General features: G+C 68.0%; 105 protein-coding genes, 2 pseudogenes and 2 riboswitches. Of the genes and pseudogenes, 60 read left to right on the top strand and 47 right to left on the bottom strand.

Annotated elements, in window-relative coordinates:
* Positions 1–31: 31 nt before the first annotated feature.
* The 3 genes from WDLP6_RS21060 to WDLP6_RS21050 form a co-directional block, all read right to left on the bottom strand.
* Entirely contained in the window at positions 32–922 is an 891-nt protein-coding gene (locus WDLP6_RS21060) for a LysR family transcriptional regulator (RefSeq protein WP_162593916.1), read from the bottom strand.
* Positions 923–953: 31 nt separating this feature from the next.
* The gene (locus WDLP6_RS21055; protein ID WP_162593915.1) at positions 954–2183 is read right to left on the bottom strand and encodes a porin; all 1230 of its coding nucleotides are present in this window, start codon (positions 2181–2183) and stop codon (positions 954–956) included.
* Between the two features lie 385 nt (positions 2184–2568).
* Positions 2569–3873, bottom strand: coding sequence for a D-amino acid dehydrogenase (locus WDLP6_RS21050; protein ID WP_162593914.1), 1305 nt, complete (start codon positions 3871–3873; stop codon positions 2569–2571).
* Positions 3874–3960: 87 nt separating this feature from the next.
* A riboswitch (glycine riboswitch) is annotated at positions 3961–4065 on the bottom strand.
* Positions 4066–4080: 15 nt separating this feature from the next.
* A riboswitch (glycine riboswitch) is annotated at positions 4081–4170 on the bottom strand.
* 155 nt (positions 4171–4325) lie between these two features.
* On the opposite strand from WDLP6_RS21050, the gene WDLP6_RS21045 reads away from it, so the two are divergent.
* The 4 genes from WDLP6_RS21045 (at position 4326) to WDLP6_RS21030 (ending at position 7526) form a co-directional block, all read left to right on the top strand.
* Positions 4326–5282, top strand: a complete 957-nt coding sequence (locus WDLP6_RS21045) for a PDR/VanB family oxidoreductase (protein WP_162593913.1) — start codon at positions 4326–4328, stop codon at positions 5280–5282.
* Between the two features lie 302 nt (positions 5283–5584).
* Positions 5585–5752 (top strand): hypothetical protein, encoded by a 168-nt coding sequence (locus WDLP6_RS21040; protein ID WP_162593912.1) that lies wholly within the window; start codon positions 5585–5587, stop codon positions 5750–5752.
* A 9-nt stretch (positions 5753–5761) separates the two neighbouring features.
* A complete protein-coding gene (locus WDLP6_RS21035; RefSeq protein ID WP_162593911.1) occupies positions 5762–6118 on the top strand; it encodes a hypothetical protein in 357 nt (118 codons plus the stop codon).
* Positions 6119–6227: 109 nt separating this feature from the next.
* The gene (locus WDLP6_RS21030; protein WP_162593910.1) at positions 6228–7526 is read left to right on the top strand and encodes an MFS transporter; all 1299 of its coding nucleotides are present in this window, start codon (positions 6228–6230) and stop codon (positions 7524–7526) included.
* A 1-nt stretch (position 7527) separates the two neighbouring features.
* Here WDLP6_RS21030 and WDLP6_RS21025 read toward each other — a convergent pair whose 3' ends face one another.
* The 3 genes from WDLP6_RS21025 to WDLP6_RS21015 all read right to left on the bottom strand — a co-directional run bounded on the left by WDLP6_RS21025 (position 7528) and on the right by WDLP6_RS21015 (position 10382).
* Positions 7528–8478 (bottom strand): D-2-hydroxyacid dehydrogenase family protein, encoded by a 951-nt coding sequence (locus WDLP6_RS21025; protein WP_162593909.1) that lies wholly within the window; start codon positions 8476–8478, stop codon positions 7528–7530.
* Positions 8479–8483: 5 nt separating this feature from the next.
* A complete protein-coding gene (locus WDLP6_RS21020; protein WP_232077179.1) occupies positions 8484–9497 on the bottom strand; it encodes a tripartite tricarboxylate transporter substrate binding protein in 1014 nt (337 codons plus the stop codon).
* 105 nt (positions 9498–9602) lie between these two features.
* Entirely contained in the window at positions 9603–10382 is a 780-nt protein-coding gene (locus WDLP6_RS21015; RefSeq protein ID WP_162569145.1) for an IclR family transcriptional regulator, read from the bottom strand.
* Between the two features lie 82 nt (positions 10383–10464).
* Between WDLP6_RS21015 and WDLP6_RS21010 the strand changes: the two genes are divergently transcribed.
* The 3 genes from WDLP6_RS21010 to WDLP6_RS21000 are packed head-to-tail and all read left to right on the top strand — an operon-like array spanning position 10465 to position 14346.
* A complete protein-coding gene (locus WDLP6_RS21010) occupies positions 10465–11436 on the top strand; it encodes a Bug family tripartite tricarboxylate transporter substrate binding protein (protein ID WP_162569144.1) in 972 nt (323 codons plus the stop codon).
* 8 nt (positions 11437–11444) lie between these two features.
* On the top strand, positions 11445–12239 hold the full coding sequence (locus tag WDLP6_RS21005; protein WP_162593908.1) for an enoyl-CoA hydratase/isomerase family protein: 795 nt from the start codon (positions 11445–11447) through the stop codon (positions 12237–12239).
* A 4-nt stretch (positions 12240–12243) separates the two neighbouring features.
* On the top strand, positions 12244–14346 hold the full coding sequence (locus WDLP6_RS21000; protein ID WP_162593907.1) for an acetate--CoA ligase family protein: 2103 nt from the start codon (positions 12244–12246) through the stop codon (positions 14344–14346).
* A gap of 128 nt (positions 14347–14474) precedes the next feature.
* On the opposite strand, the gene WDLP6_RS20995 is transcribed toward WDLP6_RS21000, so the two are convergent.
* The gene (locus tag WDLP6_RS20995) at positions 14475–14666 is read right to left on the bottom strand and encodes a hypothetical protein (RefSeq protein WP_162569141.1); all 192 of its coding nucleotides are present in this window, start codon (positions 14664–14666) and stop codon (positions 14475–14477) included.
* A gap of 175 nt (positions 14667–14841) precedes the next feature.
* Here WDLP6_RS20995 and WDLP6_RS35135 point away from each other — a divergent pair, with 175 nt between their 5' ends.
* Positions 14842–15333, top strand: a complete 492-nt coding sequence (locus WDLP6_RS35135; protein WP_232077177.1) for an H-NS family nucleoid-associated regulatory protein — start codon at positions 14842–14844, stop codon at positions 15331–15333.
* Positions 15334–15463: 130 nt separating this feature from the next.
* Positions 15464–15838 (top strand): hypothetical protein, encoded by a 375-nt coding sequence (locus WDLP6_RS20985; RefSeq protein WP_162593906.1) that lies wholly within the window; start codon positions 15464–15466, stop codon positions 15836–15838.
* Here WDLP6_RS20985 and WDLP6_RS20980 read toward each other — a convergent pair.
* Positions 15832–16095 carry a hypothetical protein gene (locus WDLP6_RS20980; RefSeq protein WP_162593905.1) on the bottom strand — a complete coding sequence of 88 codons (264 nt, stop codon included), beginning with the start codon at positions 16093–16095 and terminating at the stop codon, positions 15832–15834. The genes WDLP6_RS20985 and WDLP6_RS20980 overlap by 7 nt on opposite strands.
* 179 nt (positions 16096–16274) lie before the next feature.
* Here WDLP6_RS20980 and WDLP6_RS20975 point away from each other — a divergent pair, with 179 nt between their 5' ends.
* Positions 16275–16796, top strand: a complete 522-nt coding sequence (locus WDLP6_RS20975; RefSeq protein ID WP_162593904.1) for a hypothetical protein — start codon at positions 16275–16277, stop codon at positions 16794–16796.
* A gap of 7 nt (positions 16797–16803) precedes the next feature.
* On the opposite strand, the gene ureG is transcribed toward WDLP6_RS20975, so the two are convergent.
* Genes ureG through ureE form a run of 3 tightly spaced genes read right to left on the bottom strand, consistent with a single transcriptional unit; the run spans position 16804 to position 18752 of the window.
* Positions 16804–17451 (bottom strand): urease accessory protein UreG, encoded by a 648-nt coding sequence (gene ureG / locus WDLP6_RS20970; protein WP_162569137.1) that lies wholly within the window; start codon positions 17449–17451, stop codon positions 16804–16806.
* A gap of 18 nt (positions 17452–17469) precedes the next feature.
* On the bottom strand, positions 17470–18162 hold the full coding sequence (locus tag WDLP6_RS20965) for an urease accessory protein UreF (RefSeq protein ID WP_232077175.1): 693 nt from the start codon (positions 18160–18162) through the stop codon (positions 17470–17472).
* Positions 18159–18752, bottom strand: a complete 594-nt coding sequence (gene ureE, locus WDLP6_RS20960; protein WP_162593903.1) for an urease accessory protein UreE — start codon at positions 18750–18752, stop codon at positions 18159–18161. The genes WDLP6_RS20965 and ureE overlap by 4 nt, the downstream gene beginning before the upstream one ends.
* Before the next feature lie 70 nt (positions 18753–18822).
* Here ureE and WDLP6_RS20955 point away from each other — a divergent pair, with 70 nt between their 5' ends.
* Together WDLP6_RS20955 and WDLP6_RS20950 are read left to right on the top strand one after the other, a co-directional pair.
* Positions 18823–19047, top strand: coding sequence for an AbrB/MazE/SpoVT family DNA-binding domain-containing protein (locus WDLP6_RS20955; RefSeq protein WP_162593902.1), 225 nt, complete (start codon positions 18823–18825; stop codon positions 19045–19047).
* A complete protein-coding gene (locus tag WDLP6_RS20950; protein WP_162593901.1) occupies positions 19044–19436 on the top strand; it encodes a type II toxin-antitoxin system death-on-curing family toxin in 393 nt (130 codons plus the stop codon). The genes WDLP6_RS20955 and WDLP6_RS20950 overlap by 4 nt, the downstream gene beginning before the upstream one ends.
* Positions 19437–19521: 85 nt before the next feature.
* Here WDLP6_RS20950 and ureC read toward each other — a convergent pair whose 3' ends face one another.
* The 4 genes from ureC to ureA all read right to left on the bottom strand — a co-directional run bounded on the left by ureC (position 19522) and on the right by ureA (position 22566).
* Complete coding sequence (ureC, locus tag WDLP6_RS20945; RefSeq protein WP_162593900.1) at positions 19522–21240, bottom strand: urease subunit alpha; 1719 nt, start codon at positions 21238–21240, stop codon at positions 19522–19524.
* Positions 21240–21545, bottom strand: coding sequence for an urease subunit beta (locus WDLP6_RS20940; RefSeq protein ID WP_162593899.1), 306 nt, complete (start codon positions 21543–21545; stop codon positions 21240–21242). The genes ureC and WDLP6_RS20940 overlap by 1 nt, the downstream gene beginning before the upstream one ends.
* A complete protein-coding gene (locus tag WDLP6_RS20935; protein WP_162593898.1) occupies positions 21542–22141 on the bottom strand; it encodes a HupE/UreJ family protein in 600 nt (199 codons plus the stop codon). The genes WDLP6_RS20940 and WDLP6_RS20935 overlap by 4 nt, the downstream gene beginning before the upstream one ends.
* A gap of 122 nt (positions 22142–22263) precedes the next feature.
* Positions 22264–22566, bottom strand: coding sequence for an urease subunit gamma (gene ureA, locus WDLP6_RS20930; RefSeq protein ID WP_162569132.1), 303 nt, complete (start codon positions 22564–22566; stop codon positions 22264–22266).
* Between the two features lie 62 nt (positions 22567–22628).
* On the opposite strand from ureA, the gene WDLP6_RS20925 reads away from it, so the two are divergent.
* The 5 genes from WDLP6_RS20925 (at position 22629) to WDLP6_RS20905 (ending at position 30627) form a co-directional block, all read left to right on the top strand.
* Positions 22629–26216: a hybrid sensor histidine kinase/response regulator gene (locus WDLP6_RS20925; RefSeq protein WP_162593897.1), complete on the top strand. Its 3588-nt coding sequence runs from the start codon at positions 22629–22631 to the stop codon at positions 26214–26216.
* The gene (locus WDLP6_RS20920) at positions 26213–27202 is read left to right on the top strand and encodes a response regulator transcription factor (protein ID WP_162593896.1); all 990 of its coding nucleotides are present in this window, start codon (positions 26213–26215) and stop codon (positions 27200–27202) included. The genes WDLP6_RS20925 and WDLP6_RS20920 overlap by 4 nt, the downstream gene beginning before the upstream one ends.
* A gap of 51 nt (positions 27203–27253) precedes the next feature.
* A complete protein-coding gene (locus tag WDLP6_RS20915) occupies positions 27254–27919 on the top strand; it encodes a hypothetical protein (protein ID WP_232077173.1) in 666 nt (221 codons plus the stop codon).
* 96 nt (positions 27920–28015) lie between these two features.
* The gene (locus WDLP6_RS20910) at positions 28016–29329 is read left to right on the top strand and encodes a caspase family protein (protein ID WP_162593895.1); all 1314 of its coding nucleotides are present in this window, start codon (positions 28016–28018) and stop codon (positions 29327–29329) included.
* The gene (locus WDLP6_RS20905; protein ID WP_197910181.1) at positions 29329–30627 is read left to right on the top strand and encodes an OmpA family protein; all 1299 of its coding nucleotides are present in this window, start codon (positions 29329–29331) and stop codon (positions 30625–30627) included. The genes WDLP6_RS20910 and WDLP6_RS20905 overlap by 1 nt, the downstream gene beginning before the upstream one ends.
* Here WDLP6_RS20905 and WDLP6_RS20900 read toward each other — a convergent pair.
* The 6 genes and pseudogenes from WDLP6_RS20900 to WDLP6_RS20880 form a co-directional block, all read right to left on the bottom strand.
* Entirely contained in the window at positions 30599–30931 is a 333-nt protein-coding gene (locus WDLP6_RS20900) for a hypothetical protein (protein ID WP_162593894.1), read from the bottom strand. The genes WDLP6_RS20905 and WDLP6_RS20900 overlap by 29 nt on opposite strands.
* A gap of 14 nt (positions 30932–30945) precedes the next feature.
* Positions 30946–32265 carry an efflux transporter outer membrane subunit gene (locus WDLP6_RS20895; protein WP_162595184.1) on the bottom strand — a complete coding sequence of 440 codons (1320 nt, stop codon included), beginning with the start codon at positions 32263–32265 and terminating at the stop codon, positions 30946–30948.
* Positions 32193–32363 (bottom strand): annotated as a pseudogene (locus WDLP6_RS35130) (response regulator); the annotation flags it as partial. The gene WDLP6_RS20895 and the pseudogene WDLP6_RS35130, both read right to left, overlap by 73 nt.
* Before the next feature lie 43 nt (positions 32364–32406).
* The gene (locus WDLP6_RS20890) at positions 32407–32883 is read right to left on the bottom strand and encodes a Spy/CpxP family protein refolding chaperone (RefSeq protein ID WP_162593893.1); all 477 of its coding nucleotides are present in this window, start codon (positions 32881–32883) and stop codon (positions 32407–32409) included.
* 105 nt (positions 32884–32988) lie between these two features.
* On the bottom strand, positions 32989–34701 hold the full coding sequence (gene recJ, locus WDLP6_RS20885; protein ID WP_162593892.1) for a single-stranded-DNA-specific exonuclease RecJ: 1713 nt from the start codon (positions 34699–34701) through the stop codon (positions 32989–32991).
* Positions 34701–35678, bottom strand: coding sequence for a hypothetical protein (locus tag WDLP6_RS20880; protein WP_162593891.1), 978 nt, complete (start codon positions 35676–35678; stop codon positions 34701–34703). The genes recJ and WDLP6_RS20880 overlap by 1 nt, the downstream gene beginning before the upstream one ends.
* Before the next feature lie 35 nt (positions 35679–35713).
* Between WDLP6_RS20880 and WDLP6_RS20875 the strand changes: the two genes are divergently transcribed.
* The 17 genes from WDLP6_RS20875 (at position 35714) to WDLP6_RS20795 (ending at position 55968) form a co-directional block, all read left to right on the top strand.
* On the top strand, positions 35714–36970 hold the full coding sequence (locus WDLP6_RS20875) for a lipoprotein-releasing ABC transporter permease subunit (protein WP_162593890.1): 1257 nt from the start codon (positions 35714–35716) through the stop codon (positions 36968–36970).
* A complete protein-coding gene (gene lolD, locus WDLP6_RS20870) occupies positions 36963–37661 on the top strand; it encodes a lipoprotein-releasing ABC transporter ATP-binding protein LolD (protein ID WP_162593889.1) in 699 nt (232 codons plus the stop codon). Before WDLP6_RS20875 ends, lolD begins: the two co-directional genes overlap by 8 nt.
* A gap of 32 nt (positions 37662–37693) precedes the next feature.
* Positions 37694–39022 (top strand): lytic murein transglycosylase, encoded by a 1329-nt coding sequence (locus tag WDLP6_RS20865; RefSeq protein ID WP_162595183.1) that lies wholly within the window; start codon positions 37694–37696, stop codon positions 39020–39022.
* 130 nt (positions 39023–39152) lie between these two features.
* On the top strand, positions 39153–39911 hold the full coding sequence (locus WDLP6_RS20860; RefSeq protein WP_162593888.1) for an enoyl-CoA hydratase/isomerase family protein: 759 nt from the start codon (positions 39153–39155) through the stop codon (positions 39909–39911).
* 49 nt (positions 39912–39960) lie between these two features.
* Positions 39961–41196 (top strand): kynureninase, encoded by a 1236-nt coding sequence (kynU, locus tag WDLP6_RS20855; RefSeq protein ID WP_162593887.1) that lies wholly within the window; start codon positions 39961–39963, stop codon positions 41194–41196.
* A gap of 30 nt (positions 41197–41226) precedes the next feature.
* The gene (locus WDLP6_RS20850; protein ID WP_162593886.1) at positions 41227–42060 is read left to right on the top strand and encodes an enoyl-CoA hydratase/isomerase family protein; all 834 of its coding nucleotides are present in this window, start codon (positions 41227–41229) and stop codon (positions 42058–42060) included.
* An 11-nt stretch (positions 42061–42071) separates the two neighbouring features.
* A complete protein-coding gene (locus tag WDLP6_RS20845; RefSeq protein ID WP_162569118.1) occupies positions 42072–42869 on the top strand; it encodes an enoyl-CoA hydratase/isomerase family protein in 798 nt (265 codons plus the stop codon).
* A 34-nt stretch (positions 42870–42903) separates the two neighbouring features.
* Positions 42904–44070 (top strand): ATP-grasp domain-containing protein, encoded by a 1167-nt coding sequence (locus WDLP6_RS20840; protein WP_162593885.1) that lies wholly within the window; start codon positions 42904–42906, stop codon positions 44068–44070.
* Positions 44067–44957 carry a succinate--CoA ligase subunit alpha gene (locus WDLP6_RS20835; protein ID WP_162593884.1) on the top strand — a complete coding sequence of 297 codons (891 nt, stop codon included), beginning with the start codon at positions 44067–44069 and terminating at the stop codon, positions 44955–44957. Before WDLP6_RS20840 ends, WDLP6_RS20835 begins: the two co-directional genes overlap by 4 nt.
* 22 nt (positions 44958–44979) lie before the next feature.
* Positions 44980–46029, top strand: coding sequence for an ABC transporter substrate-binding protein (locus WDLP6_RS20830; RefSeq protein WP_162593883.1), 1050 nt, complete (start codon positions 44980–44982; stop codon positions 46027–46029).
* Positions 46026–47753 carry an ABC transporter permease gene (locus WDLP6_RS20825; protein WP_162593882.1) on the top strand — a complete coding sequence of 576 codons (1728 nt, stop codon included), beginning with the start codon at positions 46026–46028 and terminating at the stop codon, positions 47751–47753. Before WDLP6_RS20830 ends, WDLP6_RS20825 begins: the two co-directional genes overlap by 4 nt.
* Before the next feature lie 17 nt (positions 47754–47770).
* Positions 47771–48880 (top strand): ABC transporter ATP-binding protein, encoded by a 1110-nt coding sequence (locus WDLP6_RS20820; RefSeq protein ID WP_162593881.1) that lies wholly within the window; start codon positions 47771–47773, stop codon positions 48878–48880.
* A 145-nt stretch (positions 48881–49025) separates the two neighbouring features.
* On the top strand, positions 49026–49832 hold the full coding sequence (locus WDLP6_RS20815; RefSeq protein ID WP_232077171.1) for an IclR family transcriptional regulator: 807 nt from the start codon (positions 49026–49028) through the stop codon (positions 49830–49832).
* Between the two features lie 109 nt (positions 49833–49941).
* Positions 49942–50454 carry a peptide-methionine (S)-S-oxide reductase MsrA gene (msrA, locus tag WDLP6_RS20810; RefSeq protein WP_162593880.1) on the top strand — a complete coding sequence of 171 codons (513 nt, stop codon included), beginning with the start codon at positions 49942–49944 and terminating at the stop codon, positions 50452–50454.
* 36 nt (positions 50455–50490) lie between these two features.
* The gene (locus WDLP6_RS20805; RefSeq protein WP_162593879.1) at positions 50491–51069 is read left to right on the top strand and encodes a uracil-DNA glycosylase family protein; all 579 of its coding nucleotides are present in this window, start codon (positions 50491–50493) and stop codon (positions 51067–51069) included.
* 28 nt (positions 51070–51097) lie between these two features.
* Positions 51098–51547 carry a thioredoxin TrxC gene (trxC, locus tag WDLP6_RS20800; RefSeq protein ID WP_162593878.1) on the top strand — a complete coding sequence of 150 codons (450 nt, stop codon included), beginning with the start codon at positions 51098–51100 and terminating at the stop codon, positions 51545–51547.
* 44 nt (positions 51548–51591) lie between these two features.
* Positions 51592–55968: a DEAD/DEAH box helicase gene (locus tag WDLP6_RS20795; RefSeq protein WP_197910180.1), complete on the top strand. Its 4377-nt coding sequence runs from the start codon at positions 51592–51594 to the stop codon at positions 55966–55968.
* A 19-nt stretch (positions 55969–55987) separates the two neighbouring features.
* On the opposite strand, the gene WDLP6_RS20790 is transcribed toward WDLP6_RS20795, so the two are convergent.
* Positions 55988–56374 carry a RidA family protein gene (locus WDLP6_RS20790; protein WP_162593877.1) on the bottom strand — a complete coding sequence of 129 codons (387 nt, stop codon included), beginning with the start codon at positions 56372–56374 and terminating at the stop codon, positions 55988–55990.
* 160 nt (positions 56375–56534) lie between these two features.
* On the opposite strand from WDLP6_RS20790, the gene WDLP6_RS20785 reads away from it, so the two are divergent.
* The 8 genes and pseudogenes from WDLP6_RS20785 (at position 56535) to WDLP6_RS20750 (ending at position 65602) form a co-directional block, all read left to right on the top strand.
* Positions 56535–58103, top strand: a complete 1569-nt coding sequence (locus WDLP6_RS20785) for an ABC transporter substrate-binding protein (RefSeq protein ID WP_162593876.1) — start codon at positions 56535–56537, stop codon at positions 58101–58103.
* Between the two features lie 8 nt (positions 58104–58111).
* A pseudogene (locus WDLP6_RS20780) lies at positions 58112–59052 on the top strand (ABC transporter permease).
* A gap of 10 nt (positions 59053–59062) precedes the next feature.
* On the top strand, positions 59063–59902 hold the full coding sequence (locus WDLP6_RS20775) for an ABC transporter permease (RefSeq protein ID WP_162593875.1): 840 nt from the start codon (positions 59063–59065) through the stop codon (positions 59900–59902).
* Positions 59902–60933: an ABC transporter ATP-binding protein gene (locus WDLP6_RS20770; protein WP_162593874.1), complete on the top strand. Its 1032-nt coding sequence runs from the start codon at positions 59902–59904 to the stop codon at positions 60931–60933. The genes WDLP6_RS20775 and WDLP6_RS20770 overlap by 1 nt, the downstream gene beginning before the upstream one ends.
* Positions 60934–60956: 23 nt before the next feature.
* Positions 60957–61931, top strand: a complete 975-nt coding sequence (locus WDLP6_RS20765) for an ABC transporter ATP-binding protein (protein WP_162593873.1) — start codon at positions 60957–60959, stop codon at positions 61929–61931.
* Positions 61928–63226 carry an amino acid deaminase gene (locus WDLP6_RS20760; RefSeq protein WP_162593872.1) on the top strand — a complete coding sequence of 433 codons (1299 nt, stop codon included), beginning with the start codon at positions 61928–61930 and terminating at the stop codon, positions 63224–63226. Before WDLP6_RS20765 ends, WDLP6_RS20760 begins: the two co-directional genes overlap by 4 nt.
* A gap of 11 nt (positions 63227–63237) precedes the next feature.
* A complete protein-coding gene (locus WDLP6_RS20755) occupies positions 63238–64137 on the top strand; it encodes a MurR/RpiR family transcriptional regulator (protein WP_162593871.1) in 900 nt (299 codons plus the stop codon).
* Positions 64130–65602 carry an N-acyl-D-amino-acid deacylase family protein gene (locus WDLP6_RS20750; protein ID WP_162593870.1) on the top strand — a complete coding sequence of 491 codons (1473 nt, stop codon included), beginning with the start codon at positions 64130–64132 and terminating at the stop codon, positions 65600–65602. Before WDLP6_RS20755 ends, WDLP6_RS20750 begins: the two co-directional genes overlap by 8 nt.
* On the opposite strand, the gene WDLP6_RS20745 is transcribed toward WDLP6_RS20750, so the two are convergent.
* Positions 65599–65898: an ORF6N domain-containing protein gene (locus tag WDLP6_RS20745; RefSeq protein WP_232077169.1), complete on the bottom strand. Its 300-nt coding sequence runs from the start codon at positions 65896–65898 to the stop codon at positions 65599–65601. The two genes, WDLP6_RS20750 and WDLP6_RS20745, sit on opposite strands and share 4 nt — an antisense overlap.
* Positions 65895–66194: a hypothetical protein gene (locus WDLP6_RS20740; RefSeq protein WP_162593869.1), complete on the bottom strand. Its 300-nt coding sequence runs from the start codon at positions 66192–66194 to the stop codon at positions 65895–65897. Before WDLP6_RS20740 ends, WDLP6_RS20745 begins: the two co-directional genes overlap by 4 nt.
* A 68-nt stretch (positions 66195–66262) precedes the next feature.
* On the opposite strand from WDLP6_RS20740, the gene WDLP6_RS20735 reads away from it, so the two are divergent.
* Positions 66263–67606: a chloride channel protein gene (locus WDLP6_RS20735; RefSeq protein ID WP_162593868.1), complete on the top strand. Its 1344-nt coding sequence runs from the start codon at positions 66263–66265 to the stop codon at positions 67604–67606.
* A gap of 11 nt (positions 67607–67617) precedes the next feature.
* Here WDLP6_RS20735 and WDLP6_RS20730 read toward each other — a convergent pair whose 3' ends face one another.
* Positions 67618–68058 (bottom strand): carboxymuconolactone decarboxylase family protein, encoded by a 441-nt coding sequence (locus tag WDLP6_RS20730; RefSeq protein ID WP_162569099.1) that lies wholly within the window; start codon positions 68056–68058, stop codon positions 67618–67620.
* A 98-nt stretch (positions 68059–68156) separates the two neighbouring features.
* Here WDLP6_RS20730 and pdxR point away from each other — a divergent pair, with 98 nt between their 5' ends.
* Complete coding sequence (pdxR, locus tag WDLP6_RS20725) at positions 68157–69590, top strand: MocR-like pyridoxine biosynthesis transcription factor PdxR (protein WP_162593867.1); 1434 nt, start codon at positions 68157–68159, stop codon at positions 69588–69590.
* Positions 69591–69619: 29 nt separating this feature from the next.
* Here pdxR and WDLP6_RS20720 read toward each other — a convergent pair whose 3' ends face one another.
* The 7 genes from WDLP6_RS20720 to WDLP6_RS20690 form a co-directional block, all read right to left on the bottom strand.
* Positions 69620–71074 (bottom strand): nitronate monooxygenase, encoded by a 1455-nt coding sequence (locus tag WDLP6_RS20720; protein WP_162593866.1) that lies wholly within the window; start codon positions 71072–71074, stop codon positions 69620–69622.
* A gap of 23 nt (positions 71075–71097) precedes the next feature.
* A complete protein-coding gene (locus WDLP6_RS20715) occupies positions 71098–71553 on the bottom strand; it encodes an RrF2 family transcriptional regulator (RefSeq protein ID WP_162569096.1) in 456 nt (151 codons plus the stop codon).
* Between the two features lie 30 nt (positions 71554–71583).
* Complete coding sequence (locus WDLP6_RS20710) at positions 71584–71991, bottom strand: group III truncated hemoglobin (RefSeq protein WP_162593865.1); 408 nt, start codon at positions 71989–71991, stop codon at positions 71584–71586.
* 186 nt (positions 71992–72177) lie between these two features.
* Complete coding sequence (locus tag WDLP6_RS20705; protein WP_162569092.1) at positions 72178–73218, bottom strand: VWA domain-containing protein; 1041 nt, start codon at positions 73216–73218, stop codon at positions 72178–72180.
* Entirely contained in the window at positions 73215–74198 is a 984-nt protein-coding gene (locus tag WDLP6_RS20700; RefSeq protein WP_162593864.1) for a DUF58 domain-containing protein, read from the bottom strand. The genes WDLP6_RS20705 and WDLP6_RS20700 overlap by 4 nt, the downstream gene beginning before the upstream one ends.
* A gap of 111 nt (positions 74199–74309) precedes the next feature.
* Entirely contained in the window at positions 74310–75332 is a 1023-nt protein-coding gene (locus WDLP6_RS20695) for an AAA family ATPase (protein ID WP_162593863.1), read from the bottom strand.
* A 34-nt stretch (positions 75333–75366) separates the two neighbouring features.
* Positions 75367–76356 (bottom strand): trypsin-like peptidase domain-containing protein, encoded by a 990-nt coding sequence (locus WDLP6_RS20690; RefSeq protein WP_162593862.1) that lies wholly within the window; start codon positions 76354–76356, stop codon positions 75367–75369.
* Positions 76357–76442: 86 nt separating this feature from the next.
* Here WDLP6_RS20690 and WDLP6_RS20685 point away from each other — a divergent pair, with 86 nt between their 5' ends.
* From WDLP6_RS20685 to WDLP6_RS20655, 7 genes are all read left to right on the top strand, one after another.
* On the top strand, positions 76443–77303 hold the full coding sequence (locus WDLP6_RS20685; protein WP_162593861.1) for a TatD family hydrolase: 861 nt from the start codon (positions 76443–76445) through the stop codon (positions 77301–77303).
* Positions 77304–77427: 124 nt separating this feature from the next.
* The gene (locus tag WDLP6_RS20680) at positions 77428–77817 is read left to right on the top strand and encodes a hypothetical protein (protein ID WP_162593860.1); all 390 of its coding nucleotides are present in this window, start codon (positions 77428–77430) and stop codon (positions 77815–77817) included.
* 61 nt (positions 77818–77878) lie between these two features.
* Positions 77879–78379, top strand: a complete 501-nt coding sequence (locus WDLP6_RS20675) for a DNA-deoxyinosine glycosylase (RefSeq protein WP_232077167.1) — start codon at positions 77879–77881, stop codon at positions 78377–78379.
* Positions 78379–79140 carry a spermidine synthase gene (locus WDLP6_RS20670; RefSeq protein ID WP_162593858.1) on the top strand — a complete coding sequence of 254 codons (762 nt, stop codon included), beginning with the start codon at positions 78379–78381 and terminating at the stop codon, positions 79138–79140. The genes WDLP6_RS20675 and WDLP6_RS20670 overlap by 1 nt, the downstream gene beginning before the upstream one ends.
* A gap of 2 nt (positions 79141–79142) precedes the next feature.
* On the top strand, positions 79143–80930 hold the full coding sequence (locus WDLP6_RS20665; RefSeq protein WP_162593857.1) for a GspE/PulE family protein: 1788 nt from the start codon (positions 79143–79145) through the stop codon (positions 80928–80930).
* Between the two features lie 102 nt (positions 80931–81032).
* Positions 81033–81521, top strand: coding sequence for a tripartite tricarboxylate transporter TctB family protein (locus tag WDLP6_RS20660; protein ID WP_162593856.1), 489 nt, complete (start codon positions 81033–81035; stop codon positions 81519–81521).
* A gap of 7 nt (positions 81522–81528) precedes the next feature.
* Positions 81529–83040, top strand: coding sequence for a tripartite tricarboxylate transporter permease (locus WDLP6_RS20655; protein WP_162593855.1), 1512 nt, complete (start codon positions 81529–81531; stop codon positions 83038–83040).
* 8 nt (positions 83041–83048) lie between these two features.
* Here the strand turns inward: WDLP6_RS20655 and WDLP6_RS20650 are convergent, their stop codons facing one another.
* Positions 83049–83972, bottom strand: a complete 924-nt coding sequence (locus tag WDLP6_RS20650; RefSeq protein WP_162593854.1) for a LysR family transcriptional regulator — start codon at positions 83970–83972, stop codon at positions 83049–83051.
* Positions 83973–84073: 101 nt separating this feature from the next.
* Here WDLP6_RS20650 and WDLP6_RS20645 point away from each other — a divergent pair, with 101 nt between their 5' ends.
* From WDLP6_RS20645 to WDLP6_RS20625, 5 genes are read left to right on the top strand one after another with little or no spacing between them, the layout of a single operon-like run.
* Positions 84074–85042, top strand: a complete 969-nt coding sequence (locus WDLP6_RS20645) for a Bug family tripartite tricarboxylate transporter substrate binding protein (protein ID WP_162593853.1) — start codon at positions 84074–84076, stop codon at positions 85040–85042.
* A 4-nt stretch (positions 85043–85046) separates the two neighbouring features.
* On the top strand, positions 85047–86660 hold the full coding sequence (locus WDLP6_RS20640) for a gamma-glutamyltransferase family protein (protein WP_162593852.1): 1614 nt from the start codon (positions 85047–85049) through the stop codon (positions 86658–86660).
* Between the two features lie 6 nt (positions 86661–86666).
* A complete protein-coding gene (locus tag WDLP6_RS20635) occupies positions 86667–87587 on the top strand; it encodes a DMT family transporter (protein ID WP_162593851.1) in 921 nt (306 codons plus the stop codon).
* 16 nt (positions 87588–87603) lie between these two features.
* Entirely contained in the window at positions 87604–88401 is a 798-nt protein-coding gene (locus tag WDLP6_RS20630; protein WP_162593850.1) for an SDR family oxidoreductase, read from the top strand.
* 18 nt (positions 88402–88419) lie between these two features.
* A complete protein-coding gene (locus WDLP6_RS20625; RefSeq protein ID WP_162593849.1) occupies positions 88420–89412 on the top strand; it encodes a quinone oxidoreductase family protein in 993 nt (330 codons plus the stop codon).
* A gap of 124 nt (positions 89413–89536) precedes the next feature.
* On the opposite strand, the gene WDLP6_RS20620 is transcribed toward WDLP6_RS20625, so the two are convergent.
* The 5 genes from WDLP6_RS20620 to WDLP6_RS20600 all read right to left on the bottom strand — a co-directional run bounded on the left by WDLP6_RS20620 (position 89537) and on the right by WDLP6_RS20600 (position 96721).
* Positions 89537–91195 carry a Na/Pi cotransporter family protein gene (locus WDLP6_RS20620; protein WP_162593848.1) on the bottom strand — a complete coding sequence of 553 codons (1659 nt, stop codon included), beginning with the start codon at positions 91193–91195 and terminating at the stop codon, positions 89537–89539.
* A 38-nt stretch (positions 91196–91233) separates the two neighbouring features.
* Positions 91234–92058 carry a phosphodiesterase gene (locus WDLP6_RS20615; RefSeq protein ID WP_162593847.1) on the bottom strand — a complete coding sequence of 275 codons (825 nt, stop codon included), beginning with the start codon at positions 92056–92058 and terminating at the stop codon, positions 91234–91236.
* Positions 92059–92165: 107 nt separating this feature from the next.
* Positions 92166–92669 (bottom strand): signal peptidase II, encoded by a 504-nt coding sequence (lspA, locus tag WDLP6_RS20610; protein WP_162593846.1) that lies wholly within the window; start codon positions 92667–92669, stop codon positions 92166–92168.
* 61 nt (positions 92670–92730) lie between these two features.
* Entirely contained in the window at positions 92731–95568 is a 2838-nt protein-coding gene (ileS, locus tag WDLP6_RS20605; RefSeq protein ID WP_162593845.1) for an isoleucine--tRNA ligase, read from the bottom strand.
* Between the two features lie 115 nt (positions 95569–95683).
* Positions 95684–96721, bottom strand: a complete 1038-nt coding sequence (locus tag WDLP6_RS20600) for a bifunctional riboflavin kinase/FAD synthetase (protein ID WP_162569051.1) — start codon at positions 96719–96721, stop codon at positions 95684–95686.
* Positions 96722–96886: 165 nt separating this feature from the next.
* Here WDLP6_RS20600 and WDLP6_RS20595 point away from each other — a divergent pair, with 165 nt between their 5' ends.
* Positions 96887–97444 carry an HNH endonuclease gene (locus WDLP6_RS20595; protein ID WP_162569049.1) on the top strand — a complete coding sequence of 186 codons (558 nt, stop codon included), beginning with the start codon at positions 96887–96889 and terminating at the stop codon, positions 97442–97444.
* A gap of 56 nt (positions 97445–97500) precedes the next feature.
* On the opposite strand, the gene WDLP6_RS20590 is transcribed toward WDLP6_RS20595, so the two are convergent.
* The 6 genes from WDLP6_RS20590 to WDLP6_RS20565 all read right to left on the bottom strand — a co-directional run bounded on the left by WDLP6_RS20590 (position 97501) and on the right by WDLP6_RS20565 (position 106442).
* The gene (locus WDLP6_RS20590; protein ID WP_162593844.1) at positions 97501–101400 is read right to left on the bottom strand and encodes a hypothetical protein; all 3900 of its coding nucleotides are present in this window, start codon (positions 101398–101400) and stop codon (positions 97501–97503) included.
* A gap of 72 nt (positions 101401–101472) precedes the next feature.
* The gene (locus WDLP6_RS20585) at positions 101473–101973 is read right to left on the bottom strand and encodes a hypothetical protein (protein WP_162593843.1); all 501 of its coding nucleotides are present in this window, start codon (positions 101971–101973) and stop codon (positions 101473–101475) included.
* Between the two features lie 54 nt (positions 101974–102027).
* Positions 102028–102486, bottom strand: coding sequence for a CesT family type III secretion system chaperone (locus tag WDLP6_RS20580; protein WP_162593842.1), 459 nt, complete (start codon positions 102484–102486; stop codon positions 102028–102030).
* Positions 102487–102661: 175 nt separating this feature from the next.
* Positions 102662–104041: an alpha/beta fold hydrolase gene (locus WDLP6_RS20575; protein ID WP_162593841.1), complete on the bottom strand. Its 1380-nt coding sequence runs from the start codon at positions 104039–104041 to the stop codon at positions 102662–102664.
* A gap of 90 nt (positions 104042–104131) precedes the next feature.
* Positions 104132–105247 (bottom strand): acyl-CoA dehydrogenase family protein, encoded by a 1116-nt coding sequence (locus WDLP6_RS20570; RefSeq protein ID WP_162593840.1) that lies wholly within the window; start codon positions 105245–105247, stop codon positions 104132–104134.
* A gap of 13 nt (positions 105248–105260) precedes the next feature.
* Positions 105261–106442, bottom strand: a complete 1182-nt coding sequence (locus WDLP6_RS20565) for an acyl-CoA dehydrogenase family protein (RefSeq protein ID WP_162569037.1) — start codon at positions 106440–106442, stop codon at positions 105261–105263.
* Between the two features lie 144 nt (positions 106443–106586).
* Between WDLP6_RS20565 and purN the strand changes: the two genes are divergently transcribed.
* On the top strand, positions 106587–107186 hold the full coding sequence (gene purN, locus WDLP6_RS20560) for a phosphoribosylglycinamide formyltransferase (RefSeq protein ID WP_162593839.1): 600 nt from the start codon (positions 106587–106589) through the stop codon (positions 107184–107186).
* Here the strand turns inward: purN and WDLP6_RS20555 are convergent.
* The gene (locus tag WDLP6_RS20555; protein WP_162593838.1) at positions 107173–107409 is read right to left on the bottom strand and encodes a DUF1653 domain-containing protein; all 237 of its coding nucleotides are present in this window, start codon (positions 107407–107409) and stop codon (positions 107173–107175) included. The genes purN and WDLP6_RS20555 overlap by 14 nt on opposite strands.
* 75 nt (positions 107410–107484) lie before the next feature.
* Here WDLP6_RS20555 and WDLP6_RS20550 point away from each other — a divergent pair, with 75 nt between their 5' ends.
* The gene (locus WDLP6_RS20550) at positions 107485–108756 is read left to right on the top strand and encodes an RsmB/NOP family class I SAM-dependent RNA methyltransferase (protein ID WP_162593837.1); all 1272 of its coding nucleotides are present in this window, start codon (positions 107485–107487) and stop codon (positions 108754–108756) included.
* A gap of 131 nt (positions 108757–108887) precedes the next feature.
* Complete coding sequence (locus WDLP6_RS20545; RefSeq protein WP_162569030.1) at positions 108888–110102, top strand: DesA family fatty acid desaturase; 1215 nt, start codon at positions 108888–108890, stop codon at positions 110100–110102.
* Positions 110103–110193: 91 nt separating this feature from the next.
* On the opposite strand, the gene rpmG is transcribed toward WDLP6_RS20545, so the two are convergent.
* Both rpmG and rpmB read right to left on the bottom strand, forming a co-directional pair.
* Complete coding sequence (gene rpmG / locus WDLP6_RS20540; RefSeq protein ID WP_007830291.1) at positions 110194–110367, bottom strand: 50S ribosomal protein L33; 174 nt, start codon at positions 110365–110367, stop codon at positions 110194–110196.
* A gap of 11 nt (positions 110368–110378) precedes the next feature.
* On the bottom strand, positions 110379–110612 hold the full coding sequence (rpmB, locus tag WDLP6_RS20535; RefSeq protein ID WP_162569028.1) for a 50S ribosomal protein L28: 234 nt from the start codon (positions 110610–110612) through the stop codon (positions 110379–110381).
* Positions 110613–110638: the final 26 nt, after the last annotated feature.

Below are 110638 nucleotides of genomic sequence, written 5' to 3'. Positions count from 1 at the left end.
ACCCCGATGGCCGCAGCAACGGCCGGAGGATTCAGCGGTTCGTCAGGCAGCAGTCGACGATCAGTTCGCGCAGCCATTGCATGCCCTGGTCCGATTCCTGATGCCGGTGCCACTGCATGACCTGTGTGAGGACCGGCAGTTCGAGCGGCGCCTCCAGGATCCGCAGCGGAAGATGGCCCGCGTAGTGGTTGGCCATGCGCGTCGGCACGGTGGCGAGATAGGGCGTCCCGACGATCGATTGCGGGACCATCGTGAAGTCGGGAACACGGGTCGCGATGCGGCAGCGCATGCCATGCCGGGCCGCGATCCAGTCCGCGACCAGGGTCGGCCGCGACGACCAGGCGACGATGTGGTCCTGCGCGAAGTACTCGTCGAAGCTGATTGCATCGCCGATCCGGTCGTTGCCGGACCACGCGATGCAGACGAAGGATTCCTGGAACAGCTGCCTCGACGAATGCTCCTTCAGCGCAAAGCGGTCGGCGACGATGAGGAGTTCGACGCGGTGCTCGGCAAAGTCGCGCGCGGTGCCGCCGTATTCGAGCCGGATGCCTGGTGCTTCCGACGCCAGGCGCCGGAGGACCTTGCCGATCAGCGTGGCCCAGACGTAGTCGGTGCAGGTGAGCGTGAAGCGGCGCTCCGAGGTGCCGGGGTCGAAGTGCGACTTGGTCGACAGGAGTTTTTCCGCATCGCCCAGCACGTTGCGCAACGGCTGGCGCATGGCCTCGGCCATCGGCGTCAGTTCCATGCGCCGCCCGACCTGGACGATCAGCTCGTCCTGGAAGTAGTCGCGCAGCCGCGCCAGCGAACCGCTGAGCGTGGGCTGGCTCACGCACAGGCGTTCCGCGGCGCGCGTGACGTGCGGGTCCGTCAGCAGGGCGTCCAGCGCGACCAGGAGATTCAGATCGAGCTTCAGAAAATTCATCTCGCTCCCAGTCTGCCCGAACCGTCGGGCATCAGAAGTTGTGGCGGATACCCAGGTCGTAGCCGGTCGAGGTCTTCGGAACGAAACCGGTGGTCACGAACGCCGGGCCGCCGACGCTCAGGTTGGCGCCGTTCCTGTTGCGGATGCGGGCCACGGTGGCATACAACGCCGTGCGCTTCGACAGATTGTGGACGTAGCCCAGCGCCCATTGGTCGGCGCGTGGATCGCCCGGGCTGCCAGGCACTGTCTGGTGAGTGTCGTAGCGCACATTGCCGTAGCTGGCGCGGATCAGGCCGGGACCGATGGGCGCCATCAGCCCCAGCATGTAGCCGTTGACGTCGATGGTGTTCACGGGTGCGGGCGGTGCAACCACATCGTCGACCTTGCGCTTGACCCTGGAGAGTTCGGCGAACAATTTCACCGGACCGAAGTCGTAGGAGCCGGCGATGTTGAAGGTATCGAGCTTCGCCGTGCTGCCGGCGTCGTAGTTGCTGTCCAGGGTGCTTTCGCCATACGCCGCCGCGATGTTGATCGGTCCGTTGGCCCAGCCGAAGCGCGCGCCGACGTAGCGGCCCGCGCGCGTCTCGGCACCGACCGGCGTGAAATTGCCGGGGCTGTAGTGCGTGCGTTCGCCGAACGCGTATTGCACCTGGCCATAGAAGCCGCCGAGATCCGGCGGCAGGAAGTAGGCGACCATGTTGCTGGCGCGCAGGTAGTTGTTGCCGGTCACGTTGGCCGTGCCGGCGGGCGTGGTGTAGGAAGGCGCGAAGGAGTTCAGCGCGAAGCTCGGTCGCAGGATCAGGTTGGTGCCGACACCGAAGGTGGTGAACGGGTCCAGCGCGGTGTCGTTCCAGACCGTCGCGGTGTAGTCGCGCCCGAGTCGGATCTCGCCGAAGCCGCCCAAGAGGCTGACAGTGGACCGGCGCGAGAAGGTGGTGATGCCGGTCTGTCCGTCGTCGCTCGAGAACGGCGCTTCGAGCCAGAAGCTCGCAGCCAGTCCGCCGCCGAGGTCCTCCGTGCCGCGAAAGCCGATGCGGCTGGCGAAATAGTTGGAATTGGTGAGCGCGGTCTGGCTCGTCGTCACGCTGCCCCGGTTGACGTAGAAGGGGTTCAGCAGCGTCGGCCCGTTCGGGTCCGTCGAGCGGTTCGAGTAGCCGCTGATCGCGGTATCGATCGTGCCGAACACGGTGATGGACGACTGGGCCGAGGCCGCGCCGGCGGCGGCCAGCGCCACCGATGTCAGCCATATTTTTCTCTTCATTGCATGTCTCCGTTGGGAATCGACGGCCGGCTCACGGCAGCGCACAGGGATCGCGCACGCGCGCGCCTGTCCGAGGCCGCCGCGGCGGGCCTTGTGGGCAGAAAGGGCGTGATGTGCAGGCGGGTTGCCTGCGGACGCGGGGCGCGGTCGAACGCGACCGGCCGCCGCCGTCGTCAATGCGCTATGTCCACACCGAATGCCGGCGCAGTGCGATGCGGGGATGGATCCGTGGGGACATCGGGTGAACCTCTTTGAATTGTTCGGCAGGCATCAATGAAGCGCCAGGTGCAGCCCGAGAATAGAGAGCGAACGACCGATGGGAAAATCGTTCTTTCCGATGGCAGCCATGTGATGGCGCAATAGCTGCGCCATCACTCCGGCGCAACTACGCGCCCTGCAAGCCGAGGACCGGCGGCCGCGGCGTCGCGCCGGTGAAGGCGAAATCCACCTCCGGCGCGAGTCCGCTCACGATGCGCGCGATCGACTTGCCCGAACCGCAGGCGTGCGTCCAGCCCAGCGTGCCGTGGCCGGTGTTGAGGAACAGGTTCGGCAACCGGGTGGCGCCGATCAGCGGCACGTTGCTCGGCGTGGCGGGGCGCAGCCCGGTCCAGAACTGGGCCTGCGTCGTGTCGCCGGCGCCGGGGAACAGCTGCTCGACGCGCCGCACGATGGCCTCGCAGCGCACGCGGTTCAGGTCGCGGTCGTAGCCGTTGAGTTCGGCCGTGCCGGCGATGCGCATGCGGTCGCCCGTGGCCGAGGTGTAGCGCGAGAACACCAGCTTGTATTCGTCGTCGGTGAGCGAGACCTGATAGGCCTTCGAGGCATCGATGACCGGCAGCGTGACCGAATAGCCCTTGGCCGGATAGATCGGCAGCCGGATGCCCAACGGCGCCGCATAGAGGGGGCTGAGCGAGCCCATCGCGAGCACGAAGGCATCGCCGCGGATGCGCTGGAAGCGGCCTTCGCTGTCGGTCGCCTCGACGTGGTCGATGCTGCCGCCGGCCTCGCGGATCGCGGTCACCGTGTGGCTCATGAGGAACCTCACACCGGCCGCCTGGCAGAGCTTGACCAGCTCGCGCGCGAAGCGGTTGGCGTCGCCCGACTCGTCCTCGGCCGTGTAGGTGGCGCCGGCCAGCTGCGGGCGGATATGAGCCAGCGCGGGTTCGAGCCGCACGGCTTCGTCGGCCGAGATCACCTGGCGTTCGCAGCCGAGTGCGCGCATCTGCTCGGCGGGCTTGAGCGCGCCATCGAATTCCTTTTGGGTCGTGTAGAAGTGCAGGATGCCCTGCGTGCGCTGCTCGTAGTCGAGGCCGGTGTCGCGGCGCAGCTGCTGCAGCGTCGCGCGGCTGTAGGTGCCCAGCCGCACGATCTGCTCGATGTTGTGGCGGGTGCGCGCCGGCGTGCATTCACGCAGGAACTGCAGGCCCCAGAGCCACTGCCGCATGTCGGCGCGGAAGCGAAAGAGCAGGGGTGCGTCTTCCTTGCCGAGCCATTGCAGCACCTTGAGCGGCGCGCTCGGGTTGGCCCAGGGCTCGGCATGGCTGACCGAGATCTGGCCGCCGTTGGCGAAGCTGGTTTCGGCGGCCGGCGTGGCCTGCCGGTCGATCACGGTCACGTCGTGGCCGAGTTGCTGGAGGTAGTAGGCCGAGGTGACGCCGAGCAGGCCGGCGCCGAGAACGATCACGCGCATGTCAAGAACCCCTTCGAGGTTTTGGCGCTCGAACACGGCGAAACGGATGCTGCAAAAAGAAAAGCAACCGGAACGCATGTTCAAGTTGCCGCTCCCCCTGTCCTCGGTACCTGAGAGATTCACCCTCTGCGGCGCAGCGGGCTTGCTCCTTCGGTGCATCACGTGGCGTGATGGCTCTCCAGACGGCTCTGACGATGGTTGCAGTACGGGCTCATCACGTGAGCCGACCTGAGCGTTTATGGGAGTTTGCGCCTTCGGTGAGGCCGCTCGCGCGGCCTGCTCTCCTGCGAGCGCGAGTCTAACCGAAGCAGGGCGCGCGGTCGATGAGCGCGTGCGACGCGATGCATCACTTCGCGCGATGCCTCGCATCCAAAGGAACGATTTTTTCTTTCGTCCACGGCCTTCGACAATTTTCGCTTCTGCCCTATCGGATATCGAAACGCGAAGCGACCATGAACAGCTCTTCTCTTTTGCACGTGACGGTGAGCGCCGTCCGCCGCGAAGCCCGGCACATCGTGAGCCTCGAGCTGCGTCCGCGCACGCGAGAAGCGTTGCCGGTCTTCGAGCCCGGGGCGCACATCGACCTGCACCTGGCGCCGGATCTGGTCCGCAGCTACTCGCTGCTGAACCCGGACACCGAAGGCGATCGCTACCGGATCGCCATCCTCAACGACAGGAACAGCCGCGGCGGATCGCGCCATGTCCACGAGCGGCTCGCGGTCGGGTCGATGCTGGACATCTCGCCGCCGCGCAATCATTTCCCGCTGAATACCGAAGCGTCGAGGTCGGTCCTGCTGGCGGGCGGCATCGGCATCACGCCGATCCTCGCCATGCACGAGCGGCTCGCGGCGCTGGGCAAGCCGGCGTCGCTGCTGTACTGCGCGCGGTCCCGGCCGGAGGCAGCATTCTGCGAACGGCTCGGGTCGTCGAAGAGCGTCAGCTTCCACTTCGACGAAGAGCAGGGAAGGCCGCCCGATCTGCGCGAATTCCTCTCGGGCGAACCGGCGGCGAGCGATTTCTATTGCTGCGGGCCGGCGCCGATGATTGCTGCCTTCGAACGCATCTGCGAGGAACTCGGCTTCAGGAAGGTCCATGTCGAACGCTTTGCGGCGGATGCGGGGCACGGGGTGTCGCGGCAGCAGCATCCCTACACGGTGACGCTGGCGCGCACCGGCCGGACCCTTGCCGTACAGCCGGGCGTCGCGCTGCTCGATGCCCTGCACCAAGCCGGCATCGACGCCGATTGCGGTTGCCGCGAGGGCGTCTGCCGCGCCTGCGAGACACGGGTGCTCGAGGGCATTCCGGCGCACCGGGATTCGGTGCTCTCGAGCGAGGAGCGCGCTTCGAACCGGACGATGATGGTTTGCGTGTCGGGCTGCGTCGGCGAACACCTCGTTCTCGATCTTTGAGCCGGTCATCGGCAGGAAACCCCTGTCCAGCGCCTGCAGCCAGGGCAGCGCTTCCCGCCGCTCGGCCGCTCTGCCAGCCGCCGAGGCAGACAAAACACCCCTTAAAACGCGCCCCCGTGTGAAATGCATCACGTGAAATGATTAGTTCTTAGGTACTACATGTAATTACAATTGGCTACATGAAGTCACATGCAGGCCACCGTTCGATGGGGAGGCAGGGAAACCTGGCCTTCGGATCGTTCGTCGGATAAAAGCCGATGCTCTACAGCCTGCTCCAACGCCTCGCCCTGGGCCCGCTGCCCATGACGTTCACGAATGCCCAGGAGATCGAGCACCTGCGCACGCTCAGGGACGGCGGCTGGGTCAAGGTCTCTTTCACGCCGGGCGCCAGGCCGGGCCAGGGGACAGCGACGGTGACCGAACTGACCGCCCTGGGCAGGGTGGCCATGCGCTTCATTCCACCTGAGTAGGAGCAAGTCATGCGAGCACTCGTCTGCACCCTGGTCGGCCTTGCCGTCTTTGCCGGTTGTACCGCCGCCTGGTGGTTCTATTGGCCGGTGTGGCAGGTCGAGATGCAGGTCAAGCGCAAGCTCCCCGCGTCCGGTGTCGCGGCGTTCTCGAACGTGACCTACAACCGCAGCACCCGCACGGGTTGCGGCTACCTGAACGCCACCGGCGCGCCCCGCGCGGAAATGCACTTCATCCTGATGCCGGACGGCAGCCTGAAGTTCGACCCCGACGAGCGGGTCCAGGGCTCGACGCTGCAGCAGCTCGAGGTGCTGCGCAGGCACGTCGACTACCTCGCGCTGGTCTACGCCCGCTGCGCGCCAACCTGAGCGCGGGGCAGCGGCTTGGGCGCCGCTTTCATGCGAGAAAGAGTGGGTCGGGGTATAAATCCCGGCCGGTCCGAAACCGGTACCACGACAACAACAGTTTGGAGACCGCATGAATTCGCTCGAGCAGAGAACCTTATCCAAAGTCGGCTGGCGCCTGTTGCCGCTGCTGATGATCAGTTACTTCATCGCCTACCTGGACCGCGTGAACCTGGGCTTCGCCGGCGCCTCGATGTCCAAGGACATGGGCTTCACGAGCGCCATCTTCGGCAGCGCGGCGGGCATCTTCTTCATTGCCTATTTCCTCTTCGAGGTGCCGAGCAACCTGGCGCTGGAACGCTTCGGCGCACGCCGCTGGATCGCGCGCATCATGTTCAGCTGGGGCCTGATCTCCGCGGCCCAGGCCTGGGTGGGCGGCGCGACGAGTTTCAACGTCGTGCGCTTCCTGCTCGGCATTGCCGAAGCCGGATTCTTTCCCGGCGTGATCTTCTACATCACGCTCTGGTTTCCGGCCGCGTACCGCGCCCGCATCGTGGGCTGGTTCATGTTCGCCATTCCGATCTCCACCGTGATCGGTTCGCCCATTTCCGGCTACATCCTCAACATGGAGGGCGTCGGCGGCTTGCACGGCTGGCAATGGCTGTTCATCCTCGAAGCGATTCCCGCGCTGGTGCTGACCTTCTTCGTGCTCATGTACCTGCCCGATCGGCCGAAGGACGCGAAGTGGCTGGCGCCCGAGGAGCGCGACTGGTTGCAGCAGACGCTCGATGCGGAGCAGCGCAATCGCGAATCCATCCACAAGATCTCGTGGACGCAGTCGCTGTTCAACTGGCGCGTGATCGCCCTGGGCTTCGTCTACATGGGCATCACGGTGCCGCTCTATGGCCTGGGCTTCTTCCTGCCGCAGATCATCAAGGGCTTCGGCGGTCTCGGCAATGTCGAGATCGGCTTCATCAATGCCTTCCCATACCTCGTCGGCGCGATCGCCATGCTGTTCTGGACTCGCTGGTCCGACGCGCGGCGCGAACGCAAGTGGTTCGTGCTGGTGCCGCTGGCCTGCATCTTCGCCGGCCTGGTGGCCGCGGCGGAAATCAGCGCCCCGGTGCCGAAGATGGCTGCCGTCACGTTGGCCGCTTTCGGCATCTTCAGCGCATTGCCGGTGTTCTGGACGCTGCCCACCGCTTTCCTGAGCGGCATCGCCGCGGCGGCCGGCATCGCGTGGATCAACTCCATCGGCAACCTCGGCGGCTACATCGGCCCGACGATCTTCGGCATGCTGAAGGACAGGATGGGCAACGACTTCTATGCCGTGTTGTTCCTGGCGCTGCTGCCGGTCGTTGCCTTCGTGCTCGTGCTGCTCATCGGGCACGATCCGCGTGGGGAACAGGCGGCAGAGCCGGTGCGCGCCTGAGTCAATCGACGAACCCGACGCGTTGCCCGCGGGCGAACGCGTTGATGTTGTCGAACGCCATTCCGAAGTAGCGCTCGTAGTTGTCGCGCTCGACATAGCCCAGATGCGGCGTGCACAGCGCCTGCGGCAGGGCGAGCAGCGGATGCGCGGCGCCGAGCACGGGCTCGCTTTCATACACGTCGACCGCCGCGAAGCCGGGCCGTCCCGCGCAGAGTGCAGCAGCGAGTGCGCCTTCGGCGACGAGTTCGGCGCGGCTGGTGTTGACCAGCAGGGCCGACGGTTTCATCCGTGCGAGGTCGTGCGCCGTGACGATGCCCCGCGTCTGGGTATTCAGCCGCACGTGCAGGCTGATCACATCGCTGTCGGCAAAGAAGCTCGCGCGCGAGGGAGCCACTTCGAAGCCATCGGCACGTGCCGCAGCGGTCGAGTCCTCGCGGCCCCAGACCCAGACCGCCATGCCGAAGGCACGGCCGTAGGCGGCCACCTGGCGGCCGATGCGGCCATAGCTCCACACGCCCAACCGCTGGCCGTTCAATTGCTGGCCCAGCGAACCCTGCCAGAGGCCCTCGCGCAGGCGCACGGCTTCGGCCACCAGATGACGCCGGCTCGCGAGCATCAGCGCCCAGGTCAACTCGGCCGTCGCCGCACCGGAGCCCCGGCCGTCTGCTACCGCCACGCCGCGCGCCCTGCAGGCGGCCACATCGACATGACCGGCGATGCGGCCGGTCTGGCTGATCAGGCGCAGTTGCGGCAGGCGATCGAGCAGCGCCGCGTCGATGGCCGTGCGTTCGCGCGTGAGCACGATCGCCTCGGCATCGCGGAACCGCTCGGCGAGCGCATGGCGATCGTGCACGGTGTCGTTGAACACGGTGACCTCATGGCCCTCGAGCTTCGCGAAGCAGGCCAAGTGGCGGACGCAGTCCTGGTAGTCGTCGGGGATCACGATGCGCATGGCGGCTATTGCAACTGGATGTGGAGTTCCGCGATCGCCTTCTTCCAGAGTGCGAGATCGCTATGGATGAGCTGGTCGAACTCGGCCGGCGGCATACCGCCGGGCTGGATGCCCTGGGCCTGGAACAGCCGGCGCACCTCCTGCGAGTCCAGCGCGCGTTTCACTTCGGTGTAGAGCCGCTCGACGACCGGTCTTGGCGTTCCCGCGCGCACCAGCAAGCCATACCAGCCGTGGATGCCGAAGCCCAGATAGCCTTGCTCGGCCACAGTCGGTACCTCGGGCAGGCCCGCGAAGCGCTCTGCGCTGGCCACCGCGAGCGCCCGCAGTTTGCCGGCCCGGATCTGCGGCAGCGCGGAACTCATGTCCAGGAACATGAATTGGATCTGTCCGCTCATCAGGTCCTGCACCGCGGGCCCAGCGCCGCGGTACGGCACATGCGTCACGCGGATGCCGGCACGCTTGGCGAACACCGCGCCGGCCAGATGGGCCGACGTGCCATTGCCCGAAGACCCGTAGGCCAGGCTGTCGGGCTGCCGACGGGCCATCGAGACCAGCCCGGCCAGATCGTGGGCCGGGAACTGCGGGCTGACGACCAGCGCATGCGGAATGAAGCCGACCACCGTCACGCCGCTGAAGTCGCGTTCGGTGTCGAAGGGATAGCTCGGCATCAGTGCCGGATTGGTGACCGCGAGGATGGAGGGGAACACCATCGTGTAGCCGTCGGCGGGCTGGTGCGCGACCTCGCCGAGGCCGATCACCCCGCCGCCGCCCGGCTTGTTGTCGATGATCACGGGCTGACCCATCGATGCAGTCATGATCTTGCCGATCGCACGTGCCATCAGGTCGGTCGGCCCGCCGGGCGAGAAGGGCACGACGATGCGCACGGGCTTGGCGGGGAATCCGCTGGCCTGCGCACGCGCGACCGCGGGCAGGCCGAGTCCGCCCAGCAGCATCAGCGACGGGGCCGCCGCAGCGGCAAGCAGGACGCGGCGGCGCGAATCCGGGGAATTCTTCTTCAAGGCTGTCTCCTGAACGTTGCCCCTGGCGGGCTTCGAATGAATGAAGCTTAGGCACGCCCGGCGCGCGGCACCACCCGCGATTTCCACTGCTTGGAAATCAGGGCTTCATGCCGTCTCGATCGCCTTCGAAATCGCCGCGCCCAGGCGAAGCAGCTTGCCCTTCAGCTCGCGTGCGACGGAGGCCGGGTCTTCCGCGGAACTCACGCTCATGTTGAGCGCGTGCACGGGCACGCGGTCGACCACGATCGGCGTCGCCAGCGCGACCACCTCCGGCTGCCACGATGCCATGCACCAGCCGTGCGCGCGCACGTGACCGATCGCCGCTTCGATCTCGCGCCGCAGCGCCGGCCACTCCGGGCCGCGGCGCGCCTTGAAGACCCCGAACAGCAGCTTGCGGCGCGCATCGCTCGCCGTCGCGAGGTAGGCGTAGCCGAGCGAGGTGAGCTCGATCGGCACGCGCTGGCCCGAGACCACATTGCGTAGCGCGATCCGGCGGTTGTAGCGGATCGATTCGAGGTAGACCATCTCGTCGCGATCGGCGACCGCGAGGCCTACGTTGACGCGGTGCGTCTCCGCCACCGCCTTCATCAGGGGTGCCGCCTTCTGCAGCACCAGCGAAGCGGAACGCATCGCGTGGCCGAGGCTCAGCACGGCTGCGTGGAGGCGGTAGGTCCGGGTGGAGGCATCGAGTTCCAGCAGGCCGGTGCCGACCAGCGTCTGCGTGAGGCGACTCACGGTCGAGCGCGACAGGCCGGTGCGTTCGGCGAGTTCGCCGTTGCCGAGCAGGTTCGATCCGGGCCTGAAGGCACGCAGGATCTCGATCCCGCGTTCCAGCGAACGGTTGCTCGGAGAAATGCCGGGCTTCTCGTGGAAGGGCGTATTCATTTCATTTCCACTGGATGGAATTGAGGGAGTGTATTCGCGGCGCCGGAAACCTACCATTCGGCGACCGACAAGGAGACTTCCGATGACATCGACGCGTTCACTCTTCACGGCGACTTGCCTGCTGTTCGCCATGCTCAGTCCCGGCGCACATGCCGATCCGTTTCCGGCCAAGCCCGTGCGTGTGGTCGTGCCCTTCGCGCCCGGCGGTGGCACCGATCTGATCGCGCGCGTGCTCGGCGAAGGCATGGCGCAGGATCTGAAAGAGCCGGTGATCGTCGACAACAAGCCCGGCGGCGGCACCATCCTCGGTACCGACGTGGTGGCCAAAAGCACACCCGACGGCTACACGCTGCTGATGGCGACCTTCGCGCACGCAGTGAACCCGAGCCTGCATGCGAAGCTGCCCTACGACACGGTCCATGCCTTCACGCCGGTGGCGCTGATCGGCCGCTCGCCGAACGTGCTCGTGGTGCGGCCGGACCGCGGCTTCAAGTCGGTCAAGGAACTGGTCGACTTCGCGCGTGCGCATCCTGGCAAGCTCACTTACGGCTCTTACGGCAGCGGCACCTCCGCGCACCTGGCCGGCGAACTGCTCAAGAGTCTGGCCAAGGTGGATCTCACGCATGTTCCCTACCGCGGATCGAGCCCGGCGCTCACCGACCTGCTCGGCGGCCAGATCGACATGATGATCACGACCGTTGCGAGCGTTGCCACCTACATCCAGAGCGGCAAGCTGGTCCCGCTGGCCGTCACTTCGGCGACCCGCTCGCCTGCTTTCCCGAAGGTGCCGACGATGCAGGAGGCCGGTGTCCCCGGCTACCTCGCGGAGAGCTGGTATGGCCTCTACGCGCCCGCCGGCACGCCGCCCGCGGTCGTCGCCCGGCTCAATGAGGCCGCGCGCCATGCCGCCACGCGCGAGCAGTTCGCCAAGCGCGTCCAGAGCGAGGGCCTGGTGCTGAACACGGGCGCACCCGACGAACTCGATCACTACGTCACGGCCGAGATGCAGCGCTGGTCGGACATCGTGAAGACCGCCCACATCACCGCCGAGTGAGGATCGCCATGCAAAGCTCCGACCGAGTCCGATACGCCGTCGAGGACGGCATCGCCCTCCTGACATTGAACCGCCCCGACGCGCGCAACGCCATCGACGACGACATGCGCGGCGAATTGATGCAGGCCATCGACGAGGCCGGCCGCGACCGCCACGTGAAGGCACTGGTGTTGACCGGCAACGGCCGTGCCTTCTGCGCCGGCGGCGACATCCGCGCGATGCGGCAGCGCATGCAGGCGCCGGCCGGCGAGATCGCCTTCAACGGCTGGAGCCGGCAGCAGCGCACGCACCACGCGGTGACCGCGCTGCACAGCTTGCCCAAGCCGACCATTGCAGCCGTCAACGGCGCCTCGACCGGGCTCGGCACCGACCTTGCGCTGGCCTGCGATTTCGTCATCGCCTCCGAGCACGCGAGCTTTGCGTGGAACTACGTGCTGCGCGGTCTGATCCCCGATGGCGGCGGCATGTACTTCCTGCCGCGCCGCGTCGGCATGGTGCGTGCCAAGGACCTGATCTTCTCGGGCCGCACCGTGCGACTGGACGAAGCCCTGCAACTCGGCATCGCCGATCGCCGCAGCACGGCCGACGCGCTCCTCGCCGACGCGACGGCCTGGGCACGCGCGCTGACGGCCGGTTCGGCCACCGCACTGGCGCTGGCGAAGACGATCCTGAACCAGAGCTTCGAACTGTCCGCCGAACAGGTCTTCGGCCAGGGCAGTCAGGCCCAGGGCATTTGCTACACCTCCGACGAGCACCGGGCCGCGGTCTCGGCCTTTCTCGACAAGTCGGTGCGCCGGGAGTGATGCGATGAATTCGATCGAGCGTCTGCTGCGACCGCGCAGCGTGGCGGTGATCGGCGCTTCCGCCGACCCGGGGAAGACGGCCGGCCGCCCGGTCGGCTACCTGCAGAAGCACGGCTTCGAGGGCCGTATCTATCCGGTCAATCCGCGCGCGGACCGCATCGCCGGGCTGCGTTGCCATCCCGACATCCGCTCGCTGCCCGAAGCCCCCGATGTCGGCATCGTGCTGCTGGGGCCCGAGCGTGCGGCCGATGCGGTGCGCGAACTCGCTGCACGCGGCACGGCCGCCGCCATCGTGCTGGCCAGCGGCTACGCCGAGATCGGCGCCGACGGACTGCAGCGGCAGCGTGCGCTGGTCGAGGCGGCTGGCGCGATGCGCATCCTCGGGCCCAACACCATCGGTCTGGTCAACCTGACAGACTGCATCACACTGTCGGCCAGCGGCGCGCTGGAGGTCGACGAGCTCGCGGCCGGCTCCATCGCGCTGGTGTCGCAAAGCGGCGGCATCCTCGGCTCGCTGCTGTCGCGCGGCGCGGCGCGCGGCATCGGCTTCTCGAAGCTGATCTCGACCAGCAACGAGGCGGATCTCGACATGGCCGATTTCATCGATCACCTGGCCGACGACCCCGCGACCTCGGTCATCGCGCTCTACATGGAAAGCGTGCGCAACCCCGAGAAATTCCGCCGCGCCGCGCTGAAGGCGGCCGAGGCCGGCAAGCCGCTGGTGGTGTTCAAGATCGGACGTTCCGAATCGGGCGCGCGCTCCGCGGCCTCGCACACCGGCGCGCTGGCGGGCGCGGACCGCGTGTACGACGCGCTGTTTCGCCAGGTCGGCGCGATCCGCGCGCAGGACTTCTCCGATCTGCTGGACATTCCCGTGGCGCTGGCCTCGGGCCGCCGCCTGTGCGGCAAGCGCGTCGCCATCCTCACCTCGACCGGTGGCGCCGGCACGCTGGTGACCGACAGCCTCGGCCTTGCCGGCTTCGAGACGCCGGTCCCCGACGAAGCGACGGCGGCACGCCTGCGCGCGCTGCAGCAGGCAGACGGCGCGGCGCTGGACCGCAATCCCATCGATGTCACGCTGGCCGGCCTCAAGCCCGAGCTGTTGCGCGGCGCCATTCGGACGCTGATGGAAAGCCCGAGCTACGACGCGGTCGTGACCATCGTCGGCTCTTCGGCGCTGGCGATGCCCGAACTCATGGCGGACGCGATCCGCGACTGCCTGCCGGGCACCGACAAGCCGTTGCTCGCCTACGTCAGTCCGCATGCGCCGCAGGTGTCGGCTTCGCTGATGGCGCGCGGCGTGCCTGCCTTCAGCGCGCCTGAAAGCTGCAGCGTCGCCCTCGATGCGATGCGTCGCCATGCGCTGCGGCGAGCTGCGTCGTCGCACGCGTTCACGAAAGTGGAACTCGGCGAGCTTCCCTCCGGCTCTTTCGACGAAGCACAGGCGAAACAGCTCTTCGCCCGCTTCGGGATTCCGTCGGTGCGAGAGTGCATCGTCCGCTCGGCCGAGGAAGCAGAAGCGGCGGCGCACGATGTTGGCGAGAAGGTCGTGCTGAAGATCCTTTCCCGCACCATCACGCACAAGAGCGAGGTGGGCGGCGTGGCGGTCGACGTTTCCGCCGGCGAGGTCGGCCGGCGGCTGGCCGTCATGCGCGAGGAGGTCCAGGCCGCCACCGGCTGCGCGCCCGATGCGTTTCTGGTGCAGGAGAGGGTGGCTGCCGGTTGCGAGATGATCCTCGGGCTGCATCGCGATGCGCTCGGCACCGCGCTGCTGCTCGGCATGGGCGGGGTGACGGCCGAACTGATCGCGGACACCACCTTGCGCCTGCTGCCGGCAGAGGACGGGCTGTCCCGCGACGATGCCCTGTCAATGGTTCGCGAGTTGAAGACCTGGCCTCTGCTCGATGGTTTTCGGGGTCGTCCACTTGCCGATGTCGATGCCCTGGTTGATGCCGTCGTGGCATTCTCTCGCTTGGGCGCGCAACTCGGGTCTCGGCTCGTCGCGGCCGAGATCAATCCCTTGTTCGTGCTGCAGAAGGGGCATGGCGTGCGCGCGGCCGACGGCGTGCTCATCCTCGCGGATGCAGCGGTGGCTGATTCGATCTGAACGTTCGCTGTGCGGCGCCGCTGCGCGGCTTGCGTCGGCGCTGTCGGCGCATTGGAACAACACGCGCGTGACGCGCTGCGACTCGTTGAATCTTTCAATGGATTGACGGCGTGATTCGCCTCGCGTTGTTATCGATCGTGCCGCCGATTCAATGTCCAATTGATGCCGCCGCGTCTCAATGAAAAGAGCAATACCGTCTGGCGCATGCAACGGAAATAGCCGCCACGGACAACCTGCGGATCCGGTGCGCGCACTCGTTTTGGCCCCCGGTCAGCTTTCTCGATTACGATCCATGCCGAGCCTTTCTCGAAATAGGACATGCGGCACTCGTACTTTATTGCGGACAATCGGGGTAAATCAGGCCAATTCGCGGACATGCCTCATGGTGAATCCCGTCTTGCGTGATCGACGTATCGACTGCAACTTCTCAATGCATTCAGGCTCAATCTGTCGCCGAACTCCGATAATCATCAATTAATCTCAAAGGGCCTCTCCATGACGCAAAGCTACAACCAGATTCAAAAGAAGATCGAGGCACTGCAACGCCAGGCGGACAAGCTCAAGTCCAAGGAAGTCCATGGCGTGGTCGCGCGGATCAAGGTGGCCATCAGCCACTATGGGCTGACGGCGGAACAACTGGGTCTGGGAAGCCGCTCTGCGGCCGCGAAGCCGGCGCCGGCGAGAAGCGTGTCCACGCAATCCGCCAAGTACGGCGATGGCCTCGGCAATTCGTGGTCGGGACGCGGACCCCGGCCGCATTGGCTCAGGGATGCGATCAATGCAGGCCGGAAACTCGAGGAGTTCCTCACGGGCGGTGTCGCGGCTGCGAGTTCCGGCACAACGAAGAAGAAGGCGGGCAAGAAGCGCCCCTCCAAAGTGCTCTATCGCGACGGCGCAGGAAATTCGTGGTCGGGCCGTGGACCGCGCCCCCGCTGGCTGAAGGATGCGATTGCAGGCGGCAAGACGCTGGAAGAACTCATGCGTTGAGCATTCCGGCCGTGTAACGGCAGGCATCAAGTTTTCGAGCTTCTTTACCTGCCGATGACATCGTCGCCGCGCTGCGATGGCACGCTCGGGCCCCGCCGCTTGCGGCGCCCATCAATGCAGGACGCACACCATGAGCTATTCGGTTTTCACTGAGACGAGATTCTGGTTCATGGTCGCCCTCTCGGTCGTGCTTCCCTTCGGGATCTACGCCATGCTGATGATGAAGCGCGCCATCTCGCGGACGACCGTGCTGCTGCTCGGTTTCCTGCTGGTCGCGATCGCGGGGCTGGACGTCTACTTCCTTCGCAGCCTCTCGGCGTTGGCGGCGCTCACCCCCTCATTGGCGGACGATGCGCTGTTCATCTCGGAACTGTCGATCGCGTTCTACCTGCTGCCGGCGTTGTTCGGCGGGCTGGGCATCAACATCATTTCCCATTCGCTGATCAGCCACCTCGCGGAGGCGCAGCAGCGCTTCAACAAGGAGCACCCCGACCGCGGCTATTGATGCTGGAAATCGCTGCTGCGCAGGCAGATGGCGGCGTTGGGATTCTCGCGATAGCGCGTGGTTGCGAGGGCGTCGATCGAGTCGGCGTTCGCCGCATAGGCCTGGACGAGCGCCATGTCGCCTTCGGGTGCGTCGAAGCGCGTATGCAGCGCCTCTTCGTCGATTCTCGCGATGATGCGCGCGCCGTCGAAACCATCGGGATAGATCGCGAACTGCACGCTGCCCGTGGGCGGGTGGAAGGTGGCTTCGGAGGTCATTGAAACGTTCTTCTTCGGTTCGATCAGTATCAGGTTTCTCTGTGACGAGAAGAATAAGCTTGATGGCGTATACCCGCGAGCAGGATGTGGACCATTTCACGGCCGCCGCGAGAATCTTCGGCCACGGACAACGCGGGCATCCGGCCTGCCGATGGCCCTTTGCCTTTCCTGATCGCACCATGCATCCCGCCCTTGCCTTGCCACTGAAGCGCGCGCTCGGCGCGCTGGCCTTGCTGGCCGCCAGCGCCGCGCTGCATGCGCAGGCGCTCCCGCCCGGGGTGCGGCTGGGCATGACGGCCGGCGAACTCCAGGCCGCGGCGCTGCCCGGCCTGGAACGCGTGCCGCGTCCGCAGCGGCTGACCGGCGGCCTTGCGGGCAGTTGGCGCGCGGCGCCGATGGCCGTGGCCGGCCTGTCCTTCGAGCCGGTCTTCTATTTCGCCGAGGGCACGCTGCGGCGCATGGAATGGGTGGCGGATGCAGACGCCCGGCCCGATCTCGGCGCCGCCGCATTCGCCGATCTCGTGGCCTGGGGCCGCAGCGCCTTCGGCCCCGAACTGGGTTCGAACGACCCCGGCAGTGCCTATGCCGCCTGGGTGCAGGCCGACACCGACATCTACGCGCAGCGCACCAGCGACCCGCGGCATGCCAGCGTCCGGCTGGTCTACAAGGTGCGCCAGGTCAGGGACGCGAGCGAACTCTGAACCGCCTTCAGGCGGCCAGCATGCCGCGTTCCTCGATGAAGGCCACCACTTCGGCCACGCCGCTGTGGGTCTTGAGGTTGGTCATCACGTAGGGCCGCGCACGGCGCATGCGCCGCGTGTCGGCTTCCATCACGCCGAGGTCGGCGCCCACGTAGGGCGCGAGGTCGGTTTTGTTGATCACGAACAGATCGCTCTTGGTAATGCCGGGGCCGCCCTTGCGTGGAATCTTCTCGCCGGCCGCGACGTCGATCACGTAGATCGTGAGGTCCGAGAGCTCGGGGCTGAAGGTCGCGGCGAGGTTGTCGCCGCCGGATTCGACGAACACCACGTCGGCATCGGGAAACTGGACCAGCATGCGGTCGATGGCTTCGAGATTGATCGACGCATCCTCGCGGATCGCGGTGTGCGGGCAGCCGCCGGTTTCCACGCCCATGATCCGCTCGGCGGGCAGCGCGCCGGCGACGGTGAGCAGGCGCTGGTCTTCCTTGGTGTAGATGTCGTTGGTGATCGCGATCAGGTCGTACTTGTCGCGCATCGCCTTGCACAGCATTTCGAGCAGCGTGGTCTTGCCCGAGCCGACCGGGCCGCCGATGCCCACGCGCAGTGGCGGCAGTCTCTTGGTGCGATGGGCGATGTGGTGCAGGGCGGAGGACATGGTGGCGTGCGGGAGTGATCAGCTTCTGAAAAGGCGCGAGTACTGGGTTTCGTGACGGGCCGACAGGATCGCGAGCATGGGCGCAAAAGCCTGGCGCTCGTCGTCCCCGAGTGTGATCGCATGATCGACCGCCGCGGGAATTTCCGCCGCCAGCCGGCCGAGCATGCGCTGCCCGGCGCTCTGGCCCAGCGGCACTGCCTTGACCGCGGCGCCGACCAGGTTCTCGGCCCAGCCGAAGGCGAAGGCCAGGCAGGCATCGCGCGCCGTCGCGCCGCTGCGGCTCGCCGCGAAGGCGAAGGCGATCGGATAGCACGCCGGCAGGGTCTCGAAGACGGTGGCGGCATCGGCATGGTGCAGCTTGAGCCATTCGACGAAGGAGCGGCCCATCTGTTCGGTCTGCAGCAGGAACTCCGCCGACTCGCGGGTCTGGAACACCCAGGCATTGAGCGCGCGAAGGCGTGGCATGTCGCCGACGCGCCAGGCCGGGATCGCCTGCGCCGCCACGGCCAGGTCCGCGCGCGCCAGGCTCAGATGGAGCTGATCGGCGAGCCAGTCGGAGACTGCCTCTTCATGCGCGAGGCCAGCCCATTCGATGCCGGCCTCCAGGCCTTCCGAATAGGAAAACCCGCCGATGGGCAGCGCCGGCGACGCGAGCCAGATCAGCTGCAGCAGGCTCGCGGCAGGCAGGGCGGCGGGTGCGTCGTTCGTCAATGCGAGTGGCCGTGCGAATGATCGTGGCCGTCGTGCGAATGGCCATGGTCCTGCGCATTCGCGCCGGCATAGGCATCCGGATGCAGCACCGGCCCGACGGGCGGCGTGCCATGCGAATGGCCGTGTCCACTGCCCGATGCGCCATAGGCGCCGCCTTCGGGTTCGAAGGGCTCGTCGGCTTCGCGCACGATCAGATGCATCGATCGCAGCATGCCGGCCAGCACATGGTCGGGCTCGATCTTCAGATGATCAGGCCTGAGCTCGATCGGCACGTGCCGGTTGCCCAGGTGATAGGCCGCGCGCATCAGGTCGAAGGGCGTGCCGTGTTCGGTGCAGTGCGTGATGACCAGCACCGGTTGCGGCGCCGCGATGACCTTGATCAGCGAGCCGTCCTCGGCCACCAGCACGTCGCCGCCGCGCACCGCGGTGCCGCGCGGCAGGAACACGCCGAGCTGGCGGCCCTGCGAATCGGCGGTGTCGAAGCGGCTTTTCTGGCGCACGTCCCAGTCGAGTTCGATGGTGGCGGCACGCCGCAGCAGCACGGGCGCGAGGCCGCCGCCCTGGGGCATGAGTTTGTTGGCTGTGAGCATGGGCGAAAGCCTTGCAGTTGGGGACGGGGTGTCGATAATCTAACGCTTGTTATAACTCAAAGGCATCGTGATGACGGCACTGAAACTGACCCGAATCGGCAACTCCGTCGGCGTGATTCTTCCTCGGGAGGTATTGGCACGGTTGAAGCTCGAGAAAGGTGACACGCTGTTCATGACCGAAACGATCCATGGCGTGACGCTGACCCCTTACGACCCCGATGTCGAAGAACAGCTGAAACTGGGTCGTGAGTTCATGCGCGAGTATCGCGAGACCTTCCATCAACTGGCCAAATGAGCCCGTGGCGCTGGCTCGATCGCCGGGCGCTGATGCTCCTGCATGACGAGAGCCTGGCTGAACATGGGGGCGCGCCCGGCTTGCGTGACGAGAGCCTGCTCGAATCGGCGCTGGCGCGGCCGCTTCATCGGGTTGCCTATGGCAAGCCCGATCTGGCCGAACTGGCCGCCGCCTATGGCATCGGGCTGGTCAAGAACCATCCATTCATTGACGGCAACAGGCGCGTCGCATTTCTTGCGACGGGTCTGTTTCTCGCTTTGAACGGTCAACGCCTGGTTGCGACGCAGGCCGAGGCCACGCTGGTGATGTTCGACGTTGCCGCCGGCACGACCGATGAGGAAGGCTTTGCGCAGTGGATTCGTGAGTATCGAAAATCCCGGCCTGGCTGAGAGGCAGCGGCTACCAGGCCTCATAGTGACAGTGCGCCACGATGCCGCGCCACAGCGCGTCGCGCTCGGCACCCAGGGCCGAGGCTCAGAAGAGGAAATACCGCTGCGCCATCGGCAGCGACACCGCCGGGTCGCAGGTCAGCAGCACGCCGTCGGCGCGCACCGCATAAGTCTGCGCATCGATCTCCATCTTCGGCGTGAGCGCGTTGTGGACCATGTGCTGCTTGCGCACGCCGCGGATGTTCTTCACCGCGCTGAGGGTCTTGGCCAGCCCGTAGCGTTGGCCGATGCCCGCGGCCAGACCGGCCTGCGAGACGAAGCTCAGCGAGCTCTTCGCCTGCGAGCCGCCGTAGGCGCCGAACATCGGCCGGTAGTGCACCGGCTGCGGCGTCGGGATCGAGGCGTTGGGGTCGCCCATCGCCGCCATCGCGATCGTGCCGCCCTTGAGGATGGTGAAGGGCTTGACGCCGAAGAAGGCCGGCTTCCACACGACCAGATCCGCCCACTTGCCGACCTCGATGCTGCCGACCTCGTGCGAGATCCCATGCGCGATGGCGGGGTTGATCGTGTACTTGGCGACGTAGCGCCTGGCGCGGAAGTTGTCGTTGCGTTCGCCGTCCTCGGGCAGCTTGCCGCGCTGGCCCTTCATCTTGTGCGCGGTCTGCCAGCAGCGGATGACGATCTCGCCCACGCGGCCCATGGCCTGGCTGTCGGAGCTGAACATGCTGATCGCGCCGAGGTCGTGCAGGATGTCCTCGGCCGCGATGGTCTCGCGGCGGATGCGGCTCTCGGCGAAGGCCAGGTCTTCCGCAATGGCCGGATTCAGGTGGTGGCACACCATGAGCATGTCGACATGCTCGTCCAGCGTGTTCACCGTGTAGGGCATCGTCGGGTTGGTCGACGAGGGCAGGAAGTTGGCCTCGCCCACCACGCGCAGGATGTCGGGCGCATGGCCGCCGCCCGCGCCCTCGGTGTGGAAGGCGCAGATCGCGCGCCCGTTGACGGCCGCGATGGTGTTCTCGACGAAGCCCGATTCGTTGAGCGTGTCGCTGTGGATCGCGACCTGCGTGTCGGTGGCCTCGGCCACGTCGAGGCAGTTGCCGATCGCGGCCGGTGTCGAACCCCAGTCCTCGTGCAGCTTGAGGCCGATCACGCCGGCCTCGATCTGCTCGTGCAGCGCTGCCGGCAGGCTGGCGTTGCCCTTGCCGAGAAAGCCGATGTTCATCGGGAACGCATCGGCCGCCTGCAGCATGCGCTCGATGTGCCAGGGGCCCGGCGTCGCGGTGGTGGCAAAGGTGCCCGTCGCGGGGCCGGTGCCGCCGCCGAGCATGGTGGTCACGCCGGACGACAACGCCTCTTCGATCTGCTGCGGGCAGATGAAGTGGATGTGGCTGTCGATGCCGCCCGCGGTGACGATGTTCCCCTCGCAGCTGATCACCTCGGTGCCCGGCCCGATGACGACGTCGACGCCCGGCTGCACGTCGGGATTGCCGGCCTTGCCGATCGCGACGATGCGCCCGCCCTTGAGGCCGATGTCGGCCTTCACGATGCCCCAGTGGTCGAGGATCAGTGCGTTGGTCATCACCGTGTCGACCGCGCCTTCGGCGCGGGTGCGCTGCGATTGCGCCATGCCGTCACGGATGGTCTTGCCGCCGCCGAACTTGACCTCTTCGCCGTAGCCGCCGGCGCGCAGGGTGTAGTCCTCCTCGACCTCGATCACGAGGTCGGTGTCGGCAAGGCGCACGCGGTCGCCCACGGTGGGGCCGAAGATCTCGGCATACGCGCGCCGGCCGATGGTTGCCATCAGAGTTTTCCTTGCACGAGGCCGCGGAAGCCGTAGACCACGCGATCGCCTGCCAAGTCGACCAATTCGACCGTGCGCTGCTGGCCCGGTTCGAAGCGCACAGCCGTACCGGACGCGATGTTCAAACGCATGCCGCGCGCGGCTTCGCGATCGAAGCCCAGTGCGCCATTGGTCTCGGCAAAGTGGTAGTGCGAGCCGACCTGGATCGGCCGGTCGGCCGTGTTCTGGACCACCAGCGTCGCGGTGCGGCGCCCGGGGTTGAGGATGTGCCCGCCGTCGTCGGTGATCAGCTCGCCGGGCGTCATGCGAGGCCGCCGAGCAATGCGACGCCGAACACCGCGACCGCGGCGCCAGCCACGCGCGGCAGCCAGCGGTGCGTGTGGCGCAGCGTCCAGCCGACCGCGAGGCCGCTCGCATGCAGCAGCACCGTGGCGGCGAGCATGCCGGCCAGCGTGAGCGCGGCGCCGGACTCGCCCGCCAGCTCGTGCCCGTGCGCGATACCGTGGAATACGGCGAACGCACCGACGAGCGCCGCGGCCGCGAGCGCCGGCAGCCGGCGCTGCGCGAGCACCAGCAGCCCGAGCACCAGCAGCGAGGCTGCGATCATTGGCTCCATCCCCGGCAGCTGCACTCCTGCGAGCCCGGCCAGCGCACCGGCCAGCAGCATGCCCGCGAAGCCCAGCGGCGCCCACAGCAGATCGGGCCAGGCGCGCCGCGCGGTGAGGGCGCTCCAGAGACCGACCGCGACCATCGCCGCCAGGTGGTCGGCACCCGTCAGCGGATGAAGGAAGCCGGTCACGAAGCCGTGGTGCAGGCCGCCGTCGACGCCGGTGTGGGCGCTCGCGGCCAGTGGCAAGGCAGCCGCGATCAGAGCGGCAAAGGCAGGACGATGAATGCGCATGGGGATCTCCAGTGAGGGCGGTCAGATATCAGGAGCACCGCGGAACCGGCTTGGCCGGGCCGCTGGTGTTGCCCCCGGCAGGGGGTGGGCGGCCACACGAAGTGGGCAAGCCTGGGGGCGAGTCATAAGATCGGCTGGTGCACCGTCACGAGCTTGGTGCCGTCGGGAAAAGTCGCTTCGACCTGGATGTCCGGAATCATCTCGGCGACACCGTCCATCACGTCGGCGCGTGCGAGCACGGTGCGGCCTTCGCTCATCAGCGCGGCCACGCTCTTGCCGTCGCGCGCGCCTTCCATCACGGCGGCCGAGATCAGCGCCACGGCCTCCGGATAGTTGAGCTTGAGCCCGCGGGCGCGGCGCCTTTCGGCCAAGAGGCCGGCGGTGAAGATCAGCAGCTTGTCTTTTTCGCGCGGTGTCAGTTCCATGGGCAGATCGGGTGGCAGCGAAGGCAGGCCATTATGGGCATCCTGTGCGCATTGCAACAGTCATGCCGTGGCACGGAACCTGCACCCGCCAGGGTGTGCACACCGCCGCCGTTCCCCCTGCGCCAAGTGACGAAGCGCCGCAGCGCATCGTCAAGGTCCGGCGCGACTACAACAGCTGGGTCGCCAGCGAGACGCTGGAGGACTACGCGCTGCGCTACACGCCGCAGCGCTTTCGACGGATGTCCGAATGGCGCGTCGCCGGCACGGCCTTCGGCGGCGCGGCCTCGTTCCTGATCCTCGAGGCGGTCGGCGCCACGCTGCTGGTGCAGTACGGCTTCGCCAATGCCTTCTGGGCCATCCTGGTCACGGGGCTGATCATCTTCCTGGCCGGCCTGCCGATCAGCGTCTATGCGGCGCGCTACGGCGTCGACATGGACCTGCTCACGCGCGGCTCGGGCTTCGGCTACATCGGCTCGACGCTGACCTCGCTGATCTACGCATCCTTCACCTTCATCTTCTTCGCGCTCGAGGCGGCGGTGATGGCCTATGCGCTCGAGCTCGCGCTCGGCGTGCCGCCGGTCTGGGGCTACCTGGTCTGCGCGCTGGTCGTGATTCCGCTCGTCACCCATGGCATCTCGGCCATCAGCCGGCTGCAGATCTGGACCCAGCCGCTCTGGCTGCTGATGCTGGTCGTGCCCTTCGGCTATGTGCTGGCGCGCGATCCTGGTGCGTTCGCCGGCATCGCGCACTACAACGGCGTCAAGTCCGAGGCCGCGGGTTTCGATCTGCACTTGTTCGGTGCTGCCCTCACCGTCGGCATCGCGCTGATCACGCAGATGGGCGAGCAGGCCGACTATCTGCGTTTCATGCCGGCGCGCACGGCCGCCAACCGCGGCCGCTGGTGGGCCGGCGTGCTCGCGGGCGGTCCGGGCTGGGTCGTGCTCGGCGTGCTGAAGATGCTGGGCGGCGCGCTGCTGGCCTACCTCGCCATCAGCCACATGGTGCCGCCCGAGCGCGCGGTCGATCCCAACCAGATGTACCTGGCCGCCTACGAGTACGTCTTTCCGAACTACGGCTGGGCGGTGGTGGCGACCGCGACCTTCGTGGTGATCTCGCAGCTCAAGATCAACGTCACCAACGCCTATGCGGGCTCGCTCGCGTGGAGCAATTTCTTCTCGCGCGTCACGCACAGCCATCCGGGGCGCGTGGTGTGGGTCGTCTTCAATGCGCTGATCGCCTTCATGCTGATGGAGATGAACGTGTTCGAGGCCCTGGGCGACGTGCTCGGCCTCTACGCCAACATCGCCATCGCCTGGATGATGGCGGTGGTGGCCGACCTGGTCATCAACAAGCCGCTCGGGCTCTCGCCGCCCGGCATCGAATTCAAGCGCGCGCACCTGTGGGACATCAACCCGGTCGGCGTCGGCGCGATGGCGCTGGCCTCAGTGCTGTCGATCAGCGCGCACCTCGGCCTGTTCGGCCCGCTGGCACAGGCCTTCTCGGCGCTGATCGCGCTCGGTACGGCCTTCGTTGCGTCGCCGCTGATCGCCTGGGCCACGCGCGGCAAGTACTACATCGCGCGGGCGCCGCAAGACACAGCCGCCGCGCCTTTCGCGCCGGCCGCGAGCGGCGCGGCGGTGCGCTGGGCGTGCGTCGAATCCGGTGCCGGCAGCGGCGACCGGCGGTTCGCGGTGCAGCGCTGCGTCATCTGCGAGCGCGACTACGAAGGCCCGGACATGGCGCATTGCCCCGCCTACCAGGGCCCGATCTGTTCGCTGTGCTGCACGCTCGACGCGCGCTGCGGCGACCTGTGCAAGCCCGAGGCGAGTCTGTCGGCGCAATGGTCGGGCGCCTTGCGCTGGCTGCTGCCGCGGCGCGTCTGGCCCTACCTCGACACCGGCCTCGGCCACTTCATGCTGCTGATGCTGATCGTCGTGCCGCTGCTCGCGGCCGTGTTCGGCGTGCTCTATCAGCAGGAACTGCGCGCGCTCGGCGACCGCGTGCTCGGCGAAGGCATGCTGCCCGACATGCAGCCGGCGTCGCTGCGCTCGGGTTTCCTGAAGGCCTACATGGCGCTGCTGGTGATCGCCGGCATCGTCGCCTGGTGGCTGGTGCTCGCGCACCAGAGCCGCAAGGTGGCGCAGGAAGAGTCGAACCGCCAGACCCATCTGCTGGTGCACGAGATCGAACGCCACCGCGAGACCGACCGCGCGCTGCAGGCCGCCACGCTGGCCGCCGAGCGCGCCAGGCTCGCGGCCGACCAGGCCAACCAGGCCAAGAGCCGCTACATCAGCGCCATCAGCCACGAGCTGCGCACGCCGCTCAACAGCATCCTCGGCTATGCGCAGCTGATGGGCGAGGACGCGGCCGTGCCGCCGCACCGCCGGCAGGCCGTGGCGGTGATCCGGCGCGGCGGCGAGCATCTGCTGTCGCTGATCGAGGGCACGCTCGACATCGCGCACATCGAGGCCGGCAAGCTCACGCTCAATGCCCGGCCGATGTACTTCGCCGAGCTCGTGAGCGAGCTGGCCGACATGTTCGAGCTGCAGGCCGCCGAGAAAGGGCTGGCCTTCCGCTTCGAGCCCAGCGGCCCCTTGCCCGAGCGGGTGCGTGCCGACGAAGGGCGCGTGCGGCAGATCCTCATCAACCTGCTGGGCAATGCGATCAAGTTCACCGCCGCCGGCCAGGTCACGCTGCGCCTGCGCTACGCGCGCGAGTTCGCGGCGATCGAGATCGAGGACACCGGCCCGGGCATGTCGGCCGGGGAACTGGGCCGCATCTTCGAGCCCTTCGCGCGCGGCGCGACCGCCGGCCCGTCCGCGCCGGGCGCGGGCCTCGGCCTGACGATCGCCAAGATGCTGATCGACCTGATGGGCGGCGAGATGACGGTGCAGAGCACGCCCGGCGCCGGCTCGGTGTTTCGCGTGCGGCTGTTCCTGCCCCATGTGCACGAGGCGCCCGTGGCCGGCGGCCGGCGCAGGACGCGCGCGGCGCCCGCCCGGCGCGGCTACGAAGGCCCGCGCCGCCGCGTGCTGGTGGTCGACAACGAGGAGGAGGATCGCGAGCTGCTCGTGCAGGTGCTGGCGCCGCTGGGCTTCGAACTGCGCACGGCGGCCAGCGGCCACGATGCGCTTGACCTGGTCGCGGCCGGATGGCGCCCCGACGCGATGTTCGTCGACCTCGCGATGCCCGGCATCGACGGCTGGGAAACCATCCGCCGCGCGCGCCGGCTCGGGCTTGCGCAAGCGCCGGTGGCGATCGTGTCCGCCAACGCCTTCGACAAGCGGCTGGACAACGATGCCGGCATCACGCCGGACGATTTCTTCGTCAAGCCCGTGCGGCACAGCGAGCTGCTCGACTGGCTGGAGCGCCGGCTCGGGCTGCGCTGGACTGCGAGCGCCAGCGCACCGCCCGCGCCCATGCAGTCCTCGCTGGTCAGGCCTGCGGCGCATCGGCTGCAGGCGTTGGCCGAAGCGGTGGGCCTGGGCTACTTTCGCGGCATCATGAACCAGCTCGACGACATCGACGCGGCCGAGCCGGAGTGCACCGGTTGGACCGCGGTGCAGCGCGCGCTGGCACGCCAGTTCCAGTTCGAAAAGATCGAGTGCGGCCCGCCCGTGCTCGCACTGGCGCGCGAGGACCGGCCGTGAATGACCTGGCCCGCAGCATCGCCGCCAACAGCGACCTCGTGCTGATCGTCGACGACGTGCCCGACAACCTCGCGGTGCTGCACGACGCGCTCGACGAATCGGGCTACACCGTGCTGGTCGCGACCAGCGGCGAGCAGGCGCTGCAGCGCGCGGCGCAGGCCCGGCCCGACATCGTGTTGCTCGACGCGATGATGCCGGGCATCGACGGCTTCGAGGTTGCGCGCCGCCTGAAGGCCGATGCCGCGACCGCGCACATCCCGATCGTCTTCATGACCGGCCTGACCGACACCGAGCACCTGGTGGCCGCCCTCGAGGCCGGCGGCGTCGACTACGTGACCAAGCCGATCAAGCCCAAGGAAGTGCTGGCGCGCATGAACGTGCATCTGCAGGGCGCACGCCGCGCGCGCCAGGCGGCGCAGCAGGCCGGGCAGGCGCGCAACGCGCTCGATGCCTTCGGCTACGCCAGCATCACCGTGCGCATGCCTGAGGGCAAGCTGATCTGGCAGACCGCGCTGGCGCGCGACCTGCTGCTGCGCTATTGCGGCACCAGCGCCCCGGCGACGCCGCCGGTCGTGCTCGAATGGCTGCGGCGCCATCTGCCCGATGCCGAGCAGCGCCAGATCGAACCGCCCGTGCTGTCGATCGCGCAGGGCGCGGCCAGCCTGAGTCTGCGGCTGCACCAGCAGACCGGCCACGACGACGGCGGCGACGACTGGCTGATCATCATGCGAGAGGCCTCCGGCACCGCCGTCATCGAGGCCATGAGCCTGAGCCTGAAGCTCACCGCGCGCGAGGCCGAGGTGCTCTACTGGGTGGTCAAGGGCAAGACCAACAAGGACATCGGCGAGATCCTCGGCAGCAGCCCGGCCACCGCCAAGAAGCACCTGGAGCGCGTCTACGTCAAGCTCGGCGTCGAAACCCGCACGGCGGCCGCGGGCGTGGCCATGAAGCGCATCCGCGAGCTGCAGCCGCAGTTCGAGATCTGAGGCCGGCGCGTCTTACGCAACTGCCACACACGGACCCTAGAATCCGCGCGGATGATTGCCCGCCTGTTCATGCTGCTGCTGGCGCTGACCGCGGCCACGGCGCGCGCCGGCGGGCATTTCGACGTCGACGACGCAGGCACGCTGGATCCGGGACAGTGCCAGTACGAGGTCTGGGCAGGCCGCACCGGCATCGAGCCGCTGCGCGTGTTTCACCTCGGACCCGCATGCCGGGTCGGCCCGGTCGAACTGGGCCTGAATGTCGACCGCTATTCGGGGCCGGACGGGCGCATTGCCACCTTCGGCCCGCAGCTCAAGTGGACTTTCCTGGGCGTGGGGGCCGACGACCGGCTCAGCGCCGCCGTGTCGGCGAGCACGACCTGGGATCTGACCCGCGGTGGACGGGCCGGCGGGCAGTTCGTCGTTCCCGTCAGCTGGCGTGCGCTCGACAGTCTCTGGGTCCACGTGAACCTGGGGGCGGATTGGGCCACGGGCACCGGTGCGCGCACCGGCCGCGGCGGCCTCGCAGGCGAGTGGGCGATGAACGACCGGGTGTCGCTCATCGTCGAGCGGAGTCGGGCCTTCGAGATCTGGACCACGCGGGCCGGCCTCCGGTTCAGCCTGACGCCGTTGATCAGCATCGACGTCAGCGCATCGCGAACGGGGCCGCAGGGGGTGCGCGGCTTCGTGATCGGCCTGAACCACGAATTCAAGAGATAGAACGTACGGCACATTGCGCGTGCTCCCGCGCTGCCGCAAGATGGTCGCGATGCCCCTTCGCCACGGCCGCCGTGGCCATCCTGCCGCGCAGACACCATGGAACACCGTGCCGCCCGTGTTTTCCGTTTTGCGAGCTTTCTCTTCGCGCTCTGCCTGCTGACGGCGGTGACGGGCGCCATCGACGCCGCCCGCGCGCAGAGCCGCCCGGCCGAGAAGCGCATCGCGCTGGTCATCGGCAATTCGCGGTATCCGAAGATCCCGCTCGGCAATCCCGAGAATGACGCGCGGCTGATCGCGGCCAACCTGCGCAAGCTGGGCTTCGAGGTCAACGAGCAGCTCAACCTCGACATCCGCGAATTCCGGCGCGTGCTGCGCGAGTTCGCGCGCCGCCTGCAGGACGACGACGCCATCGCGGTCTTCTACTACGCCGGGCACGGGATGCAGATCGACGGCCGCAACTACCTGCTGCCGGTCGACATCCAGCTGCGCGACCAGGAGGCGGTCAAGGACGATGCGGTCGACATCGAGGACGTGTTCCTGAGCCGGCTCGACAAGACGCGCTCGAAGGCGCGCATCGTGATCCTCGACACCTGTCGCGACAACCCCTTCGCCGGCAGGACCCGCAGCGTCCGCTCGGCCGTCGGCCTGGCCGAGATGGGCGCGCGCGGCACGCTGATCGCCTATGCGGCGGCACCTGGCTCGTCGGCCGAGGACGGACCCGACGGCGGCAACAGCGTCTACAGCAAGAACCTCGCGCAGGAAATGATGGTGCCGGGGCTGGAAGTCGAGCAGATGTTCAAGAACGTGCGCGTGAAGGTGCTGCACGACACCAAGGACCGGCAGGTGCCCTGGGTCAACACCTCGCTGACCTCGGATTTCAGCTTCAATCCCGGCGCCGAAACGCTGTCCGGCGAAGCGGCCCGGCAGGCGCAGATCCAGCGCCTCGAGCTCGAACTGCAGCAGACGCGCAAGGCACTGGAAGAGTCGCGCGCGGCGGCCCGCGCACCGGCCACTGCGACTGCGACCGCGACCGCTTCGACTTCGCCCACATCGCCCGCCGCCGGCCCATCGAAGGCGCCCGCCGCGGCGCCTGCTGCGGCACCGCGACCGGCCGCGGCGGCCGAGGTGGTCAAGGCCAACGAGCGCTATGCGAGCCAGCTCGAGATACAGCTCGAACGCGCGCGCGTCGCGCTCGCCGAGGCGCGTGCCGAGTCCCGCGGGGAGGCCACGACCTCGCTGCCGCAGGGGTTGCCCGCCGCCCTGGAGGCCGCCGAAAAACGCCCGACCGCGCTGGCGCCGACGCCAGCGCCGGACCGCAGCCGCGGCTGCCGGGATCTGCTCACGCGTGCCTCGATCGGCGAGCCGCTGTCGACCTCGGAAAACAACTATCTCAAACAGGAGTGCAAATGATGAAGCCTGATCCTCACGCCGGCCTGGCGATGCTGTCCCGGCTCCTGGCAATGCTTGCGATGGTCGTTCTGGTTGCCTGCGGCACCGCGCCGCCGCCACCGGCCAGGTCGGCCGCGCCGCAGCCGCCTGCGGCAACAACTGCCGCGCCGGTCGCCGCTGCCGCACCGGCGCCTGCTGCGGTCGCGCCGCCGCCGCCCATCATGCCCTTCGGCGAAGCAGTGACCTTCGCGGCCACCAGCCTGTTCGGCAACGCCGCGCTGCCCGAGGGCGCCGGCAAGCTGCCGCTGGTCATCGATCCGCTGATCGACGGCAACACCGGCGCGCAGTCGGTTGCGACGCAGACCATGGAGCAGCGCATCACCGCGATGCTGCAGACCAGCTTCCCGCGCTACGACCTGCAGCCCTTCTCGACCGGTTCGCTGGCACGCGCGCCGCTGCTCTTCATCGGCACCTTCACCGCGGTCGACAAGGACGGCAAGAACGCGCCGGGGCCGCGCGAGTGGTACCGGGTCTGCCTGGCGCTGGTCGATCTGCACAGCGGCAAGATCGTGTCCAAGGGCTTCGCGCGCGCCCGGCCCGATGGCGTCGACCCGACGCCGACCGCGTTCTTCCAGGACAGCCCCGCGTGGACGCCCGACCCCGCCACCGACGGCTACGTGCGGACCTGCCAGGGCACCAAGGTCGGCGATCCGATCAACCCCGCGTACTGGGACAAGATCGTCGCCGCCGCGATGATCAACGACGCGATGACCAGCTACAACGCCGGCCGCTACGACGAGGCGCTGGACCTCTACCGCGGCGTCGCGCGCGTGGGCGGCGGCGACCAGCTGCGCGTCTACAACGGCCTGTACCTTTCGAGCTGGAAGCTCGGGCGCAAGGACGAGGCCGCGCAGGCCTTCTCGAAGATCGTCGATTACGGCCTGGCGCAGAAGCGCATCGCGGTGAAGTTCCTGTTCCGTCCCGGCTCGACGCTGTTCCTGGGCGACACGCAGATCAGCGCCCAGTACCCGGTCTGGCTCAAGCAGATCGCTTCGCGCGCCGGGCAAAGCACGGCCTGCATGGAAGTGTCGGGCCACACCAGCCGCACCGGGCCCGAGCCCCTGAACGATCGCCTGTCGCTGATGCGCGCGCAGTACGTCGCGCAACGGCTCGATGCCGGCACGCCCGGCGTCGCGCGGCGCACCGTCGCCGTCGGCAAGGGCTCGCGCGAGCCGATCTCGGGGCTCGGCACCGACGATGCCCGCGATGCGCTGGACCGGCGCGTCGAGTTCAAGGTGATCGACTGTCCGGCGGCCTGAGCGCGTCGCAGCGCTCGATATTGACCTGCACCCAATCGTCCCTGGCGAGGGTCGATGCCGCGGCCAGGGGCGCGACCCGCAGCTTCAGCAGCCCGCCGTGCGTGCCGTAGAGGACGACGGCAAAACGGCGGCCCGGATCCCTGGCCTGCGCCGGCGTCCTGCAGTCGCTGTCGACCGGCCGCGTGATGCCTGCCGCGGCGCCGGTCTCGATGACATGGCCGGTGCGCCAGCCCGCCTGGAAGTCGCGCCACGGCTCGGGCAACGCGGCACAGCCGCACAGCAGCGCGGCGACGGCCGGCAGCATGACGCGCGCCCGGATCAGACCGGATCCCTGTTCCACCATCCACCGCCCGGTGCCTGGAACAGCGCCGCGCTGTCGGCCAGCCGGCTGGCCTGGGCCTGGACGCGTGCGATCGCGGCCTGGCGCAAGCTCTGCTCGGCGGCAAGCACGGCCAGCGAGCCGACCGCGCCGGCGGACCATTGCCGGCGCGCGATCGCCAGGCTTCTTTCGGCCGCGCGCTCGCTGGCGATCAAGGACTCCAGCGCCCTGGCGTCCGCCTGGATCGCGCCCAGGGTATCGGCCACGTTCTGGAACGCGCCGAGCACGGTGCTGCGGTAGGCCGCGGCTGCCTGGTCGTAGCCGGCCTGCGCGGCGCGTTGCCGATGCAGCAGCGTGCCGCCGTCGAAGATCGGCTGCAGCGCATTGGCGCCCACGCTCCAGAAGCCGGTGCCTGCGGTGAACAGCTTCGAGAACTGCAAGGCGCTGCTGCCGAAGCCCGCGCTCAGGCTGAAGCTCGGCAGGCGGTTGACCATCGCCACGCCGATCTGCGCGCTGGCCGCATGCAGCTGCGCTTCGGCGGCCTGGACGTCGGGCCGCTGTTCGACCAGCCGGGGCGGCAGGCTCAGCGGCAGTTCGTCGGGCAGCCGCAGCGCATCGAGTTCGACATCGAAGGCCGCCCTGTCGCCGGGCAGGCGGCCAGCCAGCACGGCCAGCTGGTTGCGCTGCTGTTCGCGCTGCTTCTCCAGCGGCGGCAATGTGGCGCGGACCTGCGCGACCACCGCCTCCTGCGCCGCGACATCGGCGATGCCGGTCTGCCCCAGTGCGTGCTGGCGCTGGAACAGCGCGAGTTGATGCTCCGCGAGATCGATCAGCTGGTGCGTGGTGCCGATCTGTGCCTGCAGCGACGCCAGCTGGACGGCGCCCAGCACGACATTGCTGGTCAGCGTGAGCCGCGCCGCCTGCAACTGGAAGCGCTGCGTGTCCGCCTGCGCCTGCAGCGACTTGACCTGCTGGCGATTGCCGCCGAACACGTCGGGTGCATAGGCGATGTTGAGCTGCGCCGTGTGCAGGCTGTAGATGTCGCTGCCCGATGCGAGCGGACTGGCGAGCACCGGCACGATCGACTGCCGCGTCGGATTGAACTGCGCTGCGACGCTCGGGAAGAACGCGCCCTGCTGGGCCAGGGTGTTCTCGCGTGCGCCGCGCAGCGCGGCCGCCGCGGCCTTGACGTCGGGGTGAGCACGATGACCGGCAGCGCGCTGCCCGCTTCGCGCACCTGCCGCAGCACCTGGCTGCCTTCCATGTCGGGCAGTCCCAGGTCCAGCAGCATCAGGGCCGGCCGGTCGGCGCGGATGCAGCCGAGCGCCTGCGCGCCGGTGGACGCCTTCTGCACGTCGTAGCCCCGATGCACGAGCTCGCGGCCCAGCAGGGCGGCAATGTGCAGGTCGTCTTCCACCACCAGGATCCGTGTGTTCACGAGGCGGCCGGCTGGGGAAGGCTCATGGAAGCGCCGGCGGCAGGTACTGATCGGCCACGCGCCGCTGGTCCGGCGTCAGGGCCGCATAGAGGCGGGCGGCCGCGTCGCCGATCTCCTGCAGCCGTCCGGCGCGCTCCTGCGCCTCGGCCACGCGCTGCTGCAGCGCCTGCACGGCCGTCAGGTCGTCGGCCGCCGGCGCATGCGCGAGCGAGTTCTTCACCGCCAGATCCCACACCTTGTTGTAGAAGCCGTCCCACAGGGCGGCCTGCTCGGGCGTGATCAGCAGCCGCAGGCGCAGGTCGTAGAGCTTGTCCCTGATCTGGTTGGCCCTCATCTCGGGGCTCGATGCCTGCTCGGTGCTGCGCGATGCCGCCGGTGCATCGCCGCTGTGCCCGCGCCGTCCGCCCCCCATGCCGCCGCCGCCGAACTGCGCGAAGCTGTGGCCGCTGAGTGCGGCCAGCACGATGGCGAATGCGAATTTCTGCCTGAGTCTTGTCATCCCGCGTCCTTGCTCGCCGCCACCTGGCGTGGCCGGCGATGCATTACAGGGCACGCAGGCTGCCGCCGCGCTGACCGGGTGTAAAGCCGGCGTAAAGACGCAGGCTCAGAGTTCGGCGCCTTCGACGAGAAAGCGCACGCGCCGCACGCCCTGCCATTCGTCGGCATCGAGGCGCCACGCGATCACCACCTTCGGCGGCAGCGGCTCGGTATGGCCGAACCAGATGCCGTCGACCGGCCTGCCGCGGTGCTTCAGCTTGAGCGCGAGGTGCTTCTCGCCGACCAGCCGCTGCGAGACCACCTCGACCTCCTCGCTGAAGGTCGGCGGCGCGAAGCCCTGGCCCCACACCTCGCGGTGCAGCGTGTCGACCAGGTCCACGCGCAGGTACTCGGGCGCGAGCGGGCCGTCGGTGTCGAGCCGGCGCGTCAGCGTGGCGGCGTCGAGCCACTCGCGCGCGACCTGGGCCAGCGCCTGCTCGAAGACAGGGAAGTGCTCGCGCGCCACCGTGCATCCGGCCGCCATCGCGTGGCCGCCGAAGCGCAGCAGCACGCCGGGATGGCGCTTGGCCACGAGGTCGAGCGCATCGCGCAGATGAAAGCCGGGGATCGAGCGGCCCGAGCCCTTGAGCTCGTGCGCGCGGCCGTCGGCGCCGCTGGCCGCGAAGACGAAGGTGGGCCGATGGAAGCGGTCCTTGAGGCGCGAGGCGACGATGCCGACCACGCCTTCGTGGAAGTCCGCACCGAACACGCTGATGGCCGCGGGCGGCGGCTGGCTGTCGTCGCCGAACAGCGTCTCGGCCAGCCGCAGCGCCTGGTCGCGCATGCCGCCTTCGATGTCGCGCCGCTCGCGGTTGATGCCGTCGAGCAGCTGTGCCAGTTCGGCGGCGCGGCCGGCGTCGTCGGTCAGCAGGCATTCGATGCCGAGCGTCATGTCGGCGAGGCGGCCGGCGGCGTTGATGCGCGGGCCGAGCGCGAAGCCGAAGTCGAAGGTGGTCGCGGCCGCGGCGTTGCGGCCTGCGGCCTTGAAGAGGGCGGCGATGCCTGCGGGCATGGCGCTCGTGCGGATGCGGCGCAGGCCCTGAGCGACCAGGCGGCGGTTGTTGGCATCGAGCCGGACCACGTCGGCCACGGTGCCCAGCGCCACGAGCGGCAGCAATGCGTCCAGCTTGGGTTGCGCAACGCGATCGAACGCACCTCGCGCGCGCAGCTCGGCGCGCAGCGCCAGCAGCACATAGAACATCACGCCGACGCCCGCGATGCTCTTGCTCTCGAAGCCGCAGCCGGGCTGGTTGGGATTCACGAGCACATCGGCCGCCGGCAGTTCGGGGCCGGGCAGGTGGTGGTCCGTCACCAGCACCGCGAGACCGCGCGCCTTGGCGGCCGCGACGCCCTCGACGCTCGCGATGCCGTTGTCCACGGTGATCAGCAAGTCGGCGCCGCTGTCCGCCACGCGCTCGGCGATCGGCGGCGTCAGGCCGTAGCCGTCGATCACGCGGTCGGGTACCAGGTAGCTCACCTGCTTCGCGCCGAGCAGGCGCAGGCCGCGCACCGCGACGGCGCAGGCGGTGGCGCCGTCGCAGTCGTAGTCGGCGACGATGCACAGGCGCCTGTCGTCGCGGATCGCGTCGGCCAGCAGCCGTGCCGCTTCCTGCGTGCCGCGCAGCGTCGCGGGCGGCAGCAGGCGCGTCAGGCCGTCGTCCAGCTCTTCCTTGGCCAGCACGCCGCGCGCCGCATAGAGGCGCGCGAGCAGCGGATGCACGCCGGCCTGCTCGAGCGCCCAGGCGCTGCGCGGCGGAATGTCGCGAGCGACGATCTGCATCACAGCGTCGCGAGGATGGAGGCCGCGCTCGGCCGCTCGAACAGGCTCCGGGCCCAGCTCAGCAGGCCGCGGTGCTGCACGCCGAAGCGGCGTGCGCCACGGTCGCCGCACAGCGTCAGCACGACATCGGCGCCGTGCGTGTAGTCGGCCAGCAGATCGGCCATCGCGCCGGCGTCGAGCGCCTGCCACGCGGCGGCCCAGCCGGCGCCGTCGTCGCGCAGCGCGGGCACGCGCAAGGCATCGGCGACCTCGGGCGCGGATGCCGGCGCGGTGCCGTTGGCGAGCGCCGCGGGCAGGCTGCCGGTGCCGCTGAGCCAGAAGGAGTTGATCGGCGGCACGCCGCGTGCGGTGCGCTGGTCGTTCACGCGTTCGGTGTAGAGCAGCATCTGCATCTCGTTCTGCAGCCGGCGCAGCGGCCGTGCGGCATCGGACAGCGGCGACCATTGCGAGATCGGCCAGCCGACGGCGCGGTCGATCGACGCCGTGGCCAGGCCGTCGAAGACCTTGCCCTGCACCAGCCAGCGGCCGGGCGTCGCCGACGCATGCAGCGCCATGCCGTCCTCTTCGAAGAAGGGCCGCGCCGCGGCCAGCAGCGCCGCGGATTCGGCGGCATCGATCTCGATCGCGGCCGGATCGCCGAGCACCACGTCGTCGATGCCGACCTGCCAGTGGCACAGCGTGGCCACGCCCCAGCTGTCGCCTGGGCCGGTGGGACCGAGGCCGGCCTGCTTCGCTTCCAGCGCGGCCCATGGGATGCAGCCGTCCGCTGCGCCGATGCCGAGCGCCTCGGCCAATGCGCGCTCGTGCGGCGGCGAGCGCGTGCTGTCGTCCTGCTGGTCGCCGTGCACCAGCGCGAGCCGCGCGAGCATCGCCTCGGTGTTCGGCAGGCGCAGCCCGGCCAGCGCTTCGCGGCAGGCCGGGGAACTGCGGCCGGCGAACGGGATCATCAAATGGCGGGGCTTGGGGGCATCGGACATGACCCTATTGTCCGGGATGCCACAATTCTTCCTCTATGCCCCTTCCCTATGAACTGCAACTCGGCTGGCGCTACACGCGCGCAGGCCGGGCCACGCGGCGCAACGGCTTCATCTCCTTCATCTCCGGTGTCTCGATGCTCGGCATCGCGCTGGGCGTGGCGGCGCTGATCATCGTGCTGAGCGTGATGAACGGCTTCCAGAAGGAAGTCACCGACCGCATGCTCGGCGTGATCTCGCACATCGAGATCCTGTCGCGCGACGGCCAGGCGCTCGGCGACATCGACGGCATCATGGCCGGCGCGCGCAAGAACCCGCAGGTGGTCGGCGTGGCGCCCTTCATCGCCGCGCAGGCCCTGATCGCGCGCGGCGAGGACATGAAGGGCACGCTGGTGCGCGGCATCGATCCGGCGCTGGAGCCGCAGGTGACCGACATCTCCACCACCGCCGAGCATGGCGCGCTGAAGAAGCTGGTGCCGGGCGAGTTCGGCATCGTGCTCGGCGTCGAGCTCGCGCGCTCGCTGTTCGTGCGCGACGGCGACAAGGTGACGCTGGTCGCACCCGGCGGCCAGGTCACGCCGGCCGGCGTGGTGCCGCGCCTGAAGCAGTTCACCGTGGTGGGCACCTTCGATTCGGGCCACTACGAGTACGACTCGGCGCTGGCGATGATCCACGAGCAGGACGCCGAACGCGTGTTCCGCCTCGAAGGGCCGAGCGGCGTGCGCATCAAGCTCAAGGACCTGCACCAGGCGCCCGAGGTGGCCCACGAACTCGCCGGCACGCTGCCCGGCAGCTTCCTGATCCGCGACTGGACGCAGCAGAACAAGACCTGGTTCGCCGCCGTGCAGGTCGAGAAACGCATGATGTTCATCATCCTCACGCTGATCGTCGCGGTGGCCGCCTTCAACCTGGTGTCGACGCTGGTGATGACGGTGACCGACAAGCGCGCCGACATCGCCATCCTGCGCACGCTGGGTTCGAGCCCGAAAAGCATCATGACCATCTTCGTGGTGCAGGGCGCGATGGTCGGCGTCATCGGCACGCTGGCCGGGCTGCTGCTGGGGCTGCTCATCGCCTACAACATCGACGTCATCGTGCCGGCGCTGGAACATCTGTTCCATGCGAGCTTCCTGCCGCAGGACATCTACCTGATCAGCAAGATGCCGAGCGATCCGCAGCAGGGCGACATCGTGCCGATCACGGTGATCTCGCTCATCCTCGCCTTCGTCGCGACCCTGTACCCGAGCTGGCGCGCCAGCCGCGTCAACCCGGCCGAGGCGCTGCGCTATGAGTGAACCCCGAGCGGGCGCCAACGGCGCGGTGCTGAAAGTCCGCGGTCTCACCAAACGCTTTCACGAAGGCCGCATCGACCTCACCGTGCTGCACGGCGTCGACCTCGACGTGCGCGCCGGCGAGACGATGGCCATCGTCGGCGCCTCGGGTTCCGGCAAGAGCACGCTGCTGCACCTGATGGGCGGCCTCGATGCGCCGACCGCCGGCAGCGTCGAGCTGCATGGCCGCAACATCGCGCATGTCGACGCGGCCGAGCAGGGACGCCTGCGCAACACGCACCTCGGCTTCGTCTACCAGTTCCATCATCTGCTGCCCGAGTTCAGCGCGCTCGACAACGTCGCGATGCCGCTTCGGATCCGGCGCATGACGCCGGCGCAGGCCCACGATGCCGCGACCGCGATGCTCACCGCGGTCGGCCTCGGCGAGCGCCTGCAGCACCGGCCGGCCGAGCTGTCCGGCGGCGAGCGCCAGCGCGTGGCGATCGCGCGCGCGCTGGTCACGCATCCGGATTGCGTGCTGGCCGACGAGCCGACCGGCAACCTCGACCGCGCCACGGCGGACGGCGTGTTCGCGCTGATGCTCCAGCTCGCGCGCGAGCGCGGCACGGCCTTCGTCATGGTCACGCACGACGAGACGCTGGCCACGCGCTGCGACCGCGTGCTGCGGCTGACCGCGGGCCGGCTCGCAGGCTGAGGCGGCGCTGCATGAACGTGAGGGTCCGAGAAATGCGCCAGCCCGATTTTTCTTCGCCGCGATTCACCGGGCTTGCGCTGGCGATGCTGACGGCCGCGCTGCTGGCGGGCTGCGCATCCGCGCCACCCGTGGCGCCCTCGCAGCCGCCGGCCAATGCGACCGGCGCGCGGCCCGCAGCGTCGCCGACGCCGACGCCGCCACCGGCGACCGCGCCTGCGGCCACGGATGAAGCGGCGCTCCAGCAAGGCTTTGCGCAGTGGGTCGCGGACTTCCGCACCACCGCGCGCGCAGCGGGCATCAGCGAAGCGACGCTGCATGGGGCATTCGACGATGTCCAGTACCTGCCGCGCGTCATCGAACTGGATCGCGCACAGCCCGAATTCACCCGCACCGTCTGGGACTACCTCGACGGCACCGTGACGGCCCAGCGCGTCGCGCAGGGCCAGGACAAGCTGCAGCAGCTTCGCAGCGAAACCGACGCCGCGGCGCAGCGCTACGGCGTTCCGCCCGCCATCGTGATCGCCATCTGGGGCATGGAAAGCAACTACGGCAGCAACTACGGCAGCACGCCGACCATCGATGCGCTGGCGACGCTGGGCTTCGACGGCCGCCGTGCGGACTGGGCGCGCCGCGAGCTGCTCGCTGCGCTGAAGATCCTCGACAACGGCGACATCGATCGCGCGCACATGATCGGCTCCTGGGCCGGCGCCATGGGCCAGACCCAGTTCCTGCCATCGAACTTCCTGGCCTACGCGGTGGACGGCGATGGCGACGGCCGGCGCGATATCTGGGTCAGCATGGCCGACGTCACGGCTTCGACCGCGAACTTTCTTTCGCGCTCGGGCTGGCAGGCGGGCATGCCCTGGGGTGTCGAGGTCCAGTTGCCAGCCGGGTTCGACGTTGCGCGCGCCGATGCCGGCATCCGCCAGCCCACGGCGCAATGGGTCGCCGAAGGCCTGCGCGCCATGGACGGCCAAGTCTTGCCCGAGTTCGCCGACGGCTCGGTCCTGCTGCTCGCGGGCGCGCGCGGGCCGGCTTTCCTGGTCGGGCCCAATTTCCGGGCCATCCTGCGCTACAACAACTCGACCAGCTACGCGCTCGCGGTCGGCCTCCTGGCGCAGCGCCTGAGCGGCGGCCCGGGCGTGCAGGCGCCGTGGCCACGCGACCTCCAGGCGCTCACGCGCAGCCAGCTGCTGGCGTTGCAGGCCGCGCTGAACCAGCGCGGCTTTGCCAGCGGCGAGCCCGACGGCGTCATGGGCCCGGCCACCCGCGAAGGGCTGCGCCGCTACCAGCGCAGCGTCGGCCTCGCTGCCGACGGCTACCCCACCCTCGACCTGCTTCAGCGCCTGCAGCAGCCCTGATCAGGGCGCGCTTTCCCGCACGCAGGGGGCGCCGGCCCCGGGCGTTCGCGCACCCGAGGGATTTCCCGCTGGCCCGGCGCGGTAGTCCGGCGTAAATTTCATCTCGATAGTAACTATTGGGATGCGATAAATGTCTGCGCATATCCTGATCGATCAGCAAGACCGTGTCGGGCTGATCACGTTGAACAAGCCCGAGAAGCTGAACGCGTGGGATCGCCCGATGCGCGACGACATCGTGCGCGCCCTGCGCGATTTCGACCGCGACGACGGCGTGGGCGCCGTGGTCCTCACCGGCGCGGGCGAGCGGGCCTTTTCGGCCGGGCAGGATTTCGCCGAGGCGCACGACTTCGATGCCGATCGCGCCGAAGTGTGGATCCGCGAATGGGAGACCTTCTACGGCACCTTGCGCCGCCTGACCAAGCCCATCGTGATGGCCCTCAACGGCACTGCGGCGGGCTCCGCGTTCCAGGTCGCGCTGCTCGGGGACATCCGGGTCGCGCATGCGGACGTGCGGATGGGGCAGCCCGAGATCAACGCCGGCATCGCGAGCATCACCGGGCCGTGGATCATGAAGGAAATCCTCGGCATGTCGCGCACCGTCGAGCTCACGCTCACGGGCCGCATGATGCCGGCGGACGAGTGCCATCGCATCGGCCTCGTCCACCATCTGGTGCCGCGGCAGGAGGTGCTGGCGAAGTCGCTGCAGATCGCGAATGAACTCGCCGCCAAGGCGCCGCTCGCGATGAAGCTGGACCGCGCCTGGTTCGCGGACATGACCGAAGCCGCCTTCCAGCACACCATCGCCGCCGCGATCCGCGCGCACCGGGAGTCGTATGCCTCCGGTGAGCCGGCACGGATGATGGAAGACTTCATGGCGAAAAGGCGATGAACACCCCCGGGCTCGCCCACTTCGTGCGTCGTGGACGGCGCGTTGTGCCATGAATCCATCCGTTGCATCGCCCCTCACGCGCGAGATGGCACACGAGATGGACCTCGCGGATCCGCTGGCGGGTTTGCGCGACGCGTTCGCCATCGACGACGGCTCGGCCCTGTACATGGACGGCAATTCGTTCGGCCGCCCGCCTGCATGCACTGCGGCGCTGGTGTCTCAGGCACTCGACACCTGGCGCACGGATCTCATCATCGCGTGGCGCCGATGGATTCATCTGCCGCGCGAGATCGGCGATGCCATCGCGCGATCGGTGGTGCAGGCGAATCCCGGCGAGGTCATCGTCGGCGACGCCACCTCGGTGAATCTCTACAAGGCCGCGGCCGCCGCGCTGGGCGCGCAGTCAGGCCGGCGCACCATCGTCACGAGCGACGACAACTTCCCCACCGACATGTATGTGCTGCAGTCGCTCGCGGCACAACGGTCGCTCGAACTGAAGGTGCTGCATGCCGACCCGGTGCAGGGCCTCGATCCGGCAGTGCTGAAGGCCGGCATCGATTCGGACACGGCGCTGGTCTGCCTGTCGCACGTGGCTTACCGTTCGGGCGCGCTGCTCGACATGGCGCAGGTGACGCGCGCGGTGCACGAGGCCGGCGCGCTGATCCTGTGGGACGTCAGCCATTCGGCGGGCGCGGTCGAGGTGCCGCTGGAAAGCAGCGGCGCCGACCTCGCGGTGGGCTGCACCTACAAGTACCTCAACGGCGGACCCGGCGCACCGTCCTTCGTCTATGTGCGGCAGTCGCAGCAGGCGCGGCTTCGGCAGCCGATCTGGGGGTGGTTCGGCCATCGCGACCAGTTCGCCATGTCGGACAGCTTCGAGCCGGCAGAGGGCATCGAATCCTTCCTGGTCGGCATCCCGGCCATCCTCTCGACCCTTGCGATCGAGCCGGGCGTCGCGCTGATCGCCGAGGCAGGCGTCGACCGGCTGCAGGCGAAAGGCCGGCGGATGACCCAGCTGCTGATCGCGCTCGCCGACGAACGGCTGGCACCGCACGGATTCACCGTCGCGTCGCCGCGCGACGCGCGCCGCAGGGGATCGCACATCACGCTGCGGCATCCGAGGGCCAAGGACATCGTGCGCGCGCTGATCGCGGACCGGGTCGTCCCCGACTTCAGGCCGCCCGACATGCTCAGGCTCGCGCCTGCACCGATGTACACGCGCCATGTCGATGCATGGGACGCGATGGATCGCGTGCGGCAGTGCGCGGCCAGGCTGAATCTCTGAATTGTCTCGTCAACTGAAGGAGTCAACCCGATGCCGGAAAGCAGTTCCCTCGAAAGAGTCCGTCTCGATATCGACGGTCCCATCGCCACGGTCACGCTGGACCGTCCCCACAAGCTCAACGCGCTCTATCCCGAGATGATCCTGCGCCTGGTCGACGTGATCGAGCAGATCCGGCGCGACAACACGGTGCGCGTGATGGTGCTGCGCGGCGAAGGGCGCGCCTTCTGCGCCGGCGACGACCTCGCGCCCGAGGACCGCTTCAAGTACGGACCGCCCGACCTGCAGAGCCGCATGCGCACCGGATTTCCGCGCGCCGTGCTGGACATGCTCACGCTGCGCAAGCCGGTGGTGGGCATCGTGCAGGGCTATGCGGTGGGCGCGGGGCTCGATCTCGCGCTGGCCTGCGACTTCCGCCTCTGCGATCCCGAAACGAAGTTCGGCGCGGTGTACGTGACGCGCGGGCTCGGCGGCGGATCGACCTACCTGCTGCCGCGCTACGTGGGCCTGGGCCGCGCGACGGAGATGCTGCTGCTCGGCCGTTTCATCGAGATGGAGGAGGCCGAGCGGCTGGGGCTGGTCAGCGAGGTCGTGGCCAAGGACAAGCTCGAGGAGCGTGCCTTCGAGCTCGCGCACAAATTGGCGAAAGGCCCGACGCAGGCCTACGGCGCGATCAAGAACGCGCGCAACCAGGGCCTGGGCCTGGACCCGGTGAAGGGCTTCGAGGCGCAGGTGCTCGCGAACGTGGAGCTGATGTTCCACAAGGATGCGCGCATCGGCCCGCGCGCCTTCAAGGAAGGCAAGGTGCCGGAGTTCACCGCCGAATGGATCGACCTGCAGTACGACCCGCTGCGGCCCTACGAGTGAGCGCGGCGACCATGTCCGAAAACGCCCAAGACTTCATCCGCTACGAATGCCGCGACCGCATCGCGACGATCAGCTTCAACCGTCCGCAGAAACTCAACGCGTTCAACGACGCGATGGTGATGCGGCTGGCCGAGGTGCTGCACGAGTTCGACATCGATCCGGCGGCCGACGTCGCCGTGCTGCGCGGCGAGGGCCGTGCCTTCTCCAGCGGTGCCGACGTGCACCAGCGCCAGCTGCGCAGCGAGGAAGACCTGAAGCGCCATGGCGGCTCGCAAGGCTGGGGCGCGCACTCGGCCGACCTGTTCACGCGCGCCATCAACTGGAAGCCGGTGATCGCGGCGCCGCATGGCTTCGCGGTCGGCCTCGGCCTCGGCATGGTGCTCGAAAGCGAGATGGTGGTGGCCGAGGAAGGCACGCGCTTCCAGGTGACCGAGACCTCGCGCGGCCTGGCCTCGTCGAGGTACTGGGCGCTGCTGAACTTCCGCGGTGCCCGATCGTTCGCGACCGAAGCCGCGATCACCGGGCGCTTCTTCACCGCCGAGGAAGCGCTGGCCGCCGGCGTCATCGACCGTGTCGCGCCCAAGGGGCAGCACGTGGCGCAGGCCTGTGAGCTCGCGCGGCAGATCGCCGCCAATCCGCCGCTGAGCGTGCGCGCCACGGTGCGCACGCGCCGGTGGTACATGGACCAGGCCGAGCGCGAGGCCTACCTGCAGACCACGCCGCTCAAACTGCACCTGACCGAGGACTTCAAGGAAAGCGCGCGGGCCTTCGCCGAGAAGCGCAAGGCCGGCCCGTTCAAGGGTCAATGAACCGCGCCCGCATTCGTCTGGACACAACGATCGCATGAAACTTCTCGAATACGAGGGCAAGGCGCTGCTGGCGAGCCACGGCGTGCCGATCCCGCCGGGCGCGCTCTGGCCGAAGCAGCCCGAGGCCGGCGAACGCGGCTGGGTGGTCAAGGCGCAGGTGCTGGCGGGTGGACGCGGCAAGCGCGGTGGCATCCTCATGGCGGCCACGCGCGATGAACTCGAAAGCCAGGCGATTCAGTTGCAAGGAAAGCGTCTCGGCGACGAGCCGGTGCACGCCGTGTACGTCGAGCCGATGCTGCAGATCGCGCACGAGTTCTACCTCGCCGCCTTCGTCAATCGCGATCGTGGCCGCGTGACCGTGATGGCCAGCGCCGCCGGCGGCATGGACATCGAACAGGTGCCTCCGTCGCAGGTCGCGAGCATCGACATCGATCCGCTGATCGGGCTGGCCGGCTTCCAGATCGAGCGCCTGAAGCGTGCGCTCGGTCTCGCGCAGGACATCGGCGTGCAGTTCGAGCACATCGCGAGACAGGTGGTCGAGACACTCATCGGCGAGGACGCCGAACTGGTCGAGATCAACCCCGTGATCCAGACGGCCGATGGCCGCCTCGTGGCCGCCGACGCGAAGGTGGTGCTCGACGACGATGCGGTCGCCCGGCATCCCGCGCGCTCGAGTCCGATCGCATGGTCGTCCGACAGCGCCTTCATGCAGCGCTGCCGCGCGCTCGGCGTGATCGGCGTGGACAACCGTTCGCGGACGCCGCCGCTCGCGCGGCCCGCGGTGGCGCTGCTCGGCAACGGCGCGGGCCTGACGATGGCGACCTACGACCAGATCGCGATGTCCGGCGTGAGCGTGGCCGGCGCGATCGAGCTGCATGGCGCGCTGGCGCGCGGCGTCGCGCACACGGCCGAGGTCATCGGCGCGCTCTTCATGCTCGAGGCCGAGATCGTGTTCATCAATGCCTTCTACCAGCTGCGTTCCACCGACGCCCTGGCGCAGGCGCTGGTGCAGGCGCTCGGCATGCCGGGCGCACCGAGCCGCGACCGCGTGGTGGTGCGCATGCGCGGCGTGAAGCAGGAGAGCTCGCAGAAGATCATGGAAGACGCCGGTTGCTTCTACACCCCCTCGCTGAGCGACGCCGCCGACCGCGTGCTCGCGCTCGCCGCCGCGGTTGCGCCATCGCAGGAGACGGCACGATGAGCATCCTGGTCGGCTCTCATTCGAAGATCCTGGTGCAGGGCATCACCGGCCAGACCGGGCGCCTGTTCGCCGAGAAGATGATCGCCGGCGGCACACCGCTCGTCGGCGGCGTCACGCCGGGCAAGGGCGGCTCGGTGGTCGCCGGCGTGCCGGTCTTCGATTCGATGCGCGAGGCGGTCGAGGCGACCGGCGCCGATGCGGTGCTGTGCTGCATCGCGCCGGCCTATGTGCTGGACGGCATGTACGAAGTGGTGGATGCCGGCATCCCGCTGGCGGTGCTCTACATCGAGAACATCCCGGTGCACGATGCGATCCGCATGTGCGCCTATGCGAAGGCGCGCGGCACGCGCCTGCTCGGCCCCAACTCCGCCGGCACCGTGAGCCCGGGGCGCGCGAACATGTCGGACCTCAACGATGCCAACCTGCGGCCGGGGCGCATCGGCATCGTGTCCAAGAGCGGCACGCTGACCTACGAAGTCATCGACGAACTGCATCGGCACGGCCTGGGCGAATCCACCGTCGTCTGCCTCGGCGGCGACCGCGTCATCGGCACCGACTACGCCGAGGTGCTCGATCTCTTCGAAGCCGATCCCGAGACCGACCTCGTGATCCTGATCGGCGAGCCCGGCGGCGGGCTGGAGTATCCCGCGGCCGCGAAGGCCGCGACGATGCGCACGCCGGTCGTCGCCTACATCACGGGGCAGGCCAGTCCGCAGGATGCGCGCATGGGCCATGCCGGCGCGGTGGTCGGCGAGGACGTGCGCAGCCGGCCGCAAAGCAAGATGCAGGCCTTTGCCTCCGCGGGCGGGGTCGTCGCCCAGCGCGTGACGGACATCGGCGCCCTGGTGGCGCATACGCTGGCCCGCGCGCAAACTCGTTCAAGTTGATGCAACACGGAAGGACAGCGCCATGACGTCGAAGCTCCAGGTCTCATCCCCGGTCCATCGCCGGACCTTCCTGCAAATCGGCGCCGCGATGGCCGGTGCGGGCGCGCTGTGGCGAGCGCCGCGCGCGCTGGCCGCGAGCGATCCGAAGATCGTCGAGGCCGCGAAGAAGGAGGGCACGGTGAGCCTGTACAGCTCGGCCTCCACCGGGCCGTCCAATGCGATCGCCGAGGCGTTCAGGAAGAAGTACGGCATCAACGTCTCGGTGTACCGCGCGGGCTCCGCCGACGTCGCGACGCGCGTGCAGACCGAGGAGTCGGCAGGCCGCACGCAGGCCGACGCGCTGATCATCGAGGAACCCGCGCTCAGCCTGATGCTGCCCTACCTCGCCGACTACGACTCGCCCGAGCGCGCGGCCATCGATGCCGCGTACAAGGCGCCGTCGTACACGCTGATCCGCATGTACATGGCGCAGCTCGGCTGGAACACCGGCACCGTCAAGGCGGCCGATGCGCCCAGGGACTGGAAGGACCTGCTCGATCCGAAATGGAAAGGCCGCTTCGGCTCGCTCGATCCGCACGTGACGGCCACCACGCTCGCGTGGCTGGTGATGGTCGACAAGCTCTACGGCCCTTCGTATCTGCAAGGCTTCGGCGCCAACCAGCCGAAGCTCTACGCCAGCACGAATGCGATGTCGCAGGCCATCGTCTCCGGCGAGATCGACATGGGCCTGACCAACTCCTTCGGCGTGATCCAGATGGCGGACACGGGCGCGCCGATCGCCGGCGTGGTGCCGAAGAACACGGTGCTGTTCGGCGGCAACATCTCGGTGTTCGCCAAGGCGCCGCATCCGAACGCGGCGCGGCTGTTCTGCGATTTCGCGTGCTCGGCGGAAGGGCAGAGCCTCATCAACGTGGCCGGCGCGACGATACCGACCCATCCGGATGCGCGCGCGCCGAAGGCGGGATCGCTGGCCGAGCTGGGCAAGACGCACACCTTCAGCCAGCCCGACTACAAGAAGATCATCGCCGACACGCCGAAGCTGCTGGCCGAATGGGACAAGTACGTCAAATGACGACGACCGATGCATCGCTCGCGCCGCGCGCCGGGCCCGCGGCCGGCACGCGGACGATCGCCTGGGACCGCGTCGTGCTGTCCGCCGTCGCCGCGCTCGCGGTGCTGATGGTCTGCTATCCGGTGCTGTTCGTCGTGCTGCGCAGCATCTCGAAGGACGACATCGGCAGCAGCCTGAGCGCCGAATGGCTGCTGGCGGTCTTCAACTCGGCGCGCAGCCATGAAGCGCTGGTCAACACGGCGATCTACACCGCGGGCTCCAGCCTGCTGGCGATGGTGCTCGGCGTCGGGCTTTCCTTTCTTGCCACGCGCACCGACATGCCGGGCAGCCGTTTCGTCGGCATGCTGGCGCTGCTGCCGATGCTGGTGCCGCCCTTCATCCTGGTGGTCGGCTGGGTGGCGATCGCGGACCCCAGCGCCGGCTATCTCAACATCATGGCGTCCGCGGTGACGGGTTCGCGCACCGTGCTGGCGAACGTCAACACCATGGCCGGCATCATCTGGGTGACCGGGCTCTTTCTCACGCCCTACGTGTACCTGCTCGTCGCGGCGGGCTTCAGCAACAGCGACGCGGCGGTCGAGGAAGCGGCGCGGGTCTCGGGCGCCGGCCGCCTGCGCCTGCTGCGCACCGTGATCCTGCCGCTGCAGCGGCCGGCGCTGCTGGCGGCGCTGCTGCTGGTGGTCATCATGAGCGCGGGCGATTTCATCATCCCCTCGACCATCGGGCTGAAAGCGAGGATCTACCTGCTGCCGAGCCTGATCTGGCAGAACTCCAGTTCGTTCCCGCCGCGCCCGGGTCTGGCCGCGGCGCAATCGCTGCTGCTGGTGGCGGTCGGCTTGCTGTGCATCTTCTTCCAGCGCAGGGCCTTGTCGCGCGGCGCACGCTTCACGATCCTGGGCGGCAAGGGCTCCAGCATCACCCGCTTTCCGCTCGGCAGGCTGCGCCATCCGCTGGCGGTGCTGGCGCTGGTGTTCGCGTTCTGCTCGTCGCTGTTCCCGCTGCTGGCGGTGGGCTCGATGGCGTTCATGAAGTACTGGGCGCCGCACGCCCTCAAGGCCGAGAACTTCACGCTCGGCAACTTCAGGTACGTGCTGTTCGAGTATCCGCAGGTCTGGCCTTCGGTGCAGCACAGCCTGGTGCTGGCGCTGCTGGGTGCGACGGTGTGCGTCGCGCTGGCCGTCGCGCTCGCGTGGTACGTCCTGCGGCTGCGCGGGCGCTTCGCGGCGCTGGTCGACTATGCGATGGTGCTGCCGCTCGGCATGCCCGGCATCGCGCTGGGCGTGGGCATCCTGAGCCTGTGGATCCTGGTGCCGGGCGGCATCTACGGCACCCTGTGGATCCTGCTGCTGGCCTTCGTCACGGCGCACATTCCGGTGGCGATGCAGTTCGTGGGCAGCGCGCTGCACCGCATCCACACCGACCTGGAGGACGCCTCGCGCATCGGCGGCCAGGCCTGGCTGGGCACCGTCCGCAGGATCGACCTGCCGCTGATGCGGCCGGCGCTGATCGGCTGCTGGCTCCTGATGTACGTGGTGATCCTGCGCGAGATATCGCTGGTGATCCTGCTCTACAACCCGAGCACCGTCGTGCTGTCGGTCGGGCTCATGGATGTCTGGTCGAGCGGTTTCTATCCCGAGCTGGCGGTGTATTCGCTGCTGCTCATGGTGCTGGGCCTGGTGCCGGTCGCATTGCTCTGGAAGTTCGCCCGCTTCACGCCGGCCTAGTGCGAGGAATGCCAACGATGGAATCGAAGCAGCACCAGCCGCAGGCCGGCCTGTCGGTCGCCGGCTTGAGCAAGGGCTACGGCCGCGATGCGGGCGCGCTCGCGCTGGACAATTTCACGCTCGACTTTCCGGCCGGCGAGTGCACCGTGCTGCTCGGCCCGAGCGGCTGCGGCAAGACCACGGTGCTGCGTTCGATCGCGGGGCTGGTCACGCCGGATGCGGGGCGCATCGCCATCGATGGCGATGCCGTCTTCGACGGCGCGACGCGCACCAACGTGCCGCCTGAGAAGCGCCGGCTGGGCATGGTGTTCCAGAGCTATGCGCTCTGGCCTCATCTCACGGTCGCGGAGAACATCGCCTACCCCCTGGCCGCCAGCGCCTTGTCGAAGGCGCAGACCGAGGCCAAGGTCGAATCGATGCTTCAATGGGTGGGGCTGGGCGGCATGGGCCGCCGCTTCGCGCACGAACTCTCGGGCGGGCAGCAGCAGCGCGTGTCGCTGGGCCGCGCGATGGTCGGCACGCCGCGCGCGATCCTGTTCGACGAGCCGCTGTCGAACCTCGATGCGCGGCTGCGCGAGCGCATGCGCATGGAGCTGCTGGCACTGCGGCAGCAGGCGCCCTTCACCTCGATCTACGTGACCCACGACCAGCTGGAGGCCATGACGCTCGGCGACCGCGTGGTCGTCATGCGCGCCGGCAGGATCGAGCAGACCGGATCGCCCGAGGATGTCTACAAGCGGCCGAGGACCCGCTTCGCCGCGGACTTCGTCGGCATCCCCAATCTGCTCGAAGGCACGGTGCGGTCGGTGGAAGGCCGCGAGATCGTCGTCGAGACGATCGTCGGCGCCCTGCGCACCGGCGGATGGCGCCGCGACTGGACGGCGGGCGCGCGCTGCACGGTCGCGGTCAGGCCCACGCTCATCCGCATCGAGCGCACGCCGGGCGCGGGCGGCCGGCCGGGGCGGGTCATCCGCAGCGTCTTCCAGGGCACGAGCAGCGTGGACCTCGTGGACCTGGACGGACAGCAGATCGCGGTCGAATCCTTTGCGGAAGAAAGGCACAGTCCCGGCACCGGGGTGTGGGTGCTGCCGACGCCCGGCGCGCTGTTCGCGCTGCTCGACGATTGACGCGCATGCGAGCCGGCCACGGGCTGCTGCCAGAGGGAATCGTCATCGCCATGCCACCTACAATGCCTCGTTCCCGCAAGGTGCACGCGCGTCGTCCCTATGCAGCGCCGCAACCCTGCAGTCTCACTCATCGATAGCAAGCCGAATGGCGCGTCCTCCCCCCGTTCGAAAAACCAAGCCGCAGCCGAAGCCGGCCCGGTCCTCGCTCTTCGTCAACTCCGTCGACAAGGCGATGAAGGTCATGACGGCCTTCGACGGCAGCAAGCGCCACCTGACGCTGTCGCAGATCGCCGCGGCGACCGACATGGACATGAGCTCGGCGCAGCGCTTCACCTACACGCTGGCCGAGCTGGGCTTCCTGAAGAAGGACGAGGAGAACAAGTCCTACGAACTGTCGCCGCGGCTGCTCGACTTCGCCTACCACTACCTCTCGTCGAACGAGCTGCTGTCGCGCGCGACGCCCTATCTGCTGCAGCTGAGTCGCGAAACCTCGGAGACGACCAACGTCACCGTGCTCGACGGCACGGACATCGTCTTCGTGCAGCGCATCGTCAGCCAGCACGTGCTCAATCCGAACGTGGTGGTCGGCAGCCGTTCGCCCGCCTACTGCACGGCGCCGGGCCTCGCGATGCTCGCGCATTTGCCGGGCGAGCAGGTCGATGCCATCCTCGCGCGCTCGACGCTGGTCCAGCACACGCCGCACACCGTCGTGCAGCCGCGCGCGATCAAGGCCCGGCTCGAGAAGATCCGGGCCATCGGCTACGCACACACGGAAGAGGAGTACTACCTCGGCGACATCTCGACGGCGTCCGCGATCCTGGATGCGCGAGGCCATCCCGTCGCCGCGATCAACGTGGCGATGGTGAAGCCGCGCTGGACCGGGCCGGACATCGAGCGCCGCATTTCCGACCTCGTGATCTCGGCCGCGTCGGTGATCTCGGCGCGCCGCTGAAGCCGCCGTTCCGGCCGCGGCCGGAACAGGGAAATAGGGACTCGCTACCATGCACATGGACAGCGAAGGCCGGAGGTTTTGCCGGCCTTGTCCACGCAAAGGAATTCCAATGAGCGAAGAACGCGCAATTCTGGCCGGCGGCTGCTTCTGGGGCATGCAGGATCTGCTGCGGCGCCAGCCCGGCGTGATCTCCACACGCGTGGGCTACTCGGGCGGCGACGTGCCGAACGCGACCTACCGCCATCACGGCACGCATGCCGAAGCCATCGAGATCGTCTTCGATCCGGCCCGCATCGGCTACCGGCGGCTGCTCGAATTCTTCTTCCAGATCCACGACCCGACGACGCGCAACCGGCAGGGCAACGATGTCGGCCTGAGCTACCGTTCGGCGATCTTCTACGCGAACGAGGAACACAAGCGCGTGGCCGAGGACACCATCGCCGACGTCGATGCATCGGGACTCTGGCCCGGCAAGGTCGTCACCGAGCTGGCGCCCGCGGGTCCGTTCTGGGAGGCCGAGCCCGAGCATCAGGATTACCTGGAGCGGATCCCGAACGGCTACACCTGCCACTTCATCCGGCCCGGCTGGCGGCTTCCGGTGCGCGCAGGGGCGGCGTCCTAGCGCCACGGGCCGATCACGCGCGAACGAGCAGTCACCGTGGCCGCGCTTTCCTCGCTGCTCGCCGACGTGCGCGCCTGCGCGATCTGCGCCGAGCATCTGCCGCACGGACCGCGGCCGGTGCTCCAGCTTCATCCGTCGGGACGCATCCTGATCGCGGCGCAGGCACCGGGCCGGCGCGTGCATGACACCGGCATCCCCTTCAACGATCCGAGCGGCGATCGCCTGCGGTCATGGATGGGCATCTCGCGCGAAGTCTTCTACGACGCCCGGCGGCTCGCGATCGTGCCGATGGGTTTCTGCTTTCCCGGCACCGGCAAGTCCGGCGATCTGCCGCCGCGGCCGGAGTGCGCGCCGGCCTGGCGCGCGCCCCTGCTGGCGAGGCTCAGGCATCTGCGGCTCACGCTGGTGATCGGCCAGTACGCGCAGGCCTGGCATCTGCCGAACGAGGGCGCGTCGCTGACCGAGGTCGTGCAGGGCTGGCGCCGCCACTGGCCCGCGATGCTGCCGCTGCCGCATCCCAGCCCGCGCAACAACCTGTGGTTCAAGCGCAATCCGTGGTTCGAGACCGAGATCGTGCCGATGCTGCGCGAACGCGTGGCCGAGGTGCTGGCGTGATGCCCGGATGACAGACAAGGAATTCGAGATGAACGACGCGCTGCACATCGTCTGCCCCCATTGCCAGACCACCAACCGCGTGCGCAGCGAGCAGCTGGCCAGCGCGCCCGATTGCGGCCACTGCCACCGCCCCCTGTTCGAGGCGCATTCCGTCGCCCTGGACGAAGCGGCTTTCGACAAGCATGTCGCGCGCAACCAGATTCCCGTGCTGGTCGATTTCTGGGCGCCGTGGTGCGGGCCCTGCCTGCAGATGGCGCCCGGCTTCGAGCAGGCGGCCGCGCGGCTGGAGCCGCATGTGCGGCTCGCGAAGGTCGATACCGAGGCCGTGCCTGCGCTGGCACGGCGCTTCGACATCCGCAGCATTCCGACGCTGGCGCTCTTTCGCGGTGGCCGCGAGGTGGCACGGCAGGCCGGCGCCATGGGTGCGTCCGACATCGTGCGGTGGGTCCAGGCGAAGTCGGCGGCTGCCGGCACCTGAGCCGCCTTGAGTTCCGCGCCAGCGGCCCGACCTTCGGAGAACCCGTGCTGCCCGAAGACTTCCATCCCGCCGTCGGCCGCTGGTTCGGCCGGACCTTCGCGGCGCCCACCGAGGCGCAGGCTGCCGCGTGGCCGGCGATCCATGCCGGACGCAACACGCTGGTCGCGGCACCCACCGGCTCCGGCAAGACGCTGACGGCCTTTCTCGCCGCGCTCGATGCGCTGGTGCGCGCGGGTCTGCAGCCCGGCGGCCTGTCCGACGAGACGGCGGTGGTCTATGTCTCGCCGCTGAAGGCGCTGTCCAACGACATCCGCCTCAACCTCGAAGCGCCGCTCGCGGGCATTCGCGCCGAACTCGCCGCGCTCGGCCTGCCCGATGTCGAGATCCGCACCGCCGTGCGTACCGGCGACACGTCGCAGAAAGACCGTCAGCAGAACCTGCGCAAGCCGCCGCACATCCTGGTGACGACGCCGGAGTCGCTCTACGTGCTGCTGGGTTCGGTCTCCGGCCGCAGGATGCTCGCGCCGGTGCGCACGGTGATCGTCGACGAGATCCATGCGCTGGCCGCCAGCAAGCGCGGCAGCCACCTCGCGCTGTCGCTCGAACGGCTCGAATCGCTGTGCGAACGCAGGCTGGTGCGCATCGGCCTGTCGGCGACGCAGAAGCCGATCGACGAGATGGCGCGCTTCCTGGTCGGCGCCGGCGCGACCACCGATGGCGTGGCCGATTGCGAGATCGTCGACATCGGCTACCGCAAGCAGCGCGACCTCGCGCTCGAGCTGCCGCCGGCGCCGCTCAGTGCCGTGATGTCGACCGACCAGTGGGCGCAGGTCTATGCGCGCGTTGCCGCGCTGGTGCGCGAGCACCGCACCACGCTGGTCTTCGTCAACACGCGGCGCATGGCCGAGCGCGCGTCGCGCCACCTCGGCGAACTGCTGGGCAAGGAGGCGGTGGCCGCGCACCACGGCAGCCTCGCGAAGGAGGCGCGGCTCGATGCGGAGCAGCGGCTCAAGCGCGGCGAGCTGCAGGTGCTGGTCGCCACCGCGTCGCTGGAGCTGGGCCTCGACATCGGCGACGTCGATCTCGTGTGCCAGCTCGGCTCGCCGCGCTCCATTGCCACCTTCCTGCAGCGCGCGGGCCGCTCGGGCCATGCGGTAGGCGGGGTGCCGAAGGCGCGGCTCTTTCCGCAGTCGCGCGACGAGCTGGTCGAATGCGCCGCGCTGCTCGACTGCATCCGGCGCGGCGAGCTCGATGCGCTGCACGTGCTGCCCGCGCCGCTCGACGTGCTGGCGCAGCAGATCGTCGCCGAGACCGCCTGCCGCGAATGGGACGAGGACGTGCTGTTCGCGCTGATGCGCCGTGCGTGGCCTTACGCCGATCTCACGCGCGAGAACTTCGATGCCGTGGTGCGCATGCTGGCCGAGGGCTTCGCGACGCGCAACGGGCCGCGCGCCGGCTATTTGCACCGCGATGCCGTGCACCACCTGCTGCGCGAGCGCAAGGGTTCGCGGCTCACGGCGCTGACCTCGGGCGGCACCATTCCGGAGGCCGGCGACTACACCGTGGTGCTCGAACCGCAGGCACACCAGATCGGCACCGTCAACGAGGACTTCGCGGTCGAGAGCCTGGCCGGCGACGTGTTCCAGCTCGGCAACACCAGCTACCGCATCCTGAGGATCGAGCCGGGCCGCGTGCGCGTGGAAGATGCGAAGGGCGCCGCGCCCAACATCCCGTTCTGGCTCGGCGAGGCGCCGGGGCGCAGCGACGAGCTGTCGCTGGGCGTCTCGCGGCTGCGCGAAGAGGTCGAGCAGCGCATCGGCAACGACGGCACCGAGGCCGCGATCGACTGGCTGATGCACGCGATCGGACTCGACGCGGAATCGGCACGCCAGATCGTCGACTACCTCGGCCGCACGATCGCCGCGCTCGGCGCCTTGCCGACCCGGCAGCGGATCGTGCTCGAGCGTTTCTTCGACGAATCCGGCGGCATGCAGCTGATCGTCCATTCGCCGCATGGCAGCCGCGTCAACCGCGCCTGGGGGCTGGCCTTGCGCAAGCGTTTCTGCCGCCAGTTCAACTTCGAGCTGCAGGCGGCCGCGACCGAGGATGCGATCGTGCTCTCGCTCGCCACCAGCCACAGCTTTCCGTTGGCCGAGGTCGCGCGCTATCTGCATTCGGCCACGGCACTGGACGTGCTGGTGCAGGCGCTGCTCGACGCGCCGCTGTTCGGCGTGCGCTGGCGCTGGAATGCGACCACCGCGCTGGCGCTGCCGCGCTTCGTCGGCGGCCGCAAGGTGGCGCCGCAGCTGCAGCGCATGAAGTCGGAGGACCTGCTGGCCTCGGTGTTCCCGGACCAGGTCGCGTGTGCCGAGAACATCGCCGGCGAACGCGAGGTGCCGGACCATCCGCTGGTCGCGCAGACGCTGCACGACTGCCTCTACGAGGCGATGGATGCCGAGGGCTGGCTGCGCCTGCTGCGGCGTCTCGAAGCGGGCGAGATCGAGGTCGTGGCGCGCGACCTGCCGGCGCCGTCGCCGTTCGCGGCCGAGGTGCTGAACGCCAAGCCCTATGCCTTCCTCGACGATGCGCCGCTGGAGGAACGCCGCACGCAGGCGGTGCAGAACCGGCGCCATGCCGATCCGCAAAGCGCCGACGACATCGGCCGGCTGGACCCGGCGGCGATCGAGAGCGTGCGCGCCGAGGCCTGGCCCGCGCCGCGCGCGACCGACGAGATGCACGAGGCGCTGACCGAGCTCGGCGTCGTCACCGACGACGAGGTCGCACGGCATGCGGACTGGGCCGCATGGCTCGCGGCGCTGGCGCGTGCCGGTCGCGCGACGCGGCTGTCGCTGGCGAGCGAGGATGCATCGGACACGGGCCTGTGGGTGGCGGCCGAAGGTCTTGCGCTGGCGCGCGTGCTCTATCCCGAGGCCGCGATGCAGCCGGCCGTCGTCGCGCCCCGCGGCTGCGCGCAGCCGCCCGAAAGCCGCGAGGCCGCGCTGAAGGATCTGCTGCGCTCCCGCCTCGGCGGCCTTGGCCCGACCGCGGTCGATGTGCTGGCTGCGCAACTGCGGCTGCCGCCTTCGGAGATCGATACGGCGCTGCTCGGATTGCAGTCCGAAGGCTATGTGCTGCAAGGCCGCTTCACGCCGGGCGCGCCGGCCGTCGAGTGGTGCGAGCGGCATCTGCTGGCGCGCATCCATCGCTACACGCTCGGGCGCCTGCGGCGCGAGATCGAGCCGGTCGAGCCGCGCGACTTCCAGCGCTTCCTGTTCGAGTGGCAGCATGTGAGTCCGTCGACCCGGGTCAGCGGTCCCGAGGCACTGGCCGGCGTGCTGACGCAGCTCGAAGGCTACGAGGCGCCTGCGGCGCTGTGGGAGGCCGAGCTGCTGCCCGCGCGCGTCAACGACTACGGGAGCGCGTGGCTCGACGATCTCTGCACTGCGGGACGCGTGTTCTGGACGCGGCTGCGGCCTTCGCCCGGCGAGGCGCGTTCGGGCGGTGGCGCCGTGTCGCTGCGTTCGACGCCGGTGCTCGTGCTGCCGCGCAAGGCGGCGCCGCTGTGGAATCAGCTCGCGCCGCCGGCCGTCGACGATGCGGCATTGGGCTCGCGCGCCCGTCGCGTCGCCGCCTATCTGGGCGAGCACGGCGCGTCCTTCTTCGACGAGATCGTCGATGGCGCGCACCTGTTGCGCGCCGAGGTCGAGGATGCGCTGAGCGAACTCGTCGCGCGCGGCCGCGTGCGCTGCGACAGCTACGCGGGCCTGCGCGCGCTGCTGGTGCCGGCGTCGAAGCGCCCGTCGGCGCATGCGCAGCGCCGGCGCCGCGTCGCGCTGTTCGGCATCGAGGATGCGGGCCGCTGGCTGCTGACGCGGCCCGCGCACGCTGCCGGCGACGCGGCCGAGGCGGCGCACCGTGTCGCGCCCGAGGCCGTCGAGCAGGTAGCGCGCGTGCTGCTGCGCCGCTATGGCGTGCTGTGCTGGCACCTGATCGAGCGCGAGGCCGCTTGGCTGCCGCCATGGCGCGATCTCGTGCGGACCTGCCGCCGCCTCGAGGCGCGCGGCGAGATCCGCGGCGGCCGCTTCATCGCCGGCCTGTCGGGCGAACAGTTCGCATTGCCCGAGGCGATCGGCCTGATGCGTCAGGTGCGGCGCCGGCCGGCCGACGATGCGCTGGTCTGCCTGGCTGCGGCCGACCCTGCCAACCTGCTGGGCAGCGTGCTGCCCGGCACCCGGGTGGCGCGGGTGCCGGGCGCGCGCGTGCTGTACCGTGGCGGGCTGCCGATCGCGACCCGGATCGCCGATCAGGTCGAACTGCTCGTGCCGCTCGATGCCGGCGAGGCGCAGGCAGCGGCGAGGGCGCTTGCGCTGGCGCCGTCGATCGGATTTCTCGATCGGGCGCTGCTGCCGGCCGCGGGCTGAGCGGCCGGCGCGCGCTGCCTCACGTCGGCTTGTAGGCCACCACGTCGATCTCGACCTTGGCATCGACCATCAGCCGCGCCTCGGTGGTCGAGCGGGCCGGGCGGCCGTTGCCGAAGTAGCCCATGTAGACGCGGTTGAAGGCACCGAAGTCGCGCGCGTCCTGCAGCCACACGGTGGTCTTGCAGACATCGTCGAAACCCGCGCCGGCCAGCGCGAGCACCGACTTCAGGTTCTCCATCACCTGGCGCGTCTGCGCCTCGATGCCGCCGGTGACGATCTCGCCGTCCGCGCCGGCCGGCACCTGGCCCGACACATAGATGAAATCGCCCGCGCGCACGGCCGGCGAGAAGGGACGGACCTGGCGGTCCGAGGCGGTGGGCGAGGTGCCGAGGTACTCGAGAGGCATGGAAAGATCTCCGTGGATGTGGGCGATGGATATGAAAGTATATTTCAGTAAAAACCAGAATCTCTAGGGTTTCTACTGGTGATTTGGCGAAGTCTCTGCCTCAAAGTCGCCGTCGAAGAAATTAATTTTCAAACTCGGCGATCAACGACAGGAGCTCCCCATGCCTCACGACGCTTTTCTTCCGGGCCTCTGCGCCTCCCTCTCGAAGCGCAGCCTGCTCGGCGCCGGCCTGCTCGCATTGCTGTGCGCGGTGGCGCCCGCGCAGGCCCAGGCGCCGCGCAACTACGCGACGCTCGCGATGGTCGCCGAGCCGCAGACGCTGGACCCGATGGCGTCCACCGCCGACCTCGTCGGCACGATCATGCAGCACGTCTACGAGACGCTCTACACCTTCGACGGCAAGTGGAACGTGGTGCCGATGCTCGCAGAGTCGATGCCGAAGATCTCGGCCGACGGCAAGACCTACGCGATCACCCTGCGCAAGGGCGTGATGCTGCACAACGGCCGCGAACTCAACGCCGACGACGTGGTCGCGAGCCTGCAGCGCTGGATCGAGCAGTCGCCGCGCGGCAAGGCCGTCGGCAAGGAGATCGACAGCCTCAAGGCCAAGGGGCCGCTCAATGTCGAACTGGTGCTGAAGGAGCCCTATGCACCGCTGCTCGCGCAGCTCGCACTGCCGAGCGGCATGGCGGCGATCATGGCCAAGGAGTCGATCGCGCAGCCGCTGACGAACTTCGTCGGCACCGGCCCCTACAAGTTCAAGGAACGCAAGCCCGACCAGTACGTGCTGCTCACGCGCTTCGACAAGTACAGCGCGCGCAAGGAGCCCGCCAGCGGCTACGGCGGCAAGCGCGAGGCGGCCATCGAAGAGCTGCGCTTCGTGCCGGTGCCCAATGCGAGCACGCGTGTCGAGGGCGCGCTGGCCGGCCAGTACGACTATGCCGACCTGCTGCCGGTGGAAGCGCTGCCGCGGCTCGAGAAATCCGGCGGCAAGACGGTGCCGATCATGACGCCGGCCTTCGGCTTTCCCTACCTCGTGTTCAACACCAAGGAAGGCGTGGCCGCGAGCCAGCCGATCCGGCAGGCGATCCAGACCGCATTGGGCGAGGGCGAGATGCTGGCCGCCGGCTTTGGCGACAACCGCTTCTTCGTCGCCGAGGGCAACCACTTCCCGAAGGGCTCGCCTTTCTATTCGACCGCCGGTACCGAGCTCTACAACCAGCGCAACGCGCCCAAGGCCAAGGAGATGGCGGCCAAGGCCGGCTACAAGGGCGAACCGATCCGCGTGCTGACCAGCCGCCAGTACGACTTCCACTACAACATGGCGCTCCTGATGGCCGAGCAGCTCAAGCGCGCCGGCTTCAAGGTCCAACTGGACGTGGTCGACTGGGCCACGCTGGTACAGCGCCGCAACGATCCGAAGCTGTGGGACATCTACGTCACGCATTCGGGCCAGTTCCCGGAGCCGATGCTGTCGCCGCCGCAACTGGGCGACGATGCGCCGGGCTGGTGGAACACGCCGGCCAAGAAGGCCGCGCTGCAGGCCTTCAACCTCGAAAGCGACCCGGCCAAGCGCGGGGCGCTGTGGGGCAAGGTGCAGCAGGCCGTGTATGACGAAGTGCCGTATGTGAACGTGGGCAAGTTCAATGGGCTGTCGGCGAAGAGCCCGGCACTCGACAACTACCAGCCGGCCACCTGGCCCTTCTTCTGGAACGCACGCATCAAGTAAGCCCGGCCATGCTGCGCTATCTCGCGTCCCGCGCGGCCGGCATGCTGGTCGTGCTCGCCATCGTCGCGGTGCTGGTCTTCATCCTCACGCGCGCCGCGTCGGGCGATCCGATCTCGGTGCTGCTCGGCGATCAGGCGACGGCCGCCGACATCGCGCGCGTGCAGAAGGAATACGGCCTCGACAAGCCGCTGCCGGTGCAGTTCGGCTACTGGCTGCGCGAGGTGCTGCAGGGCAATCTGGGCCAGTCGATCTTTCTGCAGCGGCCGGTCACGCAGGCGCTGGCAGAACGCGCCGAGCCGACCACGCTGCTGTCGCTGATGGCGGTCGCGATCGCGGCGCTGATCGGGCTGCCCTGCGGCATCGTCTCGGCGGTGTTCCGTGGCCGCGTGGTCGACCAGCTCTTCACCGGCATCGCGATGCTGGGCGCGAGCATTCCGAGCTTCTGGCTCGGCATCGTGCTGATCCAGATGTTCGCGGTGTCGCTCGGCTGGTTTCCGGTCTCGGGCTACGGCGCGCCCGATGCGCCGCTGGCCGAACGCCTGCATGCGCTGATCCTGCCGGCCACCGTGCTCGGGCTGCTCAACTCGGCGCTGATCATCCGCTTCACGCGCGCCTCGATGCTCGACGTGCTGGGCGAGGACTATGTGCGCACGGCGCGCTCCAAGGGCCTGGCCGAAACCACGGTGGTGCTGAAGCACGCGCTGCGCAACGCGCTGGTGCCGATCGTCACGGTGCTGGGCCTGACGGCCGCGCTGATGATCGGCGGCGCCGTCGTGACCGAGACGGTGTTCGGCCTGCCCGGCGTCGGCAGCCTGGTGGTGAACGCGGTGCTGCGGCGCGACTACCCGGTGATCCAGGGCGCGCTGCTGGTGATCGCGGCGTCTATGTGCTGATCAATTTTTCGATCGACCTGCTGTACGTCGCGGTCGATCCGCGGGTCAAGGTCTGAGGGCGCAACGATGAAGCTTCCGAGAATGCTGCGCCAGCTGATGCAACGCCGCATCGTCATGGTGTCGGCCGTGGTGCTGCTGATCATTGCGGTGCTGGCGATCGGCGCGCCGTGGTTCGCCTCGGCGGACCCCAACGACACGGCCGTGCTCGAACGTCTCAAGCCGCCCAGTGCCGAACATCTGCTGGGCACCGACGAACTGGGCCGCGACATGTATGCGCGCATCATCCATGGCGCGCGCTACTCGCTGGCGATCGCGGCGCTGACGGCGCTGGGTTCGGTGATCGCCGGCACCGCGCTCGGGCTCATTGCGGGCTTCTTCCGTCGGCTCGATGCGCCGCTGATGCGCGTGGTCGACGCCATGATGTCCTTCCCCGACATCCTGCTGGCGATCGCGCTGGTGGCGATCCTCGGCGCCTCGCTGGGCAACGTGGTGCTGGCGCTGGTGCTGGTCTACACGCCGCGCGTGGCGCGCGTGGTGCGCGCCTCGACGCTGGTGGTGCGCGAGCTGCTGTTCGTAGAGGCGGTGCGTGCGCTCGGCGTGCGCACCTCGCGCATCCTGTGGCGCCACATCCTGCCGAACCTGATGTCGCCGATCCTGGTGCAGGTGTCCTTCATCTTTGCGTATGCGATCCTGGCGGAGGCGGGGCTGTCCTTCCTCGGCGTCGGCGTGCCGCCCGAGATTCCGACCTGGGGCACCATGGTCGCGGGCAGCCAGCAGTATGCGGACCGGGCCTTTTGGGTCGTGCTGTTCCCGGGGGTGGCGATCATCCTGACCGCGCTGTCGTTGCAGCTGCTCGGCGATGGCGTGCGCGACTTGCTCGACCCCAAACTCAAGAAAGCCGCGTGATGACGAACACCCTTTCACGCCTCGCGGTTCGCAACCTCGGCACCTCGTTCCCGACCGAAGGAGGCCTCGTGCGCTCGGTGGCCGAGGTCAGCTTCTCGATCCTGCCGGGCAAGACCACCGCGCTGGTCGGCGAATCGGGTTCGGGCAAGTCGGTCACCAGCCTGACGCTGATGCGCCTGTTGCCCAAGACCGCCAACGCGCAGGTCACCGGCGAGACCGCTTTCGCGACGCGTGACGGCCGCACGGTCGACCTGCTGACGCTCGGCGACCGCGACATGCGGCGCCTGCGCGGCAACGAGCTCGCGATGATCTTCCAGGAGCCGATGACCAGCCTCAACCCGGTGTTCACCATCGGCGAGCAGATCGCCGAGAGCGTGCGCCTGCACAAGGGCCTGGACCGCAAGGCGGCGCTCGCGCATGCGCTGCGCATGCTCGAACTGGTCGAGATCCCGGCCGCGGCGCGGCGCCTGCACGAGTACCCGCATCAGCTCTCGGGTGGCATGCGGCAGCGCGTGATGATCGCGCTGGCGATGGCCTGCGATCCGACACTGCTGATCGCCGACGAGCCGACCACCGCGCTCGATGTCACGATCCAGGCGCAGATCCTTCAGCTGATGCGCCGGCTGCAGGCCGAGACCGGCATGAGCATCCTCTTCATCACGCACAACCTCGGCGTGGTTGCGCACCATGCCGACGACGTGGTGGTGATGTACGCGGGGCGCGTGGTCGAGCGCGCGCCGGTGCGGCCGCTGTTCGCCGCGCCCGAGCATCCGTACACGCAGGGCCTGCTCGCATGCCTGCCGGGCAAGGCCCATCTGCGCGGCCAGCCGAGGCCGAAGCGCCTGTTCGCGATCCGAGGCCAGGTGTCGAGCCCGCTCGCGCCGCCGCCGGGCTGTGCCTTCGAGCCGCGCTGCGACCAGGCGATCCCGGCCTGCCGCGAAGCGATACCGCCGCTGATCGACACGCAGGCCGACCGGCAGGCGCGCTGCATCCGCGTGCCCGCTGCAGCCACGCTGGCGCGCGCCGCATGAACCTGATGGCAGGCGATCCAACCATGCAGACCGTTCCGCTGATCGAGGTCCGAGGCCTCAAGAAATACTTCGGCAGCGGCGAGCGCCCGGTGCGCGCCGTCGACGATGTCTCGTTCGCGATCCGTGCCGGCGAGACGCTCGGCCTGGTCGGCGAATCGGGCTCGGGCAAGAGCACCATCGGCCGCACGCTGCTGCGCCTGGTCGAGCGCACCGAGGGTGAAGTGCTGTATCGCGGCGACGACATCGGCAGGCTCTCGGGCGGCCAGATGCGCAAGCTGCGCAGCAAGCTGCAGATCATCTTCCAGGATCCGTATGCGAGCCTGAATCCCAAGATGCGCATCAGTGCGATCCTCGGCGAGGCGCTGTCCACGCACGGCCTGGCCAAGGGGCGGGGCGCGCGCGAACGCCGCATCGCCGAGCTGCTCGAGACCGTCGGCCTGCGCGCCGAGCATGCGAGCCGCTTTCCGCACGAGTTCTCGGGTGGCCAGCGGCAGCGCATCGGCGTCGCGCGCGCGCTCGCGGTCGAGCCCGAGTTCATCGTCGCCGACGAGCCGCTGTCGGCGCTCGATGTCTCGATCCAGTCGCAGGTCATCAACCTGCTGGCCGACCTGCGCGAGCGCCTGTCGCTCACCATGCTCTTCATCTCGCACGACCTCGACGTGGTCGAATACCTGTGCGACCGCGTGGTGGTGCTGTACCTCGGCAAGGTGATGGAAGTGGCGAGCACGGCCGAGCTGTTCGAGCGCCCGCTGCATCCCTACACGCAGGCACTGCTGGCCGCGAGCCCGAAGCCCGATCCGCTGCTGCCCAACGACCATGTCGCATTGAAGGGAGACATCCCGAGCCCGATGGCGCCGCCCTCGGGCTGCGTCTTCCGCACCCGCTGCCCGCATGCCATCGAAGCCTGCGCGCAAACCGTGCCGCCGCTCGACGAGCTGGCGCCTGGCCATTTTTCCGCCTGCATCCGCAAGGACCTGATTCAGATCGCATCGACATGACCATGGAACACGACAACCTCATCGATCCGGTGTTCGACACCGGCTTCAAGGGCTACCCGCGCACGCAGGCGCCGCGCCGGCGCAGCGAGATCGGCGCCGCCGGATGGAACGTGCTGGCCGGCGACCTGCCGCTGCCGCTCGCATTGCTCAAGCGCGAGGCGCTGGAACACAACCTCGCGTGGATGCAGGCGCGCGTGCGGCAATGGGGCATCGACATCGCGCCGCACGGCAAGACCACGATGTCGCCGCAGCTCTTCAGGCGCCAGCTCGATACCGGCGCCTGGGGCCTGACCTTCGCGACGGTCACGCAGCTCGCGGTCGGCGTCGCCGCCGGCGCTCGCCGCACGCTGATCGCCAACCAGGTGGTGAGCGACGAGGACCTGGCCGGCATCCAGCTGCTGCTGCGCGCGCACGAGGGACTGCGCATCGTGTTCCTGGTCGACTCGCCGGCGCAGCTCGCGCTGATCGAGGGCTGGGCTGCGCGCCATGCGGACAGCCGTCCGTTCGAGGTGATGCTGGAGATCGGCGTCGCGGGCGCGCGCACCGGCTGCCGCACGCACGAGGAAGCGATCGCGCTCGCCACCGCGGTGCATGCCAGCGCGGCGGTCCGGCTGGCCGGCATCGAATGCTACGAAGGGCAGGGCGCGACCGGCGAGAGCCGCCCCGACACCGACTACACGAACACGCTGATGGACCGCGTGGAAGCCGTCGCGCGCCACTGCGAGGCACACGGCCTTTTCGAAGGCAGCGAGGTGCTGGTGTCGGCCGGCGGCTCGGCGCTGTACGACCTGGTCGCGGCGCGCCTGAAGCCGGCGCTCGGCCTGCCGGTGCGCGGCCTGCTGCGCTCGGGCTGCTACGTGACGCACGACCATGGCACCTACCAGCGGCTGCAGGTATCGATCGATGCGCGCCTGGGCTGCGCGGCCGGCGAAAGCCTGCGCCCCGCGATGGAAGTCTGGGCCACGGTGCAGTCCTGTCCCGAGCCGTTTCTGGCGATCGTCGCCATGGGCAAGCGCGACGTCTCCTTCGACCTCTCGATGCCGGTGCCGATCGCACGCGCGGCGCGCGGCGCGCGCGCCGCCTCGGTGGTGCCGGCGAGCTGGGAGATCACGGCCTTGAACGACCAGCACGGCTACCTGCGCTGGGACGCGGCCGACGATGCGCTGGCACCGGTGGTCGGCGAGCGTGTGGGCTTCGGCATCTCGCACCCGTGCACCACCTTCGACAAGTGGCACTGGATGCCGATCGTCGAGGACGACTACCGCGTGAGCGACGCGGTGTCGATGCATTTCTGAACAGGCCGCTCATGACATCGTCCCTGCTCCAGAAGATGGCCGAGGTGCGCAACAACGCGCCCTCGACGCGGCGCGCCATCCTCGACCTGATCCTCGAAGACCCCGACCGCGTGCTGGAAGAAAGCTTCGAAGCGCTGGCCGAGCGCTCGCGCAGCTCGGTGCCGACCATCATGCGCACCTGCCGCGATCTCGGCTTCGCGGGCCTGCGCGAATTCAAGCTCGCGCTCGCGCAGGAACTCGCGCTCGGCGGTTCGCCGCTGCATCGGCGCGTGAACATCGCCGACGCGGCCGACGAAGTGGTCGCCAAGATCTCGCGCAGCGCGGCCGCATCCGTCTCGGGCGTGCGCAGCCAGCTCGACATGGGGGTGCTCGACGGCGCGGTGGCCGCGATCGCCGCGGCGCCGCACGTGGACCTGTATGGCGCCGGCGCGACCTCGTGGTTCATGGCCAGCGACCTGCAGGCGCGGCTGTTCCGCCTCGGCCTGTCGGCCAATGCGTGGTCCGACTACCACCTGCAGCAGGTGGCCGGTGCGGCGCAGCGGCCCGGCGGCGTGGTGATCGCGATCACGCACGTCGGCGGCATGCCCTCGCTGCTCGATGCGGTCGACATCGCGCGCGGGCAGGGCGCCAAGGTGGTCGCGATCACGCGGCCCGGCACGGCGCTCGCGGCGCGCGCGGATTTCCTGCTGGCGTTGTCGGTGCCCGACGACGCGGTGATGCATGTCGGCATCGACGCCTACCTCACGCACCTCACGGTGATCGAGATCCTCACCGTGCTGGTCGCGCAGCGCCGCGGCGAGCCCGCGGTGCAGCGGCTGCAGCGCGCACGCGAGGCCTTCCAGCGCCACGGCATCGATGCGCGCGCGCATCCCTTGCAGAGCTGGGATGGCGGAGGCGTCAAGCATGGCTGAACGCGCACAGGCCACGCTGCTCGAAGGCGGCCTCGTCGTCGACGGCACGGGCAACCCGGGCTGGCCGGGCGACGTGCTGTGGGTCGGCGACCGCATCGTCGCGCTGGGCGAAGGCCTGCGCCAGCGCTTGCCCGAAGGCATCGACCCCGCCGCGCTCGACACCATCGGTTGCCATGGCAAGGTGATCGCGCCCGGCTTCATCGATGCCCACACGCACGACGACGCGATCGTGATGCGCGACCCGCTGTGCCTGCCGAAGATCTCGCAGGGCATCACGACCGTCGTCACCGGGAACTGCGGCATCTCGCTCGCGCCCTACCGCACGGCGCAGAGCCGGCCGCCGCTGACGCTGCTGGGCATCGACTCGTTCCTGCATGCGACGATGGCCGAGTACCGCGCGGCGGTGGATGCGGCGCAGCCGGCGCTCAATGTCGCCTCGCTCGTGGGCCACACCACGCTGCGCTTCGCGACCATGGATGCGCTCGACCGGGCCGCGACCGGCGACGAGCTCGCGCGCATGGGGGCCTTGCTCGACGACTGCATGAAGGAAGGCGCGCACGGCCTCTCGTCAGGACTGTTCTATGAAGAATCCTTCGCCGCGCCGGCCGAGGAAGTGACCGCGCTCGCGCGCATCGTCGCGCGCCATGGCGGCGTCTATGCGACCCATCTGCGCAGCGAGATGGCGGCCATCATCGAGGCCATCCACGAAGCCGGCGACAGCGCCTTCGATGCCGGCGTGCCCCTGGTGATCTCGCACCACAAGTGCGCCGGCCCCGCCAACTGGGGCCGCACGCGGGAGACGCTGCCGCTGATCGATGCGCTCGGCGGGCGGCAGGATATCGCGCTCGATGTCTATCCCTACGTCGCCGGCTCCACCGTGCTGCGCGAGGACCTGGTCGACGGCGTGATCGACATCCTGCTGACCTGGTCCGATCCGCATCCTGGCGTCACCGGCCGCATGCTCGCCGACGTGGCGCGCGAATGGGGCGTGGACCAGCAGGAAGCCTGCCGCCGCCTGCAGCCCGGCGGCGCCTGCTATTTCCAGATGAACGAGGAGGACGTCGAGCGGGTGATCGCGCATCCGCGCACCATGATCGGCAGCGACGGCCTGCCGCACGACCGCCATCCGCATCCGCGTCTGTGGGGCGCGTTCCCGCGCGTCTTTGCGCGCTACTGGCGCGAGCGCAAGCTCTTCACGCTGGAGCAGGCGGTGCACAAGATGACGGGGATGACGGCGCGCAACCTGCGCATCGCCGATCGCGGGCAACTGAAGGTCGGTGCGTTTGCGGATGTGGTGGTGTTCGATCCGGCGACGATTGCCGATACCGCGACCTACGACCGGCCGCGCAGTGCGAGCACGGGGATCGAGCGGGTGTTCGTGAATGGGGTTTGCGCGTTTCGGGGTACGGAGGAAAAGCCCGAGGTTCTGGCGCGTGCGGGGCGAATGTTGACGCGTGCGGCCTAGCGGGCCGTGCGTTCGTCCGAGTGGAACACATAGGGCGCAGTGCGCCGGCCGCCGCGGCCCGTGTTTGAGGTCACAGTTTGTGACCTCAAAGCCGCCCACTCCTCGGGAGAGAGCTGAAACATGAAATCCGCTGGAAAGCGTTCGGCATTGCGCTTGACTGCCTGGACCCGCACCTTGGTCTGCACGTCGCAGAGCACAGCCAGATCGGCATCGAGCATCACGCGCTGTTCGCGCAGCGCCAGGATGCGGCTCTCGATGTGCGGTTGCAGCGGTGAGTCGGAGGCTCTTGTGCTCAAGGCCGCGGTTCAGTCTCGATGTTCACCTCCCGCCGGCACCGCATGTCCGTCATCCGCACCACCAGCGGCGCGCTGTCGATCGACGGGCCGGTGGGCTCGGTCGCGCCCCAGCGGTTGCGCGCGAGTTCGACCTCGTAGCGCTGCTGCCAGTTCTTGCCCATGGTGCGCTCCATGCAGCGCTGCATGTCGATGTAGCGCCCGCTCATGTCGGCGGCGTCGCTCGATGCGGCGAGGGTGGAAAGGGGCAGCAGGAGCGCGAGGCCTGCAAGGGCGATGAGGCGGTGGAAATGAAGCATCGGATATGGCAATGGGAAGGGGTCGATGCGGCCGTAGTTTAATCACCCCCTGTCTCCGGCCCGTCGCGATGTCTTCCATCAATCCCCCCGAACCGCCCCGTCAAGCCGCGATCGGGCGCACCCGATTCCACGTTCTCGCGCCCACCGCGCGCACCGTCCGGCTCTGGATCTGGGCCGCCGTTGCCGGCGCGCTGGCCGCCGCGGCGACCATGGGCTTTCGGTGGCTGACGCAGCAGGTCGAGCGGCTCGCGACCGGCCACACCGGCGGACTGGTGGAGGCGGCGCTCTCGCTGCCGCCCTGGCATCGCGCGCTGGTCTGCGCGGTCGGCGGCCTGCTGGCCGGGCTGGCGCTGCACGTGGGCGGCCTCTGGGCGGCGCGCGGCAAGCGCGGCAACCGCAATCTCGACTACATCGACGCAGCGCGCGCCGGCCGCGTCGACCTGAACGACCGCACGACGCTGACGCGCACGCTGTCGGCGTTGATCTCGGTCGGCACCGGCGCCTCGATCGGTCGCGAAGGGCCGATGGTGCAGCTGGCGGCCTGGCTCGGTGCGCGGCTGGCCCGCGTGGTGGCGATCGATCCCGAGCAGCGCAACGCGATCATGGTCTGCGGCATCGCGGCCGGCATCGGATCGGCCTACCACGCGCCGGTGGCGGGCGTGGTGTTCGTGCTGGAACTGGCGCTCGGCTTCTTCGCCCGCCACACGGTGGCGCCGGTGCTGATCGCCTCGGCGACGGCGAGTTCGCTGATCTACTGGCTGGTGGAACCGAAGCCGCTCTACGCGATGCCTTCGGTGGTCATGGCGCCGACCAGCCTGGGCATCGCGCTGCTGGCCGGCATCGTGTTCGGCGGCCTCGGATGGGGGCTGCTGACGCTGCTCGAGAAAAGCAAGAGCTGGTTCTCCCACATCGGCTCGCTGCCGCTGCGGCTGGGCCTGGGTGGCGTGCTGGTCGGGCTGTTGTCGGCCGGCGTGCCGCAGGTCTGGGGCAATGGCTACAGCGTGGTCTCCGACGTGCTGCAGGGCGGCCAGGCCTGGCAGTGGCTCGCGCTGGTGCTGCTGACCAAGGTGGCGGCGACGGCGCTGAGCTCGGGCAGCGGCGCGATCGGCGGCGTGTTCACGCCGTCGCTCTTCGTCGGCGCGACGGCCGGCAGCGTGATCGCGCAGGTCGCCTCGCTGTGGCTGCCCGCAGCCTGGGTGGGCGACCCGCGCGTGCTCGCGGTGCTGGGCATGGCGGCGGTGCTGAGCGCGGTGACGCATGCGCCGCTGATGGCGATCGTGATGGTGCTGGAGATGACCAACCAGTTCCAGCTCACGGTGCCGGTCATGCTGGCCTGCGGCGTCGCCTATGCGATCAGCACGCAGTTCGGCGTCAAGCCGCTCTACGGGAACCCGATCGAAGGGCCGCGCTGAGCGGCGCGGCTTCAGGCTGCGAGTGCCTTGCGAAAGCCGATCGACAGGCGGTTCCAGCTGTTGATCACGCCGATCGCCAGCGTCAGGTTGACCCGTTCGCTTTCGCTGAACTGAGCGCTGAGCGCTTCGTAGTCCGCATCGGGCGCATGCGTTTCGCCGATGCGGGTGATGGCCTCGGTCCAGCCGAGCGCGGCGCGTTCGCGCGGCGTGAAGAAGGGCGTCTCGCGCCACACCGGCACGGCGTAGAGGCGGCGTTCGGTCTCGCCCTTCTTGCGCAGGTCGCTGCTGTGCATGTCGACGCAGAAGGCGCAGCCGTTGATCTGCGAGGCGCGCAGCTTGACGAGGTCGAGAAGGGCCGGCTCGAGGCCGAGCTTGCCGATGGCGACCTCCAGCGCGATCAGTGCCTTGAGGGCGTCGGGCGAGGCCTTGTAGAAATCGAGTCGTTGTTCCATGGCGGGCTCCTGGGTCGTGGATGACGATGGATCGATGTTAGAAAGCAGCGGCCCGTCCGGCGGCAGCCAATCCGGGGCATTTGCAGGAGGCCAATCGCATGGAGTTGCACGTCGTCATCGAGGGTGACCGGGATCTGACCGGGCAGCTCTACCGACAGCTGAAGGACGCGATCCGCGCCGGGCGCCTGGTCGCGGGCGAGAAGCTGCCGCCCTCGCGGCTGCTGGCCGAGCAGCTCGGCCTTTCGCGCAAGACAGTGGCGCAAGCCTACGCGCGGCTCGGCTTCGACCAACTGCTGGTCGGCCGCGTCGGCAGCGGCACCTTCGTCGCGGATGCGATCAAGCCCAAGGCGCCGCCGGCTGCCGCCGCACGCTTCGCCGGCGCTTCTGCCATCGAGCGCTGGATCCGCATGGACACGCCGCTGCGCCATTCCGCGCCGGCCGGCCACTCGCGCTACGAATACATCGGCGGCGCACCGGCACGCAGCCTGTTCCCGCACGACGAATGGCGCCGCTGCGTGCTGCATGCGCTGCGCCAGGGTGCGCGCTCGCGCGGCCTCTACGGGCCGGTGGAAGGCTTGCCCGAACTGCGCGCGGCGATCGCGCGGCATGCCGCGTTTTCAAGGGGCGTGCGCTGCGGCATCGACGACCTCATCGTGACCAACGGCGCGCAGCAGGCGCTCGACCTGGTGGCGCGCGTGCTGGTCGAGCCGGGTTGCATGGTCGCGGTCGAAGAGCCCGGTTATCCGCCGGCACGGCAGCTGTTCGCGGCGCAGGGCGCGCAGGTGGTCGGCGTGCCGGTCGATGCCGAAGGGCTGCAGGTCGCGTGCATCCCCGACGGCACGCGGCTGATCTACGTGACGCCGGCGCACCAGTTCCCGCTCGGCATGCCGATGAGCGTGCGCCGCCGCGAAGCGCTGCTGGCGCGCGCGCAGGCGCTTGGCGCGATCGTCGTCGAGGACGACTACGACAGCGAGTTCCGCTACGAGGGCCGCCCCGCCGATTCGCTGCAGAGCATGGACCGCGATGGCATCGTGGCCTTCGTCGGCACCTTCTCGAAGACGATGTCGCCCGAGCTGCGCATGGGCTATCTGATCGCGCCGCCGGCCATCCTGCAGGCGGTGTGCATCGCCAAGCACCTGAGCGATTGGCACACCTCCACGCCGGCACAGTGGGCGCTGGCCAAGTTCATCGTCGACGGCCATCTGCAAAAGCACATCCGGCGCTGCCACGCGGCCTACGCCGAGCGGCGCGAACGGCTGATGCACCGCTTCGACGGCGACCTGTCGCCATGGTTCGAGCGCGTGCCGGCCACCGCGGGCATCCACATGACCGCGCTGTGCCGGCGGCCGATCGACATGGACATGCTGGTGCGGCTGGCGCGGCGGGTCGACGTCGGGCTCTACACGCTCGAGGGCTTCCATCATTTCGGCCCTGCACGGCAGGGCCTGATGGTGGGCTACGGCGCGATCGAGCGCGCGGACATCGATCCGTCGCTGGACCGTGTGCGCGACATCCTGCTGCAGATGAATTGAACGCGCGGGCCCCGCGATCCGGATGGATCTCAGCTGCGCTGCATGGCCGCGCTGTTGGTCACGTGGGTCTTCAGGATCTCGTCCAGCTCCGCCTTGACGAAGGCATCGTCGCAGAGCGGCAGCTGCGCCTCGATGCGCCGGATGACCCAGCGCTGCCCGCGGTCGACGAAGGCCAGGCGTTCGTCCAGGTTCGCGATGGCCATGGCCTTGTCATGGAAGGCGCCGATCTCCCGCGTCGGCTCGATGCCGAGGTGCGCGAGGCAGGCCGTCAGCCGGCGGCAGCTGTCGGCCTCGCCGTGGCGGACCTGCTCCAGCAGCCGGCGTGCCGCGGCGTCGCGGGTCTGGCTCAGGCTGGATGCGGCCACCCGGGCGCCCGCGCGCTCGGCCGCGAGCAGTTCCTGGAGCACGGCCACCAGCGCCGCCTGCCCCGCCGAGGCCACGGGTGCAGGGGTGGCCGCAGGCGCTTCGACGGGACGCGGCGCGGTGGCCCTGGCTTCCAGCCGGTCGAGGCAGGCCTCGGCCTGTGCCACGAGCTGGCGCAGCCGGTCGCCGGCGCTGCACAGATCATGGATCTGCCCGCACGACTGGCCGGCATAGATCGCCATGTCGTCGATGTCGCCGGTCGCATCCTCCAGCGGCGAATCGGTCGAGAACAGATGGACCGGCGCGCCGTCCTGGGCGCCGATCACCGGCGTGGCCCGCTGCGCGTACAAGGCATCGTGGCGGCCCTCGGTCACCGCATTGCGCAGCACCCGCACCGGTGCGGGCATCGGCCAGTTGCGGAAGAACTTCTCGGTCAGCAGCGTGTCGGCCGCGCCGGATTCGACGAGCCGCTGCTTGTGATGCGCATGCGCGTTGGCCTCGTGCGTGGCGAGAAAGACCGAGCCGCAGCTGATGCCCTGCGCGCCCAGCGCCAGCGCGGCGACCAGCGCCTCGCCGCTGGCGATGCCGCCCGATGCCACCACCGGCACCGGACTCAGCGCGACGATCTCGGGCAGCAGCGCGAAGGTCGAGATCTGTCCGCGCACATGGCCGCCCGCTTCCACGCCCTGGGCGATCAGCACGTCGGCGCCGGCGCGCAACGCCGCTTCGGCGTCGGCCGCCGATCCGACCTGATGGATCACGCGCACGCCCTGCGCCTTCAGGCGCCGGACGAGGTCCGCATCGACGTCCCAGAACAGCGCGATCACCGGCACCGACAGCGCGAGGCAGACCTCGACCTGCGCGTCGAGCAGGCCGCGCTCGGTGGCGGCCGGGATCAGGTTGACGGCGAAAGCGCGGTCGCTGAGACGCCGGTAGGCCTCGATCTCGGCGCGCACGCGCTCGGGCGGTTCGCGCACCATGCCCAGGCAGCCGAAGCCGCCCGCGTTGCTCACCGCCGCGGCGAGCCGGTGGCGCGCGACGCCGCCCATGCCCGCGCAGAGGATCGGCCATTCGCAATCGAGGATCTGGACCAGCGGCGTATGCAGGGCAGCAGGGGTCATGGCGGGCGAGCGATGGGGTGGTTCTAGGAAAGGCGTGCGCTCTTCAGCGCGATGCGGCGCATCGGATGCATGCCCGGGTCGGGCGCAGGCAGCACGTCGGCGAGCGTGACGCCGTCGAGGTGCGCGAGGAAGCCTTCCAGCGCGCCGCGCAACACGCCGGTCAGGCGGCAATGGCCGGTGAGCGTGCAGGCATTGCCGGCGCCGAAGCATTCGACCAGTTGGAAGTCGGGCTCGATGCCGCGCACCACCGCGCCCAGGTTGATGTCCTCCGGCGCATGGGCCAGGCGCATCCCGCCGCCCTTGCCGCGCACCGTCTCGATCCAGCCTTGCAGGCCGAGCTGGTGCGTGATCTTCATGAGGTGCGCTTCCGACACCGCATGGGCCTCGGCAATCTCGGCGATGGTGCACAGCCGGTCCGGGCGCTGCGCCACGTACATCAGCAGGCGCACCGCGTAGTCGGTCATCGTGGTCAGGCGCATCGCCGTCTCCTTGCGAGCCGCTGCGCCGCGTCAGCCATGAGGGGCGAGCGCCGAGGGCAGTTCGTCCGGCCGGCGGCTGATCTGGTAGCCGTACCAGAGGCTCTGGGCGATCCGCTCGGCCATCGCATCGGCGTACTGGCCCATCGCCTGGTTGGGATGGGCCGCGGTGGTCTCGTGGAACAGTGCCAGCCAGCGCTGGAACAGCTCGGCATTCAGCCCCGGCAATGCCACGTGCCGCGGCATCGGCGCGCCGGTGAAGCGCCCGGTGCCGCGCAGCACCGCCGACCAGAAATCCGTCAGCCGGGACAGATGGCTGTCCCAATCGTGCACGTGGCTCTCGAAGATCGGCCCCAGCATCGCATCGCGCCGGACCTTGGCATAGAAGGCATGCACCAGCGCCCTCACTTCATCGTCGCTGCAAAGATCCGTGCGGGCCAAGTCGTTCTCCGTTGATGATTGCGAGAAGAGCGATTATAAATAGATCTTTTGATGAGCGCCGCCCCACCGGTGAACACGCGGGCTTGATTCCAGAAACACCGCGGATCCGGCTCAGCCGGTCCGCCGGTGTTGCCCCCGGCAGGAGGTTGGCGAAGCGACACGCAGTGCGCGCAGCCTGGGGGCGAGCTACAAGATCCGATTGAACCAGAGCAGGGAGAGGCCTGCAGAGAGAAGTGCCAACACCGCGGCACCGAGCGCGAACAGCGCCGAGATCTCGGTCTCCTTCTTCTCGACCGTGAGGCGCGAACTCAGGCTGGTGTAGACCTTCTTGAGATCGGTCGCGGTGCCGGCATAGAAGTATTCGGCCGAGGTCTTGTTGGCGATGGCCTTGAGCGTGTCTTCGTCGAGCCGCACGCGCATCGACCAGCCCTCGAAGCCGATGGTTTCGCCATCGACCGTGCCGATGCCCACGGTGTAGATGCGAATGCCGCGGTCGGCCGCCGCCTTGGCTGCATCGAGCGGGTCGACGCCGGTGGTGCGCTGGCCGTCGGTCAGCATGATGATCGCGGCCGAGGTGTACGAGCCGGGCGCGACCGGCGTGAACTCCTTGTCGGGGCCCTTGCCCGCGCGATCGAGCGATTCGCCGCGCTGGCGCGATCGCGGCCCGAAGTCGGAGATGTCGATGCCCGCATTCGGGAACAGCGTGGCCAGCGAGATCACGATCGCGTCGCCGGTGGCGGTCGCGCGCTGCAGCTGGAAGGAATCGATCGCCGTCACCAGGTCGTCGCGGTTGGTCGTCGGCAATTGCGCGACCTGTGCGCTGCCGGCGAAGGCGACGATGCCGACCCTCACGCTGCGCGGCAGTTCCTTCAGGAAGCTCTTGGCCGCTTCCTGCGCGGCCACCAGGCGATTGGGCTGCACGTCGGCCGCGCGCATGCTGCCGGAGACGTCCATCGCAAGGATGATGGTCTGCTGGTTCGAGGGCAGCACCACTTCGGCCATCGGCCGTGCGGCGGCGATCAGCAGCGCGATGATGGCCAGCAGGAACAGAAAGGGCGGAATGTGCCGGCGAATGGTCTGGCCGGCGCCCATTGCCTCGCGCACGATCGAGAGACTCGCATAGCGCAGCGCGAGCTTCTTCTTGCGCCGCAGCAGCCACAGGTAGAGCAGCACCAGCAGGGGTGTCGCGAGCAGGAGCCAGAGGAACTGGGGCCAGAGGAAGTTCATGCTGCCACCGCCTTCGGATTCGGCGACCCGGCGCGCAGGCGGCGCTTGCGCATGTCGGCAAAGCGCACGATGGCTTCGACCAGGTCGTCGTGGGTCGAGAGTTCGAGCGTGTCGACGCCGATCTTCGCCAGCGATTCGCGCAGGGTGTTCTCGCGCTCGACCGCGATGCGCGCGAAGCGCTTGCGAAAGCCCGCGTCATGCGTGTCGACCCAGAGCTGTTCGCCGGTCTCGGCATCGCGCAGCGGCACCAGGCCGAGGTCGGGCAATGCGAGTTCGAGCGGATCGAAGAGGCGCACCGCGACCACTTCATGGCGCTGCGCCAGCTGCCCGAGCGGCCGTTCCCAGCCGGGCTGGCTCAGGAAGTCGGACACCACGAACACGGTCGAGCGGCGCGGCATCAGCACGGCGGCCGACTTCAGCAGGTCGGCCAGCCGCGTCATGCCCTTCGGGTCGGGCACGACCTTGGCGGCGCGGCGTTCCATCGCATGCAGCAGGTGCAGCACATGCCGGCGGCCGCAGCGCGGCGGGATCACGGCTTCGACGTCGTTGCCGTAGACCAGCGCGCCGACGCGGTTGCCGTGCCGCGTGAGCAGCCGCGCGAGCACGCCAACGAAGCCGGCCGAGATCTCGCGCTTGGCGCGCGCGCCCGAGCCGAAGTCGACCGAGCGGCTCAGGTCGAGCACGAACCAGGCGGCCATCTCGCGGTCTTCGGTGAACACGCGCACGTGCGGCACCTGCAGCCGCGCGGTGACGTTCCAGTCGATGTGGCGCACGTCGTCGTGGTGCTGGTACTCGCGCAGGTCGGCCAGGTCGAGCCCGGTGCCGCGCATCAGCGTGCGGTAGTCGCCCTGCAGCAGGCCGTCGAGCCGGCGGATCACGGTCCATTCAAGGCGGCGCAGCGCACGCTCGACGCCGCTCGCCGCGGCGGCAAGCTGTTCGTCATTGGCGGCCGCAGCCGTCTTGCGCCACCAGCGTTTCATACAGATTCCAGAAACACCGCGGATCCGGCTTCGCCGGGCCGCAGGTGTTGCCCCTTGCAAGGGGGTTGGCGGAGCGACACGAAGTGCGCGCAGCCTGGGGGTGTGCTCATTTCAGGCCACCAGCTTTTCATGTTCGAGAGGTTTCGCGGGCGCAGGCACGGCCCGCATGATCCGATCGATGAGGGCGTCCGGCGTGAGGCCTTCGGACAGGCCTTCGTAGGACAGCGTCACGCGATGGCGCAGCACGTCGGGCACCAGTGCGCTCATGTCCTCGGGCAGCGCGTAGCTGCGGCCGCGCAGCAGCGCGAGCGCTCGCGCGCCCTCGGTCAGGTGAATGCTGGCGCGCGGGCTGGCGCCGAAGGTGATGAAGCGCTTCATGTCCTTGAGCCCGTGCTTGTCGGGCGTGCGCGTGGCAGACACCAGCCGGACCGCGTACTGGATCAGCGAGGGATCGACATAGATGCGCCGCGCCTCGGCCTGCAGCAGCGCGAGCTGGTCGGTGGTGGCGACCGGCACCGCCGCGACCGGCGGACCGATCACGCGCTCGACGATCACGAACTCTTCCTCGTCGGTGGGATAGTCGACCAGCACCTTCATCATGAAGCGGTCGACCTGGGCCTCGGGCAGCGGGTAGGTGCCTTCGGTCTCGATCGGGTTCTGCGTCGCCATCACGAGGAAGGGCCGCGGCACCGGGTGCGAGACGCCTGCGATGGTGACCTGCCGCTCCTGCATCACCTCGAGCAGCGCGCTCTGCACCTTGGCGGGTGCGCGGTTGATTTCGTCGGCCAGCAGCAGGTTGGCGAAGACCGGGCCGAGCGAGGTGCTGAAATCGCCGGTCTTCTGGTTGTAGATGCGCGTGCCCACGAGGTCGGCCGGCACCAGGTCGGGCGTGAACTGGATGCGCTTGAACTGGCCGCGCACGGTGTCGGCCAGCGTGCGCACGGTGAGCGTCTTGGCAAGGCCCGGCACGCCTTCGACCAGCAGGTGTCCGCCGGCCAGCATTGCGACCATCACGCGTTCGAGAAAACGGTCCTGGCCGACCACGATGCGCTTGACCTGGTAGAGGATCTGCTCCATCAGTTCGGCGGTGGCGCTCGCGCTCGCGTCGGCGCTCGATTCGGTCTCTGTGCTCATGCGTGTGCTTTCGGAGAATGATCGGGGGAAGGGATCAGAAAGGCGGCGAGCCGATGGCGGAGGCGGCGTTCTCGATCGGCATCGCGAAGCCGATGCCGATGAAGGTGCGTTGCTGGGTCGGGTTGAGGATGGCGGTGACGATGCCCACCACCTCGCCGTCCATGTTGATCAGCGGGCCGCCCGAATTGCCCGGATTGGCGGCGGCATCGAACTGGATCAGGTTGCCCAGTTCCTGCTTGCCCTCGGGCGAGCGGAACGAGCGGTTGAGGCCCGACACCACGCCGGCCGATACCGACGGGCCGATGCCGAACGGAAAGCCGACGGCCGCGACCTGATCGCCCGGCCGCAGGTCGGCGGTCGAGCGCATGGTGGCCGGGATCAGGTCGTCCGGCAGCTTCTGCGCCTGCAGCACGGCGAGGTCGTTCTCGGGCTGTGTGCCGGTGATGGTGGCGGGCGACTCGAGGCCGTCGAAGAAGGTGACCTTGATGGTCTCGGCGCCGGCGACCACGTGCAGGTTGGTGAGGATCACACCCTTGTCGACGATCACCACGCCGGTGCCGACGCCGCGCTCCACCTGCTGCCCGGGCGCCGCGGTGGCGTCGGCCGGGCGACCCTTGGCCAGGTTGCGGCCGCGCTTCTCGGTCCTGGCTTCGGGCGTGGTCTTCTCGGTGCCGTAGCTCACCACGCGCACCACCGACGGCCGGATGATGTCCGCGGCCTTGGCGGCCGGCGAGGGCAAGGTGTTGGTCTGCAGCGTATGAAGCACTGCCGCGTCGATGTCCTTCTGCGTGAACTGGTGCGCACGCTGAGGCCACCACAGCGCGGCGCCGCTGCCGCCCAGGCCGATGCACAACGCGAGCAGCACCCAGAAGCTGCGGCGGCCCGGCTGCCAGCGCGACACGGGCGGCGGCATCGGCGCGCCCGGTGCTTGCGGCTCGGCGGCATCGGAACCGTCGGGCATTCCGGGCGCCGCCGCATCCTGTGGCGCGCGGGTCGAGCGGCTGTAGAAAGCAGGCCTGCGCATCGGGCACCTCCGGCAAAAACGACGCTTGGAAGAGGCACGGTAGCACGCTTTGCGCGGTCGTGCATGCGTTCGGGCATCATCGCGCGATGGCCGCTTTCGTCGATACCCACTGCCACCTCGACGCACCCGAATTCGGTGCCGAGATGCCCGCCATCCGGGCACGCGCGGCGGCCCGGGGTGTGACGCTCTGTGTCATTCCCGCGGTGGCTGTTTCCAATTTCGCGGCGGTGCGCGAGCTCGCACACGGCCAGGGCGACGCGTATGCGCTCGGCATCCATCCGATGTGCACCGGCCGGGCCTCGGAGGAGGATCTTGCGCGGCTCGATGCCGAACTTGCCGCACGGCACGACGACCCGCGCCTGGTCGCGGTGGGCGAGATCGGACTCGACTTCTTCGTCGACGGCCTGGACCCTGAGCGGCAGGCGCATTTCTTTCACACCCAGTTGCAACTCGCCCGCAGGCACGCGCTGCCGGTGATCATCCATGTCAGGCGCTCGGTGGACCAGGTGCTCAAGCACTTGCGCCAGGCCGCACCGGGACAGGCATGGCATGGCATCGCGCATGCCTTCAATGGCAGCGAACAGCAGGCGCGGGCCTGCATCGGGCTCGGGCTCAAGCTCGGCTTCGGCGGCGCGGTGACCTTCGAGCGCGCCTTGCAGTTGCGCCGGCTGGCGACGGCGCTGCCGCTCGATGCCCTGGTGATGGAAACCGATTCGCCCGATATCCAGCCGCAATGGCTCTATCGCGCGCAGGCGCAGCGCGCGGCAGGCGCAGCGCAGGGCCGCAACGAGCCGGGCGAGCTGCCGCGCATCGCCGAGGTGGTCGCCGGCCTGCGCGGCATCGGGATCGCGGCGCTGGCCGAGGCCACCACGCGCAATGCGGTGGCGGCATTGCCGCGTCTGTCTTCGCTGATCGGCGTGTCGGTCGGCGACCCACAGCATGCGTAGGTCAAGCGCCCGTCTTGCCGCTTCGTGGGTCGGCAACGGATTTTTGGTGTCATCCTTAACGCCTGAGCAATCGTTGCATCCCAGTGGCAACTCAGTCACTCCATCCATCCAAGGAGCTTTCCTCATGAACAAATCCCTCATCCGCCTCGTGCCCGCCGCTCTTGCCGTGGCCCTGGCGTCCATCGGCTTCTCGGCCGTGGCGCAAACACAGCCGTCGACTGCGCCCAGCACCGTCGACAAGGTGGAGAACACCGGCAAGGAAGCATGGGACGCCACCAAGAGCGGCACCAAGAAGGCCTACAACGCCACCAAGCGGACCACGAAGAAGGCCTACCACGCGACCAAGCATGGCGCCAAGAAGGCCGTCGGCGCCACGGAGCACGCGGCCGATGCCACCGGCCATGCCGTGAGCAATGCCGGCACCAAGGCCGCCGACAAGACCCGCGAGGTCGGCGACAAGATCGGCGAGAAGATCCCCGGCACGCCCCAGAACGAAGCCGCCAAGAAGCCCTGAGTCCCTTGGCCGGCCTGATCGCAAACCCGCTTCGGCGGGTTTTTTTCGTGCGCGTGCGTTCATGACGCCGCGGCTCGCGGGCCTCGCGCCGCTGGTCTCGCGGGACACACGGGTGCTGGTGCTCGGCAGCTTTCCCGGCGGCCGGTCGCTGGCCGAGCAGCAGTACTATGCCCACCCGCAGAACCACTTCTGGAAGATCTTGCAAGCCATCTGGCCCGACAGCCCGCTCCCCGCGGGCGCAGACAACTACCCGGCACGCGGCGCATGGCTGCTCGCGCGCGGCCTGGGCCTCTGGGACGTGTATGCCGCATGCGAACGGGAAGGCAGCCTCGATTCGGCCATCCGCAACCCGGTGGCGAACGACATCGCCGGCCTCCATCTGCCCCGGCTGGCCGCGATCGCGCACAACGGCGCCGAGAGCTTCAAGCATGCGCGCCACACCCAAGGCCTCGGCGTGCCGGTCTACCGGCTGCCTTCGTCGAGCGCGGCCAATGCGTCGTGGAGTTTCGAGCGCAAGCGCGAGACCTGGCAGGGCGTGTTCCACCAGCACGGGCTGGTCTGATGGCAGTCCGAAAGGCCGCGACGGCTGCGCTGCCGGAAGTCAATTTCTCCGACTGGGGCGACGTGCGCTACCTGCACCTCGGCACCGAGTGGGTGCAGGGCTCGATGAAGCTCGACGCGCCCTTCGAGATCGAGCTCGAGTACGTGCAGCGCATGATGGCCTGGCTGCTGTTCGTGGAGCCCGGCAGCGTGGCGCACCGCCATGCGATGCAGCTCGGCCTGGGTGCCGCGAGCCTGACCAAGTTCAGCCGCAAGACGCTGCGCATGCGCACCACCGCGATCGAATTGAATCCGCAGGTAGTGGCCGCCTGCCGCGGCTGGTTCAAGCTGCCGGCGGATGACGCCAGGCTGGAGGTCGTGATCGCCGATGCGGCCACCGAGATCCGGCAGCCGCGCTGGCTCGGCACGGTCGATGCGCTCCAGGTCGATCTGTACGACCACGAGGCCGCCGCGCCGGTGCTCGACAGCGAAGCCTTCTATGCCGACTGCCGCGCCTTGCTGTCCGAGGACGGCTGCATGACGGTCAACCTGTTCGGCCGTTCGTCGAGCTACGAGCGCAGCCTCGACAAGATCGCGGCCGCCTTCGGCCGCGATGCGCTCTGGGCCTTCCGGCCCACGCGCGAAGGCAATACCGTGGTGCTGGCGCAGCGCACTGCGACCCGCCCGAAGCGGCCCGAGCTTGCCGAGCGCGCCCAAAGCATCCAGACTCGATGGGGCCTGCCTGCGCCGAAATGGCTGCGGGTCTTCAAGACGCTGACCTGACCATGAGTGCCGTTTCTTCCCCTGCAGCTTCCTCCCGCCACGAAGGCCCGCTCGATCTGCGGCGCGTGATCGAGTGGCTCGCCAAGGACGGCGTGATCTCGCCGGTCGAGGCCAAGCGCACGCTCGCGCGCTGCGCGCAGGCCGAGAGCCGGCAGGGGCCGCTGCTGCGCCTTGCCAATGTCGCGATGACGCGCGAGAGCGACGGCAAGCCGCTCGACCTGGAGATGCTCAGCGAGTGGCTGGCCGGGCGCGCCGGCCTGAAGTACCTGCGCATCGATCCGCTCAGGGTCGATGTCGGCAAGGTGGCCGACACGATGAGCGCGGCCTATGCCGAGCGCCACAAGGTGCTGCCGGTGCAGGTCACGTCCAGCGAGGTGGTGGTGGCCACGGCCGAGCCCTTTCTCACCGACTGGGTGTCGGAGGTCGAGCGCCAGTCGCGGCGCACCGTGCGGCGCGTGGTCGCCAACCCGGTCGACATCCAGCGCTACACGGCGGAGTTCTTCGCGCTGGCCAAGTCGGTGCGGGCGGCGCAGAAGGCCGGCAGCAATACGGGTGGCGCCAGCTTCGAGCAGTTGGTCGAGCTCGGCAAGAGCAACAAGCAGCTCGATGCCAACGACCAGAGCGTGGTGCAGGTGGTCGACTGGCTCTGGCAATACGCCTTCGACCAGCGCGCCAGCGACATCCATCTCGAGCCGCGGCGCGAGCAGGGCGTGATCCGCTTTCGCATCGACGGCGTGCTGCATCCCGCCTACCAGATGCCGATGGGCGTGATGAATGCGATGGTCTCGCGCATCAAGCTGCTCGGCCGCATGGATGTGGTCGAGAAGCGCCGGCCGCTGGACGGCCGCATCAAGACCCGCAACATCCGCGGCGACGAGGTCGAGATGCGCCTGTCGACCTTGCCGACGGCCTTCGGCGAGAAGATGGTGATGCGGATCTTCGATCCCGACACCGCCGTCAAGGACCTCGATGCGCTCGGCTTCGCTCAGCACGATGCAGAGCGCTGGGAGCATCTGGTGACGCGGCCGCACGGCATCATCCTGGTGACCGGGCCGACCGGCTCGGGCAAGACCACCACCCTCTATTCCACGCTCAAGCGCGTCGCGACCGAAGAGGTGAACGTGAGCACGGTCGAGGACCCGATCGAGATGATCGAGCCCTCCTTCAACCAGACGCAGGTGCAGCCGCAGCTCGACTTCGGCTTCACCGAGGGACTGCGTGCGCTGATGCGGCAGGACCCGGACATCATCATGGTCGGCGAGATCCGCGACATCGCCACCGCCGAGATGGCGGTGCAGGCCGCGCTCACCGGCCACCTCGTTTTCAGCACGCTGCACACCAACGATGCGCCCAGCGCGATCACGCGCCTGATGGAGCTGGGCGTGCCTTCCTACCTCGTCAACGCCACGATGCTCGGCGTGCTGGCGCAGCGCCTGGTGCGCACGCTGTGCACGCATTGCAAGCAGCCCGATGCGTCGATCACGCGCGAGAAGCTCGCGGAGTTCGTGAAGCCGTGGCAGATCAGCGGTTCGGTGCGCGCGTACAAGCCGGTCGGCTGCGTCGATTGCCGCATGACCGGCTACATGGGCCGCATGGGGCTCTACGAGCTGCTGACGATCGGCGAGGACTTCAAGGCGCTGGTCAACAAGGAACCGAACCTGGCCGGTCTGCGCAAGCGGGCCGTGCTCGACGGCATGCGCCCGCTGCGCCTGGCCGGCGCGCTGCGCGTGGCCGAGGGCGTCACGACCATCGAGGAAGTGTTGAGCGCGACGCCGCCGCTCGAGTCCTGACGCTGCGGGAATACCCTGAATCTTCGGTAGGTGGAACCCACATCAATCTGACTCTCACCTGACTCCACAATCGCCCGATCGATTTTTTCGTGGAGACTGTTCGTGAGAATAAAGAGTCAGAAGGACTTCTTCGCCGGGCTGATGTTCGCCGTCGTCGGCATCGGGTTCGCGTGGGGCGCCACCACCTACACCGTTGGCAACGGCGCGCGCATGGGCCCCGGCTATTTCCCGCTCATGCTGGGCGTCGTGATGGCGCTGATCGGCCTCGGCATCATGTTCGCCGGCCTCGCCGTCGAAACCACCGACGGCGACAAGATCGGCAAATGGGCCTGGAAGCAGGTCGTCTTCATCCTCGGCGCCAACCTCGCGTTCGGCGTGCTGCTCGGCGGATTGCCGAGCATCGGCCTGCCGGCCATGGGGATGATCCTCGCGATCTACGCGTTGGTCATCATCGCGAGCCTCGCAGGCAGCGAGTTCAATCTTCGCAAGGTGCTGATCCTGGCCACCGTGCTGGCGGTCGGCAGCTACGTCGCGTTCATCTGGGCCCTCAAGCTGCAGATCCAGGTCTGGCCGACCTTCATCACGGGCTGAGAAAAAAATGGACCTGATCAACAACCTCTCCATCGGTTTCGGTGTCGCCTTCACCTTCACCAACCTGCTGTACTGCCTGATCGGCTGCATCCTGGGCACGCTGATCGGCGTGCTGCCGGGCATCGGCCCGGTGGCCACCATCGCGATGCTGCTGCCGGCCACCTACGCGCTGCCGCCGGTGTCGGCGCTGATCATGCTCGCGGGCATCTACTACGGCGCGCAGTACGGCGGCTCCACCACCGCCATCCTGGTCAACCTGCCCGGCGAGTCGTCCTCGGTCGTGACGGTGATCGACGGCTACCAGATGGCCCGAAGAGGGCGTGCCGGACCTGCACTGGCCGCCGCCGGCCTGGGGTCGTTCTTCGCCGGTTGCGTGGGCACCTTGATCCTGGCGGCCTTCGCGCCGCCGCTGACCGAGTTGGCCTTCAAGTTCGGGCCGGCCGAGTACTTCTCGTTGATGATCCTCGGCCTGATCGGCGCCGTGGTGCTGGCCTCGGGCTCGCTGCTCAAGGCCATCGGCATGATCGTGCTGGGTCTCCTGCTCGGCCTGGTCGGCACCGACGTCAACTCTGGCGTCGCGCGCTACAGCTTCGACATCCCGGAGCTGACCGACGGCATCGGCTTCGTCGCGATCGCGATGGGCGTGTTCGGCTATGGCGAGATCATCGCCAACCTGTCGCGGCCCGACGACGAGCGCGAGGTCTTCACCGCCAAGGTCTCGGGCCTGTTCCCGACCAAGGAGGACTTCAAGCGCATGCTGCCCGCGGTCCTGCGCGGCACGGCGCTGGGTTGTTCGCTCGGCATCCTGCCCGGCGGCGGCGCCTTGCTGTCGGCCTTCGCGGCCTACACGATCGAGAAGAAGACCAAGCTGCACCCCGGCGAAGTGCCCTTCGGCAAGGGCAACATCCGCGGCGTGGCGGCGCCCGAGTCGGCCAACAATGCCGGCGCGCAGACCTCCTTCATCCCGCTGCTCACGCTGGGCATTCCGCCCAACGCGGTGATGGCGCTGATGGTGGGCGCGATGACCATCCACAACATCCAGCCCGGCCCGCAGGTCATGACCAGCAACCCCGAGCTGTTCTGGGGCTTGATTGCCTCGATGTGGATCGGCAATGCGATGCTGGTGGTCCTGAACCTGCCGCTGATCGGCATGTGGATCAAGCTGCTGTCGGTGCCCTACAGGTACCTGTTCCCGGCGATCGTGCTGTTCTGCGCGATCGGCGTGTACTCGACCAACAACAACACCTTCGACGTCTGGATGGTCGGCGCCTTCGGCTTCATCGGCTACCTGTTCTTCAAGCTCGGCTGCGAACCGGCGCCGCTGCTGCTGGGCTTCATCCTCGGGCCGATGATGGAGGAGAACCTGCGCCGCGCGCTGCTGCTGTCGCGCGGCGACTGGAGCGTGTTCGTGTCGCGGCCGATCTCGGCCGGGCTGCTGGCCGCCGCCGTATTGCTGCTGGTGATCGTGCTGCTGCCTGCGGTCAAATCCAAGCGCGAAGAGGCTTTCGTCGAGGATTGAATCCGGCGTCACGAGCCCGGCTTGCGCGGCGGCTGAATGTGCTGCCTCGCCATGGCCAGAAAGGCCATGGCGGCCGGGCTGAGCGGATGCTTGGCCAGGCGCACGGCGACCACCGGATATTCCAGCACCGGGCGCGTGACGGCCACTGCCCGCAGATTGGCGGGCATCAGGACGTCCACATAGCGCGGCAGCAGTGCGACGCCAGCGCCCGCCTGGATCAGGCCGAATGCCGTCGACAGCATCGACACGTGGTGGACCCCGCGCGAGACCTTGACCACGCTCGACAGCTGCCGGCTGACGGACCGCCACACATTGGCGTCCGGATTGACATGGATGAAGGGCAGCGACTCCAACTGCCTGGCATCGATCGCCGTTCCCTTGGCCAGGGGATGATCCTCACGCACGAACACGGCCATGCGCTCGCTGAAAAGCGGCTCCGTCGCGAGTTCCGAGTGCTCCTGGCCGATGTCCGAACCGAAGCCGAGATCGGCCTCCTGCGAGAGGATGCGCGAAATCATCTGCTCGGCCGTGCTGTCCATCAGCGAGGTCGCGAGCGCAGGAAAGCGCACCGAAAAGCGCCCGAGCAGCGGGGGCAGCAGGGCGGCTGCCGTCAGATGTCCGACCGCCAGCACCACGCGTCCCTCGCGCAGTTGGGACTGCGATCTGCAGGTGCGCACCGACTCGTCGATCAACCGAAGCGTGCGCACCGCCGTGTCGACCATCATCTGGCCCGCGTTGGTGATGCGGATGCGGCGACCGCGCACGAGCAGCGGTTGACCCAGATCGTGTTCCATGCGCTTGATCAGGTGGCTGATCGCGGGCTGCGTGAGCTGCAAGGCCTCGGCCGCGAGCGTGAAGCTACCCGTCTCGGCGACCGCTGCCAGGGCCCGGAGCTGCTGCAGCGAGATCTCTTCGGAGGCCGATCTTGTCATCACTATGGTTCATAGTTCGATAATCTGGATTATCTGGCTTGATGGCTCGTGCTTGCTTAGCATTCGCTTTCCTCCATCGAGATTCACAATCCAGCAGCACCATGAAACGAATCCTGTTCCTCCAGGCGTGCGCCGCAGCGCTTTGCCTGGCCGTATCTTCCAGCGGCCTTGCGCAGGGCTATCCGTCCAAGCCGGTCCGTCTGGTCGTGCCTTTTCCGGCCGGGGGTGCGACCGATCTGTTCGCGCGCACGCTGGGCCAGAAGATGAGCGAGAAGCTCGGCGCGCAACTGATCATCGACAACAAGCCCGGCGCAGGCGGCGCGATCGGATCCGACTACGCCGCCAAGGCGCAGCCCGACGGCTACACGCTGCTGCTGGCGACCAGCAGCACGCACTCGATCGGGCCTTCGATCAACAAGCTGCCCTACGACGTGGTGCGCGACTTCACGCCGATCGCGCACGTCGGCGACGCGCCGAGCATCATGCTCGTGCCCAACGATGCGCCGGCGAAGACGGTGCGCGAATGGATCGACTACGCGAAGAAGAACCCCGGCAAGCTCAACTACGCCTCGAGCGGCAACGGCACCATCGTGCAGCTCACGGCCGAGCTGTTCAAGTCGCAGGCCGGTGTGTTCGTCACCCACATTCCCTACAAGGGCACGGCGCTGGCGATCCCGGATCTGATCAGCGGCAAGGTGGACGTGCTGTTCGATTCGCTGCCCACCGGCATGCCGCACGTGCGCAACGGCCGCTTGCGCGCGCTGGGCGTGACGTCCCTCAAGCGCAGCCCGCTGGCGCCCGAGCTGCCGCCGATCGCCGACACGCTGCCTGGCTTCGAGTCGAACACGTGGTTCGGGCTCTATGGCCCGAAGGGCCTGCCGGCCGACGTGGTGACACGCGTCAACACGGCGGCCAACGAGGCGCTCAGCGACCCCGAGGTGCGCGACAAGCTGGCGCGCCTGGGCATCGAACCGGCGACCAGCACGCCGGCACAGCTCGCCACCCTGGTCGCGCAGGACGCCGCCAAGTGGAAGAAGATCATCATCGACCGCAAGATCATTGCCGATTGAGACCATGAAATTCGATTACGCCAACCCCTACACCTCGACGCGCATTCCGGTCTTCGCACGCAATGTCGTCTCGACCTCGCACCCGCTGGCAGCCCAGGCCGGGCTGCGCATCCTGCAGCAGGGCGGCAATGCCGTCGATGCCGCGGTGGCGACCGCCGCCGTGATGACGCTGGTCGAACCCGTCAGCAACGGCCTGGGCAGCGATTCCTTCTGCATCCTGTGGGACGGCGAGCGGCTGCACGGCCTCAATGCCTCCGGCTGCTCGCCGGAGACCTGGACGCCCGAGTACTTCCGCCGCAAGTACGGCAACAACGCCGCCACGCCGCCGCAGCGCGGCATGGATTCGGTCACCGTGCCCGGTGCCGTCGGCAGCTGGGTCATGCTGTCCGAACACTTCGGCAAGCTGCCCTTCGAGGACCTGATGGCGCCGGCCATCGAGATCGCCGAGCGCGGCTACCTGGTGCCGCCGGTGGTGCAGCAGAAGTGGGCTGCGGCGACGCCGATCCTGCAGTCCCATCCGGGCTTCGCGCAGACTTTCCTGCCCTGGGGCCGCGCGCCGCAGGTCGGCGACCTGTTCAAGTTCCCGGCGGCCGCGCGCGCGCTGAAGGCCATCGCCGCCACCAAGGGCGACGCCTTCTACAGCGGCGAGATCGCCGAGGCGATCGAGCGATTCTCCAACGCCAACGGCGGCAGCCTCAAGGTGCGCGATCTCTCCAACTGGCGGCCCGAATGGGTCGAGCCGATCTCGCAGACCTACCGCGGCCACACGCTGCACGAGATCCCGCCCAACGGCCAGGGCATCGCGGCGCTGATCGCACTCGGCATCCTCGAACACTTCGACATGGCGTCGATCCCGGTCGACTCGGTCGCCGCGCAGCATCTACAGATCGAGGCCATGAAGCTCGCCTTCGCCGACACCTACCGCTACGTGTCCGACCCCTCGTCGATGGAGCTGAGCCCACTGCAAATGCTCGATGGCGCCTACCTCGCTTCGCGTGCCAAACTCATCAACGTGAAAAAGGCACAGGACTTCAAGGCCGGCAACCCGGTCAAGGGCGGCACCATCTACCTCACCGCGGCCGACGAGCGCGGCATGATGGTGAGCTTCATCCAGAGCAACTACATGGGCTTCGGCTCGGGCTGCGTGGAACCCGAGTTCGGCATCAGCCTGCAGAACCGCGGCCACGGCTTCACGCTCGACGAGAAGCATCCCAATGGGGTCGAGCCGCGCAAGAGGCCGTTCCACACCATCATTCCCGCCTTCCTCACCAAGGACGGCAAGCCGGTGATGAGCTTCGGCGTGATGGGCGGCAACATGCAGCCGCAGGGCCACATGCAGACTCTGGTGCGCATGCTCGACCACGGCCAGAACCCGCAGGCGGCCTGCGACGCGCCGCGCTGGCGCTTCAACAGCGGCCTCGAGATCAACGCCGAAGGCAGCATGGACCCGGCCATGGTGCAGGGCCTGGGCGAGCTCGGCCACCAGGTCCAGGTCATCAACGACTCCTACCAGGACTTCGGCGCCGGCCAGTTCATCTGGCGCGCGGGCGATCCGGCGGTCGAGGGCTACGTGGCGGCGAGCGATGCGCGCCGCGACGGCCAGGCCGCCGGGTACTGAGCGTCGATGCAGGCAGGCGCCACGACAGGGCAACCCGCTCACAAGCCGGTCGGATCGGGGCTTCTTCTCGCGACCTTCGGCGCGATCGCGTTCAGCGGCAAGGCGATCATCGTCAAGCTGGCCTATCGCTACGGCGTCGATGCGGTCACGCTCATCATGCTGCGCATGCTGTTCGCGCTGCCGATGTTCGCGCTGATGGCCTGGTGGGCCGGGCGCGGCAAGCCGGCCCTCACGCGGCGCGACTGGACCGGCGTGCTGGCGCTGGGCTTCTCGGGCTACTACCTCTCGAGCTTCCTGGACTTCGCCGGCCTCGCCTACATCACGGCCAGCCTGGAGCGGCTGGTGCTCTATCTCAATCCGACGCTGGTGCTGCTGTTCGGATGGATCGTCTACCGGCGGCGCATCACGCGCTGGCAGGTCGCGGGCATGGCGGTCAGCTACATGGGGGTGCTGCTGGTCTTCGGCCACGAGGTGCAGCTCGGGCAAAGTGCGAGTGCCGCCTGGGGCACGCTGCTGGTCTTCCTCAGCGCCGTCAGCTATGCGGTCTACCTGGTCGCGAGCGGCGAGTACGTCAAGCGGCTCGGCTCGCTCAGGCTGGTGGGCCTGGCGACCAGCGTGGCCTGCGTGCTGTGCATCGCGCAGTTCGTGCTGCTGCGGCCGGTGGGCGCGGCGCTGGCCGTGGCGCCCGCGGTGATCTGGCTGTCGATCCTCAATGCCGTGCTGTGCACCGCCGTGCCCGTGCTCGCCGTGATGATGGCGATCGAGCGCATCGGCCCCGCCCTGGCGGCGCAGACCGGCATGGTCGGGCCGCTATCGACCATCCTGATGGGCGTGGTTATCCTTGGTGAACCTTTCACGGCATGGATCGCGGCGGGCACCATCCTGGTCATCGCCGGCATCTTTGTCTTCACACGAACGGGGCGCTGAGCCCGAAGGAACGAACATGGATCTGGGAATCGCAGGCAGGACCGCGCTGGTGTGCGGCGCGAGCAAGGGGCTCGGCTTCGGCTGCGCCGAGGCGCTGGTGCGCGAAGGCGTCAACGTGGTGATCGTGGCGCGCGGCGCCGAGGCGCTGGCGGCCGCGGCGGCGACGCTGTCGAAGGCCGCGGCCGGGCATGCCGCCGCACCCTTCGTGAAGCAGGTCGCGGCCGACATCACGACCCCCGAAGGCCGCGCGGCCGTGTTCGCGCTGCACGAGGACTTCGACATCGTGGTCACCAACGCCGGCGGCCCGCCGCCCGGCGACTTCCGCGAATGGGACCGCCAAGCATGGATCAAGGCGGTCGACGCCAACATGCTGACCCCGATCGAGCTGATCAAGGCCACGGTCGACGGCATGGCGGCACGCGGGTTCGGGCGCATCGTCAACATCACCTCGAGTTCGGTGAAGGCGCCGATCGACATCCTCGGCCTGTCCAACGGCGCGCGCAGCGGGCTCACCGGTTTCGTCGCCGGCGTGGCGCGCACGCCGCTCGCCGCCAAGGGCGTGACGATCAACAACCTGCTGCCCGGCTCCTTCGATACCGATCGGCTGAAGGGAACCCTGGCGGGGGCGGCCCAGAAAACGGGCAAGGATGTCGAGGCCATCCGCGCCGCGCGGCAGAAGAGCATTCCGGGCGGGCGCTTCGGAACGCCGGCGGAATTCGGTGCCATCTGCGCCTTTCTCTGCAGCATGCATGCGGCCTACATGACCGGGCAGAACGTGCTGGTCGACGGCGGCGCCTATCCCGGAACCTACTGATCACCAGGAGACATCACCATGAGCAGCCGCAGCAAAGCCGTGCGCATCGATCGCAACGGCGGTCCCGAAGAACTGAAGATCGTCGATGTCGAGGTCGGCGATCCCGGTCCCGGCGAGGTCCGCATCCGCCACAAGGCCGTGGGCCTGAACTTCATCGACATCTACCAGCGCAGCGGTCTCTATCCGTTCGCGATGCCGCTGCAGCTGGGCATGGAGGCCGCGGGCGTGATCGAGGCGGTGGGCGAGGGCGTCACGCACTTGAAGGCCGGCGACCGCGCCGCCTATGCCGGCCAGCCGCCGGGCGCCTACTGCGAGCTGCGCGTGATGCCGGCCAAGTTCATCTGCAAGCTGCCCGACGCGATCTCCTTCGAGACCGGCGCCGCGATGATGCTCAAGGGCATGACGGCGCAGTACCTGCTCAAGAAGACGCTGCCGGCCGAAGGCCTGCAGGCCGGCGACTTCATCCTGTTCCACGCGGCCGCGGGCGGCGTCGGCCTGATCGCATGCCAATGGGCGAAGGCGCTCGGCCTGCGGCTCATCGGCACGGCCGGCACCGATGCCAAGTGCCAGCTCGCGCTCGCGCATGGCGCGGCCCATGCCATCAACTACAGCACCGAGAACTTTGCCGAGCGCGTCAAGGAGATCACCGGCGGCAAGGGCGTGAAGGTGGTCTACGACTCGGTCGGCAAGGACACCTTCGAGGGTTCGCTGAACTGCCTGCGGCCCTTCGGCCTCCTGGCCATCTTCGGCAATGGATCGGGGCCGGTGCCGCTGTTCAATCTCGGTCTGCTCGCGTCCAAGGGCTCGCTCTACATCACGCGGCCGACGCTGTTCACCCACATGGCGACGCGCGAGAGCACGCAGGCGATGGCCGACGACCTGTTCGCGGTGGTCGAGAGCGGCGCGGTGAAGATCTCGATCGACCAGCGCTATGCGCTGACCGACGTGCAGCAGGCGCATCGCGATCTCGAAGCGCGCAAGACCACGGGTTGCACGATATTGACTCTGTAGCGTCCGCCTCCGGCGGCGCTCCCTCCAGAAATACTGCGGAACCGGCTTCGCCGGGCCGCAGGTATTGCCCCCGGCAGGGGGGTGGCGAAGCGACACGAAGTGCGCGCAGCCTGGGGGCGAGCAATTATTCCAGCGTTCCCAGGCGCGACTCGCGCATTCGCGTGGGCGCGAGCGCCCCCGCCGATTCCAGGATCGGATAAGCGATCGAGCAGATGTGCGAGTTGATGCGCTTGAGCTCGCTGATGAGGTCGATGTGCAGCGAGCTGGTCTCGATGCTCAGAGCGGTCTGGTCCTGCAGCCGGCCGAGGTGGGTGGTCGCGTAGGCGCGTTCGAGGTCGCGAAAGCGCGCCTTCTCCTCCAGCAGCTTCTGGGCGTCGCGCACGTTGCCGTTGAGGAACACGCTCATGCTCAGGCGCAGGTTGGCCACCAGCCGCTCGTGCAGCTCGACGATCTCCGCCATGCCGGCCTCGGAGAAGTTGCGCTGCGGCTTGATCTTCTTGTCCTCGATGTCGATGATGACGCGCTCGATGATGTCGCCGATCTGCTCCATGTTGATGGTGAAGCTGATGATGTCGGTCCAGCGCCGGCTCTCCTCCTCGCCCAGCGCCGCACGTGAGATCTTGGTCATGTAGTACTTGATGGACGAGTACAGCTGGTCGACCGTGTCGTCGAGCTTGCGCAGCTCCTGCGCCAGGCGCAGGTCGTTGTGGCGGATCACGTTGAGCATGCCGATCAGCATGGTCTCGACCACGTCGGCCTGGTGCAGCGCCTCGCGCGCCGCGTTCGAGATGGCGAGCGTGGGCGTCGACAGCGCCGACGGATCCAGGTGCTGCTGGCGCCGCGTGGCGACCGGCTCGTCGGGCACCGGCAGCAGGCGCGTGACCAGCCCGGCGACCGCGTCGGTGAGCCCGATGAAGGCAAGGCTGAAGATCACGTTGAAGGCCAGGTGGTAGAGCACCACCAGCTGCGTCGAATCGGACACGTAGGGCCGCACCTCGCGCAGCCACAGGCCCACGAAGGGCGCCGCGATGGCCACGCCGAAGATCTTGAACAGCAGGTTGCCCACCGTCACCTGCCGCACCGCGACCGCGGACTTGGCCGTGGTCAGCACCGCGAGCAGGCCGCTGCCGAGGTTGGCGCCGAGCACCAGGCCGAGCGCGACGTCGAGCGGCACCACGTTCGAGCTCGCCATCGCGGCCACCAGCAGCACGACCGCCAGGCTGGAGTACGCCACGATCGCGAGCGCGGCGCCGATGGTGATCTCGAGCAGCACGTCGCTGTTGAGCGAGGCCAGCAGCGCGCGCATCGCCGGCGCCGAGAACAACGGGCCGGTGGCTTCCACGACCAGCTGGAGCGCGAGCAGCATCAGGCCTAGGCCGATCAGCACCCGCCCCACGCGCCCGGCCACGGTGGACGGCCGCGTGATGAAGAGCACCACGCCGAGGAAGATGAACAGCGGCGACAGCCAGGACAGGTCGGCCGAGAACAGCACCGACATCAGCGCCGTGCCGATGTCGGCGCCGCGCATCACCGCGAGCGCGGCCGGCAGCGTGACCAGGCCCTGGCCGACGAAGGACGAGGTCATCAGCGAGGTGGCGGTGCTCGACTGCACCAGCGCCGTCACGCCGATGCCCGACAGCGCCGCGGTGAAGCGGTTGCGCATGCTCTGCACGAGGATCTTGCGCAGGTTGGCGCCGAAGACGCGCAGCACGCCGGTGCGAACGAGATGGGTGCCCCATACCAGCAGCGCGACCGCTGCCAGCAGATTCAACAGATGCTTCATGGAAGGCGAAGACTATACGCTGCGCATCGGCGCCGGAATCAATCGATCGGTGCGTCGTCGTCGTTGAAGGGGTAGGGCCCTTCGAAGCTGCCGCTGGGCGCGAGATGGGTCACGAGCCGGCCGCCTGCGCGCCATGCGTGGATGCGAAAACCCGGCGGCTCCAGCATCCAGGCCGCGGGCGCGTCGGGGGCGAGGTCCAGGCAGACCTGGTGCGCCGGTCCCGGCGCCGTGGAGGCGATGCTGCCACCGAAGCGCACGTCGATGGCCCGGTGCAAGTGGCCGCAGATCACGCGTTCGACATTCGGGTGCTGCGCGATCAGGGCCTCGAGCGCCTCGGCGCCTTCGAGCAGGCCGATCTGGTCCATGTGGCCGATCAGCGTCTCGAAGGGCGGATGGTGCATCGCGACGATCACCGGTTCGTCGCGGTACAGCGCGAGTTGTTCCGCGAGCCAGCCGAGCCGCTGTGCGCACAGGGCGCCGTGGCTGTGGCCGGCCACGCAGGTATCGATGGCGATCAGCCGCAGGTCGCCGATGCGCACTGCGTACTGGATGAAGCCGCCCTGGCCGAGGTAGGTGTGCGCCGGGAAGCCGGCGCGCAGCGCGTCGCGGTCGTCGTGGTTGCCGGGCATCAGGTAGACCGGCATCGGCAACGGCGCCAGCAGCTCCTGCAGATGCGCGTACTCGGCCGCGGCGCCGAAGTCGGTCAGGTCGCCGGTGATCACCACCGCATCGGGACGCTGCTTCAGGCGCAGCACGCATTGCACGGCGCGCTGCAGGTACGGCGCGGTGTCGATGCGGCCGTAGGCGAGCCGGCCCGGTTCGCGGATGTGCAGGTCGGTCAGCTGGGCGAGGAAGGTGGTCATTCGGCGAGCTCCTGGAAAATCATCAGGCGATCGGAATCGATCCGGATGCCGACGTTATCGCCCGGACGCAAGGCGATGTCGCGCGGCAACCCCTTCGGGAAGCGGGGCTACTTGCCGCGGCGGACGCGCCGCAGCTCGTCGAGGATCAGGCAGATCGCGCCGAGCGTGATCGCGCTGTCGGCCAGGTTGAAGGCCGGGAAGTGCCGGCCGCCGAGGTGGAAGTCGAGGAAGTCGACCACGTAGCCATGCATCATGCGGTCGAGCACGTTGCCGATCGCGCCGCCGAGGATGGACGCCATCGCGAAGGAGAACAGCTTCTGCCCGGCATGCGACTTCAGCATCCAGACGATGAACAGCGCCGCCACGATGCCGATGGCGGTGAAGAACCAGCGCTGCCAGCCCGTCGCGCCCGCGAGGAAGGAGAAGGCCGCGCCGGTGTTGTGGGCGCGCACGATGTTGAAGAAGCCGGTGACGACGGTGGTGTCGCCCCAGGCGTAGTAGCCGAGGATCAACGTCTTGGTGAACTGGTCGAGGATCAGGACCACCAGCGCGAGGCCGAGCCAGGGCCAGATGCCTGTGGCGGGCGAAGCGTAGACGCGGCGGGTGCTCATTGGAATCCCTTCGTGCTTCGCACTGCGGCGCGAGCTTGCTTGGGGCGGCCCGGCGCGGCGCTCATGCAATGCTCCGCTTCTCGCCGCTGCCGTAGAGGTTGCTCGTGCATCGGCCGCACAGCGTCGGATGCGCGGCGTCGTGGCCGACGTCGTCGCGCCAGTGCCAGCAGCGTTCGCATTTGGTCGCGGTGCTGGCCGCGACGCGCACCGCCAGCTGTTCGCCCGCGGCCAGTTCGACCGCCGAGGTGATGAGCACGAACTTCAGGTCGTCGCCGAGCGAGGCCAGCAGCGCGTGATCGTCGGGCGCGGCGTCGATCGAGAGATCGGCCTGCAGCGACGAGCCGACCTGGCCCATGGCACGCACCGTCTCGATCTCCTTGTTGACCGTGTCGCGGATCTCGCGGATGCGCGCCCACCTGGCGAGCAGCGCTTCGTCGGGCGTGCCGAGATCGCTGTAGACCTGCGTGAAGATCGACGCGCCGTTGCCCACGAACTTCCACGCCTCTTCGGCGGTGAAGCTCAGGAAGGGCGCCATCCAGCGCAGCATCGCCTGCGTGATGTGCCACAGCGCGGTCTGCGCGCTGCGGCGCGCGCGCGAGCCCGGTGCGGTGGTGTAGAGGCGGTCCTTCAGCACATCGAGGTAGAAGGCGCCGAGGTCTTCGGAGCAATACACCTGCAGCTTGGCCACCACCGGATGGAACTCGTAGACCTCGTAGTGCGCGAGCACCTCGGCCTGGAACTGCGCCGCGCGGGAGAGGGCGTAGCGGTCGATCTCGAACAGCTCGCCGAGCGGCACCGCATCCTTCGCGATGTCGAAGTCGCTGGTGTTGGCGAGCAGGAAGCGCAGCGTGTTGCGGATGCGCCGGTAGGCATCGACCACGCGCGCGAGGATCTTGTCGTCGCCCGCGATGTCGCCCGAATAGTCGCTGGCCGCGACCCAGAGCCGGATGATCTCGGCGCCGAGCTTCTTGTTGACTTCCTGCGGATCGATGCCGTTGCCGAGCGACTTGCTCATCTTGCGGCCCTGGCTGTCGACGGTGAAGCCGTGCGTGAGCAGCCCGCGGTAGGGCGCGCGGCCTTCGAGCGCGCAGGCGATCAGCAGCGACGAGTGGAACCATCCGCGGTGCTGGTCGTGGCCTTCGAGGTAGAGGTCGGCTTCGGGGCCGGTGGCGTGGTGCACGCTTGGGTGCGTGCCGCGCAGCACGTGGAAGAAGGTCGAGCCGGAATCGAACCAGACCTCGAGGATGTCGGTGCTCTTGGTGTAGTGGGGCGCGTCGGCGTCGCCGAGGATTTCCTCGGTGGTCACGCGGCTCCAGGCCTCGATGCCGCCCTCTTCGACGATGGCCGCGGCCTGGTCGAGGATCTCCATCGTGCGCGGATGCAGCTCGCCCGAATCCCGGTGCAGGAAGAAGGGGATCGGCACGCCCCAGCTGCGCTGGCGGCTGATGCACCAGTCGGGCCGGTTGGCGATCATGTCGTGCAGGCGCGCCTTGCCGTTCTCGGGGTAGAAGCGGGTCTCTTCGATCGCCTCCAGCGCGGTCTGGCGCAGGGTCTTGGGCGCCTTGTCCTTGGTGAACACGCCTTCGCCCTCGTCCATGCGGATGAACCACTGCGCCGCGGCGCGGTAGATCACCGGCGTCTTGTGGCGCCAGCAGTGCGGGTAGCTGTGGGTGATGGCCTCGGTCGTGAGCAGGCGCTGCGCGTCGCGCAGGGCCTGGATGATGAGCGGCACCGCCTTCCAGATGTTCTGGCCGCCGAAGAGCGGGAAGTCGGGCGCGTACGAGCCGTTGCCCTGCACCGGGTTCAGGATGTCGTCGTAGGCCAGGCCGTGCGCGACGCAGGAGTTGAAGTCGTCCAGGCCGTAGGCCGGCGAAGAATGGACCAGGCCGGTTCCGTCGTCGGCGGTCGCGTAGTCGGCCAGGTAGACGGGCGACAGGCGGCGGTAGCCGGCATCGACGTCATAGAAGGGATGCTCGAACTCGAGGCCGCCGAGCTTCTCGCCCTTGACGGTCGCCAGCACCTGGCCGTCGAGCGCGTAGCGGGTCATGCACATCTCGACCAGCGAGGCGGCCAGGATCAGCAGGCCGCGGTCGGTGTCGACCAGCGCGTAGTCGAGCTCGGGGTTGAGGTTGATCGCCTGGTTGGCGGGGATGGTCCAGGCGGTGGTGGTCCAGATCACCGCGAAGATGTCGCCGATCACGCCGTCGAGGCCGAAGGCTTCGAGCACCCTGGCGCGGTCATGCGCCTTGAAGGCCACGTCCACCGTCTGCGACTTCTTGTCCGCGTACTCGATCTCGAACTCGGCCAGCGAGGAGCCGCAGTCGAAGCACCAGTACACCGGCTTGAGCCCGCGGTAGACGAAGCCGCGCTCGATCACGCGCTTGAAGGCGCGCAGTTCGCCCGCCTCGTTGGCGAAGTCCATCGTCTTGTAGGGGTGGTCCCATTCGCCCAGCACGCCCAGGCGCTGGAAGTCGGCCATCTGCTGCGCGATCTGCTCCGTCGCATAGGCGCGGCTCTTGGCCTGCATCTCGTCGCGGCTCAGGTTGCGGCCGTATTTCTTTTCGATCGCGTTCTCGATCGGCAGGCCATGGCAGTCCCAGCCCGGCACGTAGAGCGCGTCGAAGCCCTTGAGCTGGCGCGCCTTGGTGATCATGTCCTTCAGGATCTTGTTCACCGCATGGCCCATGTGGATCTGGCCGTTGGCGTAGGGCGGGCCGTCATGCAGGATGAACTTGGGCGCGCCGTGGCGCGCGTCGCGCAGGCGGTGGTAGCGGCCCTCGTCGTTCCATTCCTTGACCCAGCCCGGCTCGCGCTTGGTCAGGTCGCCGCGCATCGGGAACGGGGTGTCGGGCAGGTTCAGCGTGGTGCGGTAGTCGGTGGAGGATGCAGCGTCGGACATGATGGAGTGCGGAACAGGGCTTCGACAGGCTCAGCCCGAACGAGGTGTCGTCGGTGCGGAAGGAAAGCCGTTCGCCCTGAGCTTGTCGAGGGGCGGCAGCACGGGGCGTGCGGGGCTAAATTCGGTCGCGCGTGGTCTGGCGCTGGGTTTCGGCGTGGGTGGATGCGAAGAACGCGCGCGCATCGCGGCCATCCTTCGCGATGCCCGCGGTCAGGGCTTCGAGGCTGGTGTAGCGCAATTCGTCGTGCAGTTTGTGCAGCAGTTCCACGCGGACGATTTTACCGTAGCCCCCTTCGGCACCCAGCGCGGCGGGCCAATCGAGGCAATGCGTCTCCAGCAGCACGCGGCCGGCGTTGACATCGTTGGCGTCCAGCGACGGGCGCACGCCGAGGTTGGCGACGCCGTGCAGCGGCGCCTCGCCGAGCCCGTGCACCAGCACCGCGAAGATGCCGCTGGCCGCTGGCTTCCAGTGCTTGAAGCGCAGGTTGAGGGTGCGAAAGCCGTCGTCCCGCCCGGGCTCCGAAGCACCCAGCGCGCGCCCCAGCTTGCGGCCGTGCACCACGTGGCCGGAGATCGCATAGGGCCGGCCGAGGAGCGCCTGCACATGGCGCATGCGGCCTTCGGCCAGCCCCTCGCGCACCGCGGAGCTCGACACGCGCAGGCCATGAACCTCGTAGCTGTTCATGCGCGCCACGTCGAAGCCCTGTGTTTCGCCGGCCTTGTCGAGCATGGCGTAGTCGCCGGCCCGCCTGGCGCCGAAGCGGAAGTCGTCGCCCACCAGCACGTAGCGCGCGCCCAGCCCCTCGATCAGCACATGCTGGATGAATTCGTCGGGTGATTGCGACGCGAGCCGGGCATCGAAGGGCAGCACGATGGTTTGCGCCACGCCGCATGCGGCCAACTCGGTGAGCTTGTCGCGCAAGGTGCCGATGCGTGCCGGCGCAAGCTCGGGCCGCTTGCTGAGGGCGGCGAAATAGTCGCGCGGATGCGGCTCGAAGGTCAGCACGCAGCTCGGCAGCCCGCGCTGGCGCGCCTCGGTGTGGAGCAGCGCGAGCATGGCCTGGTGACCGCGGTGCACGCCGTCGAAATTGCCAATGGTCAGCGCGCAGGCCGGCGCCACGCCCGGATGCCTGAAGCCTCGGAAAACCTGCATCGATCGATATCTTTTTGATAGCGCGTCCTGCCCGCCGAATGGGCATGTCAGCGCGTTTTGTCACAAAGCCGGTATATTGTGACGCAGTGCGTCATCGGCAAGCCCTTCGGCGGGTGCGATGTCCTGGTCTTTCCGAGGTTCTTCCTGTTCTTGAGGAGGCGTGTGGTGAAGGTCTTGAAGTTGTCGGCCCAAGGGCTGCCCCAATCGTGGATTTCGCTCGAGCAGGCGGTGATCCACTACGCGGCCGAGGAGGTGCGCTGGGAAGCCGGCGGCGAGATCGCGCTGTTTCGCGGCGGTCACAACGCGGTGACGGGCGAGCAGTCGCAGATCGTCGTCAACAGCATCATTGGCACCAAGGGCGTGCCGCGCATCAACCCCTTCACGCAGCGCCCGGGCCTCACCAACAGCAAGCTCTTCGCGCGCGACCGCAACGTCTGCGCCTACTGCGGCGGCCACTTCCACGAAGAGGAGCTCACGCGCGAGCACATCATCCCCTTCGCGCAGAACGGCATCGACACCTGGATGAACGTGGTCACGGCCTGCAAGCCCTGCAACCACCGCAAGAGCAGCCGCACGCCCGAGCAGGCGAACATGCCGCTGCTCTATGCGCCCTACGTGCCGAGCCTGTGGGAAGACTTCATTCTGCGCAACCGCCGCATCCTGGCGGACCAGATGGAGTTTCTGATGGCGCATCTGCCGCACAGTTCGAGGTTGCACGGGTAGGGCCTCGTGTGCCCATCCCGGCGCAGACGCCTGCAGCCTTTATAGGGACGTGAAGGTCATTGTTTCTTCTCGGCCTGGCGTTGAGCGTTCTCGCCTCTGATCGCTTGCAATACGTTGTTGGCGTTTTGCTTCGCCAGCCTGTCCGTATCGGGGTTTTTGGCGATGGCGATCGCGAGATGCATGCACGCCACCATCTCCTGGCTCGAGAGCAGTCCGATAAATCGAGTATTTTCGATGTTCGCGTGAAGCTGCGACAGGTTGTGCCACACCGATCGCTTCGTCTTCAGATAGATGGCCGGCAGATCGGGAACGATCATTTCGTCATGCACCTGACCCAGTTGAGTCAGTATGTTGCGGCGATAGTCAGTCGAATCAATGGACGAGTCGCTCGATTCACTGCGCCGTGGCGCCTCCGATGGAATGGGTGCTTTCCGCGCTTCGATTTCTCCGGACGAATCATCGTGGTCGGAAACCGCCTGGATACCGAATTTCTTGTTTTCTGATTTGCGCCCCGAGGAAGAGTCCTCGGCATCGCTCTGCGAGGGTGAGCTGTTGGCAACGTTCTCTGCGGATGAGTCTTCGGCGTCGCTCTCCGACGAATCGTCAATCAAGGGCTCATGCAAACGAACAAAGTCCAAATAATACTGATCTGTTTCGTCTGCGGCGTTGTCGTCGACGATGGCTGTCATGTCCCTGAAGAGATCGTCCATGGCGCTGAGCTCCTCTTTCTCTTCCGCTTCGCGGACCTTCCAGTTGTTCACGTTCACGAACTTGTAGTCGACAAGAAAGCGCTTTGACTCGGCGACCTCTTCGTTATCGTTTTCGTCAATGATGTCGATGACGCTGTCGATGAGCGAGATGGCCCCGCGTGGCGTAAGAAGAATCCCTCCTCTTGGAGTCCGAGGCGTCGTCGCCTGCGCAGGCTGGCCAACTCTCGAAAAACGCGTCCTGGGCGTCCTGTTGTTGGAATGGCTGCGCGGCGAGTCGAGTCCGGTGATGGCATTCTCGGATTCCGCTGCAAACGAAACCTTCCTGGCGCGGCGGCCCGTCGAAAGTCTGCTTTTGCTGCTCTCCGAAACACTGATTTCGCGTTGCACGAGACGCAAGGGAGGTATTGTTGTCCTGGGGTTCACGGCGCCATGCTTCCTGATGCGTGGGACGGGCGTCGGCCCGGGATCGACCCGGGACTCGATGTCGATGATGACGTCCTTGCCAAACGAAAGCCGAGCGCCCGCCCTGGACGCATTTCTGCTGCGCTGTGGCTGGTTGCTGGTGCTTGGTTTGTTGTCCGGGGCATTGTCCGCATTCAGTTCAAGCGCGTACGCCTGGAGCTTCTGCTGATATGCGGCGGCCAAAGCGTCCGCCTCCTCGAGGGTCTGGATATCGAACTGCGCAGGATCAAGTTGCAGATACTTCCACAGCGGAGTGTTGGCCGGTGCCTTCATTTGTTCCCAGGCGTCGCTCAGGAGCGTCGCCTTGCGGTCATAGCCCACGGGATCCGGCCGATCGGCGTCCGGAATCTGTGTGGCGGCAAGCGTTTTGAAGCCGGTCGGTTTGTGATCACCGAAGAGGGCGTTGCTGAACCGGTAGTCCAGGATGCCTGCATTCGGCATGGCGGCGCCGCGCTCGCGGTCGCGTCCGCGATGGAGTTCCTTTGTCGCGATATTCTCGTGTGCTGAATAGGCGATGAAAAGGCCGACTATCGAGCCCACGATCGCGGCCGAACTTCCCACGCCACCGACGATGTTGATGATCTGCTTGCGCGTTGCGTAGTCGGCAAAAGTGTCGGCGGTCGAATTCAGCGCGGTCGAATTCAGCGCCTGCCACGAATCCGTGCCCGTTGGGAAGTTGGCAGAGGCGAATCCGTACGCGAAGCTCTGGATCGCGTTGGTGATCAACTTGAACGCCAAGGGCGTGGCAGGTCCGGCAGCGACCAGAAGGAAGTTCTGACCAACCTTTTGGGCCGCCTGGTTGACCGACGCCAGGTCGCTGAGACTTTCCGTCAACCCTTTCAGCTCGGCAAGTCTGTTGTCCTCGGACTTATGTTCGACGCCGTGGCTTTGTGCGCACAGCAAGGCGCCTTGGAATATGGCCTTCGAGTCGTCTGGGAGCGTGCTCCGATCGCTCAGGAGTTCGTCGAGTTTGCCCTCGTTCAGATGCTTGATGTTCTTTTCGTTCTCTTCGTAAAGAATCAGGATCGCCTGCGCTTTCCTGGCCCCCTCGGGGGTGATGGATTTGAGCTTGCTTGCGCTCTTCAAATAGCCTTGACGAGCCTCGGGTGTCTTGCATTCGGAGAAGAAGAGGACTGAGCGCTGGTAAGAGCCATTCGGCATGTTGCCTTCGGCATCCGAAAGCGCAGTGAGGAATGCTGCCCGATAGATCGTTCGATCGAATTCGAGCGCATTCTTGAAGTGAGTGACGCGCCGCTGCATCGGGCCTATCACGATCTGATCGAGCCGCGCTGGGTTGAACTTGTCATCCTTGGGCGCAAGATTGCCGACCCCTGTGAGCGCGGTCAGCTGGAACTGGACTGTCAGGAGCGATTTGTAGTCAGATCCCGCCGTCCATCGGTGAAACAGGTTGTAGCCAAGAACCTGGCCGATCTGGCTGACGAGTGCCGCGACCTGCATCCCCGTGTTGCCGATGGCGGAAGCTCCAGCGACATTGGAAGCGAGCCCGAACACGGCCGTGGCGATATTGAAGAGGTTTCGGAAATTCTTGCTGTTGCCTTGGTTGAGCTGATGACTGAGCGTGACGTAGATGCGCTCGGCCGCAAGCTTGCTCTCGAGCCTGTCGATTTCTGCATCGATGGCTTTGTCCGTGTTCAGATTCCGGGCGAATTTCGCAAGAAGCTTTATTTCGTTGTCAAGCTCCACAAACCGGTTGATGAGCTTCTTGGTCCGGTCATAAATGCGAGCGTTGGCTCGGCTGACATGTTCTGCATTCTGTTCCCCGAGTGCCGTGATCTGCTCATGGAGAGATTCGTATTCGGTCCTGAGGATCTTGATGTGATCCCACATTCTGTCGCCCTCCGAACCTTTGAGGCTTCTCAAGAACGCAATTCGGTCTTCCAGAAGCTTCGTGCCCTGCAGTTGACCGATCGAGGCGTCCTCCAGGACCAGTACCGAGGCACTGAGATTGGGTTGGTATTCCGGCCCGTTGTGGCTGCGAAGTGCCACGTCGACACTCTGGCCTTCGGCCTGCTTCAAGGGCACCCAATAGAACGCGAAGCCCTGCGCCATGACGGCTGTTGCATTGATGGCAGCCATCCAATATTGCGCCGGATCGAACTGGGCCATCTCGAGGGAGGCAGCCGCCAGAGCCACGTCTACCGCAAGAATGAACGCGGATCGCGCAATTCCCGGAGCCTGTTGAAGGTAGTTGGCCCTGATGGACCAGTTCGCATAGTGGCAGCCTCCAGCCGCGATGCGCCGCTCCGAGTCCGGATTCCACGGCCCATGTTCGCTGACCTGCTCGTAAATGACGCTCAGCTGTCGTCCGAGTTCCATGCTGCGAGTCTTGATCTGCTCGGGGTTGATCCTCCGTGCCGCGATGTCTGCGATGAGCGCTGTGCGCCCGTCATGATAGACATCGACTTTCGCCCTGAAGTTCTTGTCTTTCGCGTAGCGCGTGCTCCATTGGGTTTTCTCGAGGTTGTACGACTGTTGCAGCGCACTCGACGGAATCGGCTTCGACGGACTGGCGATCTTGGAAGTGGAAATCGAGTAGGCCTTCTGGATGTCGACGACCGTGGTTTGCTTCTTCATCCTTTCCGTGGTGTTGGGCCGCCGGATATCCTGTCGCGCAGGTACTTTCTTAAACCTGGGATCCTGACCCTGCTGGACTTGGGTTGCCCTTGCTTTCAGTTTGGGTCCCGGTTTATGTCCTCCTTGAACTGGCGGATAGTTGGAGCGCGAGGCTTGGATGGAGGGGGGCGATGAGGGGATGTTCTGCATGAAAATTCCTTGGGGTTGTCCTTTGTGCCGAGATAGGTGGCGTTGCGCAGCGCTATCGAGGCGATGAAGTGGTCATGCGAATGCAGACGGAACGGCCGGCATGGCGTGATTCGTGAGCGTGCCGAGCCCTTCGGCATCGAGAATCCCGCCATTGCGCCATCGCAGGGCCAGGGCTGCCATGCCTTCGATCAGCGCGGCCATGCTCTCGTCGTCCCAGAGCGGCATCGCGCACGAATGCGTGTAGACGCAATTCCCGGCCTCGTCGAGTGCAAAGCCGGTCAGCAGCAGCGCGGAGAGTTCATAGTTGGCTTCGAGCAGGCGCACGCAGCTTTCGCGCGCCGCGCTGATGGGTAAAGGACCGAATGCGCAACTGACCAATATCAGGTTGTCGATCTGCGGGTCCGTGTTGTGGACGAGCACGAAGCCCACCCCTTCGACAACGAACTCGATGCCGATCTTGGCCTCGACGTCCATTTGCGGCGCCTCGAGCGCCGCGGGGTCCGCGCCGAATCGCACGAGCGTCTGGCGCGCGAGTCTCAGAAAGTCCCGGCGAGCGGGCAGGATTGCATCCAAGGCTGTCTCCTTGTGTATGAAAGGCGGGAAGGGAAACGAAAGGCCGATGGCCTGCTAGGCCGATGGCCGTGTGCAATGCCGGGACCAGGGCTCGGCGGCGGTGACCATCGTCGATATGTTCCGCAGCAGCTGTTCGGCCGTGAGTTCGCGCAGCGATTCGACGGTGCTGTAGACGAGCTCGTCGGTCTTCGTGTCGACCGCGAACATGCCGGCGTGCGAATAGGCCAGTGGCATGTTGCTCATGAGGGCGCCCGCGAGGATGCCGGTATCTTGCGCAGCCGGTACGGTGCCGAGCCGGCAGTGCACGACGAGCCGTTCCATGGCATCCGGAAAATGCAGGATGTGGAAGGTCATGCCATCGACCTCGAGGTCCAGCAAGAGATAGTTGTCGGGGTCGTCGACGACCGCCATGGCCGGCTCTCCGCGTTCCCGGCAAACGTCTTCGGCCAGTGAGATGAATCGTCCACGCCAGTTCGTGAATTCTTCGTCGCTGGTTGTTTCTTCTTCGTTCATGACGGTCTCCTTGGGACCGACGCGTGCCAGGCAGCGGATTCCGCCAGGCGGCGAGGCTGCGATTCCTCAAGCATCGGCTTTGCGGATCGCAGGAAAACCGGGAAGAAAGGATCAGGAGAAATGAATGCGGCGCCGGCGCGGTGGCCGAACGCGCGGTGCTCGGAAGCTCAGTGGCTCAGTAGCTCAACTCGAGCACGCTGACTTCGCCCCGCGCCAGCGGCCAGGTCCGGCCCACCACGCGTTCGCCGTTGAATTCGGCCGGCACGGTGCGCGCCTCATCGCTTGTCAGCTTGAGCTTCGCGCTCGAGACGCCCGCACCCTGCGGCGGCACGCCGGGCAGCGTGGTCTGGCCGTCGAAGCGCATCGTGTCGCGCTGGGCATCGAAATAGCCGCGCGGTCGCGTGAAGATGACCAGGGCCTTGGCGGCGCGGTCGGCTTCGGCGATGCGCTGCGGACACAGTTGCACCACGCTGCTCGATCGGGGAAAAGGGCTGCGGTAGATGTGCGTCGTCGCGTAGCCCGGCGCGCTCAGCACGAATTCGTAGGCGGTGTCCGGTCGCGCGATGAAGGGCCCCCAGCGGCCGTCGGCCGCGATGGTCTGCGTCCGGGCCGCGGCGCCCTGTCGCATGCCGGTCGTAGCGTCGACTGCGAAAATCGCCAACTGTGCGCCGGCCAGCGGCAGGTTGTCGGCAAAGTCGCCGCTCGCGGGATCGTGCGGATCGAGCCCCAGGCCCGTGACCCGGCCCGACAACGTGGCCTGTGCCTCGGCCACTGGTTGCAGCGTGCGCGGCGGCGATCCTGTCAGGAAGCGCCAGGCGGCCTCGAAGGCAGCCGGCGAGAAGGAGGTCTCGCGATGATCGAGCCGCGGGATCACCACATTGCTCGCACCCTTGAGCGCGGGGCCGTCGAAACCGATGTTCGTCGGCGTGCCTTTGGCACCGATCCATACCCCGTCGGGCTGCGCATATTTGTCGTTGTTGTCGGAGCGCACGGTCAGCCATTTCACGCCGGGCGTGACCTCGTCGCCGGCGGCGTTTTTCGGCTGGTTGAGCTGCCGCATGAACGGGCTCAGGCCGGAAAATTCGCTGCCCTCGTGCAGCCCCTTGACGGCCCAGATGCCATGGGCCGGATTGCCGCCGAGCACCACCTGGCTGACGACACGATCGCCGCCGCCATTCTGTATGTAGTTGCGGATGGCATTGCCGCCGCGCGAGTTGCCGATCAGGATGACCTGGCTGGCGCCGGTGGTCTTCAGCACGCGATCGACTTCGGCTTTCAGGAAGGCCATCGATTCGGCCGCCGAGCTTCGCCCCGGCTGCGCCATGGCGTCGTCGTCGCGCGCCAGCGGGAAGGGCTGATCGGACGCGAACAGCCGGTCGCGCGGCCAGCCGTTCGATTCGAAACGCCAGATCGTGGTCTGCCACAGCGCGGCCGAATCGCCGTTGCCATGCACGAAGACGATCGGCAGCAGGTCCGCGGATGTCGGCGTGGTGGAGCAGGCAGCGAGCATGGTGGAGGCGAGGCCGAGGCCGATCAGATGGCGGCGAGTTTGCATGACGGGTCCTGTTCAATGAAAAAGAAAACGCCCGCATGCGCGAGGCCGGCGGGCGTTGTGCGAGGTCGCGACAAGCGCCGCGGCCGTCGATCAGGCGAAGACGCCGGCCGTGTCCTGCATGCGCCCCGACACTTCGCCGAGATGATGCAGCGTGTCGCCGAATGTCATCTCGAGTTGCGTCAGCTTGCGGAAGTAGTGGCTCACGATGTATTCGTCGGTCACGCCGATGCCGCCGTGCAGCTGCACCGCCTGCTGGCCGACGAAGCGCATCGAGACGCCCAGCTGGTACTTGGCACGTGCCAACGCCTGCCGGCGCTCGGCCGCCGGCGCATTGAGCTTGAGGCTGGCGTAATAGCTCATCGAGCGCGCCAGTTCGAGCTGCATCTTCATGTCGGCGACGCGATGGCGCAGCGCCTGGAAGCTGGCGATCGCGACGCCGAACTGCTTGCGCGTGTTCATGTACTCGACGGTGATCGCAAGCGTCCGGTCCATCACGCCGATGGCCTCGGCGCAGGCGGTAGCGATGCCGATGTCGACCGCGTGCTCGAGCACGGGCAGGCCGTCCCGCGCGACCAGCACGGCGGCGGCCTTGTCGAAAACGACCTCGGCCGCGCGGCTGCCGTCCTGCGTGCCGTAGCCCCGTGCCGCGACGCCATCGGCGGCGCGCTCGACCAGGAAGAGCGCGATGCGACCGTCGAGCTGCGCGGGCACGAGGAAGGCATCGGCCTCGTCGCCGGCCGGCACCAGACTCTTGCTGCCGCTCAGCGTCCAGCCGTCGCCCGCCTTGACGGCCTTGGCCTCGCACTGGTCGAGCCGGTAGCGTGCCTTGCGCTCTTGCCAGGCCAGTGCGACCAGCGCCTGTCCGCCCGCGATGCGCGGCAGCCAGTTGTCCTTGGTGTCGGGGTCGGCGTGGCCCGCGAGCACGGCGCCGGCCACGAAGGATTGCGCGAGCGGCTCCAGCACGATGCCTCGGCCCAACTCCTCCATCACGACCATGCCCTCGACCGGGCCCATGCCCATGCCGCCCTCGTCTTCCGGGATGTAGAGGCCGCCCAGGCCCAGCTCGGCCAGTTCGTCCCAGGCTTCGCGCGAGAAGCCTCCTGCGGCCTCCGTCGCACGGCGGCGTTCGAAGCCGTAGCCCTTCTCGACCCACTTGGCGACGGCGTCGCGCAGCTGCTGCTGATCGTCTGAAAAATCGAAGTCCATGTCGGTTTCCTTGTCAGCCCAGCACGGTCTGGGCGACGATGTTGCGTTGCACCTCGTTGCTGCCGCCGTAGATGGTGGTCTTGCGCATGTTGAAGTAGGTCGTGGCGAGCGGCGCCAGCTGCACATGGCCGCCAGGGAAGTCGCCCTGCCAGCCAGCCTCCATCGCTTCGCGCACCAGCGGCAGCGCGTAGGGGCCGCCGGCCAGCATCATGAGTTCGGTATAGCGTTGCTGGATCTCGCTGCCCTTGATCTTGAGCAGGCCCGCGATGTCGAGCGAGTTCTTGCCGGAAGTGGCGGCCGACAGCACGCGCAGCACCAGCATTTCGAGCGCGACGATGTCGACCTCGAGCTTGGCGATCTCGTCGCGAAAGCGCGTGTCTTCCCATACGCCTTCGCTCTTGGCGAGCCGCTTGAGCCGCTCCAGTTCGCGCTTGGCGCGATTGACGTCGGCGATGTTGGTGCGTTCGTGGCTCAGCAGGTGCTTGGCATAGGTCCAGCCCTTGTTTTCTTCTCCGATCAGGTTCTCTGCCGGCACCTCGACGTTGTCGAACCAGACTTCGTTGACCTCGTGGCCGCCGTCGAGCAACTTGATGGGACGCACGGTGACGCCTGGCGACTTCATGTCGATCAGCAGAAAGCTGATGCCCGTCTGCGGCTTGCCTTCGTTGCTGGTGCGCACCAGGCAGAAGATCCATTCGCCGTACTGGCCGAGCGTGGTCCAGGTCTTCTGGCCGTTGACGATGTATTTGTTTCCCTGGCGCTCGGCCTTGGTCTTCACCGAGGCGAGGTCGGAGCCGGAACCCGGTTCGCTGTAGCCCTGGCTCCACCACACCTCGCCGCTCGCGATGCCGGGCAGGAAGCGCTTTTGCTGCTCGGCGTTGCCGAAGGCCTGGATCACCGGTGCGACCATCACCGGCCCGAAGGGGACGATGCGCGGCGCGCCGGCCAGCGCGGTTTCTTCCTCGAACAGGTGCTTCTCGATCGCAGTCCATCCCGGGCCGCCGAATTCCTTGGGCCAGCCGTAGCCGAGCCATCCCTTCTTGCCGAGGATCTTGGCCCAGCGCTGCAGATCGTCGCGCGTGAGGTCCAGGGCGTTGTGCACCTTGTGGGAGATGTCTGGGGGAAGGTTGTCCTTGACCCAGGCGCGAATCTCTTCGCGGAACTTCTGTTCTTCGGGCGTGAAGCTCAAATCCATGCGTGCCTCGCTGTGTTGATCGAACGCCGCGCCTGCGGCGTGTCTTTGGGAATGGCCGGTTTTAGCACGGTCGTGCGAAAGAAGGCTGTCCGCGCCGCGACAAACGGCGTGACCAGGACGGACACGGATAATCCCGCCTCCCATATGAAGAACATCGTGATCCTGATCTCCGGCAGCGGCTCCAACATGGCTGCCATCGTGCGCGCCGCGGAGCGCGAGGGCTGGGCTCGGCGTTTCGATGCGCGCATCGCTGCCGTCATCAGCAACAAGGCCGATGCCGCGGGCCTGGCCATCGCGCGCGCGCAGGGCATTGCGACAGAGGTGGTCGCGCACAAGGATTTCGATACCCGCGAGGCCTTCGATGGCGCGCTGGCGCGGGCGATCGACGCCCAGGCGCCGACGCTGGTGGTGCTCGCGGGATTCATGCGCATCCTCACGCCGGCCTTTGTCGCGCACTACGAAGGCCGGCTTCTCAACATCCATCCGTCGCTGCTGCCGGCCTTTCCCGGATTGCGTACTCATCAGCGCGCCATCGAGGCGGGCTGCCGCGTGGCGGGGTTGACGGTGCACGAGGTCACGGTCGAACTCGATCACGGCCCGATCCTGGCGCAGGCGGCGGTGCCGGTGATGCCGGACGACACGGCCGATACGCTCGCGGCCCGTGTGCTGGCGCACGAGCATCGGGTTTACCCGCAGGCGATCGCGGCATGGCTGGCGCGACCTGCGCCTGCTACGCCAGCTTGACGAATCGCGGGCGCCGAAGGCCATCGATGTCCACGGTCTCGCCGAACATCGCCGCAGGCCGCACCCAGAGGCCGCGCTGGCCATAGAGCGCGCGGTACAAGGTCATCGGTTCCAGCGTCTCGCTGTGGCGAACGGTGCCGAGCACTTCGTACTCGCCGCCTTTGTAATGGCGGTAGCGGCCGGGCGGCGTTTCGATCAGGGGAGGGAGGTCGTCGTCTTTCATGGGGGTCGATTCTTTCGAAGGGTTCGAGGCTGGGAGGCCGGGACTGGCAGGGCGCCGCCGCTGAGACAATGGGGCATGCACCCCAAAGCCCTGCTCGAGGCCTGCGCCGATTTGGTCGGCCTGGTCCTCAAATTCGATCATCCTGCCGATCAGGTCGTTTCCCGCTTCTTTCGCGACCACCGCGAGCTGGGGCCGCGCGAGCGTGCCACGCTGGCCGAGACGGTCTACACCGTGCTGCGCAAGAAGCTGCTGTTCGATCACCTGTCGCCCTCGGGCAGCGGGTCGAAGGAGCGGCGCATGGCCATTCTGGGCTTTCACGGCCCGCGCGATTTCCTCAAGAGCGCGCTCAACGATACAGAGAAGCGCTGGCTCGACAACTGCGACGGCGTCAAGGAGGACGATCTCCTCGAACGCCACCGCCACAACCTGCCGGAATGGCTGGTGGCGCCGCTCAAGGCGCAACTCGGCGCCGAGTTCTGGCCGCTGGTGCGCAGCCTGCAACAGCCGGCACCGCTCGACCTGCGCGTCAACGCGCTCACCGACAAGCGCCCCGACGTGCAGAAGGAACTTGCGCAGGCCGCCATCCCGGCCGCAGCGACGCCGTTCTCGCCCTGGGGACTTCGCATCGAAGGCAAGCCGGCCCTCACCAAGCTCGATGCCTTCGTGCGCGGCGCGGTCGAGGTCCAGGACGAAGGCTCCCAGCTGCTCGCACTGGTGCTCGACGCCAAGCGCGGTGAAATGGTGGTGGATTTTTGCGCCGGTGCAGGCGGCAAGACACTGGCGATCGGCGCCACGATGCGCAACACGGGCCGGCTCTATGCCTTCGACACGTCCGGCCACCGGCTCGATGCGCTCAAGCCCCGCCTGGCGCGCAGCAAGCTCTCGAACGTCCATCCCGCCGCGATCGCCCATGAGCGCGACGACCGGGTCAAGCGGCTGGCGGGCAAGATCGACCGCGTGCTGGTCGATGCGCCCTGTTCGGGCCTCGGCACGCTGCGGCGCAATCCCGACCTGAAATGGCGCCAGTCGCCGCAGTCGGTCCAGGAGTTGACCGCCAAGCAGACCGCCATCCTGCAGAGCGCCTCGCGCCTCGTGAAAGCCGGTGGCCGGTTGGTTTATGCGACCTGCAGCCTGCTGCCGGAAGAAAACGAAGCCATTGCCGAGACCTTTGGCGCCGCGAACCCCGATTTCGAGGTTCAGGAGGTCGCGCCGCTGCTGACCGGCCTCAAGGTGGCTGCCGCCGAAGGCCTGTGCGCGGGCGGTGACGCCGGCACGCGCTACCTGCGGCTCTGGCCACACCGCCACGCCACCGACGGCTTCTTTGCCGCCGTGTGGAACCGGAAGTAGGGGCGCGGCCCCAAAGAAGGGGGAAAACTCACAATCGATCAAGGATTTAGACCCCTTTTCGGGGCCGAACCTTTAAAATTGCTGATTACCTGAAGGCTGCACCTTCGTGCGGCCATGGAGTACCGAACTCAATGTTGCCCCCTGACTCTGCCGTTCTGAGCGCGGCCATCGACTGGCTCGGACACGGCTTATGGGATCTCACCTGGTGGCAGGTCGTGCTGTACACGCTTGTCACCACGCACATCACGATCGCGGCGGTCACGATCTTCCTGCACCGCACGCAAACGCACCGGGCCATGGACCTCGGCCCGATTCCCTCGCATTTCTTCCGTTTCTGGCTTTGGCTCGGGACCGGCATGGTCACCAAGGAATGGGTGGCGATCCATCGCAAGCACCACGCCAAATGCGAAACCGAGGAAGACCCGCACAGCCCGCAGGTCAAGGGCATCGACGAAGTGCTGTGGCGCGGCGCCGAGCTGTATCGCGCCGAGTCGAAGAACAAGGAAACGATGGAGCGCTACGGCCACGGCACGCCGGACGACTGGCTCGAGCGCAATCTGTACGAGCGCTACAGCTGGCAGGGCGTGGGCCTGATGCTGATCATCAACCTGGCGCTCTTCGGTGCGCTCGGCATGGCGGTCTGGGCGGTCCAGATGCTCTGGATCCCGATCACCGCGGCCGGCATCATCAACGGCATCGGGCATTACTGGGGCTATCGCAATTTCGAGGCACCCGACGCGAGCCGCAACGTATCGCCCTGGGGCGTGATCATCGGTGGCGAAGAGCTGCACAACAATCACCACACCTATCCGACCTCGGCGAAGTTCTCGGTCAAGAAGTACGAATTCGACATCGGCTGGATCTACATCTGCATGATGCAGAAGATCGGCTGGGCCAAGGTCAAGAAGGTGCCGCCGAAGCTGCAGATCGGCGATATCCAGCCGGTGGCCGACGCGCAGACCCTCGAGGCCGTCATCGCCAACCGCTACGAAGTCATGGCGCGCTATGCGCGTGAAATGCGCCGCACCACCAAGGGCGAACTGGCGCAGCTCAAGGCCAAGGGCGCCGACCTGTCGGTGCTGAAGGCCGCCAAGCGCTGGCTGCACCGCGACGACGACAAGGTGCCCGCAGCCGCGCGTTCGCACCTGGTGCAGGCACGTGCCGCCCACCCGGTGCTCGACAAGATGGTGACGATGCGCGAAGAGCTGCGGCAGCTGTGGCTCAACACCTCGCAATCGCGCGAGCAGCTGGCGGCCGATCTGGCCGCCTGGTGCCATCGGGCGGAAGCCAGTGGCATCGCCGGCTTGCGGGAGTTTTCCACCCGTCTGCGTTCCGCAAGAGCTTGACGCTCGCCCCCAGGCTTCGCCGGCCACGAACGTGGCGGACAATAAAAAACCCGCTGGATCTCAGCGGGTTTTTTTATTGGAGCCAGCCGAATTACTTCAGCTTGATTTCCTTGTATTCGACGTGCTTGCGTGCCTTGGGGTCGAACTTCATGATCGACATCTTTTCAGGCATCGTCTTCTTGTTTTTGCTGGTGGTATAGAAGTGGCCGGTACCCGCGGTGGATTCCAGCTTGATCTTTTCGCGTCCGCCTTTGCTCGTTGCCATGATTCAGCTCCTTAGGCTTGGCCGCGTGCGCGCATGTCTGCGAGCACGGCGTCGATGCCGTTCTTGTCGATCAGCCGCAATGCGGCGCTCGAAACACGCAGGCGAACCCAGCGGTTTTCGGTCTCGACCCAGAAACGACGGTATTGCAGGTTCGGCAGGAACCGGCGCTTGGTTTTGTTGTTGGCGTGGGAAACGTTGTTTCCGACCATCGGGCCCTTGCCCGTTACTTCGCATACGCGTGCCATGAGGACACTCTTTCTTGAACAGCTGG

The organism is Variovorax sp. PBL-E5, assembly GCF_901827185.1.
Lineage (GTDB): Bacteria > Pseudomonadota > Gammaproteobacteria > Burkholderiales > Burkholderiaceae_C > Variovorax.
This window is presented reverse-complemented; position numbering and strand designations above follow the sequence as displayed.

Excerpts from the sequence above, each read along its gene's own strand:
- WDLP6_RS21060 (WP_162593916.1), bottom strand. The coding sequence starts at position 922 with ATGAATTTTCTGAAGCTCGATCTGAATCTCCTGGTCGCGCTGGACGCC.
- WDLP6_RS21055 (WP_162593915.1), bottom strand. The coding sequence starts at position 2,183 with ATGAAGAGAAAAATATGGCTGACATCGGTGGCGCTGGCCGCCGCCGGC.
- WDLP6_RS21050 (WP_162593914.1), bottom strand. The coding sequence starts at position 3,873 with ATGCGCGTGATCGTTCTCGGCGCCGGCCTGCTCGGCGTCACCTCGGCC.
- WDLP6_RS21045 (WP_162593913.1), top strand. The coding sequence starts at position 4,326 with ATGAACAGCTCTTCTCTTTTGCACGTGACGGTGAGCGCCGTCCGCCGC.
- WDLP6_RS21040 (WP_162593912.1), top strand. The coding sequence starts at position 5,585 with ATGACGTTCACGAATGCCCAGGAGATCGAGCACCTGCGCACGCTCAGG.
- WDLP6_RS21035 (WP_162593911.1), top strand. The coding sequence starts at position 5,762 with ATGCGAGCACTCGTCTGCACCCTGGTCGGCCTTGCCGTCTTTGCCGGT.
- WDLP6_RS21030 (WP_162593910.1), top strand. The coding sequence starts at position 6,228 with ATGAATTCGCTCGAGCAGAGAACCTTATCCAAAGTCGGCTGGCGCCTG.
- WDLP6_RS21025 (WP_162593909.1), bottom strand. The coding sequence starts at position 8,478 with ATGCGCATCGTGATCCCCGACGACTACCAGGACTGCGTCCGCCACTTG.
- WDLP6_RS21015 (WP_162569145.1), bottom strand. The coding sequence starts at position 10,382 with ATGAATACGCCCTTCCACGAGAAGCCCGGCATTTCTCCGAGCAACCGT.
- WDLP6_RS21010 (WP_162569144.1), top strand. The coding sequence starts at position 10,465 with ATGACATCGACGCGTTCACTCTTCACGGCGACTTGCCTGCTGTTCGCC.
- WDLP6_RS21005 (WP_162593908.1), top strand. The coding sequence starts at position 11,445 with ATGCAAAGCTCCGACCGAGTCCGATACGCCGTCGAGGACGGCATCGCC.
- WDLP6_RS21000 (WP_162593907.1), top strand. The coding sequence starts at position 12,244 with ATGAATTCGATCGAGCGTCTGCTGCGACCGCGCAGCGTGGCGGTGATC.
- WDLP6_RS20995 (WP_162569141.1), bottom strand. The coding sequence starts at position 14,666 with ATGTCCTATTTCGAGAAAGGCTCGGCATGGATCGTAATCGAGAAAGCT.
- WDLP6_RS35135 (WP_232077177.1), top strand. The coding sequence starts at position 14,842 with ATGACGCAAAGCTACAACCAGATTCAAAAGAAGATCGAGGCACTGCAA.
- WDLP6_RS20985 (WP_162593906.1), top strand. The coding sequence starts at position 15,464 with ATGAGCTATTCGGTTTTCACTGAGACGAGATTCTGGTTCATGGTCGCC.
- WDLP6_RS20980 (WP_162593905.1), bottom strand. The coding sequence starts at position 16,095 with ATGACCTCCGAAGCCACCTTCCACCCGCCCACGGGCAGCGTGCAGTTC.
- WDLP6_RS20975 (WP_162593904.1), top strand. The coding sequence starts at position 16,275 with ATGCATCCCGCCCTTGCCTTGCCACTGAAGCGCGCGCTCGGCGCGCTG.
- ureG (WP_162569137.1), bottom strand. The coding sequence starts at position 17,451 with ATGTCCTCCGCCCTGCACCACATCGCCCATCGCACCAAGAGACTGCCG.
- ureE (WP_162593903.1), bottom strand. The coding sequence starts at position 18,752 with ATGCTCACAGCCAACAAACTCATGCCCCAGGGCGGCGGCCTCGCGCCC.
- WDLP6_RS20955 (WP_162593902.1), top strand. The coding sequence starts at position 18,823 with ATGACGGCACTGAAACTGACCCGAATCGGCAACTCCGTCGGCGTGATT.
- WDLP6_RS20950 (WP_162593901.1), top strand. The coding sequence starts at position 19,044 with ATGAGCCCGTGGCGCTGGCTCGATCGCCGGGCGCTGATGCTCCTGCAT.
- ureC (WP_162593900.1), bottom strand. The coding sequence starts at position 21,240 with ATGGCAACCATCGGCCGGCGCGCGTATGCCGAGATCTTCGGCCCCACC.
- WDLP6_RS20940 (WP_162593899.1), bottom strand. The coding sequence starts at position 21,545 with ATGACGCCCGGCGAGCTGATCACCGACGACGGCGGGCACATCCTCAAC.
- WDLP6_RS20935 (WP_162593898.1), bottom strand. The coding sequence starts at position 22,141 with ATGCGCATTCATCGTCCTGCCTTTGCCGCTCTGATCGCGGCTGCCTTG.
- ureA (WP_162569132.1), bottom strand. The coding sequence starts at position 22,566 with ATGGAACTGACACCGCGCGAAAAAGACAAGCTGCTGATCTTCACCGCC.
- WDLP6_RS20925 (WP_162593897.1), top strand. The coding sequence starts at position 22,629 with ATGCCGTGGCACGGAACCTGCACCCGCCAGGGTGTGCACACCGCCGCC.
- WDLP6_RS20915 (WP_232077173.1), top strand. The coding sequence starts at position 27,254 with ATGATTGCCCGCCTGTTCATGCTGCTGCTGGCGCTGACCGCGGCCACG.
- WDLP6_RS20910 (WP_162593895.1), top strand. The coding sequence starts at position 28,016 with ATGGAACACCGTGCCGCCCGTGTTTTCCGTTTTGCGAGCTTTCTCTTC.
- WDLP6_RS20905 (WP_197910181.1), top strand. The coding sequence starts at position 29,329 with ATGAAGCCTGATCCTCACGCCGGCCTGGCGATGCTGTCCCGGCTCCTG.
- WDLP6_RS20900 (WP_162593894.1), bottom strand. The coding sequence starts at position 30,931 with ATGCTGCCGGCCGTCGCCGCGCTGCTGTGCGGCTGTGCCGCGTTGCCC.
- WDLP6_RS20890 (WP_162593893.1), bottom strand. The coding sequence starts at position 32,883 with ATGACAAGACTCAGGCAGAAATTCGCATTCGCCATCGTGCTGGCCGCA.
- recJ (WP_162593892.1), bottom strand. The coding sequence starts at position 34,701 with ATGCAGATCGTCGCTCGCGACATTCCGCCGCGCAGCGCCTGGGCGCTC.
- WDLP6_RS20880 (WP_162593891.1), bottom strand. The coding sequence starts at position 35,678 with ATGTCCGATGCCCCCAAGCCCCGCCATTTGATGATCCCGTTCGCCGGC.
- WDLP6_RS20875 (WP_162593890.1), top strand. The coding sequence starts at position 35,714 with ATGCCCCTTCCCTATGAACTGCAACTCGGCTGGCGCTACACGCGCGCA.
- lolD (WP_162593889.1), top strand. The coding sequence starts at position 36,963 with ATGAGTGAACCCCGAGCGGGCGCCAACGGCGCGGTGCTGAAAGTCCGC.
- WDLP6_RS20865 (WP_162595183.1), top strand. The coding sequence starts at position 37,694 with ATGCGCCAGCCCGATTTTTCTTCGCCGCGATTCACCGGGCTTGCGCTG.
- WDLP6_RS20860 (WP_162593888.1), top strand. The coding sequence starts at position 39,153 with ATGTCTGCGCATATCCTGATCGATCAGCAAGACCGTGTCGGGCTGATC.
- kynU (WP_162593887.1), top strand. The coding sequence starts at position 39,961 with ATGAATCCATCCGTTGCATCGCCCCTCACGCGCGAGATGGCACACGAG.
- WDLP6_RS20850 (WP_162593886.1), top strand. The coding sequence starts at position 41,227 with ATGCCGGAAAGCAGTTCCCTCGAAAGAGTCCGTCTCGATATCGACGGT.
- WDLP6_RS20845 (WP_162569118.1), top strand. The coding sequence starts at position 42,072 with ATGTCCGAAAACGCCCAAGACTTCATCCGCTACGAATGCCGCGACCGC.
- WDLP6_RS20840 (WP_162593885.1), top strand. The coding sequence starts at position 42,904 with ATGAAACTTCTCGAATACGAGGGCAAGGCGCTGCTGGCGAGCCACGGC.
- WDLP6_RS20835 (WP_162593884.1), top strand. The coding sequence starts at position 44,067 with ATGAGCATCCTGGTCGGCTCTCATTCGAAGATCCTGGTGCAGGGCATC.
- WDLP6_RS20830 (WP_162593883.1), top strand. The coding sequence starts at position 44,980 with ATGACGTCGAAGCTCCAGGTCTCATCCCCGGTCCATCGCCGGACCTTC.
- WDLP6_RS20825 (WP_162593882.1), top strand. The coding sequence starts at position 46,026 with ATGACGACGACCGATGCATCGCTCGCGCCGCGCGCCGGGCCCGCGGCC.
- WDLP6_RS20820 (WP_162593881.1), top strand. The coding sequence starts at position 47,771 with ATGGAATCGAAGCAGCACCAGCCGCAGGCCGGCCTGTCGGTCGCCGGC.
- WDLP6_RS20815 (WP_232077171.1), top strand. The coding sequence starts at position 49,026 with ATGGCGCGTCCTCCCCCCGTTCGAAAAACCAAGCCGCAGCCGAAGCCG.
- msrA (WP_162593880.1), top strand. The coding sequence starts at position 49,942 with ATGAGCGAAGAACGCGCAATTCTGGCCGGCGGCTGCTTCTGGGGCATG.
- trxC (WP_162593878.1), top strand. The coding sequence starts at position 51,098 with ATGAACGACGCGCTGCACATCGTCTGCCCCCATTGCCAGACCACCAAC.
- WDLP6_RS20790 (WP_162593877.1), bottom strand. The coding sequence starts at position 56,374 with ATGCCTCTCGAGTACCTCGGCACCTCGCCCACCGCCTCGGACCGCCAG.
- WDLP6_RS20785 (WP_162593876.1), top strand. The coding sequence starts at position 56,535 with ATGCCTCACGACGCTTTTCTTCCGGGCCTCTGCGCCTCCCTCTCGAAG.
- WDLP6_RS20775 (WP_162593875.1), top strand. The coding sequence starts at position 59,063 with ATGAAGCTTCCGAGAATGCTGCGCCAGCTGATGCAACGCCGCATCGTC.
- WDLP6_RS20770 (WP_162593874.1), top strand. The coding sequence starts at position 59,902 with ATGACGAACACCCTTTCACGCCTCGCGGTTCGCAACCTCGGCACCTCG.
- WDLP6_RS20765 (WP_162593873.1), top strand. The coding sequence starts at position 60,957 with ATGCAGACCGTTCCGCTGATCGAGGTCCGAGGCCTCAAGAAATACTTC.
- WDLP6_RS20760 (WP_162593872.1), top strand. The coding sequence starts at position 61,928 with ATGACCATGGAACACGACAACCTCATCGATCCGGTGTTCGACACCGGC.
- WDLP6_RS20755 (WP_162593871.1), top strand. The coding sequence starts at position 63,238 with ATGACATCGTCCCTGCTCCAGAAGATGGCCGAGGTGCGCAACAACGCG.
- WDLP6_RS20750 (WP_162593870.1), top strand. The coding sequence starts at position 64,130 with ATGGCTGAACGCGCACAGGCCACGCTGCTCGAAGGCGGCCTCGTCGTC.
- WDLP6_RS20740 (WP_162593869.1), bottom strand. The coding sequence starts at position 66,194 with ATGCTTCATTTCCACCGCCTCATCGCCCTTGCAGGCCTCGCGCTCCTG.
- WDLP6_RS20735 (WP_162593868.1), top strand. The coding sequence starts at position 66,263 with ATGTCTTCCATCAATCCCCCCGAACCGCCCCGTCAAGCCGCGATCGGG.
- WDLP6_RS20730 (WP_162569099.1), bottom strand. The coding sequence starts at position 68,058 with ATGGAACAACGACTCGATTTCTACAAGGCCTCGCCCGACGCCCTCAAG.
- pdxR (WP_162593867.1), top strand. The coding sequence starts at position 68,157 with ATGGAGTTGCACGTCGTCATCGAGGGTGACCGGGATCTGACCGGGCAG.
- WDLP6_RS20720 (WP_162593866.1), bottom strand. The coding sequence starts at position 71,074 with ATGACCCCTGCTGCCCTGCATACGCCGCTGGTCCAGATCCTCGATTGC.
- WDLP6_RS20715 (WP_162569096.1), bottom strand. The coding sequence starts at position 71,553 with ATGCGCCTGACCACGATGACCGACTACGCGGTGCGCCTGCTGATGTAC.
- WDLP6_RS20705 (WP_162569092.1), bottom strand. The coding sequence starts at position 73,218 with ATGAACTTCCTCTGGCCCCAGTTCCTCTGGCTCCTGCTCGCGACACCC.
- WDLP6_RS20700 (WP_162593864.1), bottom strand. The coding sequence starts at position 74,198 with ATGAAACGCTGGTGGCGCAAGACGGCTGCGGCCGCCAATGACGAACAG.
- WDLP6_RS20695 (WP_162593863.1), bottom strand. The coding sequence starts at position 75,332 with ATGAGCACAGAGACCGAATCGAGCGCCGACGCGAGCGCGAGCGCCACC.
- WDLP6_RS20690 (WP_162593862.1), bottom strand. The coding sequence starts at position 76,356 with ATGCGCAGGCCTGCTTTCTACAGCCGCTCGACCCGCGCGCCACAGGAT.
- WDLP6_RS20685 (WP_162593861.1), top strand. The coding sequence starts at position 76,443 with ATGGCCGCTTTCGTCGATACCCACTGCCACCTCGACGCACCCGAATTC.
- WDLP6_RS20680 (WP_162593860.1), top strand. The coding sequence starts at position 77,428 with ATGAACAAATCCCTCATCCGCCTCGTGCCCGCCGCTCTTGCCGTGGCC.
- WDLP6_RS20675 (WP_232077167.1), top strand. The coding sequence starts at position 77,879 with ATGACGCCGCGGCTCGCGGGCCTCGCGCCGCTGGTCTCGCGGGACACA.
- WDLP6_RS20670 (WP_162593858.1), top strand. The coding sequence starts at position 78,379 with ATGGCAGTCCGAAAGGCCGCGACGGCTGCGCTGCCGGAAGTCAATTTC.
- WDLP6_RS20665 (WP_162593857.1), top strand. The coding sequence starts at position 79,143 with ATGAGTGCCGTTTCTTCCCCTGCAGCTTCCTCCCGCCACGAAGGCCCG.
- WDLP6_RS20655 (WP_162593855.1), top strand. The coding sequence starts at position 81,529 with ATGGACCTGATCAACAACCTCTCCATCGGTTTCGGTGTCGCCTTCACC.
- WDLP6_RS20650 (WP_162593854.1), bottom strand. The coding sequence starts at position 83,972 with ATGACAAGATCGGCCTCCGAAGAGATCTCGCTGCAGCAGCTCCGGGCC.
- WDLP6_RS20645 (WP_162593853.1), top strand. The coding sequence starts at position 84,074 with ATGAAACGAATCCTGTTCCTCCAGGCGTGCGCCGCAGCGCTTTGCCTG.
- WDLP6_RS20640 (WP_162593852.1), top strand. The coding sequence starts at position 85,047 with ATGAAATTCGATTACGCCAACCCCTACACCTCGACGCGCATTCCGGTC.
- WDLP6_RS20635 (WP_162593851.1), top strand. The coding sequence starts at position 86,667 with ATGCAGGCAGGCGCCACGACAGGGCAACCCGCTCACAAGCCGGTCGGA.
- WDLP6_RS20630 (WP_162593850.1), top strand. The coding sequence starts at position 87,604 with ATGGATCTGGGAATCGCAGGCAGGACCGCGCTGGTGTGCGGCGCGAGC.
- WDLP6_RS20625 (WP_162593849.1), top strand. The coding sequence starts at position 88,420 with ATGAGCAGCCGCAGCAAAGCCGTGCGCATCGATCGCAACGGCGGTCCC.
- WDLP6_RS20620 (WP_162593848.1), bottom strand. The coding sequence starts at position 91,195 with ATGAAGCATCTGTTGAATCTGCTGGCAGCGGTCGCGCTGCTGGTATGG.
- WDLP6_RS20615 (WP_162593847.1), bottom strand. The coding sequence starts at position 92,058 with ATGACCACCTTCCTCGCCCAGCTGACCGACCTGCACATCCGCGAACCG.
- lspA (WP_162593846.1), bottom strand. The coding sequence starts at position 92,669 with ATGAGCACCCGCCGCGTCTACGCTTCGCCCGCCACAGGCATCTGGCCC.
- ileS (WP_162593845.1), bottom strand. The coding sequence starts at position 95,568 with ATGTCCGACGCTGCATCCTCCACCGACTACCGCACCACGCTGAACCTG.
- WDLP6_RS20600 (WP_162569051.1), bottom strand. The coding sequence starts at position 96,721 with ATGCAGGTTTTCCGAGGCTTCAGGCATCCGGGCGTGGCGCCGGCCTGC.
- WDLP6_RS20590 (WP_162593844.1), bottom strand. The coding sequence starts at position 101,400 with ATGCAGAACATCCCCTCATCGCCCCCCTCCATCCAAGCCTCGCGCTCC.
- WDLP6_RS20580 (WP_162593842.1), bottom strand. The coding sequence starts at position 102,486 with ATGAACGAAGAAGAAACAACCAGCGACGAAGAATTCACGAACTGGCGT.
- WDLP6_RS20575 (WP_162593841.1), bottom strand. The coding sequence starts at position 104,041 with ATGCAAACTCGCCGCCATCTGATCGGCCTCGGCCTCGCCTCCACCATG.
- WDLP6_RS20570 (WP_162593840.1), bottom strand. The coding sequence starts at position 105,247 with ATGGACTTCGATTTTTCAGACGATCAGCAGCAGCTGCGCGACGCCGTC.
- WDLP6_RS20565 (WP_162569037.1), bottom strand. The coding sequence starts at position 106,442 with ATGGATTTGAGCTTCACGCCCGAAGAACAGAAGTTCCGCGAAGAGATT.
- purN (WP_162593839.1), top strand. The coding sequence starts at position 106,587 with ATGAAGAACATCGTGATCCTGATCTCCGGCAGCGGCTCCAACATGGCT.
- WDLP6_RS20555 (WP_162593838.1), bottom strand. The coding sequence starts at position 107,409 with ATGAAAGACGACGACCTCCCTCCCCTGATCGAAACGCCGCCCGGCCGC.
- WDLP6_RS20550 (WP_162593837.1), top strand. The coding sequence starts at position 107,485 with ATGCACCCCAAAGCCCTGCTCGAGGCCTGCGCCGATTTGGTCGGCCTG.
- WDLP6_RS20545 (WP_162569030.1), top strand. The coding sequence starts at position 108,888 with ATGTTGCCCCCTGACTCTGCCGTTCTGAGCGCGGCCATCGACTGGCTC.
- rpmG (WP_007830291.1), bottom strand. The coding sequence starts at position 110,367 with ATGGCAACGAGCAAAGGCGGACGCGAAAAGATCAAGCTGGAATCCACC.
- rpmB (WP_162569028.1), bottom strand. The coding sequence starts at position 110,612 with ATGGCACGCGTATGCGAAGTAACGGGCAAGGGCCCGATGGTCGGAAAC.